The organism is Enterobacter sp. MGH 4 (assembly GCF_000534735.1).
Classification (GTDB): domain Bacteria; phylum Pseudomonadota; class Gammaproteobacteria; order Enterobacterales; family Enterobacteriaceae; genus Enterobacter; species Enterobacter intestinihominis.
Window position 1 is genome coordinate 1 of sequence record NZ_KI973297.1, and the last position, 111,384, is coordinate 111,384.

Below are 111,384 nucleotides of genomic sequence, written 5' to 3' on the forward strand. Positions count from 1 at the left end.
AAGCAGCAAGCTGCTTCCTGTTACCGTTCGACTTGCATGTGTTAGGCCTGCCGCCAGCGTTCAATCTGAGCCATGATCAAACTCTTCAATTTAAAAGTTTGATGCTCAATGAATTAAACTTCGTAATGAATTACGTGTTCACTCGTTGAGACTTGGTATTCATTTAGTGTCCGAGGACATTAAGAATCCATGTCACTTTGAGTGCCCACACAGATTGTCTGATAAATTGTTAAAGAGCAGTTGCGACGCGCTTCAGCGCTCTGTCGCGAGGTGGCGTATATTACGCTTTCCTCTTTCAGAGTCAACCCGTTATTTCAGGATTTTTTCTCTTCAACCGACCGGGTTGTCTGTGAAGTGATTCACATCCGCCGTGTCGATGGAGGCGCATTATAGGGATCCCAGTTTTTAGCACAAGTATTTTTTAGATCTTTTTTTCCAACTGATGATTTTCCGTGCTTTTCGCTGAAAACCCACCCGATCCGCTTAAAAATTGACGCATTTTGCCTTGCCTCGCTCCAGGAATACGATCAAAGTCTTCTTTAATAACGCTCATCTGTATCGAGGTAGATATGTTTGCAGTATTACGTCCTTATAAACATCTGTTCCCCCAAAAAGGCGATCGCGTGATGATCGATGCCAGCAGCGTGGTCATTGGTGATGTTCGCATGGCCGATGATGTCAGCATCTGGCCACTTGTCGCGATCCGGGGCGATGTTAACTACGTTGCAATCGGTGCACGCACCAATATTCAGGACGGCAGCGTGTTGCATGTGACTCATAAGTCATCTTATAACCCTGAAGGCAACCCGCTCATTATTGGGGAAGATGTTACCGTCGGCCATAAAGTGATGCTCCACGGCTGCACGATCGGTAACAGGGTTCTCGTTGGGATGGGATCGATTTTGCTGGATGGCGTCATTGTAGAAGATGACGTAATGATTGGCGCAGGGAGTCTTGTTCCGCAAAACAAGCGTCTTGAAAGTGGGTATCTCTATTTAGGCAGCCCGGTTAAACAGATCCGCCCCCTAAAAGAGACGGAGATCGAAGGATTGAAATACTCAGCGAACAATTACGTTAAATGGAAAAATGACTATCTGGATCAGGATAACCAGACCCAACCCTGATCGTCTTCCTGCTGATCGCGGATCAAATCGCTGGCATCCTCTTCCAGGTCCCAGCGATTTTCGCAAAAGACCGCTAACGGATCTGCCCCCCCAAAGCGCTGAAGCAACGTTTCCCCTTTAATCGCACAGGTGAGCTGCATTCCATGCACCAGCACCGGGAAACAAACCGCTTGCTTGTTTTCATCCCAGATTTCTCTGTCGGGAAAATGAATCGCCTGATTCACGCCGTCATTTCCTGTTTGAGCTTTTCAATCACCGGTTCTACAGCGGGTAACACGCCATGCCAGAGTAGCACCGCATGAGCCGCCTGCCCCACCAGCATTCCCAGACCATCAGCCACGTGTTTTGCCCCCTGTTGTTCGCACCAGGTCAGAAAGGGCGTTTTCCCTTTTTGATAAAACATGTCATAGGCGTAGATGTGGGAATGAATCAGGGATGCAGGAATCGCCGGGATCTCTCCATTAATACCGCTTGAGGTGGCATTAATCACAAGATCAAATTCGTGACGCGCGAGATCGTCAGGTGCTACCGCAGCTACGCTGCCTGTGTGTGCGAACAACGCCGCCAGCTCTTCTGCTCTGGAGAAAGTACGGTTGGTGATTGTCACCGCACAATCCAGCGAAAGAAGAGGAAGCAATACGCCGCGCGAGGCGCCACCCGCGCCGATCAGCAGGATCCGAAAGCCTGGTTTAATAAACGACAATCGCTCCAGATCGCTGAGTAAACCAATCCCATCGGTGTTATCGCCCAGAAGGCGACCATCTTCAAGCCGCTTAAGAGTATTGACGGCGCCAGCGAGCGATGCACGTTCGGTCAGTTCATCCGCGCGCCCGAAAGCCTCTTCTTTAAAAGGCACCGTGACGTTCGCACCTTTACCACCCGCATCAAAAAAGCTATTCAGCGTCGGTATAAATGCATCAACAGGCGCAAGAACCCGACCATATGGGTGATCTATATGCAATTGCTCCGCAAACAGCCGATGGATCAGAGGCGACTTGCTGTGCGCGATCGGGTTACCAAAAACAGCATAGGTTTCCATCACATTATCCCTGGCGAAAACGTTCGCCGGTCAAGGCATCGCGAATTTCTGACGGGTTAAGACGACCACCGGTTTCACCCACGGCAACAGGGAAATCATTCCCGAACTGCGCCAGAACTTCTTCGGTTGTCCGACAAGGGGGAAGCCCGGTCAGGTTGGCGCTGGTTGAAACCAGAGGTTTACCAAATGCCTGGCATAACTCCACCACCAGCGGATGGTCGGTGACACGTACCGCGAGTGAATCGAAACGCCCGGTTAACCAGCGCGGCGTTGTCGGCTGTGCAGGAAAAACAAACGTCACGGGACCAGGCCACGCAGAGAAAATGGTTTCCCGCTGTGCAGGTGTCAGCATGGAATCATCAATATAAGGCTTAAGCTGCTCGTAGTTCGCAGCGATCAAAATCAATCCTTTTTCGACAGGCCGCTGTTTTAGCGCCAGCAGACGGTTAACGGCGACTTCGCTGTCAGGATCACACCCGACCCCGAAAACGGCTTCTGTTGGATAGGCGATGACTTCTTCTTTTTTCAGGATTTCCACCGCCTGCGCGATGGAGCCTGATGGCAGGTTATTATTCACTGATTTGATCCGCCGAAACCGGCTTTCCACATTGTTTACTGGCGCAAAAGCGTTTCAAGCCTTGCGCGGTTTTCTTCTCTATAAGTAACGGATAATCGCAATGAGAGCAGACGCCCGCTACTGGTTTGAAATTGATGACGAACTGGCATTCAGGATAGCGATCGCACGAATGGAAGGTCTTGCCATAACGAGAGCGCCGCTGCACCAATTGGCCACGCTGGCACTGAGGGCAGGCAATTGCCGTTTCATCTGGCTTATCAATTTGTTCCGTATGTTCACACTCCGGGTAGCGGCTGCATCCGATAAACATCCCGAACCGCCCCTGCCGCAGCGCCAGTTCACCGCCACAGAGAGGACAAAGCTGTCCCTCCAGAATTTTGACGATATGTCCATCCGCCTGGCTTTTCAGGGGACGGACATAATCACATTCCGGATAGTGTGAACAACCGAGAAACGGACCGTGTTTCCCGGACCGAATAACAAGTTCTGCCCCGCACTGTGGGCAGGGCTCGTTTTTATGCACCGTGAAGAGTGCTGATTTGGCCATAACAACTCTTGTTGCTGCACATAGAATTAATGCAGCATACCTTCATTCACTTCAAAGAGTAATTCTTCCATTTGCTGATAGGCATTTTCACAGCCTGGAATGTTGAACAGAACCATCAGGATCACCCATTTCAGATCTTCCAGTTCAAACTCAGCAGTATCCAGCGCCATGACGCGCTCTATCACCATCTCTCTCGTTTCGAGGTTTAGCACCTGAATCTGCTCGAGGAATAAAATGAATCCCCGGCAGCTGGCATCCAGCCTTTCACACTCTTCAGCTGTATAGATGCGCACAGACAATGGGTCAGAAGCAAGCTGCATCGGTTCGGCGAGGCCGTCCTGATAATCAGCCAACTTATCCAGCCACATCAACGCATTATATATATCTTCCCGCTCAAAACCTGCGTCGGTCAGATCCCGTGTTAATTTGTCCTGATCCACCTGCATTTCTGCTTCGTTGTGGATGTAAGTCTCAAACAAATACATCAGTACGTCGAACATGGCATGCCCTCCTTAATCGGACATAGCCGCCGGGTACAGCTGCGATCCACCCTGCTAACTCCAGTTCGAGTAGCTGTGCTACCGTTACTGGCACAGGTTGGCCGGCACGTTCAGCGACAACGTCAACAGGTGTTACCTCATCTCCTACGTTAGCCAGGAGCTTGGGAAATGGCAATGCTACTGCCTCCTGATCCGATGAAATATGTCGCTTTTGGAGATCATCCTGCAACCAATGCAGTCCATACTGCAAATTTTCAAGGATATCTTCTTTGCAGGTCACCAGCGTCGCCCCCTGTTTTATCAGCCAGTGAGGGCCTTCGCAGCCGGGGTTCCCCAACGGGCCGGGCAGCGCAAAAACTTCACGCCCCTGCTCCAGTGCGCACCTTGCGGTAACCAGCGACCCACTCCGAATCGCAGCTTCGACCACCAGCACGCCCTGGCTTAACCCACTAATGATCCGGTTACGCCGTGGAAAGTTACCCGGTCTGGGCGGTGTTGAGAGTGAAAACTCAGACACTATTGCCCCCTCTGAAGCAATAAGTTGCTCAGCCAGAATATGATGACGACGCGGATAGAGACTAAAAAGACCATTGCCAAGCACGGCGACACTTCGCCCTTTTGCGGACAACGCCGCATGATGTGCTACACCGTCGATGCCGCAAGCCAGACCACTGGTGATCGTAAAGCCACATTGGGACAGCTGTTCGCTCAGCATTTTCCCCCAACGCTCGCCATACCACGAGGGCGCACGGCTGCCCACAACCGCAAGCTGCATGCTATTAAGCACGTCAACGCGGCCTCGCACAAATAGCGCCCCGGGAAAATCAGGGATAGAACGCAACAATGGCGGGAAGCGAGGATCATCCGCCGTGAGAAGGTGGTTGTCGGCGTGTTCCAGCCATTCCAGACTACGTTCAAGCTCACTCTCACTGAACGAAAAAAACTTTACGGCATGTTTGGGCGAAAGCCCTGACGCGTTAACAGCTTCAGCATCGACGGTTGCCTGGCGAAGCAGCCTCTGCGCAATCTCCAGCATCGCATCACCGTATAACGACCCGATGTTTATAAGCCGTAACCATATCTCTGTGGACGTCATCCTTTTCCCTGCCATAAGCAGCCTCAGCAATCTTTGCGATTGGTCACTGATGCTGTCAATCGACCGGGGATTTGTCTAGAATAGAAGTAATATTCTTATCAACTCCTGAACACGACTCTGGAAATTTATGGCAGTTTTGCAAGTGTTACATATTCCTGACGAGCGCCTTCGCATCGTCGCGGAACCGGTTAAAGAAGTGAATGCAGAAATTCAGCGTATCGTCGATGATATGTTCGATACCATGTACGCTGAAGAAGGCATTGGCCTTGCCGCGACCCAGGTAGACATTCACAAACGTATTATTGTGATCGACATTTCTGAAAATCGTGATGAGCGCCTGGTGCTGATCAACCCTGAGCTGCTGGAAAAAAGCGGCGAAACAGGTATTGAGGAAGGCTGTCTGTCTATCCCTGAACAGCGCGCTTTGGTGCCACGTGCCGAAAAAGTTAAAATCCGCGCACTGGATCGTGACGGCAATCCGTTTGAGCTGGAAGCCGACGATCTGCTGGCAATTTGCATTCAGCATGAGATGGATCACCTGGTCGGTAAACTGTTTATCGATTACCTCTCACCTCTGAAGCAACAGCGTATTCGTCAGAAAGTTGAGAAACTGGATCGTTTGCGTTCTCGCGCTTAACGCCCCCGGATACAAGGAATAACGTGTCTACATCACTACGTATAATCTTCGCGGGTACCCCTGATTTTGCAGCGCGTCATCTCGACGCGCTGTTAACGTCTGGCCATCAGATTGTTGGCGTATTTACTCAGCCGGACCGTCCGGCTGGCCGCGGTAAAAAACTGATGCCTGGCCCGGTTAAGGTACTGGCAGAAACACATGGTTTACCGGTTTTCCAGCCTGCGTCATTACGACCTGAGGAAAACCAGAAGTTAGTGGCAGACCTGAACGCGGACGTGATGGTAGTTGTGGCTTACGGCCTCATTCTGCCGAAAGCGGTACTTGATATGCCCCGCCAGGGCTGTGTTAACGTTCATGGTTCTTTGCTCCCACGCTGGCGTGGTGCAGCCCCTATTCAGCGCGCTCTGTGGGCAGGCGATGCTGAAACTGGCGTGACAATCATGAAGATGGACGTAGGTTTAGACACGGGCGACATGCTGTATAAACTGGCGTGTCCCATCACCGCAGAAGATACCAGCGCCACGCTGTATGACAAGCTGGCGGATCTCGGCCCGCAGGGGCTGATTGAGACGCTGCAACAGCTTGCTGACAATACAGCGACACCTGAAGTGCAGGATGAGGCACAGGTGACCTATGCTGAGAAACTGAGTAAAGAAGAAGCCCGGATCGACTGGTCCCTGTCAGCAGCTCAACTCGAACGCTGCATCCGCGCCTTTAATCCATGGCCGATGAGCTGGTTGATGATTGATGAGCAGCCAGTGAAAGTCTGGAAAGCTTCAGTTATTAACGGCAATGCATCGGCAGAGCCCGGTACGATTATCGACGCCAGCAAAAACGGTATCCAGGTTGCGACCGGAGAAGGGATACTGAATCTTGAATCGCTGCAACCGGCCGGTAAAAAGGCAATGAGCGCGCAGGATCTATTAAATTCTCGCCGTGAATGGTTCATCCCTGGCAATCGCCTTGCCTGAACAAATTTATTCTTAAGGCCCGGTGTTTCCGGGCATTTTTATTTTTACGGTTATGAAAAGACAAAATCTACGCACTATGGCGGCTCAGGCCGTTGAGCAGGTTATCGAGCAGGGCCAGTCACTGAGTAATGTCCTGCCTCCACTGCAACAAAAGGTTTCCGATAAAGACAAAGCCCTGCTTCAGGAGCTGTGCTTTGGCGTGCTGCGCACCCTCTCTCAGCTTGAGTGGTTCATTAACAAGCTGATGTCACGCCCGATGAGCGGCAAGCAGCGTACCGTGCATTATTTGATCATGGTCGGTTTCTACCAGCTTCTTCATACCCGCATTCCACCTCATGCTGCGCTGGCCGAGACAGTGGAGGGTGCCGTTGCGATTAAACGTCCTCAGCTAAAAGGATTGATCAACGGCGTGCTGCGTCAGTTCCAGCGTCAGCAGGACGAACTGCTGGCAGAATTTGCGCAAAGCGAAGCGCGCTTCCTTCACCCTGAATGGCTGCTGAATCGCCTTAAAAAAGCCTACCCACAGCAATGGCAAGACATTGTGGATGCCAATAATCAACGTCCGCCGATGTGGTTACGCGTCAATCGTAACCATCATACACGCGACGCATGGCTGGCCCTGCTGGAAGAGGCCGGAATGAGCGGCTTCACACACGCTGCTTATCCTGATGCGGTTCGTTTAGCCTCCCCTGCACCGGTACATGCATTACCCGGTTTTGAAGAGGGCTGGGTAACGGTACAGGACGCATCTGCTCAGGGCTGCATGACCTGGCTTGAGCCGAAAGACGGGGAGCAGATCCTCGATCTCTGTGCAGCGCCAGGGGGGAAAACAACGCACATCCTGGAAGTGGCGCCGCAGGCCAGCGTGATGGCCGTGGATGTTGATGAGCAGCGCCTTTCACGCGTCTATGACAACCTTAAGCGTCTGGGTATGAAAGCACAGGTTAAGCAAGGCGATGGACGCAAACCCGCTGACTGGTGTGGTGATACCCGGTTCGATCGCATTTTGCTGGACGCCCCCTGCTCAGCAACCGGCGTGATTCGTCGTCATCCCGATATCAAATGGCTGCGTCGCGATCGTGATATCAAGGAGCTTGCCCAGTTGCAATCCGAAATTCTGGATGCCATCTGGCCGCATCTCAAACCCGGCGGAACCCTGGTGTATGCAACCTGCTCTGTTCTCCCGGAAGAGAACAGTCAGCAAATTGCGGCTTTCCTGAAACGCACCCCGGACGCTACGCTGCACGATACGGGAACGCCTGAGCACCCGGGTCTGCAAAACCTGCCGGGCGCAGAAGAGGGTGATGGTTTCTTTTACGCTAAGCTAATCAAAGAGTGATGTTGAGAACAGGTCACAAAAGATGAAAATTATCATTCTGGGCGCAGGGCAAGTTGGCGGAACGCTGGCGGAAAATCTCGTGGGTGAAAACAACGATATCACCATTGTGGATACCAATGGCGATCGCCTGCGCGTTTTGCAGGACAAGTTCGACCTCCGCGTTGTTCAGGGGCACGGCTCTCATCCACGTGTGCTTCGGGAAGCGGGCGCGGACGATGCCGACATGCTGGTTGCAGTAACCAGTTCTGATGAAACCAACATGGTTGCATGTCAGGTGGCCTACTCGCTTTTCAACACCCCAAACCGCATCGCCCGCATTCGTTCTCCGGACTATGTCCGGGATGCGGAGAAGCTGTTTAATTCCGAAGCAGTACCCATCGACCATCTTATTGCGCCTGAACAGCTGGTTATCGACAGTATTTATCGTCTGATTGAGTACCCGGGCGCGTTGCAGGTTGTGAACTTTGCTGAAGGGAAAGTAAGCCTGGCGGTCGTGAAGGCTTATTACGGGGGCCCGCTGATTGGTAATGCCCTGTCGACAATGCGCGAGCATATGCCACATATCAATACGCGTGTTGCGGCGATTTTCCGTCACGACAGACCTATTCGTCCGCAAGGTTCCACCATTGTAGAAGCCGGGGATGAAGTCTTCTTTATTGCGGCTTCTCAGCATATCCGTGCGGTGATGAGTGAACTACAGCGTCTCGAAAAACCGTATAAACGTATTATGCTGGTTGGCGGCGGTAATATTGGCGCAGGTCTGGCGAGACGGCTGGAAAAAGACTACAGCGTGAAGCTGATCGAACGGGATCAACAACGCGCGTCAGAGCTGGCTGAAAAACTTCAGAATACCATCGTGTTTTATGGCGATGCTTCGGATCAGGAATTGCTGGCCGAAGAGCATATCGATCAGGTTGATCTTTTTATTGCCGTCACCAACGACGACGAAGCGAATATTATGTCCGCCATGCTCGCTAAACGTATGGGGGCGAAAAAAGTTATGGTGCTTATCCAGCGTAAGGCTTATGTCGATCTGGTACAGGGTAGCGTAATTGATATTGCTATTTCACCCCAGCAAGCCACCATCTCTGCCCTGCTAAGCCATGTGCGTAAAGCGGATATTGTCGGCGTGTCATCTCTTCGTCGTGGTGTTGCTGAAGCCATTGAAGCCGTCGCTCACGGGGATGAAACGACGTCACGCGTTGTTGGTCGCGCAATCGATGAAATTAAACTTCCACCAGGCACCATTATCGGCGCCGTAGTGCGAGGTAATGATGTGATGATCGCCAATGATAATTTACGTATTGAGCAGGGTGACCACGTTATTATGTTCCTGACCGATAAAAAATTTATTACCGACGTCGAGCGTTTATTCCAGCCAAGCCCGTTCTTCCTGTAATGATTTGGGTGCTCAGACGAGGGCACCCAAATATTAACCTTCTAATTTTCATGCCTTTTATTTTTCATAACGATTATTTATCCCCAATGGCAATTAGCTAATCATTTGTTAAACTTATAGGCGTCAGCTGGCACAAGGAGAACATAATGAGTTTTATTAAAGAATTTCGCGAGTTTGCGATGCGCGGGAATGTGGTGGATTTGGCTGTGGGTGTCATTATTGGTGCGGCGTTCGGTAAGATCGTTTCATCATTAGTCGCCGACATTATTATGCCGCCGTTAGGACTGTTGATTGGAGGCATTGATTTCAAACAATTCGCCTTCACCCTTCGGGAAGCTCAGGGCGATATCCCTGCGGTTGTAATGCACTACGGCGTATTCATTCAGAACGTATTTGATTTCGTGATCGTGGCATTTGCCATTTTCATGGCGATCAAACTTATCAACAGACTTAACCGTAAAAAAGAAGAACCGGCTGCTGCCCCGCCAGCACCAACTAAAGAAGAAGTCTTACTGACTGAAATTCGCGATCTGTTAAAAGAGCAGAATAACCGCGTTTAATCAGGCGAGAGAAACAGAAAGGCCAGTGGTAAAAAAGCGATTAGCTTGCTTGCCACTGGCCTCCCAGTTACCACGTTGTGCATGTTTACCTTTACGCAAATAACTCCCTTTTCCCTTCTTGTTCTTCTCAACACGCTGTCTAAAAAGCGGGTCGTGAAGCAATGCCTCAATGGCGTTATCCTTAATTTGTCCCTTAGTATGCTGATAGCGGCTCATCATTTCTCCTGAGCATAGTTAATGTCGGCGGGAGTCTAGTCCGTGGCTGATAAAAAATCAACAACCCTGAGTTTCACTACTGGCGCCCTGTTCAAGGGCTTCCAGTATTGAGCAATAAACACTGCTGTGAGCAGTACCGCAGCACGCGTCATTCAGCCTTTGTAGAGATCGTTGCATGGCCTGCAGCTCCTGAATTCGTCCTTCAACTTCATCCAGCCGGGCCTGAACGATGCTTTTAGATTCCTGACACGTATGATGTTCAGGATCGATACGGATCGACAGCAGTTCACGGATCGACTCCAGCGTGAAGCCGAGTTGCCGGGCATAGCGGATAAAACGAAGGCGTTGCAAGTCGTTATCCGTATAAAGGCGAAATCCACCTTCTGTTCTGACCTCATGATCGATCATCTGCTGCTTTTCGTAGTAGCGGATAGTATCCGGCGTTACGTTAGCAAGCTTCGCAAGTTCACCTATGCGGTACATGGCTACTCCTTGTTTATTTTTTGCATTAACCTTTCACTGTACTCACCATGCAAAAAGTCAGTATTCATTCCCGTCTGGCGCAGTTTTATTTCGATGAGCGCTAATCGACGGCTGATTTCGGAGTACCGCGGGTCATTCTTATGAATGCCTTTAAGCAGATCGGCAAGCTCGACGGCTTCATTGCGTTGCTGAAGTTCAGGGGGTAAACAACCTGCGTTTTTCAGTAAGCGATAACCGGCCCGTAATTCAGGGGGAATGTGTGAATTATCGTCCAGCACCAGTGGCTCACCGCTACCGGGGAGATTTTCAAACTCGCCTTTGTTTTGGGCATCGCTAATATGGCGTTCAGCCCACTGATCGAGCAACCACATAATGAACTCCAGGGGATGAGCAGAAAAGATACAGACATTGTAGATAAGTGGAGATTCTGCGGATATAAAAAAACCCGCCGAGGCGGGTTTTTTTACGTTACTACAGATTACTCTGCAGCAGCTTCTGCTTTCTCTGAACGATCAACCAGCTCGATGTAAGCCATCGGCGCGTTGTCGCCTGCACGGAAGCCACACTTCAGAATGCGAGTGTAACCACCGGCACGGCTCGCGAAACGCGGGCCCAGTTCGTTAAACAGTTTTGCCACGATCTCGTTATCACGAGTACGGGCGAATGCCAGACGACGATTAGCAACGCTGTCAGTCTTGGCAAGAGTAATCAGCGGCTCAACTACGCGACGCAGCTCTTTCGCTTTAGGCAGGGTCGTCTTGATGATTTCATGACGAACCAGTGAACCTGCCATGTTGCGGAACATAGCCTGGCGATGGCTGCTGTTGCGGTTCAGTTGACGACCACTCTTACGATGGCGCATGACCTTATCCTTCTCAGTAAAACCTTAACCTGTGATCCGGTTACTCGTCAGCAATGCTTGCTGGTGGCCAGTTTTCCAGGCGCATGCCCAGAGACAGACCACGTGAAGCCAGCACGTCTTTAATCTCGGTAAGAGATTTTTTACCCAGGTTCGGCGTTTTCAGCAACTCAACCTCGGTACGCTGTACCAGATCACCGATATAGTGGATAGCTTCTGCCTTGAGGCAGTTAGCAGAGCGGACAGTCAATTCCAGATCGTCAACAGGGCGCAGCAGGATCGGATCGAATTCTGGTTTCTCTTCTTTCACTTCCGGCTGACGTACATCACGTAAGTCAACGAAAGCTTCCAGTTGTTCTGCCAGGATGGTTGCCGCACGACGAATCGCCTCTTCAGGATCGATTGTGCCATTGGTTTCCATTTCGATGACCAGCTTGTCCAGGTCGGTACGCTGTTCTACACGCGCTGCTTCAACATTGTAGGCAATACGCTCTACAGGGCTGTAGCATGCGTCGACCAGCAGACGGCCGATTGGGCGCTCATCTTCTTCCGAATGAATTCGGGCAGAAGCCGGCACATAACCACGACCGCGCTGAACTTTGATACGCATGCTAATAGCTGCGTTCTCATCGGTCAGGTGGCAGATCACGTGCTGCGGCTTGACGATTTCAACATCACCGTCGTGGGTGATGTCGGCTGCAGTCACAGGGCCAATGCCAGATTTATTCAGAGTAAGAATAACTTCATCTTTACCCTGAACTCTCACCGCCAGCCCTTTCAGGTTGAGCAGGATTTCAAGGATATCTTCCTGAACGCCTTCTTTGGTGCTGTACTCATGAAGTACACCATCAATCTCAACCTCGGTCACCGCGCAACCCGGCATCGATGAGAGCAGAATACGGCGCAGTGCGTTACCCAGAGTATGGCCAAAGCCACGCTCTAAAGGCTCAAGGGTCACCTTGGCGTGCGTCGAACTCACTTGCTCGATATCTACCAGGCGCGGTTTTAGAAACTCTGTCACAGAACCCTGCATTGTGTCCTCTCTTTGGTACTAAGCTTTACTTGGAGTAAAGCTCGACGATCAGGTGTTCGTTAATGTCCGCAGACAGATCAGAACGCTCAGGCTGACGCTTGAACGTACCTTCCATCTTGCCAGCATCAACTTCCAGCCAGGTTGGCTTTTCACGCTGCTCAGCCAGCTCCAGAGCGGCTTTCACGCGAGATTGCTTTTTCGCTTTCTCACGAATGCTAACAACGTCATTCGCTTTAACCTGATAAGAAGCGATGTTAACAACACGACCGTTTACCATGATTGCTTTATGGCTAACCAACTGGCGTGATTCAGCACGAGTCGCGCCGAAGCCCATACGGTATACAACGTTGTCCAGACGACCTTCCAGCAGAGCCAGCAGGTTTTCACCTGTGTTGCCTTTCAGACGTGCTGCTTCTTTATAGTAGTTACGGAACTGACGCTCCAGCACACCGTAGATACGGCGAACTTTTTGCTTTTCACGCAACTGCACACCATAGTCAGACAGACGCGGTTTACGCGCACCGTGCTGGCCAGGAGCTTGTTCAATTTTACACTTGGTATCGATCGCGCGAACGCCAGACTTAAGGAATAAGTCGGTGCCCTCACGACGGCTCAGCTTGAGCTTAGGACCCAAATATCTTGCCATTTTCTATCTCCAACTAACCTAAAAAACGAGCGTTATACGCGACGTTTTTTCGGCGGACGACAACCGTTATGAGGGATCGGAGTCACATCAGTAATATTCGTGATGCGGAAACCAGCGGCGTTCAGAGCGCGAACAGTAGATTCACGACCCGGACCCGGACCTTTAACCATAACTTCCAGATTCTTGATGCCGTATTCTTTTACGGCTTCAGCGCAACGCTCTGCTGCAACCTGAGCTGCGAACGGAGTGGATTTGCGAGAACCACGGAAACCGGAACCACCGGCTGTTGCCCAACCCAATGCGTTACCCTGACGATCAGTAATAGTAACGATGGTGTTGTTGAAAGAAGCATGGATATGAGCCACGCCGTCAGAGACTTGTTTTCTTACACGTTTACGTGCACGAACTGGTGCCTTTGCCATTATTCAATCACCCCGATTATTTCTTGATCGGTTTGCGCGGACCCTTACGGGTACGTGCGTTGGTCTTAGTACGCTGACCGCGCACTGGCAGACCACGACGATGACGCAAACCGCGATAGCAACCAAGATCCATCAGGCGCTTGATGCTCATGCTGATTTCACGGCGCAGATCACCTTCAACGACAAATTTGGCAACTTCGTCACGCAGCGTGTCGATTTGTTCTTCAGACAGCTCACTGATCTTAACATCTTCAGCGATACCCGCTGCAGCCAGAATGGCTTTGGAACGGGTCTTGCCGACGCCGTAGATCGAAGTTAATGCGATCACAGCATGTTTCTGATCAGGAATGTTAATGCCTGCTATACGGGCCACTATGCACTCCTACTATTTAATATGTACGCACCATGCTGAAAAGCCCGTTTTCAGGATACTCAAATGGAAACGTACAGACATACAAAAGATTGGCTGGCTAATCTAGCCAGCTCAACCCAACTTTGCAAGAAAAATATGCGAAATAATCAGCCTTGGCGCTGTTTATGCTTCGGCTCGGCACTGCAAATCACACGGATGACACCATCACGCTTAACGATTTTGCAGTTACGGCATAATTTCTTGACGGAAGCACGAACTTTCATTTTTACTCTCCGTAACTTCTCAGACGACCATTTAGCGGCCGTAGCCTTTCAGGTTCGCCTTCTTCAATGCAGACTCATACTGACTGGACATCATCAGAGTTTGCACTTGAGCCATAAAGTCCATAATCACGACAACAACGATAAGCAGTGAGGTCCCACCGAAGTAGAACGGTACTTTCATTGCATCACGCATGAACTCCGGGATCAGGCAGATAAAAGTAATATAAAGCGCACCAACCAAAGTCAGGCGAGTCATTACTTTATCGATATACTTCGCCGTTTGCTCTCCCGGACGAATTCCTGGTACAAATGCACCGGACTTCTTCAGGTTATCTGCTGTTTCACGCGGGTTGAAGACCAACGCCGTGTAGAAGAAACAGAAGAAGATGATCGCAGACGCATAGAGTAACACATAAAGTGGTTGCCCAGGCTGCAAATACAGCGAAATTGTTGTCAGCCAGTTCCAACCAGTACCGCCCCCGAACCATGACGCGATGGTTGCCGGGAACAGAATAATACTGGAAGCGAAGATAGCCGGGATAACCCCCGCCATATTCACTTTCAGCGGTAAATGTGTGCTCTGTGCAGCATAGACACGACGACCCTGCTGACGTTTAGCGTAGTTCACCACAATGCGGCGTTGACCACGTTCAACGAAGACAACAAAGAACGTCACTGCAAATACTAATACTGCAACCAACAGCAACAGGAGGAAGTGCAGGTCGCCTTGACGCGCTTGCTCGATAGTATGGGCGATGGCCGGCGGGAGACCCGCAACGATACCGGCGAAGATAATGATTGAGATACCGTTACCGATACCTCGTTCAGTAATCTGTTCGCCGAGCCACATCAGGAACATGGTCCCTGTGACCAGACTTACAACAGCGGTGAAATAGAATGCAAAGCCTGGGTTTAATACCAGGCCCTGCATACCAGGCATATTCGGAAGACCGGTAGCAATACCGATCGACTGGAATATTGCCAGCACCAGAGTGCCGTAACGGGTGTACTGGCTAATCTTACGACGTCCAGACTCCCCTTCTTTCTTCAACTCTGCCAGGGCCGGATGAACGACCGTCAGCAGCTGGATAATAATCGATGCCGAAATGTACGGCATAATACCCAGTGCGAAAATAGAAGCACGGCTGAGAGCACCACCAGAGAACATGTTGAACATTTCAATGATGGTGCCTCGCTGTTGCTCAAGCAGTTTGGCAAGTACAGCGGCATCAATACCAGGGATCGGAATAAAAGAGCCAATACGGAACACAATCAGCGCGCCGATTACAAACAGCAGTCTGCGTTTCAGCTCGCCAAATCCACCTTTGGCACTTTGAAAATCTAATCCCGGTTGCTTAGCCATCTGCTACTTATTCCTCAATTTTACCGCCAGCAGCTTCGATAGCAGCACGAGCACCTTTAGTAACACGCAGGCCACGAACAGTTACCGGAGTAGAAACTTCACCAGACAGGATCACTTTCGCGAACTCGATCTGGATGCCGATAATGTTAGCCGCTTTCAGCGTATTCAGGTCTACAACGCCGCCTTCAACTTTCGCCAGGTCAGACAGACGGATTTCCGCTGTAATCGCTGCTTTGCGAGAGGTGAAGCCGAACTTCGGCAGACGACGGTACAGTGGCATCTGGCCACCCTCGAAACCGCGACGTACGCCACCGCCAGAACGAGAGTTCTGACCTTTGTGACCACGACCACCGGTTTTGCCGAGGCCAGAACCGATACCACGACCCAGGCGTTTACCCGCCTTTTTAGAGCCTTCGGCCGGAGACAGAGTATTTAAACGCATCTCTTACTCCTCAACTTTAACCATGAAGTAAACCGCGTTGACCATACCACGAACAGCAGGAGTATCCTCGCGCTCAACGGTATGACCAATACGACGCAGACCCAGGCCAAGCAGCGTTGCCTTGTGTTTCGGCAGACGACCGATTGCACTGCGGGTTTGAGTGATTTTAATAGTCTTTGCCATGGTCAATTACCCCAGAATTTCTTCAACGGATTTACCACGCTTGGCAGCGACCATTTCTGGAGAATTCATATTTTCCAGGCCATCAATAGTTGCACGAACCACGTTGATCGGGTTGGTGGAACCATATGCTTTAGCCAGAACGTTATGAACTCCAGCAACTTCCAGAACGGCGCGCATTGCACCACCGGCGATGATACCGGTACCTTCGGAAGCTGGCTGCATGAATACACGAGAACCCGTGTGAACACCTTTAACTGGGTGTTGCAGGGTACCGTTGTTCAGCGCGACGTTAATCATATTGCGACGGGCTTTTTCCATCGCTTTCTGGATCGCTGCTGGAACTTCACGCGCTTTACCGTAACCAAAACCAACGCGACCGTTACCATCACCCACTACAGTCAGAGCTGTGAAGGAGAAAATACGACCACCTTTAACGGTTTTAGATACGCGGTTTACCGCGATCAGCTTTTCCTGCAGTTCGCCAGCCTGTTTTTCGATGTGAGCCATCTTACACCTCTACCTTAGAACTGAAGGCCAGCTTCACGGGCAGCATCTGCCAGTGCCTGGACACGACCATGATATTGGAACCCGGAACGGTCAAAGGAAACATTGCTGATGCCTTTTTCCAGAGCGCGTTCTGCAACAGCTTTACCTACAGCTGCAGCGGCGTCTTTGTTACCGGTATACTTCAATTGTTCTGAGATAGCTTTTTCTACAGTAGAAGCAGCTACCAGAACTTCAGAACCGTTCGGTGCAATTACCTGTGCGTAAATATGACGCGGGGTACGATGTACCACCAGGCGAGTTGCACCCAGCTCTTTGAGCTTGCGGCGTGCGCGGGTCGCACGACGGATACGAGCAGATTTCTTATCCATAGTGTTACCTTACTTCTTCTTAGCCTCTTTGGTACGCACGACTTCGTCGGCGTAACGAACACCCTTGCCTTTATAAGGCTCAGGACGACGGTAGGCGCGCAGATCTGCTGCAACCTGACCGATCAGCTGTTTATCAGCGCCTTTCAGCACGATTTCAGTCTGAGTCGGGCATTCTGCAGTGATTCCGGCCGGCAGCGGATGCTCAACAGGGTGTGAGAAGCCCAGAGACAGGCCTACTGCATTCCCTTTGATAGCTGCACGATAACCTACACCAACCAGCTGAAGCTTTTTAGTGAAGCCTTCGGTAACACCAACAACCATTGAGTTCAGCAGGGCACGCGCGGTACCAGCCTGAGCCCATCCATCCACGAAACCATCACGTGGACCGAAGGTCAGAGCGTTATCTGCATGTTTAACTTCAACAGCTTTGTTGAGGGTACGAGTCAGCTCGCCGTTTTTACCTTTGATCGTAATAACCTGACCGTCGATTTTGACATCAACGCCGGCAGGAATAACGACCGGTGCTTTAGCAACACGAGACATTCTTTCCTCCGATTAGGCTACGTAGCAGATAATTTCGCCACCAAGACCAGCCTGGCGCGCTGCACGATCAGTCATAACACCTTTAGAGGTAGAAACAACTGCGATACCAAGACCAGCCATTACTTTTGGCAGCTCATCTTTTTTCTTATAGATGCGCAGGCCTGGGCGGCTGACACGCTGAATGCTTTCTACAACAGCTTTACCCTGGAAATACTTGAGAGTAAGTTCCAGTTCCGGCTTGGTGTCGCCTTCAACTTTAAAATCTTCGATAAAACCTTCTTCCTTCAGCACGTTGGCAATTGCCACTTTCAGCTTGGCGGAAGGCATGGTGACCGCAACTTTGTTCGCGGCCTGACCGTTACGGATACGGGTCAGCATATCCGCGATCGGATCTTGCATGCTCATCTGTCTTTACTCCCGTGATTCAATTGGTAATTACCAGCTAGCCTTTTTCAAGCCTGGTACTTCACCGCGCATGGCGGCTTCACGCAGTTTGATACGGCTCAACCCAAACTTGCCCACATAACCATGTGGACGACCTGTTTGACGACAGCGGTTACGCTGACGAGACGGGCTGGAATCACGCGGCAGAGACTGCAGCTTGAGAACCGCATTCCAACGATCTTCGTCGGAAGCGTTCACATCAGAAATGATCGCTTTCAGTTCAGCGCGTTTAGCGAAGAATTTATCAGCTAAAGCTACGCGCTTTACTTCGCGTGCTTTCATTGATTGCTTAGCCATTCAGTAACCCTACCTTACTTGCGGAACGGGAAGTCAAAGGCAGCCAGCAGAGCACGGCCTTCTTCATCAGATTTCGCAGTAGTGGTAATGGTAATATCCAAACCACGCACGCGGTCGACTTTATCGTAGTCGATTTCTGGGAAGATGATCTGCTCACGGACACCCATGCTGTAGTTACCACGACCGTCGAAAGACTTAGCGGACAAGCCACGGAAGTCACGGATACGTGGAACAGCAATAGTGATCAGGCGCTCAAGGAACTCCCACATGCGTTCGCCACGCAGAGTTACTTTACAGCCGATCGGATAGCCCTGACGGATTTTGAAGCCTGCAACAGATTTGCGTGCTTTGGTGATCAGCGGTTTTTGACCGGAGATTGCTGTCAGGTCAGCTGCTGCGTTATCCAGCAGTTTCTTGTCAGCGATCGCTTCACCAACACCCATGTTCAGGGTGATCTTCTCGACCCGAGGGACTTGCATGACAGAATTGTAGCTAAACTCAGTCATGAGTTTGTTAACTACTTCGTCTTTGTAGTAATCATGCAGTTTCGCCATCGTACTACTCCAAATTACTTGATAGTTTCGCTGTTAGACTTGAAGAAACGGACTTTTTTGCCGTCTTCGAATCTAAAGCCTACACGGTCAGCCTTACCGGTAGCCGCATTGAAGATTGCAACGTTAGAAACCTGAATAGCAGCTTCTTTTTCAACGATGCCGCCTGGTTGGTTCAGGGCCGGAACCGGCTTCTGATGTTTCTTAACCAGGTTGATACCTTCAACGACGAGTTTGCCGGAAGACAGAACATTTTTTACTTTACCGCGTTTACCTTTATCTTTACCGGTTAACACGATAACTTCGTCATCACGACGGATTTTCGCTGCCATGATTCGCTCCTTAGAGTACTTCTGGTGCCAGAGAGATAATTTTCATGAACTTCTCAGTACGAAGTTCACGAGTTACCGGCCCAAAGATACGCGTGCCGATAGGCTGCTCGCTGTTATTGTTTAAAATAACGCATGCATTACCATCGAAGCGAATGACAGAACCGTCAGGGCGACGAACACCCTTCTTGGTGCGCACCACTACCGCCTTCAGCACATCACCTTTTTTGACCTTACCACGTGGAATTGCTTCCTTGATGGTGATCTTGATGATGTCGCCTACGCCTGCGTAGCGACGGTGCGAGCCACCCAGAACCTTGATACACATTACGCGACGTGCACCGGAGTTGTCGGCGACGTTCAGCATAGTCTGTTCTTGGATCATTTTAGTGCTCCGCTAATGTCAACTACTACCTGAGACTCTAAAATCAGAGCCGTTAAAAAGCCCCATATCGAGGGCGCGGCATTATAACACCGCTTCTGCAATATGGGTAGAAAAAATAAACGGCTCATTGCTGAGCCGTTTATTCGTATTGAGAATGCGTACTCTATTACAGAACCGCTTTCTCTACAACGCGAACCAGCGTCCAGGACTTAGTCTTGGACAGTGGACGGCATTCACGGATTTCAACCTTGTCGCCGATACCACATTCGTTGTTCTCGTCATGTACGTGCAGTTTGGTCGTACGCTTGATGAATTTACCGTAGATCGGGTGTTTCACAAAACGTTCGATAGCTACAACAATGGATTTCTCCATTTTATCGCTAACAACACGACCTTGCAGAGTACGGATTTTATCGGTCATTACGCACCCGCCTTCTGAGTCAGTAAAGTCTTAACGCGCGCAACATTGCGACGCACTTGCTTCAGCAGGTGAGTCTGTTGCAGCTGGCCACTTGCAGCCTGCATACGCAGGTTGAACTGCTCACGCAGCAGGTTCAGCAGCTCAGCGTTCAGCTCTTCAACGCTTTTTTCACGCAGCTCTTTTGCTTTCATTACATCACCGTCTTAGTTACAAAGGTGGTTTTGATAGGCAGTTTCGCTGCTGCCAGGCCGAAGGCTTCACGGGCCAGCTCTTCCGGAACACCGTCCATTTCATAAAGGACTTTGCCCGGTTGGATCAAGGCAACCCAGTACTCCACGTTACCTTTACCTTTACCCATACGAACTTCCAGTGGCTTCTCGGTGATCGGTTTGTCCGGGAATACACGGATCCAGATCTTACCTTGACGCTTAACTGCACGGGTCATTGCACGACGTGCTGCTTCGATCTGACGTGCAGTCAGACGACCACGGCCAACAGCTTTCAGACCGAAAGTGCCGAAGCTAACATCCGTACCCTGCGCCAGACCACGGTTGCGGCCTTTGTGCACTTTACGGAATTTTGTACGCTTTGGTTGTAACATCAGCGACGCTCCTTATTTACGGCCTTTACGCTGCTGCTTTTTAGGTTGAGCAGCCGGTTTTTCCGGTTGTTCAACAGCAGCCATACCACCCAGGATCTCACCTTTGAAGATCCATACCTTAACGCCGATTACACCGTAAGTGGTGTGCGCTTCAGAGGTGTTGTAGTCGATGTCAGCACGCAGAGTGTGCAGCGGTACGCGACCTTCGCGGTACCATTCGGTACGTGCGATTTCCGCGCCGCCCAGACGGCCGCTAACTTCAACTTTGATACCCTTAGCGCCCAGACGCATTGCGTTCTGTACAGCACGCTTCATAGCACGACGGAACATAACACGACGTTCCAGCTGAGAAGTGATGCTGTCAGCAACCAATTTAGCGTCCAGTTCAGGCTTACGAACTTCAGCGATATTGATCTGTGCAGGAACGCCAGCGATATCCGCTACGACCTTGCGCAGTTTTTCTACGTCTTCGCCTTTCTTACCGATAACGATACCAGGGCGAGCAGTGTGAATAGTCACACGGATGCTCTTAGCTGGACGCTCGATAACGATACGAGATACAGACGCTTTAGCCAGTTCCTTAGTCAGGTACTGACGTACTTTAAAATCGCTGTCCAGGTTGTCAGCGAATTCTTTGGTGTTCGCAAACCAGGTAGAGTTCCATGGTTTTACAATACCCAGGCGAATACCATTAGGATGTACTTTCTGACCCATTGCTAGTCTCCAGAGTCTCAGCGATCGGACACAACCACAGTAATGTGGCTGGTGCGCTTCAGGATGCGATCTGCACGACCTTTCGCACGCGGCATAATGCGCTTCATGCTTGGGCCTTCATCTACGAAAATTTTCGCGACTTTCAGATCGTCGATGTCAGCGCCATCGTTGTGTTCAGCGTTAGCAATGGCAGATTCCAGTACTTTCTTGACCAATACCGCAGCTTTCTTGTTGGTATAGGTCAGGATGTCCAGGGCCTGCGACACTTTCTTACCGCGAATCAGGTCAGCAACAAGGCGAACCTTCTGTGCAGAAGAACGAGCATGGCGATGTTGAGCTAAAGTTTCCATCTCTTCCTCCTACCTTATTTCTTCTTCGCTTTTTTATCAGCAGCGTGGCCGCGATAAGTACGAGTCGGTGCGAATTCACCCAGTTTGTGACCAACCATTTCGTCGGTAACAAAGACTGGAACGTGCTGACGACCATTATGGACAGCGATGGTCAAACCGATCATGTTAGGAAAGATCGTTGAACGACGGGACCAAGTGCGCAGGGGCTTCTTGTCTCCGCTTTCCACCGCTTTCTCTACCTTCTTCAGCAAGTGCAGGTCAATAAAAGGACCTTTCTTGAGAGAACGTGGCATGGCTTATCCTCTAAAATTATTTGCTACGGCGACGTACGATAAATTTATCAGTACGCTTGTTGCTGCGGGTCTTCTTACCTTTGGTCTGAACGCCCCACGGAGTTACCGGGTGCTTACCAAAGTTACGACCTTCACCACCACCATGTGGGTGATCGACTGGGTTCATCGCAGTACCGCGAACGGTAGGACGAACACCACGCCAGCGTGCAGCACCAGCTTTACCCAGAACGCGCAGCATATGCTCAGCATTGCCAACTTCGCCCAGAGTAGCGCGGCAGTCTGCTTCGACTTTACGCATTTCACCAGAACGCAGACGCAGGGTGACATAAGCACCGTCACGCGCAACGATCTGAACGTAAGTACCCGCGGAACGCGCCAGCTGACCGCCTTTACCTGGTTTCATTTCTACGTTATGAACGGTAGAACCAACCGGGATATTGCGCATCGGCAGGGTGTTGCCTGCTTTGATTGCAGCATCAACGCCAGACTGAATCTGGTCGCCAGCTTTCAGGCCTTTAGGGGCCAGGATGTAACGGCGTTCGCCATCTTTGTACAGAACCAGCGCGATGTTCGCGGAACGGTTCGGATCGTACTCAAGACGCTCAACAACTGCTGGGATACCGTCTTTGTTGCGTTTGAAGTCAACAATACGATAAGCCTGCTTGTGGCCACCACCGATGTGACGAGTGGTGATACGGCCATTGTTGTTACGACCACCGGATTTGCTGTTTTTTTCCAGCAACGGAGCAAAAGGTTTGCCCTTGTGCAGCTCAGGGTTAACCACTTTAACTACGTGGCGACGACCCGGAGATGTCGGTTTACATTTAACAACTGCCATTGTATTACTCCTCCGACTTACTCAGCGCCGCCAACGAAGTCCAGGTTCTGGCCTTCTTTCAGGGTGACGTAAGCTTTTTTCCAGTCGCTACGACGACCGATACGCTGTCCGTGACGTTTAACTTTCCCTTTAACTACCAGGGTGTTAACGACTTCGACTTCGACTTCAAACAGTTTCTGCACAGCAGCTTTGATCTCTGCTTTGGTCGCGTCTTTAGCAACTTTGAGAACGATGGTGTTTGTTTTTTCCATCGCAGTAGACGCTTTTTCAGAAACGTGCGGTGCGCGCAGCACCTTCAGCAGACGTTCTTCACGAATCATGCCAGCATCTCCTCAACTTGCTTAACAGCATCAGCAGTCATTACGACTTTGTCGAAGGCGATCAGGCTAACCGGGTCGATACCAGTCGCGTCGCGTACGTCAACCTTGTGCAGGTTACGCGCGGCCAGGAACAGGTTCTCGTCCAGCTCACCGGTGATGATCAGCACATCTTCCAGAGCCATGTCTTTCAGTTTCTGTGCCAGCAGCTTAGTTTTAGGCGCTTCAACAGAGAACTTCTCGACAACGATCAGACGATCCTGACGTACCAGTTCGGACAGGATGCTTTTCAGCGCGCCGCGGTACATCTTTTTGTTAACTTTTTGACTGTGGTCCTGTGGACGCGCAGCGAAGGTCACGCCACCTGAACGCCAGATCGGGCTCTTGATAGAACCTGAACGCGCACGGCCGGTACCTTTCTGGCGCCATGGCTTTTTGCCTGAACCAGTTACTTCAGCACGAGTCTTCTGAGCACGAGTACCCTGACGAGCACCAGCTGCATAAGCAACAACAACCTGGTGAACCAGCGCTTCGTTGAAATCACGACCGAAGGTAGTTTCGGAAACAGTCAGCGCGCTCTGCGCGTCTTTCAATACTAATTCCATTGCTATCCCCTTACGCCTTCACAGCTGGTTTAACGATCAGGTCGCTACCGGTTGCACCCGGGACCGCACCTTTAACCAGCAGCAGGTTGCGCTCAGCGTCAACACGTACTACGTCCAGGCTCTGAACGGTTACACGTTCGTTGCCCAGCTGACCTGCCATTTTCTTGCCTTTGAACACTTTGCCCGGAGTCTGGTTCTGACCGATAGAACCCGGAACGCGGTGAGACAAGGAGTTACCGTGAGTAGCGTCCTGGGTACGGAAGTTCCAGCGCTTAACGGTACCAGCAAAACCTTTACCTTTAGAGGTACCGGTTACGTCAACTTTTTTAACGTCAGCAAACAGCTCAACGCTAATGTCCTGACCTACGGTGAACTCTTCGCCTTCAGCAAGACGGAATTCCCACAGACCACGGCCAGCTTCTACGCCAGCTTTAGCGAAGTGACCCGCTTCTGGTTTGGTTACACGGTTAGCTTTTTTAGCACCAGTGGTCACCTGAACAGCGCGGTAGCCATCGTTAGCCAGATCTTTAACCTGGGTAACGCGGTTTGCTTCAACTTCGATTACGGTTACTGGGATTGAAACGCCATCTTCAGTGAAGATGCGGGTCATGCCCACTTTTTTACCGACTAAACCAATCATTGTATCAACCTCTCAATCGCTCGATGACCTGATTAACCCAGGCTGATCTGCACGTCTACACCGGCAGCCAGATCCAGACGCATCAGAGCATCAACGGTTTTCTCAGTTGGCTCAACGATGTCAACCAGACGCTTGTGAGTGCGGATCTCGTACTGATCACGCGCATCTTTGTTAACGTGCGGAGAGATCAGAACGGTAAAGCGCTCTTTGCGGGTCGGCAGCGGGATCGGACCACGGACTTGCGCACCAGTGCGCTTAGCAGTCTCGACGATTTCCGCGGTTGATTGATCGATCAGACGATGATCAAACGCTTTAAGGCGGATACGGATTCTTTGGTTCTGCATGAGACCAGAGCTCCAATTATTTTATAAACGAAAATGATTACTCCTCAAACCCATTACGATTGATGGGAGAGTGTAACCGTTCTTACGTAGCTCCCCAATTGGGAGCATTGTTGAGTAACAAAGTGAGCTACTCTGGTTCAGATTGAACCCGCCGTCAATTACGACAAGCCCGCGCATTATACGTAAATCAGCGAAAGACGCAAGTGCCGTTTAGAAATTAAGCGCCAAAGTCGTACTCTGCGTAAGGCCTCGCAATTTTTTATGCAAAGTATCCCTTCACAACTCTTTGTCTGAAGCCGCTGCGCAATTGGTGTTTTTACACATTGCCGGGCATGCTGATTATTACGAGTATGCGCTCAAACCATTTTGAGGCTCTCGCTATGCTAATGTCCCTCCCCTTTCTGCTGATCTATTTTGCGTTATCGGCCTTGCTTGTACGCACCGATATTCGCACGGGGCTGCTTCCCGATAAATTCCTTTGCCCGCTGCTATGGACGGGCCTGCTCTACCAGCTTTGTCTTCATCCTGATTTTTTGCCGAGCGCGGTACTGGGTGCGACCGCAGGATACGCCGGATTCGCCGTTATCTATTGGGGATATCGACTCATCTGCCGATGTGAAGGGATGGGGTATGGCGACATAAAATATCTGGCGGCGCTGGGAGCATGGCATGGCTGGTGTGTACTGCCAGTACTGGCATTAGTGGCCGCGTTAATGGCTCTGCTGTATCTGGTTGGTTTCTCGTTGTTCAACCCTGATAAGCAGGCATTAAAAAACCCACTGCCTTTTGGGCCATTTCTGGCGGCAGCGGGTTTATGCGTTGGCTGGGAAAGCCTGATTAACTTTCCACTTTGATCTGAGACTGAAGGTAGTTCTGTAGGCCAATTTTGCTAATGAGATCCAGTTCGGTCTCAAGCCAGTCGATGTGCCCTTCTTCATCGGCCAGGATCTGGATCATCATATCCCGGCTGACGTAGTCATGTACGCTGTCTGCATAGGCAATGGCTTCACGCAGGTCTTTTGCACCCTCCAGCTCTAGCCGGAGATCAGAACGCAGCATCTCTTCAACATCTTCTCCGATGCCCAGTTTTCCGAGATCCTGTAGGTTAGGAATGCCTTCGAGGAATAAAATACGCTCAATATATTTATCGGCGTGTTTCATTTCATCAATGGACTCATGGTATTCAACATCGTTGAGGCGAGTCAGTCCCCAGTTTTTGAACATTCTTGCATGGAGAAAATACTGATTGATTGCGACAAGCTCATTTCCCAATAATTTATTGAGATAACTTATGATTTTAACATCACCTTTCATTATATAGTCCCTCCGCTTCCACTCATTGAAGCGTAGATCGGGCTACGGGGATGTCAAAAAAAAGATGGAGGCTTACGCGATCTCTTTGAATTCCGGGATCTGCATCAGTTCGTCCTGCATGATCTCACGCGCTGCGCGAACGCATTTACCGCATTGATTTCCCACCGGAACAAACTTACGAAGCTGCTGGAAAGATTGTGGTTGAAACTGGCGAACGGCCTGACGAATTTTTTTGTCGCTTACACCATTACATAAACAAACGTACATAAAGACTCCCGTTCAAAATATGCGCAAAGTGTAAGTGAGAATGGTTATGATTACAATAGCACGGGCGTCGGAATACGTGGCGGGAGAAAGCAAAAAATGCGAATTTTTATGACAATGCCCAACGGCAGAAAACAAAAAAGGACGCCGAAGCGTCCTTTTTATTTCAGGGATAATTAATTAGCCCAGAACTTTAGCAACAACGCCCGCGCCAACGGTACGGCCGCCTTCACGGATTGCGAAACGCAGACCGTCATCCATCGCGATTGGGTGGATCAGAGTCACAACCATCTTGATGTTGTCGCCTGGCATTACCATCTCTACGCCTTCTGGCAGTTCGATGGTACCGGTCACGTCAGTTGTACGGAAGTAGAACTGTGGACGGTAGCCTTTGAAGAACGGAGTATGACGGCCGCCTTCGTCTTTGGACAGAATGTACACTTCAGATTCGAACTTGGTGTGTGGCTTGATTGAGCCTGGCTTCGCCAGAACCTGACCACGTTCGATTTCTTCACGCTTGATACCACGCAGCAGAACACCAACGTTCTCACCAGCACGGCCTTCGTCCAGCAGTTTGCGGAACATTTCAACGCCAGTACAGGTAGACTTCGCAGTCTCTTTGATACCAACGATTTCAACTTCTTCACCAACTTTGATGATACCGCGCTCTACACGACCGGTAACAACGGTACCACGACCGGAGATGGAGAATACGTCTTCGATTGGCAGCAGGAATGGCTTGTCAATCGCACGCTCTGGTTCTGGGATGTAAGAATCCAGGTAGCCAGCCAGTTCGATGATTTTCTCTTCCCACTCTGCTTCGCCTTCCAGCGCTTTCAGCGCGGAACCACGAACGATTGGAGTGTCGTCGCCTGGGAAATCGTACTGAGACAGCAGTTCACGAACTTCCATCTCTACCAGTTCCAGCAGCTCTTCGTCATCAACCATGTCGCATTTGTTCAGGAACACGATGATGAAAGGAACGCCTACCTGACGACCCAGCAGGATGTGCTCACGAGTCTGAGGCATAGGGCCGTCAGTCGCAGCAACAACCAGGATCGCGCCGTCCATCTGCGCAGCACCGGTGATCATGTTTTTAACATAGTCGGCGTGGCCTGGGCAGTCTACGTGTGCGTAGTGGCGAGTCGGGGTGTCATACTCAACGTGAGAGGTGTTGATGGTGATACCACGAGCTTTTTCTTCTGGTGCGTTATCGATCTGGTCGAAAGCACGAGCAGCACCGCCGTAGGTTTTAGCCAGTACGGTAGTGATTGCAGCAGTCAGGGTAGTTTTACCATGGTCAACGTGGCCGATAGTACCAACGTTGACGTGCGGTTTTGTACGTTCAAATTTTTCTTTAGACACGGCTATATTCCTTACTATAGTGCTCTCCCCTTCGGAGAGAGCACGGGACTTAGGTTTTAATCCTGTGGATTACTTACCACGGGCTTCGATAACGGCCTGAGCAACGTTGTTCGGCGCATCATCATACTTCAGGAATTCCATAGTGTATGATGCACGACCTTTGGTCAGAGAACGCAGCTGAGTTGCATATCCGAACATTTCAGACAGCGGAACTTCAGCGTGGATCTTAACGCCAGTTACTTCGGATTCCTGACCACGCAGCATACCGCGACGACGGCTCAAGTCACCGATAACGTCACCGGTGTTCTCTTCCGGAGTTTCTACTTCAACCTTCATGATTGGCTCAAGCAGAACTGGTTTTGCTTTCTTAAAGCCTTCTTTAAAGGCAATAGACGCAGCCAGTTTAAACGCCAGTTCAGAGGAGTCAACGTCGTGGTAAGAACCGAAGTGCAGACGAACACCCATGTCTACAACCGGGTAACCAGCCAGAGGACCAGCTTTCAGCTGCTCCTGAATGCCTTTATCAACGGCAGGGATGTATTCGCCAGGAATTACACCACCTTTGATGTCGTTGATGAACTCGTAACCTTTAGGGTTAGAGCCCGGCTCCAGTGGGTACATGTCGATCACAACGTGACCGTACTGACCGCGACCACCAGACTGCTTAGCGTGTTTACCTTCAACATCGGTAACTTTCGCGCGAATCGCTTCGCGGTAAGCAACCTGAGGTTTACCCACGTTCGCTTCAACGTTGAATTCACGCTTCATACGGTCAACGATGATGTCCAGGTGCAGTTCACCCATACCAGCGATGATGGTCTGGTTAGATTCTTCATCAGTCCATACGCGGAATGATGGGTCTTCTTTCGCCAGACGGCCCAGAGCCAGACCCATTTTTTCCTGGTCAGCTTTGGTTTTTGGTTCAACCGCGATGGAGATTACCGGCTCAGGGAATTCCATACGCTCCAGAATGATCGGGTGATCCGGGTCACACAGGGTGTCACCAGTAGTCACGTCTTTCAGACCGATAGCAGCAGCGATGTCGCCCGCACGAACTTCTTTGATCTCTTCACGTTTGTTAGCGTGCATCTGTACGATACGGCCAAAACGTTCACGCGCCGATTTCACGGAGTTCAGGATGGTGTCACCGGAGTTAACCACACCAGAGTAAACGCGGAAGAAGGTCAGGTTACCCACGAATGGGTCGGTAGCAATTTTGAACGCCAGCGCAGAGAACGGCTCGTCATCACTTGCGTGACGCTCAGCCGGAGTATCTTTACCGTCGTCCAGGATGCCGTTGATCGCAGGAACGTCAACCGGGGATGGCAGGTAGTCAACTACCGCATCCAGCATTGCCTGAACACCTTTGTTCTTGAACGCAGAACCACAGGTTACCAGGATGATTTCGTTGTTCAGAACACGCTGACGCAGAGCAGATTTGATCTCTTGCTCAGTCAGTTCTTCACCACCCAGGTATTTCTCCATCAGCTCTTCAGAAGCTTCTGCTGCGGATTCGATCAGGTTCTGGTGCCATTCGTCAGCCAGGTCCTGCATCTCTGCCGGGATATCTTCGTATTCGAAGGTAACGCCCGCATCTGCTTCGTTCCAGTTGATGGCTTTCATTTTCACCAGGTCGATAACACCGGTGAAGCCTTCTTCAGCACCAATTGCCAGCTGAAGCGGAACAGGGTTCGCGCCCAGACGGGTTTTGATCTGGCCAACAACTTTCAGGAAGTTAGCACCCATACGGTCCATTTTGTTAACGAACGCGATGCGTGGAACTTTATATTTGTTAGCCTGACGCCATACGGTTTCAGACTGTGGCTGAACACCACCAACTGCGCAATAAACCATTACCGCGCCGTCAAGAACACGCATGGAACGTTCTACTTCGATGGTGAAGTCAACGTGCCCTGGGGTGTCGATGATGTTTACGCGATGCGGTTCGTACTGCTTAGCCATACCTGACCAGAAAGCAGTAGTCGCTGCGGAGGTGATAGTAATACCACGCTCCTGCTCCTGTTCCATCCAGTCCATGGTGGCTGCGCCGTCATGAACTTCACCGATTTTATGGTTTACACCGGTGTAGAACAGAATACGTTCGGTAGTAGTGGTTTTACCGGCGTCGATGTGCGCACTGATACCGATGTTACGGTAGCGTGCGATGGGTGTTGTACGAGCCATTTGATTCCTCGTTTATATCTTTAGGCGTTCAGTTAAGTTACCCAGAGCGGGCGGCTTCTCTGAAGCGCCCGCCTGGTGACTACGACTCCGAAGGGATTACCAACGGTAGTGTGCGAACGCCTTGTTGGCTTCTGCCATACGGTGAACGTCTTCACGTTTCTTAACTGCAGTACCTTTGTTTTCTGCAGCATCAGAAAGTTCGTTCGCCAGACGCAGAGCCATGGATTTATCACCGCGTTTACGAGCAGCTTCAACGATCCAACGCATTGCCAGAGCATTACGACGAACCGGACGAACTTCAACTGGAACCTGATAAGTAGAACCACCAACGCGGCGAGACTTAACTTCTACAGTCGGGCGCACGTTGTCGAGAGCGACTTCGAAAGCTTCCAGTTCATTTTTACCAGAACGCTGAGCCAGGGTCTCCAGCGCGCTGTATACGATTGCTTCTGCAGTAGATTTTTTACCATCTACCATCAGGATATTTACAAATTTTGCCAGCAGTTCTGATCCGAATTTCGGATCTGGAAGAATTTTACGCTGACCAATGACGCGACGACGTGGCATGGGATTACTCCGTTGTTAATTCAGGATTGTCCAAAACTCTACGAGTTTAGTTTGACATTAAGATAAATCAGTTTGGCCTTACTTAACGGAGAACCATTAAGCCTTAGGACGCTTCACGCCGTACTTGGAGCGAGCCTGCTTACGGTCTTTAACACCTGAGCAGTCCAGCGCACCACGAACGGTGTGGTAACGAACACCCGGAAGGTCTTTAACACGACCGCCACGGATCAGGATCACGGAGTGCTCCTGAAGGTTGTGACCTTCACCACCGATGTAGGAAGTCACTTCGAAACCGTTAGTCAAACGCACACGGCATACTTTACGCAGTGCGGAGTTTGGTTTTTTAGGAGTGGTGGTATATACACGAGTACATACGCCACGTTTCTGCGGGCAGGCTTCCAGCGCAGGCACGTTGCTTTTTGCAACTTTGCGTGCACGTGGTTTGCGTACCAGCTGGTTAACTGTTGCCATTAAATAGCTCCTGGTTTTAGCTTTTGCTTCGTAAACACGTAATAAAACGACCTCATACAATATGAGGACGCGAAATTTTAGGGCTACGTCGAAAAGGTGTCAAGAAATATACAGCGATCTCAAATCACCAGTTCATTTGACTGGCGTGCGTCACAGTAAGATTGACGAAATCAGTATAGCCAACCACGTCAATTTTGGCTGAAATTTGACCAGAAAGACCCCGCGCATCCAGATCCTCTTTAAGCGCAGAGACTGTTATGGGGGCATTAGCGAGGATTTCAACAAAACGGCTGCCATCAAGCGCCGCGAGCACGCCATCCTGAATCAGCAGCAGATCATCGCCTTCGCGCAGCATGCTCAGTAACGTGTCGATATCGCATTGCCACGGTGAACGGCTCAGGGTATGGAGCATGATAGCCTCAGAAAGTCAGAACGGTATCGTAGTGAGAAAGTTGTTCGCGCAGCGCAGAAGATGTCAGGATCGTCACGTCCAGCACGAACGGTATTTTCTCATTTAACCCACGAGCGGCCAGCGAGTCGGCGCACACATAGAAGGTTTCAATGTCATAGAGCGGCAGAACTTTAAAGGTCGCAATGTAGTCGCGCGCAAGAATGGCCTGCGGTTGTTGGCCTGCCAGAAGCTGGAATACGCCATCGCCTAAAAAGAAGACGCCAATATCTTCGGTTAAAGCCGAGGTCGCGAGCAATGCATCCAGCCCTTCCCGGCCTGAAGCGCTGCCATGCGGGGCAGAAGTAAAAACAAACGCTACGCGCTTCATCAAAATTGCACCACTCTGTCGCAGGTCAACGCCGCCTGTGCTAATGCGCCTAATCCGCTGAGCGAAAAGCCCGGTTGCAGGTTAGCCCCTGCCAGACCAGGGCGTTCGGCTTCAGTCGCATCCGTCACGCCGCGACGCAGTGCCGCCGCGACGCAGATATGCAGGTCGACGCCCTGCGTTTCGTTTAATTTTTGCCAGGCGCGCACAAGGTCAAACTCATCGCTCGCCGGGGACGTAAACTGGTTCGCGTTATAGACCCCTTCACGATAGAAGAAGACGCTTGCCAGTTCATGACCGGCATCAAGCAGCGCATGGGCAAACTGTAGCGCGCTGCTGGCCTGCTGGGTACCGTACGCCGGGCCCGTCACCATTAACGCAAAACGCATTACTTGTCTTGCCCCAGGAAGTCGCCGCTTTTGAACTGGCGAATATAGAGGTAAACCGTGTGTTTGGAGATATTCAGGCGATCGGCCACCTGGTTGATGGCATCTTTGATATCAAAAATCCCTTTCTCATAGAGGTTCAGGACGATCTGACGATTCTTGGCGTTGTTGGATACGTTGCGATCGGCATTCACCTCTTCAATGGTGAACTCCAGCGTCTGTGTCACGAGATCCTCAACAGAAGAGGCAAAGTTCACCGATGAGCCCACGTCCGGCGTTTCTGGCGGAATGAAAGTGCTCATGATTTGCGAGAATGGCACATCAAGGTTCATGTTGATGCACAGCAGACCGATCACCCGGTGTTCGCGGTTTCGAATCGCGATAGTTTCTGATTTCATCAGCACGCCGCTTTTGGCGCGGGTGAAATAGCATTTTGAGACGCTGCTGTCCGCGCCGGTCATGTCATGCAACATACGCAATGCAAGGTCGGTGATTGGCGAACCAATTTTACGGCCAGTGTGCTCACCATTCGCAATGCGGATAGCGGAACACTTAAGATCTTGCAGGGAATGCAATACGATTTCGCAGTGGGAACCAATGAGCATCGCTAACCCGTCCACTACCGCTTCGTAGGATTTCAGAATATCGAAGTCGGTCTGGTCAAATGGACGTTGATCCAGCAAATCAAGTTCACTGGTTTCGTTGGTTAAAAGCGACCTAGACATGAAAAAAACACTCCTTTTCAGGAGCCTGTCGTTAGGTTTTCAGGGCAGGCTCATTATCTACACGGACAACTAAATTAATACAGCGTGTATAACGCTTTCCAGTGTTAATTATATCTGCCCCACAATAAAAAAACCGCCGCCTGTAAAGGCGGCGGTTTTTTTCAGCATTACTTCTTAGCTGCTGCGGCTTTGTCGTCAGCCGGTGCGTCTGTTTTCGCATCCGCTTTTGGCGCCGGTTTGATGTCCAGCAGTTCTACATCAAATACCAGCGTAGAGTTAGCCGGGATACCCGGAACGCCGGTTTTGCCGTAAGCCAGATCCGGTGGGATGACCAGCTTGATTTTACCGCCTTTCTTGATGTTCTTCAGGCCTTCGGTCCAGCCCGGGATCACACCGTCCAGACGGAAGGAGAGAGGCTCACCGCGAGTATAAGAATTATCGAATTCTTTACCGTCGATCAGCGTACCTTTGTAGTTAACTACAACGGTGTCGCTGTCTTTAGGCGCGTCGCCGGTACCTTCTTTCTCAACTTTATAGATCAGGCCAGTAGAAGACGTTTTAACGCCTTTCTCTTTAGCGAACTTATCGCGGTAGGCTTTGCCTTTCGCTTCGTTATCTTTAGCGTCTGCTTCCATCTTGGTCTGAGCGGCGCCTTTCACGCGCGCTTCAAACGCTTGCAGAGTCTGCTCGATTTCCTGGTCAGACAGTTTGCTCTTGTCTGCGAACGCATCCTGAACCCCTGCGATCAGCTGGTTTTTGTCCAGTTTGATGCCCAGTTTCTCTTGTTCTTTCAGAGAGTTTTCCATGTAACGGCCCAGAGACGCGCCAAGTGCGTAGGCGGATTTCTGGTCGTCATTCTTGAATGCCGCTTTGCTGTCTGTAGTCGCAGCAGGCTTCGCAGCAGTATCAGCAGCGAAAGACAGCGGCGCATTGAGCGCTACAGCCATAGTGGTCGCCAGCAGCGTAACTTTAAACAGTGATTTCATCCATATCTCCAGGACCTGAGGTCTCTCACCCCAGTGTTAAACGTAAATGAGTGACGTACTATAAAACGTTGTGGAAGAAATCTACAGACAGACTCCCCCGAATGTCGCTTCTTTTCAGACTATTTTTGTTTAAATAAGTTTCTTGTCAGGGAGATGGATACTGTACTTAAGGAAAAAGTCAGATAAACTTCGCCGCCGCTGGTCCATTATGGCGCATGAGAGATAAACGAGGTGAATGATGAAGGATACAACGATCGAAGCGAGACTGGCTGAGCTGGAAAGCCGCCTGGCTTTTCAGGACATCACCATCGAAGAACTGAACCAGACCGTGACGGCTCATGAGCTTGAAATGGCAAAAATGCGCGATTTGATGCGACTTCTCACTGAAAAAGTGAAGGCTACGCAGTCGTCGCACATCGCCTCTCAGGCTGAAGAGACGCCACCACCTCATTATTGAGGCGTAAAAAAAGCGGGATTATCCCGCTTTTTTATTTTCCGCAGTACGGAATCAGTGGCAGCCGCAGCCGCCGTTACCGCAACCACCTTTACCGTGGCCGTGGTCATGACCATGATCGTGGCCGTGATCGTGGTCATGGTCGTGACCGTGCGCACCATGAACGTGGCCATGAGCCAGCTCTTCTTCGGTCGCTTCACGGATAGCAACAACTTCTACGTTGAACTTCAGGTTCTGACCAGCCAGCATGTGGTTGCCGTCAACCACAACGTGGTCGTCTTCAACTTCTGTGATTTCAACCGGAACCGGACCCTGGTCAGTTTCAGCCAGGAAGCGCATGCCAACCTGCAACTCGTCAACGCCCATGAACACGTCTTTAGGAACGCGCTGAACCAGGTTGTCATCATACTGACCGTAAGCGTCGTTCGCGCCGACAGCAACGTCGAATTTGTCGCCAACTTCATGACCTTCCAGCGCCGTTTCCAGGCCGGAAATCAGGGAACCGTGACCATGCAGGTAGTCCAGCGGCGCACTCACCGGAGACTCATCAACCAACACACCGTCTTCTGTACGTACCTGATAGGCCAGGCTGACCACCAGGTCTTTTGCTACTTTCATGATATCTCCTGAGCGTGGGAAAATTGCTGGCGCAGATTGTAGCGGAATTCTGCACCCGTGTACCCTTAAGCTTAAAAAAACTCAGAGCATATCGCTAGTCTGGATGAAAAATGCCGATCACTTGCTCTTCTTTGCGAACGTGATCGCGGGCTTCTTTGTCGGCCTCACGCATCTGGTGACCGCACTTAACACATTCAACAATATCGATATTATTCTCCCGCCACATGGCCAGCGTATCTTGCGCCTGGCAGGACGGGCATTTTGCGCCCGCGATAAAGCGTTTACGTAAAGCCATCTTTCGTTACCCTTTATTCAAATTCATCCCAGCCGTCGAGCTGGCGTCGTTCCTGTTGCATCTCACGCTGGAAGATCTCCTCCAGTTCGCGACGCGCTTCCCGCACGCGGGAGATCTGCGCCGTGTCGCTGTGCACAGGCATCAGTTCACGCAGCATTCGCATATCCAGCCGGCGGAAATGCATCTGGGCGCGTTGCGCCTGGTGAGGATGCATACCCAGCGAAACCAGCGCCTTGCGCCCCAGCTCCAGCGCGCTGGAGAAGGTTTCGCGGGAGAAGTGTTTCACACCCGCCTGCAAAAGTTCGTGAGCCTCAACACGTCCGCGCGCACGCGCCAGAATATGCAGATGCGGGAAATGCTGCTGGCACAGCTCCACCAGCTTCATTGTGTCTTCCGGATCGTTACAGGTGATGACGATGGACTCCGCAGCCTCTGCCCCCGCCGAGCGCAACAGCTCAAGCTGCGTCGCATCCCCGTAGTACACCTTATAACCATATTTGCGCATCAGGTTGACGGCGCTGATATCGCGCTCCAGCACCGTAATGCGCATTTTATTTGCCATCAACAGGCGACCAATCACCTGTCCGAAGCGGCCAAAGCCCACGACGATCACCTGCGGTTTATCATCCTCCACCCACGGCGCTTCGTCTTCATCGTCTGCGGGATTCAGGCGGCGCGACAGCAGTTTGTCCACCAGCTTCATCAGCAGCGGCGTGGTCATCATCGACAGCGTGACCGTCACCAGCAGCAGCGCCATCTGGTCATCTTTGAACAGTTTCTGAGACGACGCAGTGGAAAACAGCACAAACGCAAACTCTCCGCCCTGACTTAACACGCTGGAAAACTGCATCCTTTCCGAGCTGCGCAGCCCGTAAATCCGCGCGAGGAGATACAGCACCAGCGTTTTGACCGCCACCAGCACGGCGACACTCGCAATAACCCACAGCAGATGGGTATAGAGCACGCCAAGATTAAGCGCCATACCCACCGAGATAAAGAACAGCCCTAACAGCAGCCCCTTAAACGGATCGATGGCGGTTTCCAGCTCGTGGCGGTACTCGCTTTCCGCAAGCAGCACCCCGGCGATAAACGTACCGAGCGCCATCGACAGCCCCAGCGCATCCATAAACAGCGCTGAACCAAGCACCAGCAGCAGCGTTGCGGCGGTGAAGACCTCGCGTACGCCGGATGCCGCAATAAACCGGAACACTGGACGCAGTAAAAACCGTCCGCCGATCAGCATCCCCGCGAAGGCCAGCACCTTCATGGAGATCTTCATCCAGTCGAAATGATCGTCTCCGGAGCCTGCCAGCAGCGGCACCAGCGCCAGCGCCGGGATCACCGCTAAATCCTGGAACAGCAGCACCGAAAAGCCCAGTTGCCCCGCCTCGTTGCGGTTCATCCCTTTGTCGCGCATCAGCTGAAGCGCCATCGCCGTCGACGACATTGCAAGACCGATCCCGCCAATCACCGCGGCCTGCCAGGAAAACTGCGTCAGCATCAGCAGGCCCGCCAGAATGGCGGCGCTGAGCAACACCTGCGCCGCCCCGACGCCAAAAATAGATTGCCGCAGTTGCCACAGCTTGGACGGATTAAGCTCAAGCCCGATGATGAACATCAGGAACACCACGCCCAGCTCGGAGAAGTGGAGAATTTCATCCACATCGCTGATAAACCCAAGCCCCCAGGGACCAATGGCTATCCCCGCCAGCAAATAGCCCAGCACCGCGCCAATGCCGAGACGCGCGGCAAGGGGGACCGCGACGACGGCGGCAAACAAAAACAGCACCCCGGCGAGGAGTAAATTCGAACCGTTCATTAGCGTCCTCCCGCCGGAATCGGTGACGCCAGCCATTCGCCATAGGCCCTGGCATGGCTCGCCAGCGCTTTCGGATCCTGCCGCCGTGCCCAGTAGATAATAATCGGGCTCATCCAGTGCATACGGCACATCGCCGCCGTCAGCTCAAACGGCCGCAGAATGTCGCTCATGGGGTAACGGTTCAGCCCGTCGTGACGGTAAGCGCTTTCCGGCTCACCGGTGGTGATGACACTCCGCCAGTACTTTCCCGCCAGCTGGTTGCCCCCCACCCCGCTGGAAAAGCCCCGGCTCAGCACGCGGTCCAGCCACTCTTTCAGCAGCGCCGGACAGCTATAGGTATAAAGCGGATGCTGGAACACAATCACGTCGTGCTGACGCAGCAGTTCCTGCTCGTAAGGAATATCAATAAAGAAATCGGGATAGTGCGCGTAGAGATCGTGCACCGTTACGTTACTGAGCTGTGTGGCCGGCTTAAGCAGCACCCGGTTTGCCACCGAGTCCTGTGATTCCGGATGGGCATACAGCAGCAGCACTTTCGCTGTCTGAGACATCACTCCCCTCCCGGTTCTGTTTTTGTGTATTGTTGTCGTTTTGGGCTACCATGGCGGCCCGGTGGGGAAATTGGCCCACACCTTACATTATCATAATGACAAATTAACATAGTCGGAACATACGGCGCTTCTATGATTGTTTTCTCCTCGTTACAAATTCGTCGCGGCGTGCGCGTCCTGCTGGATAACGCGACTGCTACCATCAACCCGGGCCAGAAAGTGGGGCTGGTCGGCAAAAACGGCTGCGGTAAATCCACCCTGCTGGCACTGCTGAAAAACGAGATAAGCGCGGATGGCGGGAACTTTACCTTCCCGGGCAACTGGCAGCTCGCCTGGGTAAACCAGGAGACCCCCGCGCTGAGCGAACCGGCGCTCGACTATGTTATCGACGGCGACCGTGAATACCGCAAGCTCGAAGCGGAGCTCAACGCCGCCAACGAGCGCAACGACGGCCACGCCATCGCCACCGTCCACGGCAAGCTGGACGCCATCGACGCCTGGACCATTCGCTCCCGCGCCTCCAGCCTGCTGCACGGCCTGGGCTTCAGCAACGAACAGCTTGAACGCCCGGTGAGCGATTTCTCGGGTGGCTGGCGTATGCGCCTTAACCTGGCGCAGGCGCTGATCTGCCGCTCTGACCTCCTGCTGCTCGATGAACCGACCAACCACCTCGATCTCGATGCGGTTATTTGGCTGGAGAAGTGGCTCAAGAGCTATCAGGGCACTCTGATTCTGATCTCCCACGACCGCGACTTCCTCGACCCGGTGGTGGATAAAATCATTCATATCGAACAGCAAAGCCTGTTCGAGTACACCGGCAACTACAGCTCTTTCGAGCGCCAGCGCGCGACGCGCCTCGCCCAGCAGCAGGCGATGTATGAAAGCCAGCAACAGCGCGTGGCGCACCTGCAAAGCTTTGTGGATCGCTTCAAGGCCAAGGCGTCAAAAGCCAAGCAGGCGCAGAGCCGCGTCAAAATGCTGGAACGCATGGAGATGATCGCCCCCGCGCACGTGGATAACCCGTTCCACTTCAGCTTCCGCGAGCCGGAGAGCCTGCCGAACCCGCTGCTGAAGATGGAAAAAGTGAGCGCGGGCTATGGCGATCGCATTATTCTCGACTCTATCAAGCTCAACCTGGTGCCGGGTTCACGCATCGGTCTGCTGGGGCGTAACGGCGCCGGTAAATCGACGCTGATCAAGCTGCTGGCGGGCGAGCTTAACCCGGTCAGCGGCGAAATCGGGCTGGCGAAGGGCATCAAGCTTGGCTACTTCGCCCAGCATCAGCTGGAATTTTTACGCGCCGATGAATCGCCGATCCAGCACCTGGCGCGCCTGGCGCCGCAGGAGATGGAGCAGAAGCTGCGTGACTACCTCGGCGGCTTTGGCTTCCAGGGCGATAAGGTGACTGAAAATACAGCGCGTTTCTCCGGCGGCGAAAAAGCGCGTCTGGTGCTGGCGCTGATCGTCTGGCAGCGTCCAAACCTGCTGCTGCTCGATGAACCGACCAACCACCTCGATCTCGACATGCGTCAGGCGCTGACCGAAGCGCTGATCGAGTTCGAAGGGGCGCTGGTTGTCGTTTCGCACGATCGCCACCTGATCCGCTCCACCACCGACGATCTCTATCTGGTTCACGGCGGCAAAGTGGAGCCGTTCGACGGCGATCTGGAAGATTACCAGCAGTGGTTGACGGACGTGCAGAAGCAGGAAAACCAGCCGGAAGAGTCAGCGAAAGACAACGCCAACAGCGCCCAGGCGCGTAAAGACCAGAAGCGCCGTGAAGCGGAACTGCGCACCCAGACTCAGCCGCTGCGTAAAGAGATTACCCGTCTCGAAAAAGAGATGGAAAAGCTTAACGCCACGCTTGCCGCCGTCGAAGAGAAGCTGGGCGACAGCGAACTGTACGATCAGAGCCGCAAAGCGGAGCTGACGGACTGTCTGCAAACGCAGGCGAAAACCAAATCCAGTCTCGAAGAGTGCGAAATGGCATGGCTGGACGCGCAGGAACAGCTGGAAGCGATGCTGCAAGCCGACTAACACGCCGGGAGGGTTATGGGCTTCGATACCACGAGCGAGATTACATTCCGTAAGCTCAGCATCTTCATGACGTTCATGGACAAGGGCAATATCGCACGTACCGCCGAAACGCTCGGCCTGAGCGGTGTCAGCGTGCACCGCGCGCTGCATACCCTCGAAGAGAACGTCCGCTGCCCGCTCTTTGCTCACAAAGGGCGTAACCTGATTGCCCTCCCCTCCGCGTGGACGCTGCTGGAGTATTGTCAGGAGGTGATGCAGGTGATGGAGCGCGGGCTGGAAGAGTCGCGCAAGATTGCCGGTATCGGCCAGGGACGGTTGCGCGTCGGTACGCTTTACTCGCTGACGCTGGAAACCGTGCCGCGCCTGATAATGGGCATGAAGCTGCGCCGTCCGGATCTGGAGATGGATCTGACGATGGGCTCGAACGAAACCCTGCTCCATATGCTGGATGAGGGGTCGCTGGATGCGATTTTAATCTCTATCTCCGAGAGCGATATCGACCGTAACAGCCTCGAAGTGCTGCCCCTGTTCCATGACGATATTTTCCTTGCCGCACCGGCCTCTGCCACGCTGAATACCAGCGGTCCCGCCGATCTGCGTGACTATAAAGATCAGAAGTTTGTCGCCCTCGCGGAAGGGTTCGCCACTTACGCCGGGTTTCAGGAAGCGTTTCATATTGCCGGTTTCGAGCCGGAGATTGTGACGCGGGTAAACGATATTTTCTCGATGCTGAGCCTGGTGCAGGCGGGGGTCGGGTTTACGCTGATGCCGGGCAGGATGAAGAAAGTGTACGAAAATTCGGTGCAGCTACTGAAGCTGGCGCAGCCGTACCAGATGCAGCAGCTGATTGCGATCGTCTTTGCCCGCAACCGCGAGCAGGATCCGAGCCTGCGGGCATTGGCCGCGGAAGGGCGGATGTACGCCAGAAGTTTGCAGGACGGAGCCTGAGGCCTTGCCGGGTGGCGACGCGTTGCGTCTTACCCGGCCTACAAAATAATACAACCGAACCCGTAGGCCCGGTAAGGCGCAGCCGCCACCGGGCAAAAAAAACTCACGCACGAAGCCGCCCCGCCAGATGCACCGCCACGTCCACCCCGCTGCGCTCCAGCGAAATGGATTCGCCTTCCCACGCCGCCTGCCGCGTCAGGCAGGTTAATATGCCTCCCGGCGGCATCTCAATCGCCAGCCGCGCTTCACGCTCGTTAGCGGAAATCACCGCCTCCTGCCAGCGCACGGTTCGCGCCATGTTCATTGCCAGATCGTCGGCAATTTTCTCCGGCTGCCAGAGCACGCGTCCGGTACTGCCGCTCAGGTACGCGCAGCGGGGACGGGAAAGCGTGACCGATTCAAACGCCGCTGCCAGCTTCTTCGCCGGTTCCGCCAGCAGCGCGCAGTGCGATGGCACGCTCACCGCCAGCCGTTTGGCCTTGCTTGCACCCTTCGCCAGCGCGCACTCCGCCACCTGCGCCATACCGTCATCGGTTCCGGCAATCACGATCTGCGTTTCGGCGTTCAGGTTAGCGATATAGGTTCCAGTCCCCTGAATCAGGTTTTCCACCTGCGGCAGGGTCAACCCCATAATCGCCGTCAGGCCGTAGCCGTGCGGATACGCCTGCTCCATCAAATCACCGCGCAGCGCCACCAGCTTCAGCGCATCCGTAAAGTCCAGCGAGCCTGCGATAACCGCCGCAGGATAAGCGCCAATGGACAGACCGCTGACAATATCCGGCGACACGCCGCGACGTTCCAGCTCGCGCGCCCAGGCCACGCCGGCAATCAGCAGTGAAAGCTGAACCGCACGGGTGTGGGTTAACGAGGATGCGCTGTCCAGGGTATCGACTTCCGCCCCCAGCACAGCACGGGCCTGCTCCAGCTCCGTTCCCGGCAGGTTTTGCAGCATACCTTCGTGCTGTGTGCCCTGCCCCGGAAAGGTAAACAGTATTTTCATTACTCCTCCCTGTGCCATGGATCCGCTACCAGGCGCGGTCCACATTGCGTTTTTAGCAGCGTTTTGCCGTCGCGTAACCATTCTGCCAGCGCGAATCCGCCCTCGGGCGTGTCCACCTGCGTATCCGCCCGGCACAACGCACGGCTGAGCTGAGCCTGCCAGTCAGTAAACGCCTCAGGGGAAACGGTACGCGGGGCGCGGATCAGCAGATCGAGATCGCTATCGGCGTGGATCACCGGAATGCCGGTCGCCAGCGCGTAACCCGTACTGCCGGTTATCCCCCACGTCCACGGCCACGACTGCTGCGCAAGCTGAAGCGCCACCTGAACCGGCGGCTGAGTGACAAACGGCGAACGCAGCAGGTCGGCGGCAACGCTCAACTCTTCGGGCGACACCACGCGCAACACGTTCTCAGGCTTCACCCATCCGGCCGCTCGCTGGTCGCGGCGCAATCCGCGCACGCCAACGGGAATACGGCCTTCATTATCAACATCACGCCGCACCACTACCGGCAGCCCGGTATGCCAGACCGCGTCTGCCCAGGATTCGGTAATCCCTTCCAGGGCGTCGCGCGCGGTAAGCCAGATGAGGTCGTGTGGGCGTAATGTTGTGGTCATAATTACATTCCTGAAGTCAGCGAGATAAACAGCGGCAGCGACAGGATACACAGTATGGAGCTCAACAGCAGCACGGCTTCAGCATCCGGCGACTGCACGCCAAAGCGGTTACCGAACACCACGCCAAAGAAGCCCGCAGACAGCGCAATCATCAGGATGGCGGTGATCGCCACGGAGCCGTGCAGACCGAAGATTAAAACGATACCCCAGGCAATTGCTGGCTGGATCAGCAGCTTGGCGATAGTGGAAGTGATCACCATGGTGTTGATCTGAAGCTTACGCGCGGAGAGGATCACCCCGGTCAGGAACAGCGCCGCAGCGGTCGCGGACAATCCCAGAGGTTTAATCGCCGCCAGTACCAGCTCTGGCATTTTGATGCCGATAGCGGACAGGATCACACCCAGCAGCGGGCCCATCACGATCGGTTTTTTAATGGAGCGCCACATCAGCACCGGCAGCATGGAAAGCGTTGAACCGGAGTTATTGCCTTCGGCGCGGGCTTTCTCACGCTCCAGAATAAGCAGGCAGAACGGGGTCATCAGCACCGAACCACAGGCGATGGAGACCGCCACGGAGAGTGAAGTAGAAGAACTTTCACCCAGCACGCTGCCCAGAATCGGCAGGCCGAGCGCCGCATAGTTTGGCAGAGCGACGGTCAGCGTCAGTACGGCCGCATCCTGCGGAGATTTTTTAAAGACTTTGGTGGCGAGGAAGTAGATGGCCGCATAGGTGATCCACATCGCCAGGGTGAGAACCAGGATCAGCGGCGACTGCGCCACAATGCCGGTCCACGGGGTTTGCACGGTGGCGCTGAACAACGCGGCAGGGAGTGCAAAATCCATAACGAAGATATTCAGCAGGGAAACATTTTTGTTATCGACCATCTTTGCTTTACCGGCCCAGAATCCCAGCAGCATGATGACGAAAATCGGTGCAAGAGCATGAACAATTACGTAAGTCATAAATCACCTGTAGTAAAAAAGTTTAAGCACTGGCGCGATGTTTATTATTTTCAGGATGCAGGTTCCCGCGTGGACGCAACGGGCGCGCCCACGGGGTAATGCATCTGGCAGGTCTCTTTTTACTTACCAGCTGGCTCGCATACGTTCACGTACGAGCGCCGAGCTGCGGCGGTTGTCAGCACCCAGACGGTTTTTCAACGTGGTGTCCTGACGAGCGTCGCTGATGGCCTGTTGCAGGGTAGTTTTCACCCGCGTCAGATCGCTTTCGGAAGGGGCATCCGGGTTGCTGATATCCAGCAGGTCGGAGAGCAGCCCCAGCGTGGCGTAGTTGCTGATGTCGTACGCCATTGGCGGAATGGTTGCCGCCAGTTTTTCCAGCGCCTCCACGGTACGCAGCGTAATGCGCGCCGCAGACTCTTTGCCCATGGCATGGATCAGCACGCCTTTATCGTTGAAGGCAATCAGGCGGTTGGCCTGGTAGCCGTGCGCCAGAAACGCGCCGGACATGGCCTTACCGACGATAAGACCAATCACCGGATGCCCCGCCAGCCGCGCATTGGCATAGGCGGCAGCGGCGCCGGCCAGCGCCTGGTGGATACCAAACGCCTCTTCGCGACGGCCATAGGCCTGGCTTGGGACATCGATCACCGCCACAATCGGGCGCTTCACGGCTTTATCGGCGTCAGCGGCGACGGTTTCGCTGACCACTTTTGCCAGCGTCCATCCTTCCAGCAGGCCGACTTCACCCTGCGCCGCGCGCGGGAAGTGGTTGTTGGCGTCCGGCACCACGGCGACAAAACGCACCGTTTCACCGTTTAGCTCGCCGTCTGCGGCCTGCACGGAGGGGCATAACCCCTCCAGACGTTTCGCGTTCGGGGCCAGAGTTTCCAGCCAGAGTTCGCCACGGCTAATTGCGTTAGTCATCATTTCACCTCCCGGGCAAAAAGCGCTTTAATCTGTTCGGCATCGGCCTGTTTGCGGGTGTCGAAATTCGTCAGACGGTTCAGGTAATCGTCGTAGTTATCGGTGCGATGTTTCGCCGGTACGCCTTTGGCGATGGCTTCGTTCATCGCGGCTTTCACCGCGTTCACGCCGTCGCCCACCAGCGCGTCCACCAGCCCGCTTTCAAAGCGTACTTCGCCGCCGGTCATGCTCCAGATAAACGGACGGTCGCGGGAGTCGTACTCTTCAATGCCCGCTTCCTGCTCAATAACCTGCGGGCCGTTGAGGCCAAGACGCGCTTCGCGGGTCACAATCAGGTAGCTGCACAGCGCCGCGGCGATAGACATCCCACCGAAGCAGCCCACGGTCCCGGCGACAATCCCGACGACCGGGGTATAGCGACGCAGGTCAACGATCGCGGCGTGGATATCGGCAATCGCCGCCAGGCCGAGGTTGGCTTCCTGCAAACGCACGCCGCCGGTTTCGAGGCACAGCACCGCCTGAGTCGGAATGCCGTTGCGGTTATCTTCCGCCGCCAGCTCCAGCGCCGCCGCCATTTTGGCGCCGGACACTTCGCCCATGCTGCCGCCCTGGAAGGTGCCTTCAATCGCCACCACCACCGCAGGCTGGCCGTTGATGGTCCCTTTCGCGACCACCATGCCGTCATCGGCCTGAGGAACAATCCCCTGTGGCCCAAGCCACGGAGAGATAATGCCTTCAAACGGATCCAGCAGTTCGCGGTAGCTGCCGTCGTCGAGCAGCGCCTGCGCACGCTGGCGCGCTTTTAATTCGATAAAGCTGCTGTCATCACGCATGGTTCACCCCTTCAAAAACCTGTTCGATACGAATGCGTGCCACGCCCGGCGTCGCGCCGAAGTCGTGGATGGTCAGCTTACCTGCGGGCAGGCTGCTGACGGTTTGCAGGCGGTTGAACAACGCCTCCCAGCGCCCACGGCTGTTGTCGACGGAGGTGGTGATATCAATGGTTAAGGTCTGGCCCGGTTCGGCGGTGAAAAGCACCTCCATATCCCCGGAACCGACGACCCCTGCCAGCGCCCTGCCGCTTACTTCGCGGCTGGCGGGCACGGTCAATGTGATTTTTTCCATAACATCCTCTTAATGCTTTGAATAGGGCGTTTCGACGCGGTCAAGAAACAGCGTGGCGGCAAGCAGGTCTGCGGCTCCGCCCGGCGAGGCGTTAAGCGCCAGCATCTGACGGTCTAACCGCGCCAGCGCCTGCTGCCCGGCGAGCGTTGCGCATCCTCCGGCGTTCAGCACCGCACGGGCGCCGTTCTGCATGGCGTCCAGCCCCTCCATGCCGGCGCGCGACAGCACGCAGGTGTCGGTGAGCGAGGTCATGATCGCCATCAGCGCGTCGAGTCTGGCCTGCGTTTCGCTGCTGCCGTTGAGACGGCTGAGGTGAAGCTGCGGCAGCGCGCGCTGCATGATGTGCGGAAACGCCTGCTGAGCCTCTTCACGCGCGCCCGGTACACGGTAGCGGTGCGTGACGCGTAACCCCTTGCTGAATACTTTCGGCGCCGCGTCATCCGGCAGCTTCGCCAGCTGAGCGGCGGTGTTCGCGACGGTTTGCGCCCGGGCATCGCCGCCCAGCATCGCCAACGCGCTCACCAGCAATCCCAGCGCCCAGATCGCGCCACGGTGTGTGTTCACGCCGTCGGTAGCGGCCATCATCTGCCGTTCGCCTTCACGACCCAGGCGGCCAACGGTTTGCCTGAGGGCAATATCCGCCGGACGCTGCCAGCTCTGTTGCGCCAGCGCCTGAAACGTGGGGGTCAGGCTGTGAGCGGAGCGCTCCATCAGCGCAAGCGATAAATCGTGATGCGCGCCGTTCCCCCGGCTGTCCACCAGACCGGGCTTCGGGCTTAAACGTGCTTCGTCAATCAGACACTGCGTGGCGGTTCGCGCCAGCCATTCGGCACCGCCTTCAACCTGGATCTGGGGCAGAAGTTTCATTACCAGCTCCGGAATTTCGCAGGTGGGTTATACAGGCCACCGGACCACTCTACGAGGTCAGCTACGCTGCCCGCAGCCAGCAGAGAGCGGGTGGCATCGGTACGACGAATGCCCATATCTTCCGGATACACAACCTTGCCGCTCTGGCGCAGTTCCGCCACGCGTTTGGCGTCAACGCCCAGACCGATATCGGTGATACCCGCCACGGCGGCGACCATGGCGCGACGCTCTTCCAGATCTTTCGCCCGGTAGAGGTAAGCAATCCCCTCTTCCGTCAGCACGTGGGTGACGTCATCGCCGTAAATCATGACCGGCGCCAGCGGCATGCCGGAGGCTTTCGCGACGTCAACAGCGTCGAGTTTCTCCACGAAGGTTGGCTTCACGCCCGCCTGGAAGGTTTCCACCATCTGCACAACCAGCTTTTTACCGCGCTGCATCGGGTCAGGCTCGGTGATCATGTTCAGCCAGGCCGGTGTGGCGTGGCGACGACCGTGCGGATCGTGGCCCATGTTTGGTGCGCCGCCGAAGCCGGAGAGACGGCCGCGGGTCACGGTTGAGGAGTTAGCGTAACCATCAACCTGTAGCGTGGAGCCGATAAACATATCGACCGCGTACTGACCAGCCAGCTGACAGAAGGCGCGGTTAGAGCGCATGGAGCCATCAGCACCGGTAAAGAACACGTCCGGACGGGCGCGGATGTACTCTTCCATCCCCAGCTCGCCGCCGAAGCAGTGGACGCTCTCCACCCAGCCGCTTTCGATGGCCGGGATCAGCGTTGGATGCGGGTTCAAAGTCCAGTGTTTACAGATTTTGCCTTTGAGTCCGAGCTGTTCGCCGTAGGTTGGCAGCAGCAGTTCGATCGCTGCGGTATTAAAGCCAATCCCGTGGTTCAGGGACTGCACCTGGTGTTCAGCGTAGATGCCTTTAATCGCCATCATCGCCATCAGGATGTGTTCCTGTTTAATCAGGCGCGGGTCGCGGGTAAAGAGCGGTTCAATAAAGAACGGCTTGTCCGCCACCACCACGTAATCGATCCACGAGCCCGGAATATCGACGCGCGGCAGGTCGCACTCGTCGTCCACCAGCTCGTTCACCTGTGCGATGACGATGCCGTCGTGGAACGCGGCGGCTTCCACCAGCGCCGGAGTATCTTCGGTACTCGCCCCGGTATAGAGGTTGCCTTTGCGGTCCGCTTTAAAACCGGCAATCAGCGCCACGTTTGGCGATAGGTCGACGTATAAACGTGAGTAGAGTTCGATGTAGGTGTGAATCGCCCCGATTTCGAGCTGACCATCCTCCAGCAGTTGGGAGATTCGCAGGCTTTGCGTACCGGAGAAGGAGAAGTCCAGCTTGCGGGCGATGCCTTTCTCAAAGATGTCCAGATGTTCGCTGCGGCCCACGCTCGGCATGATCATATGCAGATCGTGCACGATTTGCGGGTTCACTTCGGCCAGTGAACGGGAAAGGAAATCCGCCTGCTTCTGGTTGTTGCCTTCCAGAACGACTTTGTCGCCTGGTGCGATCAGTTTTTCCAGCATGGCGACAAGATCGCCGGTTGGCAGTACCTTGCCCTGCACCGGTACGGACGCCAGACGACGCGCTTTCTCACTGCGTCGGGTGTTCCATTGCCGGGTGGGTGTTTGCCCAGATAACATTATTAACCTCCTGATTCAGCACATCATTCTGATTTGCTTAACGTTGAGTAAAGTGTGCGCTCTGGTGAGAAAGGCATCAATTAAGCGTAGGACGTAATCATTAGCCTGAGAGTAATAATCAAGGTAAAGAAATGTGATCGGGATCAGTTCATGTTTCGGAAAAACGGGCTAAACGGGGTACAATTCGGAAGGTATAGTTAATTTCTGACAAGAATCAGCATCGCCCTTATGACCCAAATCATTCCCTCAGACTTCGACATTGCAGCCGAAGAGAGCGCAGAGTTCGTGCCCATGCGCGGTGTGGCTAACCCTCACCTGCAAACCATGCTGCCGCGCCTGATCCGCCGCAAGGTGCAGTTCAACCCCCACTGGCAGCGCATTGACCTGCCGGACGGTGACTTTTTGGATCTCGCCTGGAGCGAAGATCCGGATCGGGCCAGACTTAAACCCCGTCTGGTGGTGTTTCACGGCCTGGAAGGCAGCCTGCACAGCCCTTACGCACACGGTCTCATTGAGGCGGCGAAAGCCCGCGGCTGGCTTGGGGTGGTGATGCATTTTCGCGGATGCAGCGGCGAGCCTAACCGTCAGAAACGCATTTATCACTCGGGTGAAACCGAGGACGGCTCCTGGTTCCTGCGCTGGCTAAGAGACAATTTCGGCGAAGCACCAACGGCAGCGGTGGGGTATTCGCTGGGCGGGAATATGCTGGCCTGCCTGCTGGCGAAGGAGAGCGACGCGGTGCCGCTGGATGCGGCGGTGATTGTCTCTGCGCCCTTTATGCTGGAGCAGTGCAGTTATCATATGGAAAAGGGGTTTTCGCGGGTCTATCAGCGTTATCTTCTCAACCTGCTGAAAGCCAACGCCGCACGTAAACTTAAGGCCTATCCGGATACGCTGCCTGTGACGCTGCAACAGCTCAAACGCGTGAAGCGCCTGCGCGAGTTTGATGATTTGATCACCTCTAAAATTCACGGCTTTGCCGATGCGATTGACTATTACCGTCAGTGCAGCGCCATGCCTTTACTGAATCAAATCACGAAACCCACGCTGATTATCCACGCCAAAGACGATCCGTTTATGGATCATCACTCGATCCCCGCCCCTGACTATCTGCCGGATAACGTGGAGTATCAGCTCACCGAGTTCGGCGGGCACGTGGGCTTTGTTGGCGGCACGCTGCGTCGGCCAAAAATGTGGCTTGAGACGCGTATACCCGACTGGTTAACGGCCTATCTGGACGGTAAAAAATGATTATTCCCTGGCAGGATCTCTCTCCCGACACGCTCGATAATCTGATTGAAAGCTTTGTCTTGCGCGAAGGCACCGATTATGGTGAACATGAACGTTCGCTTGAACAAAAGGTCAGCGATGTGAAGCGCCAGCTTAAAAGCGGCGACGTGGTGCTGGTATGGTCCGAACTGCATGAGACGGTGAATATCATGCCCCGCAACGCGTTTCATGGCTGATCTTACACTTTTCCAGTCAGGGAGTTGCTATGTCTGCCAGACATCCGGTTATTGCCGTTACGGGTTCGAGTGGGGCGGGAACCACTACCACCAGCCTCGCCTTCCGCAAGATTTTCGCCCAGCTTAACTTACGGGCGGCAGAGGTAGAGGGCGACAGCTTTCACCGCTACACGCGCCCGGAGATGGATATGGCCATCCGCAAGGCGCGCGATCTGGGTAAACACATCAGCTATTTTGGCCCGGAGGCCAATGACTTCGGCCTGCTGGAGCAAACCTTCCGTGAATACGGGCAGAGCGGCACCGGGCAGTCCCGCAAGTATCTCCACACCTACGATGAAGCCGTGCCCTGGAACCAGGTCCCCGGCACGTTCACGCCCTGGCAGCCGCTGCCGGAACCGACTGACGTGCTGTTTTACGAAGGATTGCACGGCGGCGTGGTGACGCCTCAGCACGACGTGGCGCGCCATGTGGATTTGCTGGTGGGGGTGGTGCCGATTGTTAACCTTGAGTGGATCCAGAAGCTGACGCGTGACATGAGCGAGCGCGGCCATTCGCGAGAGGCGGTAATGGATTCGGTGGTGCGCTCCATGGAAGATTACATCAACTTCCTGACGCCGCAGTTCTCCCGAACCCACATTAACTTCCAGCGCGTCCCCACCGTGGACACCTCCAACCCGTTCGCCGCAAAAAGCATCCCTTCCCTGGACGAGAGCTTTGTGGTGATCCACTTCCGCAACCTGGAAGGCATTGATTACCCCTGGCTGCTGGCGATGCTACAAGGTTCGTTTATTTCGCACATGAATACGTTAGTGGTACCGGGCGGAAAAATGGGGCTGGCGATGGAGCTGATCATGACGCCGCTGGTGCAGCGGCTGATGGAAGGAAAGCAAATCGCGTGAGTTGTTTTGCCCGGTGGCGCTGCGCTTACCGGGCCTACGGGCGTGCTTTTGTAGGGCGGGTAAGCGAAGCGCCACCCGCCAAAAATTAAGCCTCGATCACTTCATACGAATGGGTGATGTTTACCGCTTTCTCCAGCATTAGCGCCACAGAGCAATATTTCTCCGCAGACAGGTCAACCGCACGCGAGACCGCCGCATCCTTCAGTTCTTTGCCGGTGACGATAAAGTGCAGATTAATATGCGTGAACAGACGTGGCGCCTCTTCGCGACGTTCTGACGTCAGCTTCACTTCACAATCGGTCACGTCATGACGGCCTTTTTGCAGGATCGACACTACGTCGATCGCGCTGCATCCACCTGCCGCCATCAGCACCATTTCCATCGGGCTGGGAGCTTTATCGCCGGAGTTGCCATCCATCAAAACCTGGTGCCCGGAAGCAGACTCGCCCAGGAACGTTAACCCTTCAACCCATTTCACACGCGCTTGCATATTCACTCACTCCAACGTTGCATTTTTTATGACAGATTACGTGTACGTTACATTTCTCGCAACGGAAGGCGACCTGCGTCATGCTGAAGCGAGACACCAGGAGACACGCGGCGAAAGCTATGCTAAAACACTCTGGATGCTACAGTAATACATTGACGTTACACATGTATGCAGAGGACATCAAACTTTACTGGCTGCGAAACGTTACGACAGCCGACTTCCCAGGTATGGGTAAGAATTCGATTGCAACCCCAGAGTCCGGATGCATCTTATGACTCTGGTGACAGCTTATAACAGAGGATAACAGCGCATGGTGCTTGGCAAACCGCAAACAGACCCGACTCTCGAATGGTTCTTGTCTCATTGCCACATTCATAAGTACCCATCAAAGAGCACGCTGATTCACCAGGGTGAAAAAGCGGAAACGTTGTATTACATCGTTAAAGGCTCGGTGGCCGTGCTGATCAAAGATGAAGAAGGGAAAGAGATGATCCTTTCTTATCTGAACCAGGGCGATTTTATCGGTGAACTGGGCCTGTTTGAAGAAGGCCAGGAACGTAGCGCCTGGGTTCGTGCAAAAACAGCATGTGAAGTGGCTGAAATTTCTTACAAGAAATTCCGTCAGCTGATTCAGGTCAACCCTGACATCCTGATGCGTCTTTCTTCCCAGATGGCACGCCGTCTGCAAGTGACCTCTGAGAAGGTGGGTAACCTCGCCTTCCTGGACGTGACCGGTCGTATCGCGCAGACTCTGTTGAACCTGGCGAAACAGCCAGACGCCATGACCCACCCTGACGGTATGCAAATTAAAATTACCCGCCAGGAAATCGGTCAGATCGTCGGCTGCTCCCGTGAAACAGTGGGCCGTATCCTGAAGATGCTGGAAGATCAAAACCTGATCTCCGCCCACGGTAAAACCATCGTGGTTTACGGGACCCGTTAATTCCGGTCAGACGGCGTGCCGCCGCAGGGTGGCACGCCGTTTTTGTCTCTACTCCTTATGTGGCGCAGGCTGATCTATCACCCGGAAGTTAACTACGCACTGCGACAAACGCTGGTGTTGTGTCTTCCCGTGGCCGTGGGCCTGATCCTCGGACATCTTCAGCAAGGCCTGCTGTTTTCCCTCGTGCCCGCCTGCTGCAACATTGCCGGTCTGGACACCCCGCATAAACGCTTTTTCAAACGCCTGATTATTGGCGGCTGCCTGTTTGCCGGCTGTAGCCTTGCCGTGCAACTCTTACTGGCCCGCGACATTCCTCTGCCGCTGATCCTGACCGTGCTGGCGATGACGCTTGGCGTAACCGCTGAAATCAGCTCGCTGCACGCCCGCCTGCTTCCTGCGTCGCTGATTGCCGCCATCTTCACCTTAAGCCTTGCGGGCAATATGCCGGTGTGGGAGCCATTGCTGATCTACGCCCTCGGCACGCTGTGGTACGGGCTGTTTAACTGGTTCTGGTTCTGGTTGTGGCGGGAACAGCCGCTTCGCGAATCCCTGAGCCTGCTCTACGTGCAGCTTGCTGAATACTGTGAAGCAAAATACACCCTGCTCACGCAACATACCGACCCGGAAAAATCCCTGCCGCCGCTGCTGGCACGCCAGCAAAAAGTGGTGGATCTGATCAGCCAGTGCTATCAGCAGTTGCACATGCTTGCCGCCAACAAAAATCATGAATATAAGCGGCTGCTGCGTACCTTTCAGGTCGGGCTGGATTTGCAGGAGCATATTTCCGTCAGCCTTCATAATCCGGAAGAGGTGCAAAAGCTGGTGGAGCGCAGCCATGCGGAAGCGGTGATCCGCTGGAACGCGCAGACCGTCGCGGCGCGCCTGCGGGTGCTGGCTGAGGATATCCTCTATCACCGCTATCCGACGCGCTTTAACATGGACAAACAGCTCGGCGCGCTGGAAAAGATTGCGCGTCAGCACGCGGATAACCCGGTCGGGCAGTTTGCCGCCTGGCATTTCAGCCGCATCGCCCGGGTGTTGCGCACCCAGCGCCCGCTTTATACCCGGGACCTGATGGCCGATAAGCAAAAACGACTGCCGTTGCTGCCTGCGCTCAAAAGCTACCTGTCGCTGAAGTCTTCCGCCCTGCGCAACGCCGCAAGAATTAGCGTCATGCTCAGCATCGCCAGCCTGATGGGAATGGCCCTGCACCTGCCGAAACCCTACTGGATCTTAATGACCGTGCTGTTTGTCACCCAGAACGGCTATGGCGCCACGCGGGTGCGCATTCTGCATCGGGCGGGCGGCACGATGGCGGGGCTGATTATCGCGGGCGTAACGTTGCACTTCCACGTGCCGGAAGGGTATACGCTGGTCGGCATGCTGGCGATTACGATGGTGAGTTATCTGATCATCCGTAAAAACTACGGCTGGGCGACGGTGGGCTTTACGGTAACGGCGGTGTACACCCTGCAGTTGCTTACGCTCAACGCCGATCAGTTAATTATTGCCCGCCTGGTCGATACCCTGATTGGCTGCCTGATCGCCTTTGGCGGCATGGTCTGGCTGTGGCCGCAGTGGCAAAGTGGATTACTGAGGCAAAACGCCCACGACGCGCTGGAGGCGGATCAGCAGGCCATTCGCCTGATCCTGAGCGACGATCCGCAGCCGTCTCCGCTGGCCTACGAGCGCATGAAGGTCAACCAGGCGCATAATGCCCTGTTCAACTCCCTTAACCAGGCCATGCAGGAGCCGGGCTTCAACTCGCACTATCTGGCAGACATGAAGCTGTGGGTCACGCACAGCCAGTTTATCGTCGAACACATCAATGCCATGACCACGCTGGCGCGCGAGCACACCATGCTGACGCCGGATCTTGCGCAGCGCTATTTGCAGTCGTGTGAAATTGCCCTCCAGCGCTGTCAGCAGCGTCTGGAGTACGACGCGCCGGGCGAGTCAGGGGATTCGAACATTCTGGAAGCGCCGGAGACGCTGACCCACGGGCCGATGAGCACCCTGGAGCAGCATTTACAGCGCGTTCTCGGGCATCTCAACACCATGCACACCATTTCGTCGGTGGCATGGCGTCAGCGTCCGCATCACGGGATTTGGTTAACGCGCCGGTTAAAACGAACCGCGTATTAGCCTCTGACGATCTTCGCGACCGCCGCGGCAAAACGGGTTAACCCGTCTTCGATGTCTTTGTCTTCCACCACCAGCGACGGCGCGAAGCGCATCACGTCCGGCCCGGCGTTGAGCACCATGACGCCTTCGTGCGCGGCGGCGTGCAGGAAATCGCGCGCGCGGCCTTTGTACTGAGGCTTCAGCTCGGCGCCGATCAGCAGTCCCATCCCGCGGATTTCACTGAAGACATCAAACTGTTCGTCAATCTGCTGAAGATGTTTCACAAAAAGGGCGCGTTTCGCATTCACGCCATTCAGGACGTCCGGCGTATTAATGATGTCGAACGCCGCTCCCGCCACGGCGCACGCCAGCGGATTACCGCCGTAAGTGGAGCCGTGTGAGCCCACATGAAATGCGGAAGCAATATCCTGGGTGGTTAGCACCGCGCTGACCGGGAAACCGCCGCCGAGCGCTTTCGCGCTGGTCAGAATATCCGGCGTTACGCCGTAGTGCATATAAGCGAACAGGTCTCCGGTACGCCCCATCCCACACTGCACTTCATCAAACACCAGCAGCGCCTGGTGCTCGTCGCACAGCTCACGCAGACCTTGCAGAAATTCCGGGGTGGCCGCCGTGACGCCGCCTTCCCCCTGAATGGGTTCGACCACCACGGCACAGGTGTGATCGTCTATCACCGCTTTAACGGCGTGCAGATCGTTAAACGGCACGTGGATGATATCCGCAGGTTTCGGACCAAAGCCGTCGGAATACTTCGGCTGGCCGCCAACGGAAACGGTAAAGAACGAGCGACCGTGGAAGGCGTTATGGAAGGCGATGATTTTGGTTTTGTACGGACTATGACGCGTGGTTGCGTAGTAGCGCGCAAGCTTAAAGGCGGTTTCGTTGGCTTCGGTGCCAGAGTTCATAAACAGCACGCGTTCGGCGAAGGTGGCATCGATGATCTTACGCCCCAGACGCAGCGCCGGTTCGTTAGTGAACACGTTGCTGGTGTGCCACAGCGTTTCGCCCTGCGTTTTCAGCGCGTCCACCAGCGCAGGATGGCAATGGCCCAGCGCCGTCACCGCAATACCGCCTGCGAAATCAACATACTCGTTGCCCTGCTGATCCCAGACGCGGCTGCCTCTCCCTTTCACCGGGATAAACTCAGCCGGTGCATAAATCGGCAGAATCACTTCATCGAATGTCGCGCGGGTAATTGCTGGTTGTTCAGTTGCCATGTCATGACCATCCATTTTATGTCACAGTGATTGTGAAAATATAATCACAAAATATGCATAAAAAATCACAACAAGGCAACAGATATTCAGCGATTAAGGAAATTGGCCAGCAGCGCGTGCCCCTGTTCGCTGAGAATGCTTTCCGGGTGGAACTGCACCCCTTCCAGATCGTACTCGCGGTGGCGAATGCCCATGATTTCCCGGGTCTCACTCCAGGCGGTCACTTCAAAGTCTGCGGGCAGGGTCGGCGGATCAATCACCAGAGAATGGTAGCGCGTCACGGTTAACGGATTGTTTAGCCCCAGGAATACGCCGGTACCGGTGTGCGTGATCGGTGAGGTTTTGCCGTGCATGACTTTCGCGGCACGGACAATGCTGGCGCCAAAGACCTGCGCAATGGCCTGGTGACCCAGGCAGACGCCCAGAATCGGCAGCTTGCCCGCATAGTGGCGGATTACCTCCAGCGAGATGCCGGACTCCGACGGCGTACACGGCCCGGGCGAAATCACGATTTTCTGGGGCGCCAGCGCGTCAATGTCAGCCAGCGCGATCTCATCGTTACGGCGGACAACCACCTCTGCCCCCAGCTCACAAAAATACTGGTAAAGGTTCCAGGTAAAGGAATCGTAGTTATCAATCAGCAGAATCATGGCGGCTCCTGAAAAAATGGCCGCCCTATTTTACTCAGATCCCCGCGCTTCGCTCACAACTTTGGCAAAGATAGCATTCAGGGCGGTCAGATCACCCATCGCCCCGCTCTGGTTGGCGGATGCCCAGTCGTCCGGGTCGATCCCCTGCCAGTTCAGCACGTAGCCCGCATGGATCGCCAGCTGTTCAAAGAAGATCCGCTGAGCCACGCCATTACCGCTCATAAACGGATGTAGCATGTTGATTTCACAGTAGTAATGACTGATTCTGTCTGTAAACTCTTCTTTCTGAAGGCCCACCAGATATTTATCGCTTTCCAGCGAAGCCATCAGCTCATTACCCACCTTCTCGATGTACTCGAAATGGCAAAATGGAATGTCGCCCTTGGAGATATCGGCGGTGCGCAGCTCGCCAGCACCTTTCATCTCGTTGCGGAATAAATGGCGGTGAATAAGGCACAGATGGGGTAAACCCGGTCCAGAAGGCCCCAGTGCCAGCGTCTCGATATCGGGTTCAGCGGGACCCTTGCCTTTTTCAAGGAGGCAACTGGCCTGAAGATTGACGCTACGCTGTTGCTCCCAGAGTCGGGATTTTTGCTTGTCGGTGAGTTTTTTCACTACGCCTCCCTGAATAGTCCGTTTGCCACAAGTATAAGCAGCAAAACGCGCTTTCGCAGGGAGGGCGGAAAGACACGGGCAGGATGTGCCCGTGTGAGGGAACGATTACGGCAGCACTTTCGCGGAGAGAATCACCACTGGCTTAGACGGCACATTCTGGTATGGACCGACATCGTGAGTCTGAACCTGAGAGATCTTGTCCGCCACGTCCATGCCTTTCACCACTTTACCGAACACCGCGTAGCCAAAGTCGCGCTGGCCGTGGTCCAGGAAGGCGTTATCCGCCACGTTGAGGAAGAACTGGCTGGTGGCGCTGTCTTTATCCGCCGTACGCGCCATAGAAATGGTGCCGCGCTTGTTCAGCAGGCCGTTATCCGCTTCATTTTTGATTGGCGGGTTAGGCTTTTTCTGCTGCATCTGCTCGTTGAAACCGCCGCCCTGAATCATAAAGCCCGGGATCACGCGGTGGAACGTGGTGTTGTTATAAAAACCACTGTTCACGTAGTCGAGGAAGTTTTTCACAGAAACAGGGGCTTTCTGGCTATCCAGCTCCAGCTCAATATTCCCCGCAGAGGTAGTCAGCAGGACGTGAGGGTCTCCTTTGGCTGCCAGCGCAGCAGGGGAAACGGCAGAAAGAGCAAACACAGCTGCGACAGCCGCCAGTGTTGATTTGAGCATGAGAATTCCTTAACAAAGCGCAGTATAAAAAGCGAATGGCTTGATTCTAAAGAGCAGTATGACCCCAGACCAGTCTTTTACCTAATTTTACGAAATTGAAACAATTATTACCGCGCAAACGATTGTTCACCCCGCGATTTAATGTGATCTCCATCACGTTAAAGCCTGCAATTGTGCTCAATATTTTCTGAAAAGATTTAATTAGATCACTTTCGCGACTAAAATCTGCCCGCTCAAACGCAGTCATTGCGTTTTTCTTTACTTTTAACAGGCCAGACATGACTAACAGCAATCGCATCAAGCTCACATGGATCAGCTTCTTCTCCTACGCCCTGACCGGCGCGTTGGTGATCGTCACCGGGATGGTGATGGGAAATATCGCAGACTATTTCCAGTTGCCCGTTTCCAGCATGAGCAATACCTTCACTTTCCTGAACGCGGGGATCCTGATCTCTATTTTCCTTAATGCCTGGCTGATGGAAATCGTGCCGCTGAAAACCCAGCTGCGCTTCGGCTTCGTGCTGATGGTTGCCGCCGTGGCGGGCCTGGTGCTGAGCCACAGCATCGCCCTCTTCTCTGCCGCCATGTTCGTGCTGGGCCTGGTGAGCGGGATCACCATGTCGATCGGTACGTTCCTGATCACCCATATGTATGAAGGCCGCCAGCGCGGCGCGCGTCTGCTGTTTACCGACTCCTTCTTCAGCATGGCCGGGATGATTTTCCCGATGGTCGCCGCGTATCTTCTGGCGCGCAGCATTGAGTGGTACTGGGTGTACGCCTGCATTGGTCTGGTCTATGTCGCGATCTTTATTCTCACCTTCGGCTGCGAGTTCCCGGTGCTGGGCAAAAAAGCGCAGACCACGTCTGAGCCAGTTGCGAAAGAAAAATGGGGTATCGGCGTACTGTTCCTTTCCATCGCCGCGCTGTGTTACATCCTGGGCCAGCTGGGCTTTATCTCCTGGGTTCCGGAATACGCGAAAGGTCTGGGCATGAGCCTGAACGACGCGGGCAAGCTGGTGAGCGATTTCTGGATGTCTTACATGTTCGGCATGTGGGCGTTTAGCTTTATCCTGCGCTTCTTCGACCTGCAACGGATCCTGACCGTTCTGGCGGGTCTGGCAACCGTGCTGATGTATCTGTTCATCAACGGTTCCCCGGAGCATATGCCGTGGTTCATCCTGACCCTGGGCTTCTTCTCCAGCGCGATTTATACCTCGATCATCACCCTTGGCTCTCTTCAGACCAAAGTGGCCTCACCGAAGCTGGTGAACTTCGTGCTGACCTGCGGCACCATCGGCACCATGCTGACCTTCGTGGTCACGGGCCCAATTGTGGCGCACAGCGGCCCGCTGGCGGCGCTGCATACCGCTAACGGTCTGTACGCCGTGGTGTTCATCATGTGCTTCGTGCTGGGCTTTGTGACCCGTCACCGTCAACACAACCCGGCAACAGCTACCCACTAATCGCCGTAACCCCTTTGCGTACTGCAAAGGGGTTTTCCCCTGCTCACCCGCCCCGCCCGCCGATGGGTAAAAAACCCCACCAAAATTGTGCGAAAAACAAGCAAGCACAAAAATCAAACAATATCCGTCACTTATAAAAATCCTGACAAATCATAGATATACCCCCTAAGGGGTAGGTGAAGGCGTATTTGATTTGCATCAATAAGTGCCCCTGCTGAATCGTTAAGGTAGGCAGTAATAGAAAAGAAATCGAGGCAAAAATGAGCAAAGTCAGACTCGCTATCATCGGTAACGGCATGGTCGGCCACCGCTTTATTGAGGATCTTCTCGATAAAGCCGATGCTAACCAGTTCGATATTACCGTGTTCTGTGAAGAACCCCGCAAGGCGTACGACCGTGTGCACTTGTCTTCCTACTTCTCTCACCATACCGCCGAAGAACTCTCTCTGGTGCGCGAAGGTTTCTACGAGAAGCATGGCGTAAAAGTGCTGGTGGGCGAACGCGCTATCACCATCAACCGTCAGGAGAAAGTGATCCACTCCAGCGCCGGACGTACGGTTTTTTACGATAAGCTGATCATGGCGACAGGCTCGTATCCGTGGATCCCGCCGATTAAAGGTTCGGAAACCCAGGATTGCTTCGTTTACCGTACCATTGAAGACCTCAACGCCATTGAATCCTGCGCACGTCGAAGCAAACGCGGCGCGGTTGTCGGCGGTGGTCTGCTGGGTCTGGAAGCCGCAGGCGCACTGAAAAACCTCGGCGTTGAAACCCACGTCATCGAATTTGCCCCGATGCTGATGGCGGAACAGCTGGACCATATGGGTGGCGACCAGCTACGCCGTAAAATCGAAAGCATGGGCGTGAAGGTTCACACCAGCAAGAACACTAAAGAGATCGTGCAGGAAGGCACTGAAGCGCGTAAAACCATGCGCTTTGCCGACGGCAGCGAGCTGGAAGTGGATTTCATCGTCTTCTCCACCGGCATTCGCCCGCGCGACAAGCTGGCCACCCAGTGCGGTCTGGCCGTTGCGCAGCGCGGCGGGATCATGATCAACGACACCTGCCAGACCTCCGATCCGGACATCTACGCCATCGGCGAATGCGCCAGCTGGAATAACCGCGTATACGGTCTGGTTGCACCTGGGTACAAAATGGCGCAGGTCGCCGTTGACCATATCCTCGGCAGCGAAAATGCCTTCACCGGCGCAGACATGAGCGCCAAGCTGAAGCTGCTGGGCGTGGACGTGGGCGGTATTGGCGATGCGCATGGTCGCACCCCGAACTCCCGCAGCTATGTTTATCTGGACGAAAGCAAAGAAGTCTACAAACGTCTTATCGTCAGCCAGGATAACAAAACCCTGCTCGGGGCGGTGCTGGTGGGCGACACCAGCGACTTCGGCAACCTGCTCCAGCTGGTGCTGAACGCCATTGAGCTGCCGGAAAACCCGGACGCGCTGATCCTCCCGGCGCACGCCTCCAGCGGTAAGCCGTCCATTGGCGTGGATAAACTGCCGGACAGCGCGCAAATCTGCTCCTGCTTCGACGTCACCAAAGGCATGCTGATCTCCGCCATTAACAAAGGCTGCCACACCGTTGCGGCGCTGAAGGCGGAAACCAAAGCCGGGACCGGCTGCGGCGGCTGTATCCCGCTGGTCACCCAGGTGCTGAACGCCGAGCTGGCAAAACAGGGCATTGAAGTGAACAACAACCTGTGCGAGCACTTCGCTTACTCTCGCCAGGAGCTGTATCACCTGATCCGCGTGGAGGGCATTAAATCCTTCGACGAACTGCTGGAGAAACACGGCCAGGGCTACGGCTGTGAAGTATGTAAGCCTACCGTCGGTTCCCTGCTGGCGTCCTGCTGGAACGAATATGTGCTCAAACCAGAACACACTCCGCTTCAGGACACCAACGATAACTTCCTGGCCAATATTCAGAAAGACGGGACTTACTCGGTGATCCCGCGTTCTGCCGGGGGGGAAATTACCCCTGAAGGGCTGGTCGCCGTGGGCCGTATCGCCCGTGAGTTTAACCTGTACACTAAAATCACCGGTTCCCAGCGTATCGGCCTGTTCGGTGCGCAGAAAGATGACCTGCCGGAAATCTGGCGTCAGCTGATTGAGGCGGGCTTCGAAACCGGTCACGCGTACGCCAAGGCGCTGCGCATGGCGAAAACCTGCGTGGGCAGCACCTGGTGCCGCTACGGCGTGGGCGACAGCGTGGGCTTCGGCGTCGAGCTGGAAAACCGCTACAAAGGCATCCGTACGCCGCACAAAATGAAGTTCGGCGTCTCAGGGTGTACCCGTGAATGTGCGGAAGCACAGGGTAAAGACGTGGGTATTATCGCCACCGAGAAAGGCTGGAACCTGTACGTGTGCGGTAACGGCGGGATGAAACCTCGCCACGCCGATCTGCTGGCTGCCGATCTCGATCGCGATACGCTGATCAAATACCTCGACCGCTTCATGATGTTCTACATTCGTACCGCCGATAAGCTGACCCGTACCGCGTCCTGGCTGGATAATCTCGAAGGCGGCATCGACTACCTGAAGTCAGTCATTATCGACGACAAGCTGGGCCTGAATGAACAGCTGGAATCCGAGATGACTCGCCTGCGCGAGGCGGTTATCTGCGAGTGGACCGAAACCGTGAACACGCCAGCGGCGCAGACGCGCTTCAAACACTTTATCAACAGCACCCAGCGCGACCCGAACGTGCAGGTGGTGCCGGAGCGCGAACAGCATCGTCCAGCGACCCCGTATGAACGTATTCCGGTGATGCTGGTGGAGGAAAACGCATGAGCCAGTGGGTAAACATCTGCAACATTAACGACATTCTGCCAGCAACCGGCGTCTGTGCCCTGCTGGGCAACGAGCAGGTAGCGATTTTCCGCCCTCGCCACGATGAACAGGTTTTTGCCATCAGCAATATCGACCCGTTTTTCGAGGCCAGCGTGCTCTCCCGCGGTCTGATTGCGGAGCACCAGGGCGAACTGTGGGTTGCCAGCCCGCTGAAAAAGCAGCGCTTCCGCTTAACCGACGGGCGCTGCATGGAAGATGAAAGCTTCTCGGTCAAACACTACGACGTCCGCGTGAAGGACGGCGAGGTGCAGCTGAAAGCGTAACCCCTCGCCTTTTCAATAGGAAAGGCTTATGACCCCTTATGGGTAACGGCAGGAAAAACCGTATGTTCTGTACGATTCCTGCTGTTATCCTGACGTCAATTCTTCCCCCGCCATGAATGCTGTGAGGTAACGTCGTGGATCACCTGCCGATTTTTTGTCAATTACGCAACCGCGACTGCCTGCTCGTGGGCGGCGGCGATGTGGCTGAACGCAAGGCGCGCCTGCTGTTAGAGGCGGGCGCCAGACTGACCGTTAACGCCCTCACCTTCGCCCCACAGTTTGACGTCTGGGCGCAGGAAGGGATGCTCACGCAAGTGCAGGGCGAATTTGATGAATCCCTGCTGGATACCTGCTGGCTGACCATCGCCGCAACGGATAACGATGACGTTAACCAGCGCGTCAGCGACGCCTGCGAAGCGCGCCGCATCTTCTGTAACGTGGTGGATGCGCCGAAAGAGGCGAGCTTTATCATGCCATCCATTATCGACCGCTCGCCGCTGATGATTGCGGTGTCGTCCGGTGGCCGCTCGCCCGTTCTTGCCCGTCTGCTGCGGGAAAAACTGGAAGCCGTGCTGCCTCAACACCTTGGTCAGATTGCGCATTATGCCGGGCAGCTGCGTTCCCGCGTGAAGCAAACCTTCGCAACCGTGGGCGAACGCCGTCGCTTCTGGGAGAAGTTCTTTGTCAACGACAGGCTGGCGCAGTCGCTGGCCAATCAGGACGCCAAAGCGGTTGAAGAGACGACCGAGCAACTCCTCTCTGAACCGCTGGATCATCGCGGTGAAGTGGTACTGGTGGGCGCAGGTCCCGGCGATGCGGGCTTGCTGACGCTGAAGGGTCTCCAGCAGATCCAGCAGGCGGACATCGTGGTATATGACCGTCTGGTCTCTGATGACATCATGAATCTGGTGCGCCGCGATGCTGACCGCGTATTCGTCGGCAAACGGGCAGGTTATCACTGCGTACCGCAGGAGGAGATCAACCAGATCCTGCTGCGGGAAGCGCAAAAAGGTAAGCGTGTGGTGCGTCTGAAAGGGGGCGATCCGTTTATCTTTGGTCGCGGCGGCGAGGAGCTGGAAACTCTCTGCAACGCGGGCATTCCGTTCTCCGTGGTGCCGGGCATTACGGCGGCATCCGGCTGTTCTGCCTATTCCGGCATTCCGTTAACCCATCGCGACTATGCCCAGAGCGTGCGCCTGGTGACAGGCCACCTGAAAACCGGCAGCGAACTGGACTGGCATAATCTGGCCGCTGAAAAGCAGACGTTGGTCTTTTATATGGGGCTAAATCAGGCAGCCACGATTCAGGCGAAACTGCTGGAGCACGGCATGGAAGCAGATATGCCGGTCGCACTGGTAGAAAACGGTACCGCCATTACGCAGCGCGTGGTCGATGGCGTACTGACGCAGCTGGGCGAGCTGGCGCAGCAGGTTGAAAGCCCGGCGCTGATCGTGGTGGGCCGCGTGGTAGCACTGCGTGAAAAACTGAACTGGTTCTCCAGCCACTAACGCACAATCTCTCTCCCGGGAGTAGTCTTGAAGCGGACTACTCCCTTCTTACCTCAGTCGATAACATACCGCCCGCGTAATGGAACTTTTCCATTTATTCCCTCGTGTTACATCCAATTTTTTGATTTTATTGACAAGGAATGCGTATGTTCAAACTGGCAAAAGCTGCCGTTCTGGTCGGCCTGTTAACAACTCTGACGGCCTGCACCGGTCACGTTCAAAATACTAAAAATAATTGCAGCTACGATTACCTGCTTCACCCGGCGATCTCCATTTCGAAGATCATTGGCGGTTGCGGCCCGGCGGCACAGCAGTAAGCGTTTTTCAGGCGTAAAAAAACCGGGGATTTCCCGGTTTTTTTTCGTCAGTTTTGTCGGGTGGCGGCTCCGCCTTACCCGACCTACACGGTCCCGTAGGCCGGGTAAGCGTAAGCGCCACCCGGCAAAGCGGCTTAAGGTTTCGCCACAAACCCAATCGCGTCGTACACCGCTTTCAGGGTTTCGGAGGCGCGCGCGCTGGCTTTTTCCGCGCCCTCTTTCATCACTTTTTGCAGGAAAGCTTCGTCGTTACGGTAACGGTGATAGCGCTCCTGCAACTCGGTCAGCATGCCGGAAACGGCGTCTGCCACTTCGCCTTTCAGGTGGCCGTACATTTTGCCTTCAAAGTGTTTTTCCAGCTCAGGGATGCTCTGTCCGGTCACACCGGAGAGAATGTCCAGCAGGTTGGATACGCCCGCTTTGTTCTGCACGTCGTAGCGCACCACTGGCGGCTCGTCGGAGTCGGTCACCGCACGCTTGAGCTTTTTCACCACCGATTTCGGATCTTCCAGCAGGCCGATAACGTTGTTGCGGTTATCGTCAGACTTGGACATCTTTTTGGTCGGCTCCAGCAGCGACATCACGCGCGCGCCGGATTTCGGAATAAACGGCTCAGGCACTTTGAACACGTCGCCGTAAAGCGCATTGAAGCGCTGGGCGATATCGCGGCTCAGCTCCAGGTGCTGCTTCTGATCTTCGCCCACTGGTACCTGGTTGGTCTGGTACAGCAGAATATCTGCCGCCATCAGCACCGGATAATCAAACAGACCGGCGTTGATGTTTTCAGAGTAGCGCGCAGATTTATCCTTGAACTGGGTCATGCGGCTCAGCTCGCCGAAATAGGTGTAGCAGTTCAGCGCCCAGCCCAGCTGCGCGTGCTCTGGCACGTGAGACTGAACGAAAATGGTGCTCTTCTCGGGATCGATACCGCACGCCAGGTACAGCGACAGCGTATCGAGCGTCGCCTTGCGCAGCTTCTCGGGATCCTGACGCGCGGTGATAGCATGCAAATCCACGATGCAGTAAATGCAGTGGTAGTCATCCTGCATGCTCACCCACTGACGTAACGCACCCATGTAGTTACCAATGGTCAGTTCACCTGAAGGCTGTGCGCCACTAAAAACGATGGGCTTAGTCATTATTCAATTCCTGATGTTCACTGTGCGAGAGCCCGAGTGCGGGCAACAAATCTTTGAAGTGGTCGAACACAACGTCCGGCTCACTCAGCGTAATGGCTTCACCGTAGTTGTAGCCGTAGGTCAACCCAACAGACGGGCAACCTGCCGCTCTGGCAGCCAGAATATCATTGCGGGAATCCCCGACAAAGAGCAGCTCCGCAGGCGCTAAGGATAATTTTCCTGCCACCAGCAATAGCGGTTCCGGATGCGGCTTTTTATTCTGCACGTCATCGCCGCCCACAATTACGGAGAAGTATTTCGCGATATCCAGCGCTTCCAGCAGAGGCGCAACGAACGGTGTTGGCTTGTTGGTCACCAGCCCCAGCGGGATGCCTTTCGCATGTAGCGCGCTCAGCGTTTCAGCGACATCCGGGAACAGGAAGCTGCCCTCTTCGACGGTCTCTTCGTAGAAACGGTCGAACAGTTTGCGTAGAATACGCTGCTGCTCATCCTGGGGAATATCCGCGTGGTCAACACTCGGTTTCCCTTGCGCAGAACGCTGAGAGGCACGTTCCTGACGAGCCCAGGTCAGCGCGCGCTCCATCAGCACGTCTGCACCGTTACCAATCCACCTCACGACGCGCTCTTCGCCCGCAACGGGGAGTTCAAGGGCATACAGCGCCTGATCGACGGCGCGGGTTAATCCTGGCGCGCTGTCGACCAGCGTGCCGTCGAGGTCAAATGCTACACCCCGAATAGCCTGCAATTTATCCATGACTTACCTTCGCCAGTTCACGGCGCATTTCATCAATGACTTTTTTGTAATCCGGTTGATCGAAGATGGCGGAGCCTGCGACGAACATATCGGCCCCTGCCGCCGCAATCTCACCGATGTTATTGACCTTCACGCCGCCATCCACTTCCAGGCGAATATCATAGCCAGACTCATCAATGCGGCGGCGCACTTCACGCAGCTTGTCGAGCGTCTGAGGAATAAACGACTGGCCGCCAAAGCCCGGGTTGACGGACATCAGCAGGATCACGTCCAGCTTGTCCATCACGTAGTCGAGATAGCTCAGCGGGGTCGCCGGGTTAAAGACCAGCCCCGCCTTACAGCCGTTCTCTTTGATCAGCTGTAGCGTGCGGTCAACGTGTTCGGAGGCTTCCGGGTGGAAAGTGATGATGCTGGCACCCGCCGCGGCGAAATCAGGCACGATGCGGTCAACCGGTTTCACCATCAGATGCACGTCAATGGGCGCGGTGATCCCGTAGTTACGCAGCGCTTTAAGCACCATCGGACCGATGGTCAGGTTGGGAACGTAGTGGTTATCCATAACGTCGAAATGGACGACATCTGCGCCAGCCGCGAGAGCTTTGGCAGTGTCTTCACCCAGGCGGGCAAAATCGGCCGACAGAATTGAGGGGGCAATCAAAAACTGTTTCATCCGCATCTCCTTGAAATGTGTTTACCGGCGGGCAAAGGCTCAGGGTCGATAAAGCGCCAGAAGTTCGTCCACCTTTTTACGTGTGCCGCCGTTGCTGCTAATGCTACGCCGCACTTTTACCTGAAAATGCTTCGCGGCTTTGTACCATTCGCGCGTATCAGGCGTGTCGTGATTCGAAATTAACACCGGAATTCTTTTGCTGACCAGCTTTTCCGCCATCTCAGCCAGACGCGCCTGCTCGGCCGGGCTGAAGCTGTTGGTGTGGTAGGCGGTGAAATTTGCCGTGGCAGACAGCGGCGCGTAAGGCGGGTCACAGTAGACCACCGAGTTTACACCCGCCAGCTCCATGCACTCTTCATAGGAGAGACAGTAGAACTCGGCATTCTGCGCTTTTTCAGCAAAGTGATACAGCTCGTCCTGCGGGAAATAGGGACGCTTATAGCGGCCAAACGGCACGTTAAACTCGCCACGCAGATTATACCGGCACAGACCGTTGTAGCCATGGCGGTTGAGATAAAGAAACAACAGCGCGCGACGGAACGGGTCCTGGCTCTGATTAAACTCAGCGCGGAACTGATAGTAGACGTCCGGGTTGTTGTTCTCTGGCGTAAACAGCTTCCGCGCCTCTTCCACATACTCATCGGTACGCAGTTTGACGATGTTATAGAGGCTGATAAGGTCGCTGTTGATATCCGCCAGGATATAACGAGAAAAATCGGTATTCAGGAACACCGATCCAGCACCCACGAAGGGCTCGATAAGACACTCGCCTTTCGGCAGGTGCTTTTTAATATCGTCGAGCAGGGGGTATTTCCCCCCTGCCCATTTCAGAAAAGCGCGATTTTTTTTCATGCTGACTAACTGATTACACCTTCTCCGGCTGTGGAGAAAGCTCCGACAGCATCCTGCGCTTTAAACATTACTTCAGATCGGCCTGCACCTGATGAATCGGCTTCGCCCACGGGTTTTTCGCCTGCACGTCGGCTGGCAGCGTGGAAACGGCACGTTTTGCTTCATCTTTTGAGGCATAAACTCCGCTTACCAGAACGTACCAAGGCTGTCCGTTACGGGTCGTCTGATAAACCACATAGTTTTTCAGATTCGATTTCTTCGCCCAGGCGTTGAGGTTGTCGTAGTTAGACGAACTGCTCAGCTGCAACGTGTAGTTGCTGGATGATGCGGATTTCAGAGAACCCACGTTACCCGTCGTTTTACCTGCCGCGGTGCTGGATGCGCTAGCGGTTGGCGTAGCAGCCGGTGCCGCAGTTGCAGCAGGCGCGGTTGTGGTCGCCGTTGCTTTAGGTGCAGCGGTTGCCGCAGGCGTTGGCGCTTTAACCGGTTGGCTCACCGCAGGTTTTGTCTGCGCTGGCGCTTTCGTTTCTGGCGCTTTTGCCACGGTCTGCGGTTTCGTCTCACGCTTCGGCTCAATCACAGCCTGCTTACGCTCCTGACGCGGCGCAGTCTGGGTATGGCGCGGTTTGGTTTCCGTTGCCGCCGTTTGCTGCTGGGCATTGCTGCCATGAACTGGCGCAACGGTGGCAGGTTCAGTAGGCAGCGTGGAGTTCACCACGGCAGCGTTAACCTGCTCCTGATTCTGCGGCTGCGTCAGCGCGTTATTCAGATCGCCCTGAACTTCAACACGCTGCTGGCCCTCCGGCGTAACAGGCGCCTGGCCCTGAGTTGGGGTCGCAGAGACGGGCGGCAGAGAGATATCCTGACCGGCGCTGGTGTTACCTGCGGTCTGCTCTGCGGAAGTGGTGCCCGGCGCTGGCTGAGCGCCATTCGCCTGGTTGCTCGCATCGTTACCAGACAGGTTGATGCTCTTCTCGGCAGACGCTGTCTGCTCGGTAGAATGGGTAGAAGGTGCTTTTAGCGCGGAACCAATGCCGACAATCAGCAATACCAGAACCAGAACGCCAAGGCCCATCATGATGTACTGACGGGAGGCCGGTTTTGCCGCTACCGCTTTTTTACGTTTGCGCGGACGACGTTCAACAGGCTGTTCATCCATTAACTCTTCTTCGGATTCATACTCCTCGTCTTCACGCTCATTTCGCGCGTTACGGCTACGCGAAGGGCGACGATCGTCTGCATCCAGATCGACATCGTCAAAGTTGATCTGCGGCTCGTTATCACGTTCTGAAGATTGACGAGAACGACCAGTACGACGATCGCTGGGATCGGGTTTCAGCTCGTCTTCTGGTTTGAATTCATCCATTTAACACCCCACTCAAAGGCTTCTGCCAACGACTCTGCATTTACCTGAAGCTAAAACGACCACCTGTTACAGCAGCCTGACCTTTCTAGTTGTTACGCCTGCTGACAATCAGCAATAGCGCCAAGTACGACTTCGTGCGGCACTCCGCCGCGCACTTCACTTTTCCCTATTGCAAGCGGGAGTACCAGACGCATCTCACCTGCCAATACTTTTTTATCGCGCATCATGTGGGGAAGGTACGCTTGCGCAGACATTTCCTGCGGACCATTCACCGGCAAGCCAGCACGTTTAAGCAACGTGATGATACGTGCTGTCTCTTCCGGCCTGAACTGCCCCAGACGTTCAGAGGCACGGGCCGCCATGACCATTCCGGCAGCGACAGCTTCACCGTGAAGCCAGTTACCGTAGCCCATTTCGGCTTCGATCGCATGACCAAACGTATGCCCCAGATTCAGTAAAGCACGTAAGCCGGTTTCACGCTCATCTGCGGCAACGACTTCTGCTTTCAGCTCACAGCACCGGCGAATACAGTAGGCCATTGCCTGCCCATCGAGGCGCAGCAGCGCATCCATATTATCTTCCAGCCAGGTGAAGAACTCACCGTCAAGAATAATGCCGTATTTGATCACTTCTGCAAGGCCGGACGCCAGTTCGCGCGCTGGCAAGGTTTGCAGACAGTCGAGATCCACCACCACCGATGCAGGCTGGTAGAACGCGCCAATCATGTTTTTGCCGAGCGGATGGTTAACCGCCGTTTTACCGCCCACGGAAGAATCGACCTGTGAGAGCAACGTGGTTGGAATTTGAATAAAGCGCACACCGCGCTGGTAGCTGGCGGCTGCAAAACCGGTCAGATCGCCCACAACGCCGCCGCCCAGGGCAAGCAGTGTTGTATCACGACCGTGCGGTTTTTGCAGAAGTGCGGTAAAGACGGTATCCAGTACCGTCAGGCTTTTGTACTGCTCGCCATCGGGCAGAATCACACTGTCGACCTTCACGCCCGCCTGCTCAAGCAGGTGGCGTACACGGTCGAGATAAAGCGGAGCCAGCGTCTCGTTGGTGACCAGCATCGCCTGATCACCCGCTTTCAGTGGTAAGAAGGAAGCTGGATCGTTAAACAAACCAGCCGCGATGGTGATAGGGTAACTACGTTCCCCGAGAGTAACTGTAATCCTCTCCATGACGCGACATCCACCTTAAATGCTTTTACCCGCAGGCGAGTGTATATAAAGCCAGAATCAGTTGCTTTCCAGCATATGAATAATCTGGTTTGCAACCACTTTAGCGCTTTGATCGTCAGTACGAATGGTCACATCAGCAATCTCTTCGTACAGAGGATTGCGTTCATCGGCCAAAGCTTCCAGAACTTCACGTGGCGGTGTTTCAACCTGCAACAACGGGCGCTTTTTATCACGCTGCGTGCGTGCCAGCTGTTTTTCGATGGTCGTCTCAAGATAGACCACTACGCCACGGGCGGAGAGACGGTTGCGGGTTTCGCGAGATTTTACAGAGCCGCCGCCTGTTGCCAGCACAATGCCCTGTTTTTCCGTGAGTTCGTTGATCACTTTTTCTTCTCGGTCACGGAAACCTTCTTCGCCTTCTACGTCGAAGACCCAGCCCACATCCGCTCCGGTTCGTTTCTCAATCTCTTGATCAGAATCGTAAAATTCCATATTGAGTTGTTGAGCTAACTGACGCCCAATAGTGCTTTTGCCGGCACCCATAGGCCCAACCAGAAAGATATTGCGTTTCTCTGCCATTTTTTCGGTACTACTAAGACTATTCGTTAATGGTAATCCCCGCTGCGCAGACACCCGGCGTAGCAGGACATGAACTGAAACCTCATTTGCAATAGAGCGAGAGTCAGACGAAAAATTATCTCAATACTCCGGCTTGTTTGGCAACTGATTAAATCACCGTTCCCGGCGCATAAGGAAATAAGACGTAAGTCCAACTCAAATCGGTACTCCTTGTATGCTAATTCATGCCCCACGTCAAACATCTGCAACAAACTGAATGCAAAATCATTGCGGGGATCGTTACCCATTAATGAATACTGACCAGACGTGGCGTGATAAACACCACTAACTCGCGCCGTTCGTTATCTTTTCCGTCATGGCGGAACAACTGACCCAGCCACGGAATGTTGCCCAGCACGGGCACGCTGTCGCGTCCGGTTTTATTCTTTTGCGAAAAGATCCCGCCCAGCGCGAGCGTTTCCCCACTTTTTACCTCTACCTGCGTTTCGATCTCCTGCTTATCAATCGCCAGCGTTTCGCCGTCCGCCTGTTGCAGCACCTGGCCAGGCATATTTTCACTGATATGCAGCTTCAGACGAACGCGGCCGCCCGGAAGCACCACCGGCGTGACCTCCATGCCTAATACCGCCTCTTTAAACTCAACGGAGGTCGCCCCGCTTTCGCCGCTGGAAACCTGATACGGGATTTCGCTGCCCTGCTTGATGCTGGCCGGCTGCATGTGCGACGCCAGTAGCCGCGGGCTGGCGATGATATCCACCTGCTGCTTTTGCTCAAGCGCCGACAACTCAAGATCCAGCATCCTGCCGTTGATGCGCCCGATATTAAACCCAACGTGTGTGGTTGCACTGGCCACCGACAGGTCAGCGCCCAACGTCGTGACCTGACCCACCTTACCGGCCTCCGTTGCGTCAGCGAGGTTCCATTTCACCCCCAGTTCACGCAGGCTTTTTTCACTAATGGTCACAATCTGCGCCGCCAGTTCTACCTGCTCGACGGGCAGATCCATCTGCGCTGCCCAGCGCTGGAGCATATCCACCACCGACTTGTTATCCCTGACCAGGAGACGGTTGGTGCGCTTGTCGACGGAGAGACTGCCTTTCGGGCTTAAGAGCTTTTCCGCCGCTTTTTGCAATTCGGCCGCATCCGCATAAGCAAACGGAATGCTGTGAGAGAGCAGCGGAGCGTCGAGCAGACGCTGGGCCCGCTCCTGCGCTTTACGCGTCTGTTGCTCCCGCTGCCAGGCCGCCGTATGCACATAAAAAATGCCGCCCTCTTCCCGCAATACCAGCCCGGCACTGTTCACTACCGTCTGAAGCGCCTGCCTCCAGGGCACCCGCGTTAGATTCAGCGAAAGCGAACCGCTGACATCCGGCGACACCACCAGATTGCGATCCTCCTGCGCTACCATCGCCTGTAATACCTGCACCACCGGGACATCATCCACCAGCAGGGTGACCGGTTTTGGCGTCGCGGCCCACAGGGGCTGGCTGAGTGCCGCCAGTAACAGCCCTATCCATATCTTCACTCTTTTTCGTTCCTTCTCGCTGCCATGTCCATCGCTTCGGCTCGCACATCTCGCCGACATCAACGGTCAGTTGTTGTGTATCTATCGCACTCACCCGCCAGCCTGGCGGTAACCGCATCTGCGTTTTTACCCGGTGCCAGCGGTTCTGCCCGTCCTGCATAAGGCCGATATCCCTGCTGCCGCTGACGACTCCCTGATACCGCCACTGGCTGAGTTGCCCTGCTGCGCAACGCTCTTCCGGCACGGAGAAGGGATCCCGCATCCCGGTCAGGAAAAGCGGAGAAAGCAGGATCAGCAAACGGGTTTTACTGCGCATGACCGATCTCCAGTTGCAGGCTAAGGCGTAGCTGTTTTCCCTGTGGGGTGATGGAAAACGCGCTCACCCGCACGTTCTCAAGCGCCAGCCGGGAAAAGAGCGCCGGAACTGCGCCCCACAAGGCATCCAGCGCCAGCTCTCCCCCACTCTGCTGCGGTTTCCAGTACACCAGCCTTGCGTCCTCACGCTGAAATGCCAGCGGAGAAAAGGGCTGCACCGGCTTCACTTGCGTAACCACAGGTCGCCGCCCGGCCTTTGGCCACAGCGAGGCGTTGATTCGCTTCGCACTGCTGGCCTGCGCCTGAATATCGGCGTAGCACAGAGCAGCGGGTCTGAGCAGCGCTCCCCAAATCGCAAACGCAACGATCCCCGACGCGATCAACCAGCAAAGGACGCGCCGGGAAGGACGTGCATATGTCCAGCGTTGATACCAGATGCCCACTGGCTACCTCCGGCTATGCAGTTGAAAAGAGAACATCCATCGCCCCTGGCTATCCTGTTGCAATTCGCCTGCCGGTCCGGGGTTAAACCCCGTCACCCTTTTCAGCGCATCGGTCATGGCGGAGAGCGTCGGGAGTGAGGTGGTATAGCCCGTCAGGATCAGCGAGGGTGGCTGATAACGCAGCGCCGTCAGCCACGCCTGCCGGGGCATTGCACTGGCAAGGGATTCAAGCGCGGGTTGCCATGCCACCGTCTCAGGCGGCTGCGAAGGGGTTTCCACCCCCGCAGACTGCGGCTGACGGGCTTTCAATACCTTCTGCACCGCACGCGTTCCCGCCAGATCGCTCTGCAACGCCTGTGACGCGAGAGTCTGCGTCGCCCGAAGGCTGACGCCTCCCGCCAGCATCACCAACAATGAGGCGGTAAACAGCAGCCCCCAAAAACGCAGGCGCTGATTACGTTGCTGCCGACGCCAGGGTAAAAGATTGGGCATGCTCATTACGGCGCCTCGCTCATGGCCAGCGCCAGGGCGACGGTGTAATCAGCACCACATTCTGGCAACGGCGGCTGACACAGCGTCACCGCTTCCCACGGATCGCGGGCAGCATCAAACACGGCGATATCAGAAGGAGAAAGCGCAAGCAACGCCGCCAGCTCATTCACCGTCGCCGCTTCTGTGGTGTAGCGCCGCCCCCACTGGTGACGCATCGCCCACAGCCACTGGTCTTTATCCCTCCAGGCTACGCACCGGACGGGGGCAACAGCAGAGAGAAGATTAGCCAGCGCGCCGGCATCCGGGACGATTGCGGCCAGGCGCAAACGCAGCGCTTTCGCCAGCGACAACAGGGTATCGACCTCTCTGTTTTGCGCGGCGGTAACCTGAAAAGTGTTGCTGAACGTATCCTGCGCGTAGTCAAAGCAGAGCGTATCGGGAGGCATCTCCAGCTCACGCGCTAATGCGGCGCCTACCCAGGTGAGCTGTTCGCTGTCACGCAAGTTAACGGATGGACGGGGCAACGCGCGTTGCAGAACGCGCGTTGCCGGAAATGAGAGAAATACCCGATGCGAGTGCGGCAATGTTTTCCGCCAGCCACGTAATGCGTTAACCAGTTGTTCTGGCTTAAGTATTTTGCCTTCACCCATAACCCCGTCCGACAGCGGTACCGCCCACCAGCGCCGTAAACGCCAGCCGGCCCGCTCTCTGGTCAGCGCCACGGCAATCACCTTATCCTGTTGAATATGAACGCCTGTTTGCCACGTTTTAAAAGCCATACTTCACGATCTCCTTATCGCCCGTCGGAGTGACGGCTATATCAATGAATCAGGCTTGCCTTTATACTACCGCGCGATTGTTTAGAAACTGCCCAGGCTAAACCAAATGGGAAATCTCCGGTGAAGTTCGTAAAGTATTTATTGATCCTTGCAGTCTGTTGCATTCTGCTGGGAGCAGGCTCGATTATTGGTTTGTACAAATATGTCGAGCCGCAACTCCCTGATGTCGCCACACTTCGTGATGTGCGGCTTCAGATCCCTATGCAGGTCTATAGCGCCGATGGTGAACTGATGGCGCAATACGGCGAGAAACGTCGTATCCCACTGACCTTAAATCAAATTCCACCCGTGATGGTGAAGGCTTTTATCGCCACCGAGGACAGCCGTTTTTACGAGCACCACGGTGTCGATCCGGTCGGTATTTTCCGTGCGGCAAGCGTGGCGCTGTTCTCCGGTCATGCCTCTCAGGGGGCAAGTACCATTACCCAGCAGCTGGCGCGTAACTTCTTCCTCAGCCCGGAAAAGACGCTGATACGTAAGATCAAAGAAGTGTTCCTCGCGATCCGCATTGAGCAACTGCTGAGCAAAGACGAGATCCTTGAGCTTTACCTCAACAAGATCTATCTGGGCTACCGCGCCTATGGCGTAGGGGCTGCGGCTCAGGTCTATTTCGGTAAGTCGATCGATCAGCTCACGCTGAGCGAAATGGCGACCATTGCCGGCCTGCCAAAAGCACCATCAACGTTTAACCCGCTCTACTCGCTGGACCGCGCCACCGCGCGCCGTAACGTTGTGCTATCGCGTATGTTGAGCGAAGGCTACATCAGCCAGGATGAGTACGATCGGGCACGCAGCGATGTGATTGATGCCAATTACCATGCACCGGAAATTGCTTTCTCATCGCCGTATCTGACGGAAATGGTTCGCCAGGAGATGGTGCGCCGCTACGGCGACAAAGCATATGAAGACGGCTATCGCGTTTACACCACCGTGACCCGCAAGGTGCAGCAGGCTGCCCAGCAGGCGGTGCGTAATAACGTGATGGATTACGATATGCGTCACGGCTATCGCGGCCCGTCCAACGTGCTGTGGAGAGTGGGCGAAGGCGCATGGGACAGCAAAAAAATCACTGATTCCCTGAAAGCGCTGCCGACCTATGGCCCGCTGCGTCCGGCTGTGGTCACCCAGGCCGATCCGCAGGAAGCGGTGGCGATGATGGCCGATGGTACATCCGTTTCGCTGCGTATGGAGGGTATCCGCTGGGCGCGTCCGTACCGTTCTGACACCCTTCAGGGGCCTACTCCACGTAAAGTGACGGATGTGGTACAAACCGGACAACAAATCTGGGTGCGTCAGGTAGGCGATGCCTGGTGGCTGGCACAGGTGCCGGACGTCAACTCTGCCCTGGTCTCCATCAATCCGCAGAACGGTGCCGTGATGGCGCTGGTTGGCGGGTTCGATTTCAACCAGAGCAAATTTAACCGCGCAACCCAGGCGCTGCGTCAGGTCGGTTCGAACATCAAACCGTTCCTGTATACCGCGGCGATGGACAAGGGGCTAACGCTCGCCAGCATTCTCAACGACGTGCCAATTTCCCGATGGGATGCCGGTGCGGGCTCTGACTGGCAGCCGAAGAACTCTCCGGCGCAATACGCTGGCCCTATCCGTCTGCGTCAGGGCCTTGGCCAGTCGAAGAACGTGGTCATGGTTCGCGCGATGCGTGCGATGGGCGTTGATTATGCGGCAGAGTATCTGCAACGCTTCGGCTTCCCGGCGCAAAACATCGTTCATACCGAATCTTTGGCGCTCGGCTCCGCGTCCTTCACGCCGCTCCAGGTCGCACGTGGCTACTCGGTAATGGCAAACGGCGGCTTCCTGGTCGATCCGTATTTCATCAGCAAAATCGAGAACGAGCAGGGCGGCGTACTGTTTGAAGCGAAGCCGAAAATTGCCTGCCCTGAATGCGATATTCCGGTGATTTACGGCGACACGCCAAAATCCAATGTCCTTGAAAACAAGGATATGGAAGATGTTGCCATCTCTCAGGAACGTCAGAATCTGGCGGTGCCGCAACCTCAGCTGGAACAGGCCAATCAGGCGCTGGTCGCCCAGAGTGGCGCGCAGGAGTATGCTCCGCACGTGATCAGCACGCCGCTGTCGTTCCTGATTAAGAGCGCGCTGAACACCAACATCTTTGGCGAACCGGGCTGGCAAGGCACCGGCTGGCGAGCGGGCCGCGATTTGCAGCGCCGCGATATCGGCGGCAAAACAGGCACAACCAACAGCTCAAAAGATGCCTGGTTCTCAGGTTATGGCCCGGGCGTTGTCACCTCGGTCTGGATTGGTTTTGACGATCACCGCCGCACTCTTGGACGCACAACCGCTTCTGGCGCAATTAAAGATCAGATTTCCGGTTACGAGGGTGGGGCTAAGAGTGCGCAACCGGCCTGGGATGCTTACATGAAGGCCGCTCTCGAGGGCGTGCCGGAGCAGCCGCTAACGCCTCCGCCGGGCATTGTCACGATCAATATTGACCGCAGCACCGGACAGCTCGCGAATGGCGGCAACAGCCGTGCCGAGTATTTCATCGAGGGTACGCAGCCAACCACGCAGGCGGTGCATGAGGTGGGTACCGAAATCATTGATAACGGCGAAACGCACGAACTGTTCTGACGCCAACAAAAAAGCCGGGCGGTGGCGACGCCTGACCCGGCCTACAGCGTAATGCAAAACGGCAACCTTCGGTTGCCGTTTTTAATGGTGGCGCTACAAACGCCCCTGCCCCTTCAGCCACTCCCGCACCAGGAACAGTGCGCTCACGTTGCGTGCCTCGTTAAAGTCAGGATCTTCCAGCAAATCCATCAGATGAGCCAGCGGCCAGCGAACCTGCGGCAGCGGTTCCGGCTCGTCTCCTTCCAGCGATTCAGGATAGAGATCTTCCGCGACAACAATGTTCATTTTGCTGGAGAAATAGGACGGCGCCATGCTCAGCTTTTTCAGGAACGTCAGCTCTTTCGCGCCAAAGCCGACCTCTTCTTTCAGCTCCCGGTTTGCCGCTTCAAACACCGTTTCGCCCGGATCGATCAGTCCTTTGGAGAAGCCCAGCTCGTAGGATTCTGTGCCCACGGCGTATTCACGAATGAGGATCAGGTGCTCGTCGACGATAGGCACTATCATCACCGCTTCACGCGAGGAGGGGCGCATACGCTCATAAACACGACGCACACCGTTGCTGAACTCCAGATCCACGCTTTCAACATTAAACAGACGCGATTTTGCGACGGTTTCAACATTCAGAATGGTGGGCTTTTGTAAGGGTTTGGTCATCTTGACGGGTCTTTGCTGGGTGAACTGGCTTTATTGTGCGATACGCCGCACGGTTTCGGCAATGTCAATTGCTCTTTATTTACATTTATGCAACGTAACTGTAGGCAATTCTCATTTCAAAACAAATGTCAAGAGGTTGAAAAGTTTCCAGGAATTTGCTGATATCGCGCCGGAACAGGCTTTGTTATCATTACCGGTCACTGGGATGCGCGTCAACATGCTCAAGTTAGACTCCATACTTGCCGATAGCCGACCACAGAATCTCATTCATTGTACAAAAGGTGCGACTGACAACACCTGTAAGAAGATAAGTAAGATGGGGAAAGCATGAGCACCATTTTGATTTTTCTCGCTGCTGTGCTGGCCTGCGCGTCGATTGCGGTGTGGGTATTCAGGCGCCGCGTACATCGCCGTTATCGGCTGCCCTTTTTGAACGCGTTTGCCGGGGCAAACACGCGCAAGCTTTCGCCAGAGGAACGTAGCACCGTTGAGCAGTATCTCGACACGCTGAACCGATCCCGGCTTTCGCCTGGCCCTACCGGCGCCAGCGCCGCCCCCGTATCGCTCAACCTTAACGCACAAAGCGACACCGTTTTGTGCGTAACGCGCTCTATTACCCGCTACGGCATCACAACCGACGATCCCAACAAATGGCGTTACTATCTCGACTCTGTTGAAGTGCACCTGCCTCCCTTCTGGGAGCAGTATATCAACGACGAAAACAGCGTCGAGCTCATCCATACCGATACGCTGCCGCTGGTTATCTCCCTTAATGGTCATACTCTGAGCGAATATGTTCAGGAAGCGCCACGCTTTGCGCTGGAACGCGCGAGCGGAACGCAGGCCTCTATTCGTGGTGAAGAGACAGAGCAGATTGAACTGCTCAACATCCGCCAGGAAACGCATGAAGAGTACGTCCTGAGCCGCCCGGATGGTATTCGCGAAGCGGTGCTGATTGTCGTCTCGTTCCTGCTCTTTTTTATCTGCCTGCTGACGCCGGACGTGTTTGTTCCATGGCTCGCGGGTGGCGCAGTACTGCTTCTGGCCGCCGGGCTGTGGGGCATATTTGCCCCGCCGGCAAAAACGTCATTACGCGAAATTCACTGCCTGCGCGGAACCCCAAAACGCTGGGGACTGTTCGGCGAAAACGATCAGGAACATATCAACAATATCTCGCTCGGGATCATCGATCTCATCTATCCGCGCCACTGGCAGCCGTGGATTGCGCAGGACCTGGGCCACAAAACGGATATTGATATCTATCTCGACCGCCACGTTGTACGCCAGGGACGTTACTTATCCCTGCACGACGAAGTAAAAAACTTCCCGCTTCAGCACTGGCTTCGCAGCGCGGTGATTGCCGGTGGCGCCGCGTTAATCTTCCTCATGCTGCTGCTTTTCGTGCCGCTGGATATGCCGATTAAATTTACCCTGTCATGGATCAAAGGGGCGCAAACCGTGGAAGCCACCAGCGTACAGCAGCTCGAAGAAGCGGGTGTACGCGTGGGGGATACGTTGCGGCTGAAAGGCACCGGGATGTGTAATATCCACTCACCGGGCGCCTGGAACACGCGCCAGAACTCGCCGTTCGCGCCGTTCGACTGCTCTCAGATCATCTGGAATGACGCCTCTCCGCTGCCGCTTCCGGAATCGGATGTGGTCAATAAGGCCACCGCGCTCACCCAGACGATTAATCGCCAGCTCCATCCAAAACCGGATGATGATTCTCGCGTCAGCCCTGCCCTGCGTTCGGCCATTCAGAAGTCCGGCATGGTGCTGCTGGATGACTTTGGCGAAATCGTCCTGAAAACAGAAGATCTCTGCTCAGCTCAGGATGACTGTATCCGGCTGAAGAACGCGCTGGTCAACCTCGGCAACAGCAAAGACTGGGACGCGCTGGTGAAACGCGCCGAAGCGGGACGCCTCGATGGTGTAAATGTGCTTCTGCGTCCGGTCAGCGCCGAGTCGCTGGATAACCTGGTGGCGACCTCTACCGCCCCCTTCGTGATGCGTGAAACCACCCGTGCCGCCCAGGCGCTTAACAGCCCGGCGCCGGGTGGTTTTGTGATTGCCAGCGATGAAGGCAGCGACCTGGTGGATCAACCCTATCCGCAGGTTTCGCTGTATGACTATCCTGCCCAGGAGCAGTGGAGCGAATTCCAGCGTCTGGCGCAGATGCTGATGCAGACGCCATTCAGCGCGGAAGGGATCGTCACCACCCTCTTTACCGATGCCAACGGCACGCGTCATATTGGCCTGCACCGTATGCCGGATAGCGCTGGCCTGTGGCGCTATGTAGGGACATCCCTGCTGCTGATTGCGATGCTGGCGTGTATTATCTGGAACGGTTATCAGGCCGTACGCCGCTATCAGCGCTCCCGCACGCGACTGGCAGAAATCCAGGCCTACTACGAAAATTGCCTAAACCCGAAACTGATCTCCTCTTCTGAGAGCCTGATCGGATAACGTCTCTGCGCGACAAGTTGTGCTACCCTGTCGCGCACGTTTCTTCTGGCTGGAGTTCCCCCTTATGCATCTTAATATCGACTGGCAGGCGGTCGATACCGTCCTGCTTGATATGGACGGCACGCTGCTTGATCTCGCCTTTGATAACTATTTCTGGCAAAAGCTGGTTCCGGAAACGTACGGTGAACAGCAGGGGATCTCCCCGGCGGAAGCGCAGGAATTCATTCGTTCGCAATATAGCGCGGTGCAGCATACGCTAAACTGGTACTGTCTTGACTACTGGAGCGAGCGACTCGGTCTGGATATTTGCGCCATGACCACCGCCCAGGGCGCACGCGCCGTTCTGCGCGAAGATACGGTCCCGTTCCTGGACGCGCTGAAAGCCTGCGGTAAGCGCCGTATTTTGCTGACAAATGCGCATCCCCATAACCTGGCCGTGAAGCTGGAACATACCGGTCTTGCTTCGCACCTTGATTTATTGCTTTCCACCCACACATTTGGTTATCCGAAAGAGGATCAGCGGTTGTGGCATGCCGTGGTGGAAGAGACCGGTTTACAGCCGGAACGCACGCTGTTCATTGACGACAGCGAGCCGATTCTGGATTCTGCGGCCGCATTTGGCATTCGCTATTGTCTGGGCGTGACCAATCCTGATTCCGGCCTGGCTGAAAAAAGCTATCTGCGACATCCGGGGCTGAACGACTATCGCCGGATGATCCCCTCACTCACCGTAAAGGAGACGCCATGAAAGAAAAACCCTCTGATGGGGTAAGACTGGATAAATGGCTGTGGGCCGCCCGTTTTTACAAAACGCGCGCCCTTGCCCGAGAAATGGTTGACGGCGGAAAGGTGCATTACAACGGTCAGCGCAGCAAACCGAGCAAGCTGGTTGAACTGAATGCCACGTTAACGCTTCGCCAGGGCAACGATGAGAAAACGGTGGTGGTGAAAGCCATTACCGAACAGCGGCGGCCCGCAACAGAAGCCGTTTTGCTGTATGAAGAGACGGCCGAAAGCATAGAGAAGCGCGAGAAAACCGCGCTGGCGCGCAAAATGAACGCGCTGACGATGCCTCACCCGGACCGGCGACCGGATAAAAAAGAGCGCCGCGATCTGATGAAATTTAAACACGGTGAGAGCGAGTAACCCTCACCTGCATGAGAGATGAAAATGGCCCAACACGACCAATTACACCGCTATCTGTTTGAACAATTCGCCGTGCGCGGCGAGCTGGTCACCGTATCCGAAACCTGGAAACAGATTCTGGAAAACCACAACTACCCGCTGCCAGTAAAAACCCTGTTGGGCGAACTGCTGGTTGCCACCAGCCTGCTGACCGCCACGCTGAAGTTCGCTGGCGATATTACCGTCCAGTTGCAGGGCGATGGCCCAATGTCGCTGGCGGTGATCAACGGCAATAACCAGCAGCAGATGCGCGGCGTGGCGCGCGTTCAGGGCGATATCCCTGAAAATGCGGATCTGAAAACGCTGGTCGGAAATGGCTACCTGGTTATCACGATCTCGCCTGAAGAAGGTGAGCGCTATCAGGGCGTTGTCGGTCTGGAAGGCGATACGCTTGCCGCCTGCCTGGAAGATTACTTCATGCGTTCCGAACAGCTGCCAACCCGTCTGTTCATCCGCACCGGTGAAGTGGATGGTCAGCCTGCTGCCGGCGGTATGCTGCTTCAGGTTCTGCCTGCGCAGGATGCGCAGATCAATGATTTCGAACATCTGGCAACGCTGACGGAAACCATCAAAGCGGAAGAGCTGTTCACCCTGTCGGCGACCGACGTGCTGTGGCGTCTCTACCACGAAGAAGAAGTGACGGTTTACGATCCGCAGGCGGTGGAATTTAAGTGCACCTGCTCCCGCGAGCGTTGTGCTGGCGCCCTGAAAACGCTGCCGGATGAAGAGATCGACAGCATCATGGCGGAAGACGGTGAAATCGATATGCACTGTGACTACTGCGGTACGCACTACGTGTTCAATTCGATGGATATCGCGGAGATCCGCAATAACGCCTCTCCGGCGGATCCGCAGGTTCACTAAGCTCTGAGCCTGTTGCCCGGCGGCGCTACGCTTGCACGGGCCTACAATGAATTGTGCAATTTTTTGATATGATTGCTAATTGTAGGCCGGGTAAGCGTAGCGCCACCCGGCAAGAAAGAGCACTAACGCCGCTGCGCATTATTGTAACTGTCGTAGCTCATATCGACACGCTCCCCAAAAATCTCAATATCCGCCCAGGGCTTCACGACAGATTTCACTTTCCTCTGCCTTAATGCGCGGTCAAGTTCTTCTCTGGTCAATGCCTCCGGCATTTTCCACGCGTCCCCGGCGATCCTCCAGCCCGTGTTGGTTTGTGTGTAAGCCACGATCGTGCGATCGGTAAATTGAAATAGCACGGCTTCAGGCTTGCCGTCGCCGTTAAGATCCAGCGGCATGAGTAAACAGTTACTCTGGGCGCTATCGCAGCTCTCAAAGCGATACTGATTGCTGAGCATGGCTTGCCACAATGCCTTATCAGGACGAGCCATTCCCGGTGCGAGCTGGACCTGTTTTTCCAGCATCGCGGCGGTCATCTTACCTGCTCCGCCAGCGTTCCTGGAGAGAAGACCATTTATTTCACGCTGCCGTTTTGGGTTAGAGATAAACTGCGGATCGTTTTGCAGCGTGAGCATCGCCTCCCGCCCCTTTCGGCCAGCGTTACTGAGCATATACAGGCTGACTTGATCCGCAGTTATTCTGCCGTCCTGATAGCGGGCCATATGGCTTGCAACGCTTATTCGCCACGGATCCAGCACGGGGGTATGGATCAACGCCAGGAAGATGAGGGAAAGCAGCCCGGTCGTCGGGATGACGTACGCATGGATCTTCTGCGGCTCACGGCGCTGAATCAGAACGCTGGCGCAAAAACCGACCGCCCAGACCAGCGCCACGATGGTTATCAATACCCCGTACAGACGGTCGGGTGACCAGCCGTATTGCGAAATGCGTAGCCACAGCGCCCACCCCGCCAGAACCGGATACGCGGGTACGATAGCCACAGCAAGGCGAATCATCCCTCGCAGCGGGGCATAGTAAGGCAGCGTTTGACGCTGTGGATGCCACACTATCGTCACCAGGAATAACAGCAGCAGCGCTAAGGTGGTCAGCAAGCCCGCGGCGGATATTCTGGCTGAAATGGATTCAAAGCCGACAAAAGGCAACGCGCCAATAAAGAGCAGCGCCAGCGCCGCCATCAGGGGAAGCAGACCGGTGGCGATGAGGGTCAGCAGATTTTGCAGGGCAAGGATTAACCTTACCTGCATGCGCGTGAGCACGGCCGCACTGGCTGAAACCACGCCAATCGCCACTGAAATAAATCCGTCAGAATGAAAGAAAAGCCGATCAAAAAAGCCGATGCCGATAAGTTCGAAAAGCTCGGCCCAGAGGAAAAGCACCAGCCAAAAGAGACCATTCGAAACAAAAATAATGAGCAGCGTCAGCGCGTTATGCCAGTTTCGTTGATAAAAGTCGCTGTAGAACGAGGTAGTCGGGACGGGATCCAGACGCCGCTGAAGCCATGGCAACACGAACAGCGTCATCAGCAGCAGATGAAAGCCGAAAGCTGGAATCTCATCTCTGAGATTCCAGCTTTCGAGTCCTGCAACGCTCCACTTAAGCCAGCCGCCCATACCCGCGACTGCCGCGCCGATCATCCCGAGTGACAGCCACAAAAATGGCTTTCTGAATGACGTCATGGCAAGAGACAACGTGGTTGTCATTACCACGGTGGCAGGTACTACACACATCAGCCACAGCGTATCCGATGGCAATTTTGCGTACTCGATATACCACGTAATTACATAGCAAATTACGCCCTGTAGAGCCCCCGCCAGCACGACGGCTACGCGCGTTGAAGGAGATAACGTCTCACGGTTTTCCATTTCTCATCCCTTGTTCATGAAAAATCTATTGTCTCATCAAGGCAAAACTCTGGCCCCCACCTCAAACTCTGAAAATAGCTGACCCAAGAGACCTGAATCGTTTTCCCAATGTAACTCTTACGTAATTTTCTTTCATGTATGCGATTACATTCACATTCTTCTGGATAAATTCACCAGAGATTAACCTTTTAAGAACATTTTCCCCAACCAAAAAGCGATTCCTGCGATAATCTGCCCGCCCTGTGACTGGAGTCGCAGCGTTTTCCGTTAGTAAGGGTTTTGACCAGATACGTAAATCTATGAGCCCCGTCGCGGTTAACATCCCCAGAAAAACCCTACAATTTCAGGCAGTACATATTGGCTAAGGAGCAGTGATATGCGTGTTAATGGTTTAACCCCGCAAGATCTCAAGGCTTATGGTATTCACGACGTCCAGGAAGTGGTCTACAACCCCGATTACGATACGCTGTATCAGGAAGAGCTCAATCCGGCACTGGAAGGATACGAGCGAGGTGTGTTGACGAATCTTGGTGCTATCGCCGTCGATACCGGTATTTTTACCGGCCGTTCGCCGAAAGATAAATACATCGTCCGAGATGATACCACCCGCGATACGCTGTGGTGGGCCGATAAAGGCAAAGGGAAGAACGATAACAAACCGCTCTCTCCTGAAACCTGGCAGCATCTGAAAGGGCTCGTCACCCATCAGCTTTCCGGCAAGCGTCTGTTCATCGTCGATGCTTTCTGCGGCGCTAACGCCGACACCCGTCTCTCCGTTCGGTTTATCACTGAAGTGGCCTGGCAGGCGCATTTCGTGAAGAACATGTTCATTCGTCCGACCGATGAAGAACTGCAAAACTTCACCCCTGACTTTATCGTGATGAACGGCGCGAAATGCACCAACCCGCAGTGGAAAGAGCAGGGTCTGAACTCCGAAAACTTCATCGCCTTCAACCTGACCGAGCGTATCCAGCTGATCGGCGGTACCTGGTACGGCGGCGAAATGAAGAAAGGGATGTTCTCGGTCATGAACTACCTGCTGCCGCTGCGCGGTATCGCCTCCATGCACTGCTCGGCGAACGTCGGTGAAAAAGGTGACGTGGCGGTGTTCTTCGGCCTTTCCGGCACCGGTAAAACAACGCTGTCCACCGATCCAAAACGTCGTCTGATTGGCGACGATGAACACGGCTGGGATGATGACGGCGTGTTTAACTTTGAAGGCGGCTGCTACGCGAAGACCATTCGCCTGTCGGAAGAGGCAGAGCCGGATATCTATCACGCGATTCGCCGCGATGCGCTGCTGGAAAACGTCACCGTGCGTGCCGATGGCTCTGTCGACTTCGACGATGCGTCCAAAACAGAGAATACCCGTGTCTCTTACCCGATCTACCACATCGAGAACATCGTGAAGCCGGTGTCGAAGGCGGGTCATGCCACGAAGGTGATTTTCCTGACCGCGGATGCGTTCGGCGTGTTGCCACCAGTTTCCCGCCTGACCGCCAGCCAGACTCAGTACCATTTCCTCTCCGGCTTTACCGCTAAACTGGCGGGTACCGAGCGCGGTGTGACCGAGCCAACCCCAACCTTCTCCGCCTGCTTCGGCGCAGCGTTCCTGTCGCTACACCCAACGCAGTATGCGGAAGTGCTGGTGAAACGCATGCAGGCATCCGGCGCACAGGCATACCTGGTGAACACCGGCTGGAACGGGACGGGCAAACGTATCTCCATCAAAGATACCCGCGCCATCATCGACGCGATTCTGGATGGTTCATTGGATAACGCCGAGACCTTTACGCTGCCGATGTTCAATCTGGCGATCCCAACCGAGCTGCCGGGCGTGGATACGCGTATCCTCGATCCGCGCAACACCTATGGTTCACCGGAACAGTGGCGCGAGAAGGCAGAATCGCTGGCGAAACTGTTTATCGAAAACTTCGAGAAGTATACCGACACCCCGGCGGGTGCTGCGCTGGTGAGTGCGGGACCAAGGTAAAAGCAAAAAGGCAACGAAAGTTGCCTTTTTTAATGTTTTCTCCCTCTCCCCGTGGGCTGAGGGTTCCCCACAAATTAATGCGAGCACTGAGCAATCCCCTCGCCCCTCCGGGGAGAGGGTTAGGGTGAGGGGAACATACGGCGGTGGTGGTCATTCCGTTCACTTTATGTTCCTTGCTACTCTGTAACGACATGACCGGTGAACGTGCCAGGGTGGCTCAGTCGCCACCACCCTGGCGACCCGGGCTCCCGGCGGTAAATCGCCGCTTCGCGGTGCCCTCGGCTTATTCCTTCCGGCTTATCGGGTACGGGCGGAGGCAACGTCCCTGTAAAGCCGCCCTCTCGGCGCATCCCTGCGCCTCGCCCCGGCCGGAAGGCAAACGCCTCAGCGATTTACAGCCGGACCAGGGCATCGCTGACAGCCCTCAGTCATTTAGAAAGCAACTTTATTGCTTCTGCATAAAAAAATTACTGGGGAACCCTCAGCCCCGTGGGAGAGGGCCGGGGTGAGGGCATCAGGCCCCCCCTTTTTTAACTCTCTTTCACCTGCCCCCGTAAAACCGGCACCGGTAACCATGCGCGAATGCTCAAACCACCCCGTTCGCTGGTGCCAATTTCCAGCAGTCCGTTATGGTTATCAACAATACGCTGCACAATCGCCAGGCCTAAGCCGGTTCCGCTGGTGCTGCGCGCGCTGTCGCCGCGCACAAACGGCTGGAACAGGTGCTTACGCTGCTCAGGCTTGATGCCCGGGCCATCGTCTTCCACCTGGAACCAGGCGCGGTTGAGTTCCGTACCGCTGCTGACTTTGATCCAACCGTTGCCGTAGCGCGCCGCGTTGACCACCATATTCGCCACCGCGCGTTTGATGGAGAGCGGGTGCATACGTACCTGAATCTCGCCCGCCTGAAGGTCGGTCGCAATTTCACGTTCATAACCGCTTTCGGCGGCAACAACTTCGCCCAGAACCGCGTTCAGATCCGCCATCTCCATCGGCATCTCCTGCCCGGTACGCAGGTAGTCGATAAACTGCTCGATGATGGCGTTACACTCTTCGATATCCTTGTTGATGGACTCTGCAAGATAACCATCCTGCTCGCCCATCATCTCTGTTGCCAGGCGGATACGTGTCAGCGGGGTACGAAGGTCATGGCTAACCCCCGCCATCAGCAGCGTACGGTCGTCAGCCAGCTGTTTAACGCCTGCCGCCATGTGGTTAAAAGCACGCGTTACCGAGCGCACTTCCGATGCGCCATACTCGCGCAGCGGCGGTGGGATAATACCTTTACCAACCTGCAATGCCGCATGCTCCAGGTCGACCAGCGGTCGGTTCTGGATACGAATAAACAGCCATGCGCCGCCGATAGCCAGCAGCATGATCGCCAGGGTGTATCGGAACAGCGGTGAGAAGTCGCCCTGATGAATCTCGGTGAGCGGAACACGCACCCAGATGTTGGGTGACAGCCAGGTTTTCAGCCAGACAACCGGCGAGCTTTTATTGACCTCAACGCGCACTTCCGTCGGGCCGCCAAGCTGCTGCGCCATCTGCTGGCTAAGGAATTCATAGTGCTGCGCCCAGCGCAGGCCGGCATCTTCCGCCGCTTCGTTCGAGTAGAGAGAAATGCCCAACTCACGGTAGATTTCCCGACGGAACGCCGGGGGGACAACCAACTGCGTGCCGTCCTCCAGTTGCAGTTTGTCGGTCATCAGCATACGCACTTCGTATGCCAGCACCTTATTAAACTGCTGAAGGCTCGGCAGGATCGCAAAGTTCAGCACCACCAGGTAGGTCGTCACCAGGCTGACAAACAGCAGGGTGACGATCAATAACAGCGTGCGGGCAAACGAACTTCGCGGCGAGAAGCGCATTCGCCTCATGCTTTAGAGCCGTCCGGGACAAACACGTAGCCCAGACCCCACACGGTCTGAATATAACGAGGATGCGCCGGATCTTCTTCCACCATGCGGCGCAGACGAGAGATCTGCACGTCGATAGAACGTTCCATTGCGGAGTATTCACGGCCGCGCGCCAGGTTCATCAGCTTGTCACGTGAAAGCGGTTCACGCGGGTGGCTGACCAGCGCTTTCAGTACCGCAAACTCGCCGCTGGTGAGCGGCATTGGCTCATCTTCACGGAACATTTCACGGGTGCCGAGGTTCAGCTTGAACTTACCGAATGCAATGACGGCCTCTTCCTGAGACGGCGCGCCCGGCAGCTCGTTCGCCTGACGACGCAGCACGGCGCGAATACGCGCCAGCAGTTCACGCGGGTTGAACGGCTTAGGAATGTAGTCATCAGCGCCAATCTCAAGGCCGACGATACGGTCAACTTCTTCACCCTTCGCCGTCACCATGATGATTGGCATCGGGTTGCTCTGGCTACGCAGACGACGGCAAATAGAGAGCCCATCTTCGCCAGGCAGCATCAGGTCCAACACCATCAGGTGGAAGGATTCACGCGTCAGCAGACGATCCATCTGTTCCGCGTTCGCGACGCTACGAACCTGGAAGCCCTGCTCGGTCAGATAACGTTCCAGCAGCGCACGCAGGCGCATGTCGTCATCTACGACCAGAATTTTGTAGTTCTCTTGCATTGTGTGTACTCCCAAAGGTTCGGATAAGCCTGGAACAGCGTATTCTAAAAAAGTGCACGGGTTCGACCAGCAAATTCTGGTATAAATTCTAGACGAAATTGTTACAAAGCATATTTAACAGCAGCTTATCTGTTCATTTCATCACATAAATCATTATTAATCTTGTCTGTTACACTGTGCGCTACGTATTGTGCGCAAAGACAGTTAACCGGCATTAAAGGCAGCACCATGAAAACGCCTCTGATCACCCGCGAAGGGTACGAGAAACTCAAAAAAGAGATGGATTACCTGTGGCGCGAAGAGCGTCCGGAAGTGACCAAAAAAGTCACCTGGGCCGCAAGTCTGGGCGACCGCAGCGAGAATGCGGACTATCAGTACAATAAAAAGCGACTGCGCGAAATCGATCGCCGGGTACGCTACCTGACGAAGTGCCTCGAGAATCTCAAAATTGTCGATTACTCCCCGCAGCAGGAAGGTAAAGTGTTTTTCGGCGCGTGGGTCGAAATTGAAAACGACAACGGCGACACCCTGCGTTTTCGTATCGTTGGCTATGATGAAATTTTCGGTCGTAAGGATTACATTTCTATCGATTCACCCATGGCCCGCGCCCTGCTGAAAAAAGAGGTGGGCGATTTAGCCGTTGTCCAGACGCCCGCGGGTGAAGCAAGCTGGTACGTCAACGAAATCGAGTATGTTAAATAGTCCGAGAGCGCCCTCCCCGGCTGGCATTTTTTGGTGTCAGCCCGTATAACTATCCCCCTGATTTTCGATCCACAAGATGAACTGACCATGATGAAAGAGTCGCTCTGCCGCATTATTGCGGGTGATATTCAGGCCAGAGCCGAACAGGTAGAAGCTGCCGTTCGTCTGCTTGATGAAGGGAACACCGTGCCGTTTATTGCACGTTATCGTAAGGAAGTCACCGGCGGTCTGGATGACACGCAGCTGCGTAACCTTGAGACCCGTCTGGGCTATCTGCGCGAGCTGGAAGACCGACGTCAGGCGATCCTCAAATCTATCGGCGAGCAGGGCAAGCTGACCAGTGACCTGGAAAAAGCCATTAACGGTACCCTGAGCAAAACCGAACTTGAAGATCTCTATCTACCGTACAAACCGAAGCGCCGCACGCGCGGGCAGATTGCGATCGAAGCCGGCCTTGAGCCGCTGGCCGACCTGCTGTGGAACGAGCCGTCTCACGATCCGGAAACCGAAGCCGCCAGATTTATCGACGCCGAAAAAGGCGTAGCGGACACCAAAGCCGCGCTGGACGGCGCTCGCTACATTCTGATGGAGCGCTTCGCCGAAGACGCGGCACTGCTGGCCAAAGTGCGTGATTACCTGTGGAAGAACGCCCATATCGTCTCCACCGTGGTGTCCGGCAAAGAGGACGAAGGCGCGAAATTCCGCGACTACTTCGATCACCACGAACCCATTTCTACCGCGCCGTCTCACCGCGCGCTGGCGATGTTCCGCGGTCGTAACGAAGGCGTGCTGCAACTCTCCCTGAATGCCGATCCGCAGTTTGACGAGCCGCCTAAAGAGAGCCACTGTGAGCAGATCATTATGGATCACCTCGGTCTGCGCCTGAACAACGCCCCGGCGGACAGCTGGCGCAAAGGCGTGGTGAGCTGGACCTGGCGCATCAAGGTGCTCATGCACCTCGAAACCGAGCTGATGGGCACCGTGCGCGAGCGCGCCGAAGACGAAGCGATCAACGTCTTCGCCCGTAACCTGCACGACCTGCTGATGGCTGCGCCGGCTGGCCTGCGCGCCACCATGGGTCTCGATCCGGGTCTGCGCACCGGCGTGAAGGTGGCCGTGGTTGACGGCACCGGCAAGCTGGTTGCCACCGACACCATTTACCCGCACACCGGTCAGGCAGCGAAAGCGGCTGTCGTGGTCGCCGCGCTGTGCGAGAAGTACAACGTTGAGCTGGTTGCCATCGGTAACGGTACGGCGTCCCGCGAAACCGAACGTTTCTATCTCGACGTGCAGAAGCAGTTCCCGAAAGTGACGGCGCAGAAAGTGATCGTCAGCGAAGCGGGGGCATCTGTCTATTCCGCCTCTGAGCTGGCAGCGCAGGAGTTCCCGGAACTGGACGTTTCCTTGCGCGGTGCGGTCTCTATCGCCCGTCGTTTGCAGGATCCGTTGGCGGAGCTGGTGAAAATTGACCCGAAATCCATCGGCGTGGGCCAGTATCAGCACGACGTGAGCCAGACGCAGCTGGCGCGCAAGCTGGATGCGGTGGTGGAAGACTGCGTTAACGCCGTCGGCGTGGACCTGAACACCGCTTCCGTTCCGCTGCTGACCCGCGTAGCAGGCCTGACCCGTATGATGGCGCAGAATATCGTCGCCTGGCGTGATGAGAACGGTCAGTTCCAGAACCGCCAGCAGCTGCTGAAGGTGAGCCGTCTGGGGCCGAAAGCTTTTGAGCAGTGCGCGGGCTTCCTGCGCATCAACCACGGCGATAACCCGCTGGATGCCTCTACCGTTCACCCGGAAGCCTATCCGGTTGTCGAGCGTATCCTGGCCGCCACCCAGCAGGCGCTGAAAGACCTGATGGGCGACAGCAGCGCGCTGCGTAACCTGAAAGCGGTGGATTTTACCGACGAACAGTTCGGCGTGCCGACGGTCACTGACATCATCAAAGAGCTGGAAAAACCGGGCCGCGATCCGCGTCCTGAGTTTAAAACCGCGACCTTTGCTGACGGCGTGGAAACCATGAACGATCTGCTGCCGGGCATGGTGCTGGAAGGGGCGGTAACCAACGTCACCAACTTTGGCGCGTTTGTGGATATCGGCGTGCATCAGGACGGTCTGGTGCATATCTCTTCCCTCGCCGACAAGTTCGTTGAAGATCCGCACACCGTGGTCAAAGCGGGCGACATCGTGAAGGTGAAAGTGCTGGAAGTGGATCTTCAGCGTAAGCGTATCGCCCTGACCATGCGTCTGGACGAGCAGCCGGGCGACACTAACGCGCGCCGTGGCGGTAATGGCGGTGGCCGTGAACAGCAGCGTCCGGCAGCGAAAGCCGCGAAGCCACGCGGACGTGACGCACTGCCAGCAGGCAACAGCGCGATGATGGATGCTCTGGCAGCGGCGATGGGTAAGATACGCTAATCCTGTAAATGCCCCTCACCCTAACCCTCTCCCCAAAGGGGAGAGGGAACTTGAACACCCTCGCCCCTTTGGGGAGAGGGCCGGGGTGAGGGGAAAAATTATATCGTAAAATATGAAACCGATTGCATATCCATATTTAAACCGCTATTTATCACTCCATTAACAAATACGCTTTTTATTCCTTCCCGGGTATTCCCGCAAATATTGAGCAAGGTCAAGCAGACCGCAAATTAATACGATTAACAACATCCCGTCACATTTTTATTATTGCTGATAAAAACTATTCTCATTATCATCGCAGTGTTGATTATTTAACCTCTCGTGGAATCAGGCGCTATGCAATTCACTCCAGAAAGTGCGTGGAAAATTATCGGTTTTACCCGTGAGATAAGCCCGGCCTATCGGCAGAAGCTACTGTCACTGGGCATGCTACCCGGCTCATCATTCCAGGTGGTGCGCGTGGCGCCGTTGGGCGATCCTGTTCATATCGAAACCCGACGCGTTAATCTGGTTCTGCGTAAAAAAGACCTCGCATTAATTGAAGTTGAATCTTTATCCCGTTAACAAGCCAGCGGTTTCAGTGAGTCTAAAACAATGAAAAAATTAACTATTGGCTTAATTGGCAATCCTAATTCCGGCAAGACAACCTTATTTAATCAGTTAACCGGCGCACGCCAGCGTGTGGGAAATTGGGCAGGCGTAACGGTTGAACGCAAAGAAGGCCAGTTCACCACGACAGATAATCAGGTCACGCTGGTTGATTTACCGGGGACCTATTCACTCACCACAATTTCATCTCAGACCTCTCTCGATGAGCAAATTGCCTGCCACTATATTCTGAGCGGCGACGCGGATCTGCTCATCAATGTGGTGGATGCCTCCAATCTCGAACGAAATCTGTACCTCACGCTACAGCTGCTGGAGCTGGGGATCCCCTGCATCGTAGCGCTTAACATGCTCGACATCGCCGAGAAGCAAAAGCTGCGCATCGACGTCGACGCCCTCTCCGCCCGTCTGGGCTGCCCGGTGGTTCCGCTGGTTTCTACCCGCGCGCGCGGCATTGACGCCCTGAAGCTGGCAATTGACCGCCACACGGGCAATGCCGACGTCGAACTGGTGCACTACGCCCAGCCGCTGCTGCGCGAGGCCGGGCAGCTGGCGCAGGAGATGGACAACGCCATGCCCGCCAGACAGCGCCTGTGGCTTGGCCTGCAAATGCTGGAAGGCGATATCTACAGCCGCGCCTACGCAGGCGATGCGGCGGATAAACTGAGCGTTGCACAGGCTCGCCTGAGCGACGAGCTCGACGACCCGGCCCTGCATATTGCGGATGCGCGCTATCAGGCCATCGCCGCTATCTGTGACGTGGTCAGCAATGCATTAACCGCTGAACCCAGCCGCTTCACCGCCGCCGTGGATAAGATTGTGCTCAACCGCTTCCTCGGTTTGCCAATCTTTTTACTGGTGATGTACGTAATGTTCCTGCTCGCTATAAACATCGGCGGTGCATTACAACCCATCTTTGATGGCGGCTCTGTCGCTATCTTCGTGCACGGTATTCAGTGGCTGGGCTACACCCTCCACTTCCCGGAATGGTTGACCATCTTCCTTGCGCAGGGGATCGGCGGCGGGATCAACACCGTCCTGCCGCTGGTACCGCAGATCGGCATGATGTACCTGTTCCTCTCCTTCCTTGAAGATTCCGGTTACATGGCACGCGCCGCCTTCGTGATGGACCGCCTGATGCAGGCGCTGGGGCTGCCGGGGAAATCCTTCGTGCCGCTGATTGTCGGTTTTGGCTGTAACGTGCCGTCAGTCATGGGCGCGCGTACGCTGGACGCACCGCGCGAACGCCTGATGACCATCATGATGGCGCCGTTCATGTCCTGCGGCGCACGTCTGGCGATCTTCGCGGTCTTTGCCGCGGCGTTCTTTGGTCAGGAAGGGGCGCTGGCCGTCTTCTCCCTGTATGTGCTGGGTATCGTGATGGCTATTCTCACCGGCCTGATGCTGAAGCACACCATCATGCGTGGCGAAGCGTCGCCGTTCGTGATGGAACTGCCGGTTTATCACGTTCCGCACCTGAAAAGCCTGATTATTCAAACCTGGCAGCGCCTGAAGGGCTTTGTTCTGCGCGCCGGTAAGGTGATTGTAGTGGTCAGCATTTTCCTGAGCGCCCTGAACAGCTTCACCCTGAGCGGCCAGGCAGCGGACAACATTAATGACTCTGCCCTTGCCTCCGTCAGCCGGATCATTACGCCGGTCTTCAAACCGATTGGCGTACAGGAAGACAACTGGCAGGCAACCGTGGGCCTGTTCACTGGCGCGATGGCAAAAGAGGTGGTTGTCGGCACCCTGAACACGCTCTACACCGCGGAAAACATCCAGGAAGAGGAGTTCAACCCGGCTGAGTTCAGCCTCGGTGACGAACTTCTGGGTGCAGTAGAAGAGACCTGGCAGAGCCTGAAAGACACCTTCAGCCTGAGCGTGCTGGCGAACCCGATTGAAGCCAGCAAAGGCGACGGCGTAATGGCGACCGGAGCAATGGGCGTGATGGGCCAGAAATTTGGCAGCGCGTCGGCGGCCTACAGCTACCTGATCTTCGTCCTGCTCTATATTCCGTGCATCTCGGTCATGGGCGCCATTGCCCGTGAGTCCAGCCGCGGCTGGATGGGCTTCTCCATTCTGTGGGGGCTGAACATTGCCTACTCGCTGGCGACCGTGTTTTATCAGGCCGTCAATTACAGCCAGCATCCGCGCTACAGCCTGGTCTGTATCCTCGCGGTGATCCTGTTTAACGTGATGGTGATTGGCCTGCTGCGCCGGGCACGTAGCCGCGTTGACGTTAACCTGCTGGCAACGCGCAAAACCCCAACGACCTGCTGTAGTAGCCCTGCGGGCGACTGTCACTGAGGGGAAAAAAGATGGCATCGTTGATTCAGGTCCGTGACTTACTGGCGTTACAGGGACGAATGGAGGCGAAGCAGCTCAGCCTCAGCCTGCATACGCCGCAGCCGATGATCGATGCCATGCTGGAAAGGCTGGAGGCGATGGGGAAAGCCGTGCGCATTCAGGAAGAGCCGGACAGTTGTCTGTCCGGCAGTTGTAAAAGTTGTCCGGAAGGTAAAGCCTGCCTCAGGGAGTGGTGGACGCTTCGCTGATAAAATTGGACAGCGCCGAACAAAACTCAGCAGGATGAGAGATGAACGGCGCATGTGCCGCTTTGGCAACCACCATTGATTCACTCTCCAGCCACAGCGCATCCAGCAGCGGAACCACCTTGCGCGGGACCAGCCCATCCAGATAGCCATAAATACGCAGATGCGGCACCGTCAGTGACGCCAGCGGCTCACGCAGATCGGCCGTTTTCAGGATCTCCAGTCCACCGTTCAGCACCTCAACCTCCGGCATCGGCAGGGAAAGCACCGTCTGCTTCAGCATCCGCGCGTCCTGACGGGCGGTTTCAGTTCCCATCGTCTGCAACGCCAGGAAACGCTCCACCGTCCGCTGGAAATCTTCGCTCAACTGGTGCTGGAACCCGGCCAGCACCTCGGGTTTGATGCCCGGCCACGCCTCGCGGGCGCTGAAACAGGGTGATGAGGCAACGGTGATCAGCGCCTGCACCCGCTCAGGATGGCGCAGCGCAATCTGGCTTGCCACCAGCCCGCCCAGGCTCCAGCCGAGCCAGACGGCTTTTTGCGGTGCCGCTTCCAGAACCTGCTCCGCCATGTCCTCGAGCGTCATCGCGCCGTAGCCGTGGCTACGGCCATACCCCGGCAGATCCACCAGGTGTACCGTAAATTGCGAGGCCAGTTCCTCACTTATGCAACGCCACACTTCGGCGTTCAGTCCCCATCCGTGCAGCAGCACAAGATGACAATTTCCCGTCCCAACGGTCTGCCACCACAGCGTCTTCATCAGTTAACGTTCTCTTTTTTCACATGGAGGTTGCGTATGCTAACAGTGCCCGGCTTGTGCTGGCTATGCCGAATGCCACTTGCGCTGAGCGCGTGGGGCGTCTGTTCCGTTTGCACGGGAGCGCTGGGTTACCTGAAGGGCTGTCCGCAATGCGGCTTGCCTGCCGTAAGCCAGACGCTCCCCTGTGGTCGATGCCTGAAAAAAGTGCCGCCGTGGAGCGCGCTGGTGGCGGTGGATGATTACGTTTTGCCGCTGAGTCGTCTGGTTCATCAGTTTAAGTTTTCCAGCCAGTTCGCGCTGGCGCAGCCACTGGCACGCCTGTTATTACTGGCGGTATTGCAGGCGCGAAGAACGCGCGGGCTACCGTCGGTCGACACGCTCGTGAACGTGCCACTCTTTCAGCGTCGGCACTGGCGGCGGGGATACAATCAGAGCGACCTGCTGTGCCGTCCGCTCGCCCGCTGGCTGGGTTGCCGGTACCCCGCCTCTGCGCTGAAACGTATTCATGCCACTGCCGTTCAGCACCGGCTCAACGCCCGGTCGCGCAAAAGAAACCTGAAAAACGCCTTTCGCCTTGAATTGCCGGTCAACGGTCTCCATATCGCGATTGTGGATGATGTCGTCACCACGGGCAGTACCGTGGCTGAACTTTCCCGACTGCTTTTGCAAAGCGGCGCCGCGTCAGTTCAGGTATGGTGTCTGTGCCGTACCTTGTAGCCCTTCTTCAATGGGCGTATGATTATACCCAGGTAATTTAGTCAACTATTAGGCCAAAGCTATGATCCGTATTTCCGATTCTGCACAAGCGCACTTTGCCAAACTGCTGGCAAATCAGGAAGAAGGGACGCAGATCCGCGTGTTTGTGATCAATCCAGGCACTCCGAATGCAGAATGTGGTGTCTCTTATTGTCCTCCGGATGCTGTGGAAGCAACTGACACTGCCCTTAAATTTGAACAGCTCACCGCGTACGTTGACGAGCTGAGCGCGCCGTATCTTGAAGATGCGGAGATTGATTTCGTCACCGACCAGCTGGGTTCTCAGCTGACGCTGAAGGCGCCAAACGCGAAGATGCGTAAAGTCTCTGACGATGCCCCGCTGATGGAGCGTGTGGAATATCTGCTGCAATCGCAGATCAACCCGCAGCTGGCCGGCCACGGTGGACGTGTTTCCCTGATGGAAATCACCGAAGATGGTCTGGCGATCCTGCAATTCGGCGGCGGCTGTAACGGCTGCTCCATGGTCGATGTAACCCTGAAAGAAGGGATCGAGAAGCAGCTGCTGAACGAATTCCCGGAACTGAAAGGCGTGCGCGATCTGACCGAACACCAGCGCGGCGAGCACTCTTACTACTAATTCAGTGCCCGTCTGTATTGCCCGGTGGCGCTGCGCTTACCGGGCCTGCTTTTTCTTGCCTCCCCCTCTATATGTTGACCTGCGTCTCATAATTCAAATTTTGCCTCCCTGGGTGATTCTCAATCACGTCATGTTACCCGTATCATTCCCATGGGCACTCAACACCCTTATAACAGCCGACTAAACTTATCGTTTTCGCAGGCATCAGTATGAGTGCCGTTAATACTCTGTTCCCAGTTGGGACAACCGGAATTTGTCGTTGAAACAATGACGTTACCCATAACAATTCAAAGGCCAGGTCAATCATGCCATTAGTCATCGTCGCTATCGGTGTTGTGTTATTACTGCTCTTGATGATCCGCTTCAAAATGAACGGATTTATCGCTCTGGTTCTGGTGGCACTTGCAGTCGGTCTGATGCAGGGAATGCCGCTGGTTAAAGTTATCAGCTCCATTAAAGCCGGTGTCGGCGGTACGCTCGGCAGCCTGGCGCTGATCATGGGCTTCGGCGCCATGCTCGGTAAAATGCTCGCGGACTGCGGTGGCGCGCAGCGTATTGCCACTACCCTTATCGATAAATTTGGCAAGCAGCACATCCAGTGGGCGGTGGTGTTAACCGGTTTTACCGTCGGTTTCGCACTGTTCTATGAAGTGGGCTTCGTCCTGATGCTGCCGCTGGTGTTCACCATCGCCGCTGCCGCCAACATCCCGCTGCTGTTCGTAGGCGTACCGATGGCTGCGGCGCTGTCCGTCACCCACGGCTTCCTGCCGCCGCATCCGGGTCCAACGGCTATCGCCACCATCTTCCATGCCGACATGGGTAAAACCCTGCTGTTCGGTACGATTCTGGCGATCCCAACGGTTATCCTGGCCGGTCCTGTTTATGCACGCTTCCTGAAAGGCATTGATAAGCCCATCCCGGAAGGCCTGTACAGCGCCAAAACCTTCACAGATGCAGAGATGCCTGGCTTTGGCGTCAGCGTCTGGACCTCTCTGGTGCCGGTGATCCTGATGGCAATGCGTGCCGTAGCAGAGATGGTTCTGCCGAAAGGTCACGCGTTCCTGTCCGTTGCGGAGTTCCTGGGCGACCCGGTGATGGCAACGCTGATTGCGGTCCTGATCGCCATGTTCACCTTCGGTCTTAACCGTGGTCGTTCCATGGATCAGATCAACGACACGCTGACCTCTTCCATCAAAATCATTGCCATGATGCTGCTGATCATCGGCGGTGGCGGCGCGTTTAAGCAGGTGCTGGTCGACAGCGGCGTGGATAAATACATTGCTGCCATGATGCATGAAACCAACGTATCGCCGCTCCTGATGGCATGGTCTATTGCCGCGGTGCTGCGTATCGCGCTGGGCTCTGCAACCGTTGCGGCGATTACCGCGGGTGGTATCGTTGCGCCGCTGATTGCGACCACGGGCGTAAGCCCTGAGCTGATGGTTATCGCGGTCGGTTCGGGCAGCGTGATTTTCTCTCACGTGAACGATCCGGGCTTCTGGCTGTTCAAGGAGTACTTCAACCTGACCATCGGTGAAACCATCAAGTCCTGGTCCGCGCTGGAAACCATTATTTCGGTGTGCGGTCTGGTCGGGGTGCTGCTGTTGAATATGGTGATTTAATGCCATGAGTCGGGTGGCGGCTACGCCTTACCCGACCTACTCGATACCTGTAGGCCCGGTAAGCGTTAGCGCCACCGGGCAATAAAAAACCCGCCACTGGCGGGTTTTTTATTATTTCTTCGCGGCTGCTTTTCGCCGTTTATCCAAATCCTTAATCAGCCTGTTCACCCCGTCATCGGCGAACATCGCTTCAAGCGTAGTGGACAGCTTGCGACGCCAGTTTTTGTACTGATAGCTGGTGCCGGGAATGTTTACCGGCTCCGCCATATCAATCCAGTCTTCCGGTTGCAGACCGAGCAACGCGCTGTTGCTGTCGGCAATATAGCGCTGTAAGCCACGGTTAAGCGTTGGCGTCATCGACATCAGCGACGCCTTATGCCCGGCGCGCTTCGGCAGACAGCCATGCTTATGCAGCGCATCCAGCAGCCCCTGTTTCGCCAGCTCGCGATCCTGATACAACCCACGCAGAACCTCTTCATCCGGGTAGAGACCCAGCGTTTTGCCGAGCGTCAGGTCGCCGCTTTCCCAGTAGCCTCTGAGCGTAGGAAGATCATGCGTCGTCGCGACTGCCATTGACTGTTCAGGGTACGCTTTCGGCGCGCGGAAGGTTTTCTCATGGTCGTTTTCAAAATAGAGCACTTTGTAGGAGTAAACCCCGCTGTCGCGGAGCTTGCTGACAATCTCAACCGGCACGGTACCGAGATCTTCGCCAATCACCATGCACTGATGACGTTTACTCTCCAGCGCGAGGATTGAGAGCAGATCGTCCACCGGATACTGCACGTACGCCCCGTGATCGGCCGTTTCACCGTACGGGATCCACCACAGACGCAGCACAGACATGACATGGTCGATACGCAACGCGCCGCAGTTCTGCATGTTAGCGCGCAGCAGATCGATAAACGGCTCGTAGGCACGCGCCGCCATCACGTGCGGATCCATCGGCGGCAAGCCCCAGTTCTGACCAAGCGGGCCCAGAATATCCGGCGGCGCACCGACGGAGGCTTTCAGACAGTAAAGTTCACGGTCACACCAGGTCTCCGCCCCGCCTTCCGCCACGCCGACGGCCAGATCGCGATACAGACCGATCGGCATGTTATAGCCCTGACTCACCTGCCAGCAGGCAGCAAACTGGCTGTACGCCAGCCACTGCAACCAGAGATAGAAATCCACCTCGTCGGCATGCGTCTCACAAAACGCCTTCACTTCCGGGGTATCCACGGACTGATACGCTTCCGGCCACACCGGCCAGCCCCAGCGCATCTCATCCTCCTGGACCTGATACGCATGCAGCGCATCAAACGCCGCCTGCCAGTAAAGGCTCTCGCCTTCCTGCATCACAAACTGGCGGAAGGCTGCCATCTGCTCGTCGTCACGCTTCGCAAAGCCCTTCCAGGCCAGACGCAGCGCCGCCATTTTCAGCGCGGTCACGGAGGCATAATCGACCCAGTCCGCATCGCGGGCCTGTTTCAGCATCTGTTGGGTGGTGTCCAGCTTCCACCACGCCTGCGCCTCTTTGCTGTTTTTGAAATCGTCTAACGCGTTAACGTCGATGTAGATCACGTTCAGCCAGCGGCGGGAAGACGGGCTGTACGGGCTCGCGCTTTCCGGATTCGCCGGATAGAGGGCGTGGATCGGGTTGAGGCCGATAAATGCCCCGCCGCGCTCACCAACAGATGCCAGCATCTTTTTCAGGTCGCCAAAATCGCCAATGCCCCAGTTGCTGTCTGAACGCAAGGTGTAAAGCTGCACACAGGCGCCCCACAGCTTTTTGCCTTCGAGTAGCGCCTGCGGCTCATAGCAGCGCTTCGGCGCGACGATCACCCGACAGTGGAAGCGGCTGTCATTCTGGGTGAGCGTCAGGCTGTGATAGCCCTCCGGCAGCTTCGCCGGAAGGGTGAGGGTTTTGCCGCCGGTGGCATGGCCTTTATGCTGATGCCCCTCTTCGGTGGTGAGCAGCCAGCTGAACTCGCCGCGACCTTCCACCGCCAGCGGCATCTTTTTGCCCGCGGTAAAGACCTTCACGTTCGGCACCGGCGCTCCCGACGCTTTCGCGTCGGTTTTGTGCATGGCATCCAGCAAACGTCTTTTGGTGTCCGCACCAATAGACTGCGGTTTGCCGTGCGCATTGATGTAACTGAGGCTAATTCCCGCCGCCTGCGCGGCACTGTCCAGACGTTTACTCTCCATCGCGCTTCCTTAGCGTTTTGCCTGCCAGATACGAGCCTGATAATCACGGATTGAGCGGTCAGAGCTGAACATACCGCAGCGCGCGGTGTTCAGGATACACGCGCGGGTCCAGGCATCCTGGTCGCGATACAGCACGTCGACCTGCTTCTGCGCTTCAACGTAAGCGGTGAAGTCCGCCATCACCAGGTACGGGTCGCCGCCCTGTTTGTCCATGCTGTGCAGCATCTGGTCAAACGCGTGCTTGTCGCCGTCGCTGTACTTTCCGCTTTCCAGCTCTTTCAACACTGCATCCAGCACTTTGTCTTTTTTACGCCATTTCACCGGGTCGTACCCTTTGGCTTTGATGGCTTTCACTTCTTCAACAGTATGGCCGAAGATAAAGATGTTCTCTTCACCGACCTTCTCGGCGATTTCAACGTTCGCACCGTCCAGCGTGCCGACGGTCAGCGCGCCGTTCAGGGCCAGCTTCATGTTGCCGGTGCCGGACGCTTCTTTACCGGCGGTAGAGATCTGCTCGGAAATATCCGCCGCCGGGATCAGCATTTCAGCCGCAGAGACGCAGTAGTCCGGCAGGAACACCACCTTCAGCTTGTCGCCCACTTTCGGATCGTTGTTGATCGCCGCCGCCACTTTATTAATGGCAAGGATAATGTTTTTCGCCAGGTAGTAGCCCGGCGCCGCTTTCGCACCGAACAGGAACACGCGCGGGACGCGGTCGGCCTGAGGGTTCTCGCGGATCTCTTTGTACAGCGCCAGAATGTGCAGCAGGTTCAGGTGCTGACGTTTGTACTCGTGCAGGCGTTTGATCTGGATATCGAAAATCGCATTTGGGTTAATTTCAATTCCGGTACGCATTTTCACGAACTCGGCCAGACGTACCTTGTTCTCCAGCTTAATGGCGCGGTACTGCTCGCGGAACTTCGCGTCGTCAGCGTATTTTTCCAGGTTGATGAGCTGGTCCAGATCGTTGGCCCACTCTTTCTTCAGGGTCTTGTCCAGCAGGCCGGCCAGCAGCGGGTTGCACTGTTTGATCCAGCGACGCGGCGTAATGCCGTTGGTCACGTTGTGGAATTTGGTCGGCCACAGCTGGTGGTATTCCGGGAAGAGATCTTTCACCACCAGATCCGAGTGCAGCGCGGCCACGCCGTTCACCGCAAAGCCGCTTACCACGCACATGTTTGCCATGCGCACCTGTTTGTTGTGTACCACGGCCAGCTTCGCCCAGACGGCTTTGTCGCCCGGCCAGGTTTTCTCCACCAGCGTTTTGAACTGGTCGTTAATCTTATTGATGATCTGCATATGGCGCGGCAGCAGCGTTTTCACCAGCTTTTCATCCCAGCACTCCAGCGCTTCCGGCATCAGGGTGTGGTTGGTGTAGGCGAAGGTGCGGCTGGTGATGGCCCAGGCGTCGTCCCAGCTCAGCTGATGCTCGTCGATCAGCACGCGCAGAAGTTCCGGGATGGCAATGGTTGGGTGCGTGTCGTTGAGCTGAATAACTTCGAAGTCCGGCAGCTGCGCCAGCTTGCGGCCCGCCAGGTGGTGGCGGCGCAGAATGTCTGCCACGGAGCAGGCGCACTGGAAGTATTGCTGCATCAGGCGCAGCTTTTTACCCGCCAGATGGTTGTCGTTCGGGTAGAGCACTTTGGTCAGCTTCTCGGCGTCGATACCCTGCTGCTCGGCGCGCAGGAAATCACCGTCATTGAATTTAGTCAGGTTAAATGGATGCGCGTGCTTCGCCTGCCACAGACGCAGCGGCTGCGCCACGCCGTTACGGTAGCCGAGCACCGGCAGATCCCAGGCTTCACCGGTAATGGTGAACGCTGGTTCCCAGAGCCCCTGCTTCGTGACTTTCCCGCCAATCCCGACCTGCACATCCAGCTGTTCGTTGTGGCGGAACCACGGGTAAGTATTACGATGCCAGTCGTCCGGCGCTTCCATCTGGTGGCCGTCAGCGAACGACTGGCGGAACAGACCGTACTGGTAGTTCAGACCATAGCCAATGGCCGACTGGCCCACGGTTGCCATGGAATCCAGGAAGCAGGCTGCCAGACGTCCCAGACCGCCGTTACCCAGCGCCGGATCAATCTCTTCTTCCAGCAGATCGGTCAGGTTGATGTCGTGTTCTTTCAGCACATCGCCGACGTCCTGATACCAGCCAAGGTTCAGCAGATTGTTACCCGTCAGACGGCCAATCAGGAACTCCATCGAAATGTAGTTGACGTGACGCTGGCCTTTCACAGGCTTCGTCGCGGGCTGAGCGTCCAGCTGCTCTGCGAGCGCCCCGCTTACCGCCTGCCACCACTGGTGAGGCGTCATCTCGTTTGCAGCATGAAGGCCAAAACGCTGCCACTGACGCGTCAGGGCAGCCTGGAATTGAGCTTTGTTGAAAGTAGGCTGTGACATAGGGAATCGGCATCCTGTAGAGAGAAAACACATTTGGCGCTAGTGTGCCTGGCTCATTGCGCCTCTTCCTCCTCCTGTCGGGGATTAGGCAGGGAGGAGTAGCGGGGATGAGCATAAAAGTGTGATCGAGGCCACTGTGTAAGTGTGCGCTTCGCTGAAAAAGCGATCCCGGAAGAGCGTCAAAGAAATGAAATGCAGTTTCGGAGGAAATTAATCATCGCTGAAATGATTACTTACGTAGAATAATATTTCTCACGTACAGCGGCTTTCCAGCAACACTATTAAGCCAGAGCAACTTTCCCCAAAGTTAATTAACTTCACCGTCATTATCTCTTTCTGAAACCAGTTTCAGCGCAACCGCGCGCCATGCAGACAAGCCAGTAACAGCGCGGCATCCAGCCATTTATGAAAAGTTCCACCAATGATGAGAATGTTTTGTGACAGAGTGCAAATTCAGAGCCTCCAAACCCAGACATAACTTGCAATAGTTCCTCTATTGGCCGAACTTATAGATATTAATTACGAAGCGCAAAAAAAAATAAATTCTCTCGTTCCCCACAGTGAAGTGAAAACTATGTTGATTCCGTCCAAATTAAGTCGCCCGGTTCGTCTTGACCATACTGTGGTCCGCGAGCGCCTGCTGGCTAAACTTTCCGGTGCGCATAATTTCCGACTGGCGCTGGTTACGAGTCCTGCGGGTTATGGAAAAACAACGCTCATTTCGCAATGGGCGGCAGGTAAAAGCGATCTTGGCTGGTACTCCCTGGATGAAGGTGATAACCAGCAGGAGCGTTTTGCCAGCTATTTAATTGCCGCGATTCAGCAGGCAACCAACGGACACTGCGTCACCAGCGAGGTGATGGTGCAAAAGCGCCAGTACGCCAGCCTGTCCTCTCTGTTCTCCCAGCTGTTTATCGAACTGGCCGAATGGCATCGCCCGCTGTATGTGGTGATTGATGATTATCATCTGATCACCAACCCGGTTATTCACGAGTCCATGCGGTTCTTCCTGCGCCATCAGCCGGAAAACCTGACGCTGGTCGTCCTGTCGCGCAACCTTCCGCAGCTGGGCATTGCCAACCTGCGGGTGCGCGATCAGCTACTGGAAATTGGCAGTCAGCAGCTGGCCTTTACCCATCAGGAAGCGAAACAGTTCTTTGACTGCCGTCTGACTTCTCCGATTGAGGCGTCGGAAAGCAGCCGCCTGTGTGATGACGTTGCAGGCTGGGCCACGGCGCTTCAGCTGATTGCCCTTTCCGCGCGGCAAAACAATAGCCCAACGCACCAGTCCGCGCGCCGCCTGGCGGGCATCAACGCCAGCCACCTGTCGGATTATCTGGTGGATGAGGTACTCAACAGCGTAGACCTCACTACCCGCCATTTCCTGCTGAAAAGCTCCCTGCTACGTTCGATGAACGATGCGCTGATTGTGCGCGTCACCGGTATTGAAAACGGGCAGCTTCAGCTCGAAGAGATTGAACGTCAGGGTTTGTTCCTGACGCGAATGGACGATCCCGGCGAATGGTTTAGCTACCATCCGCTGTTTGGCAGCTTCCTGCGCCAGCGTTGCCAGTGGGAGATGGCCGCAGAGCTGCCAGAAATTCACCGCGCCGCCGCCGAAAGCTGGATGGCGCAAGGTTTCCCGAGCGAGGCTATCCACCATGCGCTGGCCGCCGGAGATGCCGGTATGCTGCGCGATATTCTGCTCAACCACGCGTGGGGACTGTTCAACCACAGCGAACTGACGCTGCTGGAAGAGTCGTTAAAAGCGCTGCCGTGGGAGAGCCTGCTGGAGAATCCGCGTCTGGTGCTACTCCAGGCCTGGCTGATGCAGAGCCAGCATCGCTACAGCGAAGTGAACACCCTGCTGGCGCGCGCCGAGCAGGAGATGGAAAGCGAGATGGATGCCACCCTGCACGGCGAATTTAACGCCTTGCGTGCGCAGGTGGCGATTAATGACGGCGACCCGGAAGAAGCCGAACGGCTGGCGATGGTCGCGCTGGATGAGCTGCCGCTGGCGAATTTCTACAGCCGTATTGTGGCCACCTCGGTACACGGCGAAGTGCTGCACTGTAAGGGCGACCTCACGCGTTCGCTTTCGCTCATGCAGCAAACCGAACAGATGGCCCGCCGCCACGATGTCTGGCATTACGCCCTCTGGAGCCTGATCCAGCAAAGCGAGATTTTATTTGCTCAGGGGTTCCTGCAGGCCGCCTGGGAAAACCAGGAGAAAGCGTTCCAGCTGATCCGTGAACAGCATCTGGAACAGTTGCCGATGCACGAGTTCCTGTTGCGTATTCGCGCTCAGCTGCTCTGGGCATGGTCGCGTCTGGATGAAGCAGAAAGCTGCGCCCGCCAGGGCCTGAATGTGCTTTCGAGCTTCCAGCCGCAGCAGCAACTCCAGTGCCTGGCCCTGCTGGTGCAGTGCTCGCTGGCACGCGGCGACCTGGATAATGCCCGCAACCACCTTAACCGCCTGGAAAACCTGCTCGGCAACGGGCAGTACCATAGCGACTGGGTCTCCAACGCCGATAAGGTCCGGGTGATTTACTGGCAGATGACCGGCGATAAAAAGTCCGCCGCCAACTGGCTGCGTCACACGCCTAAACCAGAATTTGCCAATAACCACTTCCTGCAAAGCCAGTGGCGCAATATTGCCCGCGTGCAGATCCTGCTGGGTGACTTCGAGCCTGCCGAAATCGTGCTGGAAGAGTTAAACGAAAACGCCCGTAGCCTGCGCCTGATGAGCGATTTAAACCGCAACCTGCTGCTGTTAAACCAGCTTTACTGGCAGGCGGGACGTAAAAACGATGCCCAGCGCGTGCTGCTGGAAGCGTTGCAGCTGGCGAACCGCACCGGGTTTATCAGCCACTTTGTGATTGAGGGTGAAGTGATGGCCCAGCAGTTGCGCCAGCTGATTCAGCTCAACACGCTGCCGGAACTCGATCAGCATCGCGCCCAGCGCATTCTGCGCGAGATCAACCAGCACCATCGCCACAAGTTTGCGCACTTCGATGAGAACTTTGTTGAACGTCTGCTGAACCATCCGGAAGTACCGGAGCTTATCCGCACCAGCCCGCTCACACAGCGTGAATGGCAGGTGCTGGGGCTGATCTATTCAGGCTACAGCAACGAGCAGATAGCCGGTGAGCTGGCGGTGGCGGCAACCACCATCAAAACGCACATTCGCAATCTGTATCAGAAGCTGGGCGTGGCGCACCGTCAGGACGCGGTACAGCATGCGCAGCAGTTGTTGAAGATGATGGGGTACGGAGTTTAGTTTTGTGCGGCCTGATGCCCTCACCCCGGCCCTCTCCCACAGGGCTGAGGGTTCCCCAGTAATTTTTTTATGCAGAAGCAATAAAGTTGCTTTCTAAATGACTGAGGGCTGTCAGCGATGCCCTGGTCCGGCTGTAAATCGCTGAGGCGTTTGCCTTCCGGCCGGGGCGAGGCGCAGGGATGCGCCGAGAGGGCGGCTTTACAGGGACGTTGCCTCCCCCCGTACCCGATAAGCCGGAAGGAATAAGCCGAGGGCACCGCGAAGCGGCGATTTACCGCCGGGAGCCCGGGTCGCCAGGGTGGTGGCGACTGAGCCACCCTGGCACGTTCACCGGTCATGTCGTTACAGAGTAGCAAGGAACATAAAGTGAACGGAATGACCACCACCGCCGTATGTTCCCCTCACCCTAACCCTCTCCCCGGAGGGGCGAGGGGATTGCTCAGTGCTCGCATTAATTTGTGGGGAACCCTCTCCCACAGGGAGAGGGAGAACAATTTGTAGGTCGGGTAAGCGCAGCGCCACCCGACACAACCGCTAGCACAACTCCAGCTGCAAATTGTTATCCTTAATCACCTGCAACACGCCCGCCGGCGGCATCTCGTCGGTGTAGACCGCATTAACCATGCTAATGCTGCCCATGTTGACCATCGCATTGCGGCCAAATTTCGAGTGATCCACCACCAGCATCACGTGGCGCGAGTTCTCAATAATCGCGCGCTTGGTGCGCACCTCGTGGTAATCAAACTCCAGCAGCGAGCCGTCGGTGTCGATGCCGCTGATCCCCAGAATGCCGAAGTCGAGGCGGAACTGAGAGATAAAATCGAGCGTCGCTTCGCCGATAATGCCCCCGTCGCGGCTGCGCAGTTCGCCGCCCGCGAGGATGATGCGAAAATCGTCTTTCTGCATCAACGTGTTGGCCACGTTCAGGTTGTTGGTCACCACGCGGAGGTTCTCATGGTTCAGCAGCGCATGGGCGACCGCTTCCGGCGTGGTGCCGATATCAATAAACAGCGTCGCGCCGTTCGGGATCTGGCTCGCCACTTTACGGGCGATACGCTCTTTCTCTGCCGTTTGCGTCGCCTTACGGTCATGCCATGAGGTGTTCACCGAGCTGGACGGCAGCGCCGCGCCGCCGTGATGGCGCAGAATACGGTTCTGATCGGCCAGGTCGTTGAGGTCACGACGGATGGTTTGCGGGCTGACGGCAAACTGCTCCACCAGCTCTTCAGTACTGACGTATCCCTGTTTTTTTACCAGTTCGATAATGGCGTCATGACGTTGTGTTTGTTTCATGAAATATCCCTGGGAATTATGTTCGTTTTCGCGCATGGAGCGTATCGGCCAGCGCCATCGCCAGCCCGACCGCCAGGCCGGTAACGTGCGCACCATTGGCGATAGACATACCAAACAGATCAAACCATCCGGCAATAAGCCATATTAACGCAAAGGTTATTAATCCACGTTGTAAATAGATGCCGCTTTCCGGGTCGCGCTCGCCTCTGAGCCAGGCGTAACCCATCAGGGCGTACACCACGCCGGATAACCCGCCAAACCACGGACCGCTGAATTTATGCTGCACATAGCCGCTTAACAGGGCGCTGATAAGGGTGATCACAATCAGCTTGCCGCTGCCGAGCCGCTTCTCCACTGCTCCGCCGAGATACCACCACCACAGCAGGTTAAAGAGGATATGCATCACCGAGAAGTGCATCAGCGCATGCGTGAAGTAGCGCCAGACGTCAAATTGCAGGGAGGGATCGTACGGCCATGCGAGGGCAATCATCACGCTCTGGTCGCCCACCACGCTCATAATAATGAAGACGATGATGCAGGCTGCCATCAAAAGCAGCGTAAACGGTCCTGCGCGCTCGCGGAGGGTGGCGAGAAACGGAAAACGTTGATAGTGCAGGCCACTGTCGGTCTGGCCGGATTGCCAGCTTGCTGCCAGATAACGCGGGTCGCCCGGGTTTTCCAGGAAACGCGCCAGCTCGGCGTTCACGCGCCCAGCCTGGCTTTCGTCTGCCAGCCAGACATCCGTCTGTGTATGCTGCTGAATAGTCAGGATAATGCCCTGCGTCGCCATATAGTCGACAAACGCCTGGGCGACGCGCGGGTTGCTAAAAGAGGTGATCATCAACATGGGCAGCGGTCGCTTATTTCCACACAAAAGGGGACAGTATAGCGGGATCAGCGCTCAAACGCGTATTCAACTTCTGCCGGGAAATGACGATGCCATGCATCGAAGCCGCCATCGACGCTGTATACCGCGTCGTAACCCTGCTGGAGCAGATACTGCGCCGCGCCTTTACTGCTGTTGCCGTGATAGCACATCACCATCACCGGCGTGTCGAAGTCGTTATCGCGCATAAACGCGCCCAGCGTGTCGTTGGTGAGATGGAACGCGCCCGGCGTGTGGCCCATCGCAAAGCTCTGCGGATCGCGGATATCCACCAGCACCGCGGTTTTCTGGTGCATCTTCTGATGGGCTTCTTCTACGTTAATACATTCAAACTGATCCATGGTGTTCTCATCTTATATTCAGGTGTGGTGCGGTTTTCCCCTCACCCTACCCTCTCCCGGAGGGAGAGGGAAACGGATCACCCTCTCCCCGTGGGAGAGGGCTGGGGTGAGGGCATCAGACCGCACCATTTTACCCCGTAGTGTACGTCCTGGCGGCGGGTAAACGCCATTATGTTATCCATATCACTCTAAATTGTTTTTTTGATGTTACCAAAAGCGCGTTCCTTTGCTATTATGAGCGATATCGAACATTTTTGAGCTTTAACGAAAGTGCATGAGGGTGTTATGGAAACCAAAGATCTGATTGTGATAGGCGGGGGCATCAACGGTGCCGGTATTGCGGTTGATGCCGCAGGACGCGGTTTATCCGTGCTGATGCTGGAAGCTAACGATCTCGCCTGCGCGACGTCGTCCGCCAGCTCCAAGCTGATCCACGGAGGCCTGCGCTACCTGGAACACTACGAATTCCGCCTGGTCAGCGAAGCGCTGGCCGAACGCGAAGTGCTGCTGAAAATGGCTCCGCATCTGGCGATCCCGATGCGCTTCCGCCTGCCCCATCGCCCGCACCTGCGTCCGGCGTGGATGATCCGCATCGGCCTGTTCATGTACGATCATCTGGGTAAACGCACCAGCCTGCCGGGTTCGACCGGTTTGCGTTTTGGCTCAGAATCGGTCCTTAAGCCTGAAATCGTGCGCGGTTTCGAATATTCCGACTGCTGGGTGGACGATGCGCGTCTGGTGCTGGCTAACGCGCAGATGGTCGAGAAGAAAGGCGGCGAGGTGAAAACCCGTACCCGCGCGATCGCCGCGCGCCGCGAAAACGGCCTGTGGATCGTGGAAGCGGAAGACGTGGATACCGGCGAGAAGTTTAGCTGGAAAGCGCGCGGCCTGGTGAACGCCACCGGCCCGTGGGTAAAACAGTTCTTCGATGACGGTATGCACCTGCCTTCTCCGTACGGCATCCGCCTGATCAAGGGCAGCCACATTGTGGTGCCGCGCGTGCATACCCAGAAGCAGGCTTATATCCTGCAAAACGAAGACAAGCGCATCGTGTTTGTGATCCCGTGGATGGACGAGTTCTCCATCATCGGCACCACTGACGTGGAGTACAAAGGCGATCCGAAAAACGTTGAGATTGAAGAGAGCGAAGTCAGCTACCTGCTGAAAGTGTACAACGCACACTTTAAGAAACAGCTGGCGCGCGATGACGTGGTCTGGACCTACTCCGGCGTGCGTCCGCTGTGTGATGACGAGTCTGACTCACCGCAGGCCATCACCCGTGACTATACGCTTGATATTCATGACGTAGACGGTCAGGCGCCGCTGCTGTCGGTGTTTGGCGGTAAGCTTACCACCTACCGTAAACTGGCGGAGCATGCGCTGGAGAAACTGGCGCCGTATTACAAAGGCATCGGCCCGGCGTGGACGAAAGGCGCCGTACTGCCTGGCGGCGATATCGGCAATAACCGCGACGATTACGCCGCGAAGCTGCGTCGCCGCTTCCCGTTCATTACCGAAGGAATGGCGCGCCACTACGCCCGCACCTACGGCAGCAATACCGAACTGTTCCTCGGCGACGCAAAAGAGATTGCCGATCTGGGCGAGCATTTTGGCCATGAGCTGTACGAAGCGGAACTGCGCTACCTGGTGGAACACGAATGGGTGCGCCGTCTGGACGATGCCATCTGGCGTCGTACTAAAGAAGGGATGTGGCTGAATGCCGAGCAGCAGTCTCGCGTGGCGCAGTGGTTGCAACAGCATGCGGGAAAGCGTGAATTGTCACTGGCGTCCTGAGGGTGACAAAAAATGCCCGGTGGCGCTGCGCTTACCGGGCCTACAGGATCGAGTAGGCCGGGTAAGGCGGAGCCGCCACCCGGCTTTGTTTTACAACCTCACCGGATCAATATGCCAGATATTCTCGGCATACTCTTTGATGGTCCTGTCTGACGAGAAGTATCCCATGTTGGCGATGTTATGCATCGCGGCGCTGGTCCACTTCTCCTGCTGACGGTACAGTTCGTCCACCTTATCCTGACAATCCACGTAGCTGCGGTAATCCGCCAGCACCTGATAGTGATCGCCAAAGTTAATCAGCGAGTCCACCAGGTCACGATAGCGCCCAGGCTCCTCAGGGTTAAACACCCCGGTGGCGATTTGCGTCAGCACCTGGCGTAACTCTTCATCCTCTTCATAATACTCACGCGGCGAGTAGCCCTGCTTGCGAAGCGCCTCCACCTCTTCCGCCGTATTCCCGAAGATAAAGATATTCTCCGCGCCCACATGCTCCAGCATTTCGACATTTGCGCCGTCCAGCGTGCCGATGGTCAGCGCGCCGTTCAGGGCAAACTTCATGTTGCTGGTGCCGGATGCTTCCGTCCCCGCCGTGGAAATCTGCTCTGAGAGATCCGCCGCCGGAATAATCAGCTGCGCCAGGCTTACGCTGTAGTTCGGGATAAACACCACTTTCAGCTTGTCGCCAATGTCCGGATCCTGGTTCACTACCTTCGCCACATCGTTGATAAGATGAATGATGTGCTTCGCCATGTAGTACGCGGAGGCCGCCTTACCGGCAAAGATTTTCACGCGCGGCACCCACTCCGCCGTCGGGTCAGCCTTAATGCGGTTGTAGTGAGTGATGACGTGCAGGACGTTCATCAGCTGACGCTTGTACTCGTGGATACGCTTGATCTGCACGTCAAACAACGCTTTCGGGTTCGCCACCACGTTGAGGTGCATCGCCAGCCACACCGCCAGACGTTTCTTGTTCAGCAGCTTGGCTTCCCGCACGGCTTTGTTCACCGTCGGAAAATCAATGTGTTGCTCAAGCTCGCTCAGCTGGCTCAAATCGGTGCGCCAGGTGCGGCCGATATTTTCGTCCAGCACGTCAGACAGCGGCTGGTTCGCCAGCGCCAGCCAGCGGCGCGGGGTGACGCCGTTGGTCACGTTGCAGAAACGCGTCGGGAAGATCTTCGCAAAGTCCGCAAACAGCGACTGCACCATCAGGTTCGAATGCAGCTCTGAAACCCCGTTGACCTTATGGCTGATCACCACCGCCAGCCAGGCCATGCGTACGCGGCGACCATTGGATTCATCAATGATCGAGGCGCGGCTCAGCAGGCCGGTATCGTTCGGGTACTGCTCCTGCAAGGTCTTGAGGAAGTAGTCGTTGATCTCGAAGATGATTTGCAGGTGGCGCGGCAGAATTTTGCCGAGCATATCCACCGGCCACGTCTCCAGTGCTTCACTCATCAGCGTATGGTTGGTGTACGAGAACACCTGGCAGGTCACTTCAAACGCGTCATCCCAGCTGAACTTATGCTCGTCAATCAGCAGGCGCATCAGCTCAGGGATCGACAGCACCGGATGGGTATCGTTGAGGTGAATCGCGGTTTTTTCCGCCAGATTCGCATAGGTTTTGTGCAGCTGATAGTGACGGCTAAGGATATCCTGAATCGTTGCCGAGACGAGGAAATACTCCTGACGCAGACGCAGCTCGCGGCCCGAGTAGGTCGAGTCATCCGGATACA

General features: G+C 55.1%; 124 protein-coding genes and 1 rRNA gene (1 of these 125 only partly in view). 36 read left to right on the forward strand and 89 right to left on the reverse strand.

From position 1 onward, the window contains the following. A 16S ribosomal RNA gene (locus L350_RS0122650) occupies positions 1-92 on the reverse strand; the annotation flags it as partial. A gap of 477 nt (positions 93-569) precedes the next feature. Here L350_RS0122650 and L350_RS02965 point away from each other — a divergent pair. Next, entirely contained in the window at positions 570-1,124 is a 555-nt protein-coding gene (locus tag L350_RS02965; RefSeq protein ID WP_032626749.1) for a gamma carbonic anhydrase family protein, read from the forward strand. On the opposite strand, the gene L350_RS02960 is transcribed toward L350_RS02965, so the two are convergent. The 6 genes from L350_RS02960 to dprA are packed head-to-tail and all read right to left on the reverse strand — an operon-like array spanning position 1,100 to position 4,883. Then, on the reverse strand, positions 1,100-1,348 hold the full coding sequence (locus tag L350_RS02960) for a DUF1488 family protein (RefSeq protein ID WP_032626752.1): 249 nt from the start codon (positions 1,346-1,348) through the stop codon (positions 1,100-1,102). The two genes, L350_RS02965 and L350_RS02960, sit on opposite strands and share 25 nt — an antisense overlap. Beyond that, positions 1,345-2,163 carry a shikimate dehydrogenase gene (gene aroE, locus L350_RS02955; RefSeq protein ID WP_032626754.1) on the reverse strand — a complete coding sequence of 273 codons (819 nt, stop codon included), beginning with the start codon at positions 2,161-2,163 and terminating at the stop codon, positions 1,345-1,347. The genes L350_RS02960 and aroE overlap by 4 nt, the downstream gene beginning before the upstream one ends. Before the next feature lie 4 nt (positions 2,164-2,167). Beyond that, complete coding sequence (gene tsaC / locus L350_RS02950; protein WP_022649580.1) at positions 2,168-2,740, reverse strand: L-threonylcarbamoyladenylate synthase type 1 TsaC; 573 nt, start codon at positions 2,738-2,740, stop codon at positions 2,168-2,170. Then, positions 2,733-3,287, reverse strand: a complete 555-nt coding sequence (locus tag L350_RS02945; RefSeq protein ID WP_023298754.1) for a DNA topoisomerase family protein — start codon at positions 3,285-3,287, stop codon at positions 2,733-2,735. The genes tsaC and L350_RS02945 overlap by 8 nt, the downstream gene beginning before the upstream one ends. Positions 3,288-3,313: 26 nt before the next feature. Further along, positions 3,314-3,787 carry a DUF494 family protein Smg gene (smg, locus tag L350_RS02940; protein ID WP_000460665.1) on the reverse strand — a complete coding sequence of 158 codons (474 nt, stop codon included), beginning with the start codon at positions 3,785-3,787 and terminating at the stop codon, positions 3,314-3,316. Continuing rightward, a complete protein-coding gene (gene dprA, locus L350_RS02935) occupies positions 3,759-4,883 on the reverse strand; it encodes a DNA-protecting protein DprA (protein WP_032626756.1) in 1,125 nt (374 codons plus the stop codon). Before dprA ends, smg begins: the two co-directional genes overlap by 29 nt. Positions 4,884-5,010: 127 nt before the next feature. Here dprA and def point away from each other — a divergent pair, with 127 nt between their 5' ends. From def to mscL, 5 genes are all read left to right on the forward strand, one after another. Then, entirely contained in the window at positions 5,011-5,520 is a 510-nt protein-coding gene (def, locus tag L350_RS02930) for a peptide deformylase (protein WP_023307093.1), read from the forward strand. A gap of 23 nt (positions 5,521-5,543) precedes the next feature. After that, positions 5,544-6,491 carry a methionyl-tRNA formyltransferase gene (fmt, locus tag L350_RS02925; protein ID WP_032626758.1) on the forward strand — a complete coding sequence of 316 codons (948 nt, stop codon included), beginning with the start codon at positions 5,544-5,546 and terminating at the stop codon, positions 6,489-6,491. Between the two features lie 52 nt (positions 6,492-6,543). Continuing rightward, complete coding sequence (gene rsmB / locus L350_RS02920; protein ID WP_032626889.1) at positions 6,544-7,830, forward strand: 16S rRNA (cytosine(967)-C(5))-methyltransferase RsmB; 1,287 nt, start codon at positions 6,544-6,546, stop codon at positions 7,828-7,830. Positions 7,831-7,852: 22 nt separating this feature from the next. Beyond that, positions 7,853-9,229 carry a Trk system potassium transporter TrkA gene (gene trkA, locus L350_RS02915; RefSeq protein ID WP_032626760.1) on the forward strand — a complete coding sequence of 459 codons (1,377 nt, stop codon included), beginning with the start codon at positions 7,853-7,855 and terminating at the stop codon, positions 9,227-9,229. A gap of 146 nt (positions 9,230-9,375) precedes the next feature. Beyond that, complete coding sequence (gene mscL, locus L350_RS02910) at positions 9,376-9,789, forward strand: large-conductance mechanosensitive channel protein MscL (RefSeq protein ID WP_003863335.1); 414 nt, start codon at positions 9,376-9,378, stop codon at positions 9,787-9,789. Here mscL and L350_RS02905 read toward each other — a convergent pair whose 3' ends face one another. The 31 genes from L350_RS02905 to rpsJ all read right to left on the reverse strand — a co-directional run bounded on the left by L350_RS02905 (position 9,790) and on the right by rpsJ (position 24,619). Continuing rightward, positions 9,790-10,005, reverse strand: a complete 216-nt coding sequence (locus L350_RS02905) for an alternative ribosome-rescue factor A (RefSeq protein ID WP_022649585.1) — start codon at positions 10,003-10,005, stop codon at positions 9,790-9,792. Between the two features lie 57 nt (positions 10,006-10,062). Continuing rightward, positions 10,063-10,488 carry a Zn(2+)-responsive transcriptional regulator gene (gene zntR, locus L350_RS02900; protein WP_003863328.1) on the reverse strand — a complete coding sequence of 142 codons (426 nt, stop codon included), beginning with the start codon at positions 10,486-10,488 and terminating at the stop codon, positions 10,063-10,065. A gap of 2 nt (positions 10,489-10,490) precedes the next feature. Next, complete coding sequence (locus tag L350_RS02895; RefSeq protein ID WP_032626763.1) at positions 10,491-10,859, reverse strand: DnaJ family domain-containing protein; 369 nt, start codon at positions 10,857-10,859, stop codon at positions 10,491-10,493. 107 nt (positions 10,860-10,966) lie between these two features. Further along, positions 10,967-11,350, reverse strand: coding sequence for a 50S ribosomal protein L17 (gene rplQ, locus L350_RS02890; RefSeq protein ID WP_001216368.1), 384 nt, complete (start codon positions 11,348-11,350; stop codon positions 10,967-10,969). A gap of 40 nt (positions 11,351-11,390) precedes the next feature. Next, positions 11,391-12,380 carry a DNA-directed RNA polymerase subunit alpha gene (locus L350_RS02885; protein ID WP_002919219.1) on the reverse strand — a complete coding sequence of 330 codons (990 nt, stop codon included), beginning with the start codon at positions 12,378-12,380 and terminating at the stop codon, positions 11,391-11,393. A gap of 25 nt (positions 12,381-12,405) precedes the next feature. After that, a complete protein-coding gene (gene rpsD, locus L350_RS02880) occupies positions 12,406-13,026 on the reverse strand; it encodes a 30S ribosomal protein S4 (RefSeq protein WP_003863314.1) in 621 nt (206 codons plus the stop codon). 32 nt (positions 13,027-13,058) lie between these two features. Further along, complete coding sequence (gene rpsK / locus L350_RS0122655; protein WP_003863312.1) at positions 13,059-13,448, reverse strand: 30S ribosomal protein S11; 390 nt, start codon at positions 13,446-13,448, stop codon at positions 13,059-13,061. 16 nt (positions 13,449-13,464) lie between these two features. Then, a complete protein-coding gene (gene rpsM, locus L350_RS02875; RefSeq protein ID WP_003863308.1) occupies positions 13,465-13,821 on the reverse strand; it encodes a 30S ribosomal protein S13 in 357 nt (118 codons plus the stop codon). Between the two features lie 146 nt (positions 13,822-13,967). Next, on the reverse strand, positions 13,968-14,084 hold the full coding sequence (gene rpmJ, locus L350_RS0122660; protein ID WP_000868187.1) for a 50S ribosomal protein L36: 117 nt from the start codon (positions 14,082-14,084) through the stop codon (positions 13,968-13,970). A gap of 31 nt (positions 14,085-14,115) precedes the next feature. Further along, positions 14,116-15,447 carry a preprotein translocase subunit SecY gene (gene secY, locus L350_RS02870; protein WP_003863305.1) on the reverse strand — a complete coding sequence of 444 codons (1,332 nt, stop codon included), beginning with the start codon at positions 15,445-15,447 and terminating at the stop codon, positions 14,116-14,118. A 7-nt stretch (positions 15,448-15,454) separates the two neighbouring features. Further along, positions 15,455-15,889 (reverse strand): 50S ribosomal protein L15, encoded by a 435-nt coding sequence (gene rplO, locus L350_RS02865; RefSeq protein WP_014885468.1) that lies wholly within the window; start codon positions 15,887-15,889, stop codon positions 15,455-15,457. Positions 15,890-15,892: 3 nt separating this feature from the next. Beyond that, on the reverse strand, positions 15,893-16,072 hold the full coding sequence (gene rpmD, locus L350_RS02860; RefSeq protein ID WP_003863301.1) for a 50S ribosomal protein L30: 180 nt from the start codon (positions 16,070-16,072) through the stop codon (positions 15,893-15,895). A gap of 6 nt (positions 16,073-16,078) precedes the next feature. Then, positions 16,079-16,579, reverse strand: a complete 501-nt coding sequence (gene rpsE, locus L350_RS02855) for a 30S ribosomal protein S5 (RefSeq protein WP_003863299.1) — start codon at positions 16,577-16,579, stop codon at positions 16,079-16,081. A 14-nt stretch (positions 16,580-16,593) separates the two neighbouring features. Continuing rightward, positions 16,594-16,947 carry a 50S ribosomal protein L18 gene (rplR, locus tag L350_RS02850; protein ID WP_003863297.1) on the reverse strand — a complete coding sequence of 118 codons (354 nt, stop codon included), beginning with the start codon at positions 16,945-16,947 and terminating at the stop codon, positions 16,594-16,596. A gap of 9 nt (positions 16,948-16,956) precedes the next feature. Beyond that, positions 16,957-17,490, reverse strand: coding sequence for a 50S ribosomal protein L6 (gene rplF / locus L350_RS02845; protein WP_003863296.1), 534 nt, complete (start codon positions 17,488-17,490; stop codon positions 16,957-16,959). 12 nt (positions 17,491-17,502) lie between these two features. After that, on the reverse strand, positions 17,503-17,895 hold the full coding sequence (gene rpsH, locus L350_RS02840) for a 30S ribosomal protein S8 (protein WP_006178918.1): 393 nt from the start codon (positions 17,893-17,895) through the stop codon (positions 17,503-17,505). 30 nt (positions 17,896-17,925) lie between these two features. Then, entirely contained in the window at positions 17,926-18,231 is a 306-nt protein-coding gene (rpsN, locus tag L350_RS02835) for a 30S ribosomal protein S14 (RefSeq protein ID WP_003863291.1), read from the reverse strand. A gap of 14 nt (positions 18,232-18,245) precedes the next feature. Continuing rightward, positions 18,246-18,785: a 50S ribosomal protein L5 gene (rplE, locus tag L350_RS02830; RefSeq protein WP_022649589.1), complete on the reverse strand. Its 540-nt coding sequence runs from the start codon at positions 18,783-18,785 to the stop codon at positions 18,246-18,248. Positions 18,786-18,799: 14 nt separating this feature from the next. Continuing rightward, positions 18,800-19,114, reverse strand: coding sequence for a 50S ribosomal protein L24 (rplX, locus tag L350_RS02825; RefSeq protein ID WP_003863287.1), 315 nt, complete (start codon positions 19,112-19,114; stop codon positions 18,800-18,802). A gap of 10 nt (positions 19,115-19,124) precedes the next feature. After that, positions 19,125-19,496, reverse strand: a complete 372-nt coding sequence (gene rplN / locus L350_RS02820) for a 50S ribosomal protein L14 (RefSeq protein WP_002919748.1) — start codon at positions 19,494-19,496, stop codon at positions 19,125-19,127. Between the two features lie 166 nt (positions 19,497-19,662). Beyond that, a complete protein-coding gene (gene rpsQ, locus L350_RS02815; RefSeq protein ID WP_002438707.1) occupies positions 19,663-19,917 on the reverse strand; it encodes a 30S ribosomal protein S17 in 255 nt (84 codons plus the stop codon). Then, positions 19,917-20,108 carry a 50S ribosomal protein L29 gene (gene rpmC / locus L350_RS02810; RefSeq protein ID WP_003863282.1) on the reverse strand — a complete coding sequence of 64 codons (192 nt, stop codon included), beginning with the start codon at positions 20,106-20,108 and terminating at the stop codon, positions 19,917-19,919. The genes rpsQ and rpmC overlap by 1 nt, the downstream gene beginning before the upstream one ends. Beyond that, positions 20,108-20,518 carry a 50S ribosomal protein L16 gene (rplP, locus tag L350_RS02805; RefSeq protein WP_002919759.1) on the reverse strand — a complete coding sequence of 137 codons (411 nt, stop codon included), beginning with the start codon at positions 20,516-20,518 and terminating at the stop codon, positions 20,108-20,110. Before rplP ends, rpmC begins: the two co-directional genes overlap by 1 nt. A 12-nt stretch (positions 20,519-20,530) precedes the next feature. Further along, positions 20,531-21,232, reverse strand: coding sequence for a 30S ribosomal protein S3 (gene rpsC / locus L350_RS02800; RefSeq protein WP_000529945.1), 702 nt, complete (start codon positions 21,230-21,232; stop codon positions 20,531-20,533). Positions 21,233-21,249: 17 nt separating this feature from the next. Further along, entirely contained in the window at positions 21,250-21,582 is a 333-nt protein-coding gene (gene rplV / locus L350_RS02795) for a 50S ribosomal protein L22 (RefSeq protein ID WP_002919773.1), read from the reverse strand. 14 nt (positions 21,583-21,596) lie between these two features. Continuing rightward, positions 21,597-21,875, reverse strand: coding sequence for a 30S ribosomal protein S19 (rpsS, locus tag L350_RS02790; protein ID WP_001138117.1), 279 nt, complete (start codon positions 21,873-21,875; stop codon positions 21,597-21,599). Positions 21,876-21,891: 16 nt separating this feature from the next. Then, a complete protein-coding gene (rplB, locus tag L350_RS02785) occupies positions 21,892-22,713 on the reverse strand; it encodes a 50S ribosomal protein L2 (protein ID WP_000301859.1) in 822 nt (273 codons plus the stop codon). A 17-nt stretch (positions 22,714-22,730) separates the two neighbouring features. Continuing rightward, positions 22,731-23,033, reverse strand: a complete 303-nt coding sequence (gene rplW, locus L350_RS02780) for a 50S ribosomal protein L23 (protein ID WP_000617546.1) — start codon at positions 23,031-23,033, stop codon at positions 22,731-22,733. After that, the gene (gene rplD, locus L350_RS02775; RefSeq protein WP_000424395.1) at positions 23,030-23,635 is read right to left on the reverse strand and encodes a 50S ribosomal protein L4; all 606 of its coding nucleotides are present in this window, start codon (positions 23,633-23,635) and stop codon (positions 23,030-23,032) included. Before rplD ends, rplW begins: the two co-directional genes overlap by 4 nt. Positions 23,636-23,645: 10 nt before the next feature. Next, positions 23,646-24,275: a 50S ribosomal protein L3 gene (rplC, locus tag L350_RS02770; protein WP_006178923.1), complete on the reverse strand. Its 630-nt coding sequence runs from the start codon at positions 24,273-24,275 to the stop codon at positions 23,646-23,648. Positions 24,276-24,307: 32 nt separating this feature from the next. Beyond that, positions 24,308-24,619 carry a 30S ribosomal protein S10 gene (rpsJ, locus tag L350_RS02765; RefSeq protein ID WP_001181005.1) on the reverse strand — a complete coding sequence of 104 codons (312 nt, stop codon included), beginning with the start codon at positions 24,617-24,619 and terminating at the stop codon, positions 24,308-24,310. A 380-nt stretch (positions 24,620-24,999) separates the two neighbouring features. On the opposite strand from rpsJ, the gene L350_RS02760 reads away from it, so the two are divergent. Next, positions 25,000-25,473, forward strand: coding sequence for a prepilin peptidase (locus L350_RS02760; RefSeq protein WP_023298758.1), 474 nt, complete (start codon positions 25,000-25,002; stop codon positions 25,471-25,473). On the opposite strand, the gene bfr is transcribed toward L350_RS02760, so the two are convergent. The 11 genes from bfr to fkpA form a co-directional block, all read right to left on the reverse strand. Beyond that, entirely contained in the window at positions 25,457-25,933 is a 477-nt protein-coding gene (gene bfr / locus L350_RS02755; protein WP_003863270.1) for a bacterioferritin, read from the reverse strand. The two genes, L350_RS02760 and bfr, sit on opposite strands and share 17 nt — an antisense overlap. Positions 25,934-26,005: 72 nt before the next feature. Continuing rightward, on the reverse strand, positions 26,006-26,200 hold the full coding sequence (gene bfd / locus L350_RS02750; protein ID WP_003863268.1) for a bacterioferritin-associated ferredoxin: 195 nt from the start codon (positions 26,198-26,200) through the stop codon (positions 26,006-26,008). A gap of 177 nt (positions 26,201-26,377) precedes the next feature. Next, entirely contained in the window at positions 26,378-27,562 is a 1,185-nt protein-coding gene (gene tuf, locus L350_RS02745) for an elongation factor Tu (protein ID WP_017693880.1), read from the reverse strand. A 69-nt stretch (positions 27,563-27,631) separates the two neighbouring features. Continuing rightward, positions 27,632-29,746 (reverse strand): elongation factor G, encoded by a 2,115-nt coding sequence (fusA, locus tag L350_RS02740; RefSeq protein ID WP_022649591.1) that lies wholly within the window; start codon positions 29,744-29,746, stop codon positions 27,632-27,634. Positions 29,747-29,842: 96 nt separating this feature from the next. Beyond that, entirely contained in the window at positions 29,843-30,313 is a 471-nt protein-coding gene (rpsG, locus tag L350_RS02735; protein WP_003861706.1) for a 30S ribosomal protein S7, read from the reverse strand. A gap of 96 nt (positions 30,314-30,409) precedes the next feature. After that, entirely contained in the window at positions 30,410-30,784 is a 375-nt protein-coding gene (gene rpsL, locus L350_RS02730) for a 30S ribosomal protein S12 (RefSeq protein ID WP_000246815.1), read from the reverse strand. A 124-nt stretch (positions 30,785-30,908) separates the two neighbouring features. Next, positions 30,909-31,196, reverse strand: a complete 288-nt coding sequence (gene tusB, locus L350_RS02725) for a sulfurtransferase complex subunit TusB (protein WP_022649592.1) — start codon at positions 31,194-31,196, stop codon at positions 30,909-30,911. Between the two features lie 7 nt (positions 31,197-31,203). Next, entirely contained in the window at positions 31,204-31,563 is a 360-nt protein-coding gene (tusC, locus tag L350_RS02720) for a sulfurtransferase complex subunit TusC (RefSeq protein WP_023298759.1), read from the reverse strand. Beyond that, the gene (tusD, locus tag L350_RS02715) at positions 31,563-31,949 is read right to left on the reverse strand and encodes a sulfurtransferase complex subunit TusD (RefSeq protein ID WP_032626765.1); all 387 of its coding nucleotides are present in this window, start codon (positions 31,947-31,949) and stop codon (positions 31,563-31,565) included. Before tusD ends, tusC begins: the two co-directional genes overlap by 1 nt. Next, a complete protein-coding gene (locus L350_RS02710; RefSeq protein ID WP_003861697.1) occupies positions 31,949-32,671 on the reverse strand; it encodes a helix-turn-helix transcriptional regulator in 723 nt (240 codons plus the stop codon). The genes tusD and L350_RS02710 overlap by 1 nt, the downstream gene beginning before the upstream one ends. A 167-nt stretch (positions 32,672-32,838) precedes the next feature. Continuing rightward, positions 32,839-33,657 (reverse strand): FKBP-type peptidyl-prolyl cis-trans isomerase, encoded by an 819-nt coding sequence (fkpA, locus tag L350_RS02705; protein ID WP_003861695.1) that lies wholly within the window; start codon positions 33,655-33,657, stop codon positions 32,839-32,841. A 238-nt stretch (positions 33,658-33,895) separates the two neighbouring features. Between fkpA and L350_RS02700 the strand changes: the two genes are divergently transcribed. After that, positions 33,896-34,114 carry a protein SlyX gene (locus L350_RS02700; RefSeq protein ID WP_023298761.1) on the forward strand — a complete coding sequence of 73 codons (219 nt, stop codon included), beginning with the start codon at positions 33,896-33,898 and terminating at the stop codon, positions 34,112-34,114. A gap of 51 nt (positions 34,115-34,165) precedes the next feature. Here the strand turns inward: L350_RS02700 and slyD are convergent, their stop codons facing one another. The 4 genes from slyD to kefG all read right to left on the reverse strand — a co-directional run bounded on the left by slyD (position 34,166) and on the right by kefG (position 37,394). After that, entirely contained in the window at positions 34,166-34,729 is a 564-nt protein-coding gene (gene slyD, locus L350_RS02695) for a peptidylprolyl isomerase (RefSeq protein ID WP_032626767.1), read from the reverse strand. Between the two features lie 94 nt (positions 34,730-34,823). Beyond that, positions 34,824-35,024, reverse strand: coding sequence for a YheV family putative zinc ribbon protein (locus L350_RS02690; protein ID WP_022649597.1), 201 nt, complete (start codon positions 35,022-35,024; stop codon positions 34,824-34,826). Between the two features lie 13 nt (positions 35,025-35,037). Continuing rightward, positions 35,038-36,843, reverse strand: a complete 1,806-nt coding sequence (gene kefB, locus L350_RS02685; RefSeq protein WP_032626769.1) for a glutathione-regulated potassium-efflux system protein KefB — start codon at positions 36,841-36,843, stop codon at positions 35,038-35,040. Beyond that, positions 36,843-37,394, reverse strand: a complete 552-nt coding sequence (gene kefG / locus L350_RS02680; protein WP_003861686.1) for a glutathione-regulated potassium-efflux system ancillary protein KefG — start codon at positions 37,392-37,394, stop codon at positions 36,843-36,845. The genes kefB and kefG overlap by 1 nt, the downstream gene beginning before the upstream one ends. A 132-nt stretch (positions 37,395-37,526) precedes the next feature. On the opposite strand from kefG, the gene L350_RS02675 reads away from it, so the two are divergent. Together L350_RS02675 and L350_RS02670 are read left to right on the forward strand one after the other, a co-directional pair. Further along, complete coding sequence (locus L350_RS02675) at positions 37,527-39,431, forward strand: ABC transporter ATP-binding protein (protein WP_023298762.1); 1,905 nt, start codon at positions 37,527-37,529, stop codon at positions 39,429-39,431. 15 nt (positions 39,432-39,446) lie between these two features. After that, positions 39,447-40,379 (forward strand): LysR substrate-binding domain-containing protein, encoded by a 933-nt coding sequence (locus L350_RS02670; protein WP_022649599.1) that lies wholly within the window; start codon positions 39,447-39,449, stop codon positions 40,377-40,379. 103 nt (positions 40,380-40,482) lie between these two features. Here the strand turns inward: L350_RS02670 and mdcH are convergent, their stop codons facing one another. From mdcH to mdcA, 8 genes are all read right to left on the reverse strand, one after another. Continuing rightward, a complete protein-coding gene (mdcH, locus tag L350_RS02665; protein ID WP_032626771.1) occupies positions 40,483-41,379 on the reverse strand; it encodes a malonate decarboxylase subunit epsilon in 897 nt (298 codons plus the stop codon). Beyond that, on the reverse strand, positions 41,379-41,996 hold the full coding sequence (locus tag L350_RS02660; protein WP_032626773.1) for a malonate decarboxylase holo-ACP synthase: 618 nt from the start codon (positions 41,994-41,996) through the stop codon (positions 41,379-41,381). Before L350_RS02660 ends, mdcH begins: the two co-directional genes overlap by 1 nt. A 2-nt stretch (positions 41,997-41,998) precedes the next feature. Continuing rightward, a complete protein-coding gene (locus tag L350_RS02655) occupies positions 41,999-42,958 on the reverse strand; it encodes an AEC family transporter (protein WP_023307100.1) in 960 nt (319 codons plus the stop codon). 123 nt (positions 42,959-43,081) lie between these two features. Further along, on the reverse strand, positions 43,082-43,882 hold the full coding sequence (mdcE, locus tag L350_RS02650; protein WP_032626891.1) for a biotin-independent malonate decarboxylase subunit gamma: 801 nt from the start codon (positions 43,880-43,882) through the stop codon (positions 43,082-43,084). Next, entirely contained in the window at positions 43,882-44,715 is an 834-nt protein-coding gene (locus L350_RS02645) for a biotin-independent malonate decarboxylase subunit beta (RefSeq protein WP_017384167.1), read from the reverse strand. Before L350_RS02645 ends, mdcE begins: the two co-directional genes overlap by 1 nt. Continuing rightward, a complete protein-coding gene (gene mdcC / locus L350_RS02640) occupies positions 44,708-45,007 on the reverse strand; it encodes a malonate decarboxylase acyl carrier protein (protein ID WP_000411786.1) in 300 nt (99 codons plus the stop codon). The genes L350_RS02645 and mdcC overlap by 8 nt, the downstream gene beginning before the upstream one ends. Before the next feature lie 9 nt (positions 45,008-45,016). Continuing rightward, positions 45,017-45,874 (reverse strand): triphosphoribosyl-dephospho-CoA synthase, encoded by an 858-nt coding sequence (locus tag L350_RS02635; RefSeq protein ID WP_032626775.1) that lies wholly within the window; start codon positions 45,872-45,874, stop codon positions 45,017-45,019. Continuing rightward, the gene (gene mdcA / locus L350_RS02630) at positions 45,874-47,529 is read right to left on the reverse strand and encodes a malonate decarboxylase subunit alpha (RefSeq protein ID WP_023298766.1); all 1,656 of its coding nucleotides are present in this window, start codon (positions 47,527-47,529) and stop codon (positions 45,874-45,876) included. Before mdcA ends, L350_RS02635 begins: the two co-directional genes overlap by 1 nt. Positions 47,530-47,757: 228 nt before the next feature. On the opposite strand from mdcA, the gene L350_RS02625 reads away from it, so the two are divergent. The 3 genes from L350_RS02625 to L350_RS02615 are packed head-to-tail and all read left to right on the forward strand — an operon-like array spanning position 47,758 to position 49,894. Beyond that, positions 47,758-48,780: a hydrolase gene (locus L350_RS02625; protein WP_032626777.1), complete on the forward strand. Its 1,023-nt coding sequence runs from the start codon at positions 47,758-47,760 to the stop codon at positions 48,778-48,780. After that, the gene (locus tag L350_RS02620) at positions 48,777-48,995 is read left to right on the forward strand and encodes a YheU family protein (RefSeq protein WP_022649608.1); all 219 of its coding nucleotides are present in this window, start codon (positions 48,777-48,779) and stop codon (positions 48,993-48,995) included. Before L350_RS02625 ends, L350_RS02620 begins: the two co-directional genes overlap by 4 nt. A gap of 29 nt (positions 48,996-49,024) precedes the next feature. Beyond that, positions 49,025-49,894 carry a phosphoribulokinase gene (locus tag L350_RS02615; RefSeq protein WP_003861663.1) on the forward strand — a complete coding sequence of 290 codons (870 nt, stop codon included), beginning with the start codon at positions 49,025-49,027 and terminating at the stop codon, positions 49,892-49,894. Positions 49,895-49,979: 85 nt separating this feature from the next. Here L350_RS02615 and L350_RS02610 read toward each other — a convergent pair whose 3' ends face one another. After that, the gene (locus L350_RS02610; RefSeq protein WP_022649609.1) at positions 49,980-50,384 is read right to left on the reverse strand and encodes an OsmC family protein; all 405 of its coding nucleotides are present in this window, start codon (positions 50,382-50,384) and stop codon (positions 49,980-49,982) included. A gap of 310 nt (positions 50,385-50,694) precedes the next feature. Here L350_RS02610 and crp point away from each other — a divergent pair, with 310 nt between their 5' ends. Both crp and L350_RS02600 read left to right on the forward strand, forming a co-directional pair. Next, a complete protein-coding gene (gene crp, locus L350_RS02605; RefSeq protein ID WP_000242758.1) occupies positions 50,695-51,327 on the forward strand; it encodes a cAMP-activated global transcriptional regulator CRP in 633 nt (210 codons plus the stop codon). A gap of 57 nt (positions 51,328-51,384) precedes the next feature. Next, positions 51,385-53,472, forward strand: a complete 2,088-nt coding sequence (locus L350_RS02600) for a YccS/YhfK family putative transporter (RefSeq protein WP_023298768.1) — start codon at positions 51,385-51,387, stop codon at positions 53,470-53,472. Here the strand turns inward: L350_RS02600 and L350_RS02595 are convergent. The 4 genes from L350_RS02595 to ppiA all read right to left on the reverse strand — a co-directional run bounded on the left by L350_RS02595 (position 53,469) and on the right by ppiA (position 56,632). Beyond that, a complete protein-coding gene (locus L350_RS02595) occupies positions 53,469-54,689 on the reverse strand; it encodes a bifunctional acetylornithine/succinyldiaminopimelate transaminase (RefSeq protein ID WP_022649611.1) in 1,221 nt (406 codons plus the stop codon). The genes L350_RS02600 and L350_RS02595 overlap by 4 nt on opposite strands. A gap of 86 nt (positions 54,690-54,775) precedes the next feature. Further along, positions 54,776-55,339, reverse strand: coding sequence for an aminodeoxychorismate synthase component 2 (gene pabA / locus L350_RS02590; protein ID WP_022649612.1), 564 nt, complete (start codon positions 55,337-55,339; stop codon positions 54,776-54,778). A 30-nt stretch (positions 55,340-55,369) separates the two neighbouring features. Then, positions 55,370-55,954: a putative adenosine monophosphate-protein transferase Fic gene (locus L350_RS02585; RefSeq protein WP_032626779.1), complete on the reverse strand. Its 585-nt coding sequence runs from the start codon at positions 55,952-55,954 to the stop codon at positions 55,370-55,372. Positions 55,955-56,059: 105 nt separating this feature from the next. Beyond that, on the reverse strand, positions 56,060-56,632 hold the full coding sequence (gene ppiA, locus L350_RS02580) for a peptidylprolyl isomerase A (protein ID WP_022649614.1): 573 nt from the start codon (positions 56,630-56,632) through the stop codon (positions 56,060-56,062). A 278-nt stretch (positions 56,633-56,910) separates the two neighbouring features. Here ppiA and tsgA point away from each other — a divergent pair, with 278 nt between their 5' ends. The 5 genes from tsgA to L350_RS02555 all read left to right on the forward strand — a co-directional run bounded on the left by tsgA (position 56,911) and on the right by L350_RS02555 (position 63,047). Continuing rightward, complete coding sequence (gene tsgA / locus L350_RS02575; protein WP_022649615.1) at positions 56,911-58,095, forward strand: MFS transporter TsgA; 1,185 nt, start codon at positions 56,911-56,913, stop codon at positions 58,093-58,095. Between the two features lie 260 nt (positions 58,096-58,355). After that, positions 58,356-60,899, forward strand: a complete 2,544-nt coding sequence (nirB, locus tag L350_RS02570; protein ID WP_022649616.1) for a nitrite reductase large subunit NirB — start codon at positions 58,356-58,358, stop codon at positions 60,897-60,899. Beyond that, entirely contained in the window at positions 60,896-61,222 is a 327-nt protein-coding gene (gene nirD, locus L350_RS02565) for a nitrite reductase small subunit NirD (protein WP_022649617.1), read from the forward strand. The genes nirB and nirD overlap by 4 nt, the downstream gene beginning before the upstream one ends. A 134-nt stretch (positions 61,223-61,356) precedes the next feature. Beyond that, positions 61,357-62,730: a siroheme synthase CysG gene (gene cysG, locus L350_RS02560; protein WP_022649618.1), complete on the forward strand. Its 1,374-nt coding sequence runs from the start codon at positions 61,357-61,359 to the stop codon at positions 62,728-62,730. 146 nt (positions 62,731-62,876) lie between these two features. Beyond that, positions 62,877-63,047 (forward strand): YhfL family protein, encoded by a 171-nt coding sequence (locus L350_RS02555; RefSeq protein ID WP_003861638.1) that lies wholly within the window; start codon positions 62,877-62,879, stop codon positions 63,045-63,047. Between the two features lie 134 nt (positions 63,048-63,181). On the opposite strand, the gene trpS is transcribed toward L350_RS02555, so the two are convergent. The 12 genes from trpS to pilM form a co-directional block, all read right to left on the reverse strand. Then, a complete protein-coding gene (gene trpS / locus L350_RS02550; RefSeq protein ID WP_032626783.1) occupies positions 63,182-64,186 on the reverse strand; it encodes a tryptophan--tRNA ligase in 1,005 nt (334 codons plus the stop codon). Then, positions 64,179-64,940, reverse strand: a complete 762-nt coding sequence (gene gph / locus L350_RS02545; protein ID WP_022649619.1) for a phosphoglycolate phosphatase — start codon at positions 64,938-64,940, stop codon at positions 64,179-64,181. Before gph ends, trpS begins: the two co-directional genes overlap by 8 nt. Beyond that, positions 64,933-65,610 carry a ribulose-phosphate 3-epimerase gene (rpe, locus tag L350_RS02540; protein ID WP_003861634.1) on the reverse strand — a complete coding sequence of 226 codons (678 nt, stop codon included), beginning with the start codon at positions 65,608-65,610 and terminating at the stop codon, positions 64,933-64,935. The genes gph and rpe overlap by 8 nt, the downstream gene beginning before the upstream one ends. Before the next feature lie 39 nt (positions 65,611-65,649). After that, the gene (gene dam, locus L350_RS02535; protein WP_003861633.1) at positions 65,650-66,462 is read right to left on the reverse strand and encodes an adenine-specific DNA-methyltransferase; all 813 of its coding nucleotides are present in this window, start codon (positions 66,460-66,462) and stop codon (positions 65,650-65,652) included. A gap of 67 nt (positions 66,463-66,529) precedes the next feature. Further along, positions 66,530-67,828: a cell division protein DamX gene (damX, locus tag L350_RS02530; protein WP_032626787.1), complete on the reverse strand. Its 1,299-nt coding sequence runs from the start codon at positions 67,826-67,828 to the stop codon at positions 66,530-66,532. A gap of 92 nt (positions 67,829-67,920) precedes the next feature. After that, a complete protein-coding gene (gene aroB / locus L350_RS02525; RefSeq protein WP_032626789.1) occupies positions 67,921-69,009 on the reverse strand; it encodes a 3-dehydroquinate synthase in 1,089 nt (362 codons plus the stop codon). Positions 69,010-69,066: 57 nt separating this feature from the next. Then, the gene (aroK, locus tag L350_RS02520) at positions 69,067-69,588 is read right to left on the reverse strand and encodes a shikimate kinase AroK (protein ID WP_003861630.1); all 522 of its coding nucleotides are present in this window, start codon (positions 69,586-69,588) and stop codon (positions 69,067-69,069) included. A gap of 286 nt (positions 69,589-69,874) precedes the next feature. Beyond that, positions 69,875-71,113, reverse strand: a complete 1,239-nt coding sequence (hofQ, locus tag L350_RS02510) for a DNA uptake porin HofQ (protein ID WP_023298775.1) — start codon at positions 71,111-71,113, stop codon at positions 69,875-69,877. Next, on the reverse strand, positions 71,025-71,429 hold the full coding sequence (locus L350_RS0122675; protein WP_032621951.1) for a HofP DNA utilization family protein: 405 nt from the start codon (positions 71,427-71,429) through the stop codon (positions 71,025-71,027). Before L350_RS0122675 ends, hofQ begins: the two co-directional genes overlap by 89 nt. Beyond that, positions 71,419-71,871, reverse strand: coding sequence for a HofO family protein (locus L350_RS02505; protein WP_032626791.1), 453 nt, complete (start codon positions 71,869-71,871; stop codon positions 71,419-71,421). The genes L350_RS0122675 and L350_RS02505 overlap by 11 nt, the downstream gene beginning before the upstream one ends. A 3-nt stretch (positions 71,872-71,874) precedes the next feature. Next, complete coding sequence (locus L350_RS02500) at positions 71,875-72,369, reverse strand: PilN domain-containing protein (protein ID WP_023298777.1); 495 nt, start codon at positions 72,367-72,369, stop codon at positions 71,875-71,877. Then, entirely contained in the window at positions 72,369-73,142 is a 774-nt protein-coding gene (gene pilM, locus L350_RS02495) for a type IV pilus biogenesis protein PilM (RefSeq protein ID WP_032626799.1), read from the reverse strand. The genes L350_RS02500 and pilM overlap by 1 nt, the downstream gene beginning before the upstream one ends. A gap of 120 nt (positions 73,143-73,262) precedes the next feature. On the opposite strand from pilM, the gene mrcA reads away from it, so the two are divergent. Then, entirely contained in the window at positions 73,263-75,815 is a 2,553-nt protein-coding gene (gene mrcA / locus L350_RS02490) for a peptidoglycan glycosyltransferase/peptidoglycan DD-transpeptidase MrcA (protein ID WP_032626802.1), read from the forward strand. Positions 75,816-75,908: 93 nt separating this feature from the next. Here mrcA and nudE read toward each other — a convergent pair whose 3' ends face one another. Continuing rightward, a complete protein-coding gene (nudE, locus tag L350_RS02485) occupies positions 75,909-76,469 on the reverse strand; it encodes an ADP compounds hydrolase NudE (RefSeq protein WP_003861622.1) in 561 nt (186 codons plus the stop codon). A 327-nt stretch (positions 76,470-76,796) separates the two neighbouring features. Here nudE and L350_RS02480 point away from each other — a divergent pair, with 327 nt between their 5' ends. The 4 genes from L350_RS02480 to hslO all read left to right on the forward strand — a co-directional run bounded on the left by L350_RS02480 (position 76,797) and on the right by hslO (position 80,984). Continuing rightward, positions 76,797-78,935: an intracellular growth attenuator family protein gene (locus L350_RS02480; RefSeq protein ID WP_023298780.1), complete on the forward strand. Its 2,139-nt coding sequence runs from the start codon at positions 76,797-76,799 to the stop codon at positions 78,933-78,935. A 64-nt stretch (positions 78,936-78,999) separates the two neighbouring features. Further along, a complete protein-coding gene (gene yrfG / locus L350_RS02475) occupies positions 79,000-79,683 on the forward strand; it encodes a GMP/IMP nucleotidase (RefSeq protein ID WP_003861619.1) in 684 nt (227 codons plus the stop codon). Beyond that, a complete protein-coding gene (hslR, locus tag L350_RS02470) occupies positions 79,680-80,081 on the forward strand; it encodes a ribosome-associated heat shock protein Hsp15 (RefSeq protein ID WP_003861618.1) in 402 nt (133 codons plus the stop codon). Before yrfG ends, hslR begins: the two co-directional genes overlap by 4 nt. 24 nt (positions 80,082-80,105) lie before the next feature. Next, on the forward strand, positions 80,106-80,984 hold the full coding sequence (gene hslO, locus L350_RS02465) for an Hsp33 family molecular chaperone HslO (protein WP_032626892.1): 879 nt from the start codon (positions 80,106-80,108) through the stop codon (positions 80,982-80,984). Positions 80,985-81,106: 122 nt separating this feature from the next. Here the strand turns inward: hslO and L350_RS02460 are convergent, their stop codons facing one another. Next, positions 81,107-82,864, reverse strand: coding sequence for a DUF4153 domain-containing protein (locus L350_RS02460; protein ID WP_032626805.1), 1,758 nt, complete (start codon positions 82,862-82,864; stop codon positions 81,107-81,109). Positions 82,865-83,240: 376 nt separating this feature from the next. Here L350_RS02460 and pckA point away from each other — a divergent pair, with 376 nt between their 5' ends. Beyond that, on the forward strand, positions 83,241-84,857 hold the full coding sequence (pckA, locus tag L350_RS02455; RefSeq protein WP_032626808.1) for a phosphoenolpyruvate carboxykinase (ATP): 1,617 nt from the start codon (positions 83,241-83,243) through the stop codon (positions 84,855-84,857). Between the two features lie 530 nt (positions 84,858-85,387). Here pckA and envZ read toward each other — a convergent pair. After that, a complete protein-coding gene (gene envZ / locus L350_RS02450) occupies positions 85,388-86,734 on the reverse strand; it encodes a two-component system sensor histidine kinase EnvZ (RefSeq protein WP_003861615.1) in 1,347 nt (448 codons plus the stop codon). Continuing rightward, a complete protein-coding gene (gene ompR / locus L350_RS02445) occupies positions 86,731-87,450 on the reverse strand; it encodes an osmolarity response regulator transcription factor OmpR (protein WP_001157751.1) in 720 nt (239 codons plus the stop codon). The genes envZ and ompR overlap by 4 nt, the downstream gene beginning before the upstream one ends. A gap of 228 nt (positions 87,451-87,678) precedes the next feature. On the opposite strand from ompR, the gene greB reads away from it, so the two are divergent. From greB to feoC, 5 genes are all read left to right on the forward strand, one after another. After that, on the forward strand, positions 87,679-88,152 hold the full coding sequence (gene greB / locus L350_RS02440) for a transcription elongation factor GreB (protein WP_022649631.1): 474 nt from the start codon (positions 87,679-87,681) through the stop codon (positions 88,150-88,152). An 87-nt stretch (positions 88,153-88,239) separates the two neighbouring features. Then, complete coding sequence (locus L350_RS02435; protein WP_032626893.1) at positions 88,240-90,570, forward strand: Tex family protein; 2,331 nt, start codon at positions 88,240-88,242, stop codon at positions 90,568-90,570. A gap of 336 nt (positions 90,571-90,906) precedes the next feature. Continuing rightward, positions 90,907-91,134: a ferrous iron transporter A gene (feoA, locus tag L350_RS02430; protein WP_022649633.1), complete on the forward strand. Its 228-nt coding sequence runs from the start codon at positions 90,907-90,909 to the stop codon at positions 91,132-91,134. Positions 91,135-91,164: 30 nt separating this feature from the next. Next, positions 91,165-93,483, forward strand: a complete 2,319-nt coding sequence (gene feoB / locus L350_RS02425) for a Fe(2+) transporter permease subunit FeoB (RefSeq protein ID WP_032626810.1) — start codon at positions 91,165-91,167, stop codon at positions 93,481-93,483. A gap of 11 nt (positions 93,484-93,494) precedes the next feature. Next, the gene (gene feoC, locus L350_RS02420) at positions 93,495-93,731 is read left to right on the forward strand and encodes a [Fe-S]-dependent transcriptional repressor FeoC (protein ID WP_015571443.1); all 237 of its coding nucleotides are present in this window, start codon (positions 93,495-93,497) and stop codon (positions 93,729-93,731) included. Here the strand turns inward: feoC and bioH are convergent. After that, a complete protein-coding gene (bioH, locus tag L350_RS02415) occupies positions 93,706-94,488 on the reverse strand; it encodes a pimeloyl-ACP methyl ester esterase BioH (protein WP_032626813.1) in 783 nt (260 codons plus the stop codon). The genes feoC and bioH overlap by 26 nt on opposite strands. Positions 94,489-94,524: 36 nt before the next feature. Between bioH and gntX the strand changes: the two genes are divergently transcribed. From gntX to gntT, 3 genes are all read left to right on the forward strand, one after another. After that, positions 94,525-95,205 carry a DNA utilization protein GntX gene (gntX, locus tag L350_RS02410; RefSeq protein WP_032626815.1) on the forward strand — a complete coding sequence of 227 codons (681 nt, stop codon included), beginning with the start codon at positions 94,525-94,527 and terminating at the stop codon, positions 95,203-95,205. Between the two features lie 61 nt (positions 95,206-95,266). Further along, positions 95,267-95,842, forward strand: coding sequence for a Fe-S biogenesis protein NfuA (gene nfuA, locus L350_RS02405; RefSeq protein ID WP_003861601.1), 576 nt, complete (start codon positions 95,267-95,269; stop codon positions 95,840-95,842). 305 nt (positions 95,843-96,147) lie between these two features. Next, the gene (gene gntT, locus L350_RS02400; RefSeq protein WP_023298788.1) at positions 96,148-97,464 is read left to right on the forward strand and encodes a gluconate transporter; all 1,317 of its coding nucleotides are present in this window, start codon (positions 96,148-96,150) and stop codon (positions 97,462-97,464) included. A gap of 111 nt (positions 97,465-97,575) precedes the next feature. On the opposite strand, the gene malQ is transcribed toward gntT, so the two are convergent. Continuing rightward, the gene (gene malQ / locus L350_RS02395) at positions 97,576-99,654 is read right to left on the reverse strand and encodes a 4-alpha-glucanotransferase (RefSeq protein WP_023298789.1); all 2,079 of its coding nucleotides are present in this window, start codon (positions 99,652-99,654) and stop codon (positions 97,576-97,578) included. A gap of 9 nt (positions 99,655-99,663) precedes the next feature. Further along, a complete protein-coding gene (malP, locus tag L350_RS02390; protein ID WP_032626817.1) occupies positions 99,664-102,057 on the reverse strand; it encodes a maltodextrin phosphorylase in 2,394 nt (797 codons plus the stop codon). A 574-nt stretch (positions 102,058-102,631) separates the two neighbouring features. Here malP and malT point away from each other — a divergent pair. Further along, entirely contained in the window at positions 102,632-105,337 is a 2,706-nt protein-coding gene (malT, locus tag L350_RS02385) for an HTH-type transcriptional regulator MalT (RefSeq protein ID WP_022649640.1), read from the forward strand. A gap of 534 nt (positions 105,338-105,871) precedes the next feature. Here the strand turns inward: malT and L350_RS02380 are convergent. From L350_RS02380 to glpE, 3 genes are read right to left on the reverse strand one after another with little or no spacing between them, the layout of a single operon-like run. Continuing rightward, complete coding sequence (locus tag L350_RS02380) at positions 105,872-106,630, reverse strand: DeoR/GlpR family transcriptional regulator (protein WP_022649641.1); 759 nt, start codon at positions 106,628-106,630, stop codon at positions 105,872-105,874. A 16-nt stretch (positions 106,631-106,646) separates the two neighbouring features. Beyond that, positions 106,647-107,477 carry a rhomboid family intramembrane serine protease GlpG gene (glpG, locus tag L350_RS02375; protein ID WP_022649642.1) on the reverse strand — a complete coding sequence of 277 codons (831 nt, stop codon included), beginning with the start codon at positions 107,475-107,477 and terminating at the stop codon, positions 106,647-106,649. A 47-nt stretch (positions 107,478-107,524) separates the two neighbouring features. Then, positions 107,525-107,857 carry a thiosulfate sulfurtransferase GlpE gene (gene glpE, locus L350_RS02370; RefSeq protein WP_022649643.1) on the reverse strand — a complete coding sequence of 111 codons (333 nt, stop codon included), beginning with the start codon at positions 107,855-107,857 and terminating at the stop codon, positions 107,525-107,527. A gap of 285 nt (positions 107,858-108,142) precedes the next feature. On the opposite strand from glpE, the gene glpD reads away from it, so the two are divergent. Further along, complete coding sequence (gene glpD, locus L350_RS02365; RefSeq protein ID WP_022649644.1) at positions 108,143-109,651, forward strand: glycerol-3-phosphate dehydrogenase; 1,509 nt, start codon at positions 108,143-108,145, stop codon at positions 109,649-109,651. A 90-nt stretch (positions 109,652-109,741) separates the two neighbouring features. Here glpD and glgP read toward each other — a convergent pair whose 3' ends face one another. Then, on the reverse strand, positions 109,742-111,384 hold the 3' portion of the coding sequence (gene glgP / locus L350_RS02360) for a glycogen phosphorylase (RefSeq protein ID WP_032626819.1). The gene runs 805 nt beyond the window's last position; 1,643 of the gene's 2,448 nt are visible here — the last part of the coding sequence; its start codon lies off the right edge, out of view; it ends in the stop codon at positions 109,742-109,744.

What these genes read in the sequence shown, in the direction of transcription:
- dam (WP_003861633.1), bottom strand. Translation starts at nt 66,462, where the DNA reads ATGAAAAAAAATCGCGCTTTTCTGAAATGGGCAGGGGGGAAATACCCC.
- L350_RS02670 (WP_022649599.1), top strand. Translation starts at nt 39,447, where the DNA reads ATGGGCTTCGATACCACGAGCGAGATTACATTCCGTAAGCTCAGCATC.
- crp (WP_000242758.1), top strand. Translation starts at nt 50,695, where the DNA reads ATGGTGCTTGGCAAACCGCAAACAGACCCGACTCTCGAATGGTTCTTG.
- rplR (WP_003863297.1), bottom strand. Translation starts at nt 16,947, where the DNA reads ATGGATAAGAAATCTGCTCGTATCCGTCGTGCGACCCGCGCACGCCGC.
- rplB (WP_000301859.1), bottom strand. Translation starts at nt 22,713, where the DNA reads ATGGCAGTTGTTAAATGTAAACCGACATCTCCGGGTCGTCGCCACGTA.
- glpG (WP_022649642.1), bottom strand. Translation starts at nt 107,477, where the DNA reads ATGTTGATGATCACCTCTTTTAGCAACCCGCGCGTCGCCCAGGCGTTT.
- L350_RS02460 (WP_032626805.1), bottom strand. Translation starts at nt 82,864, where the DNA reads ATGGAAAACCGTGAGACGTTATCTCCTTCAACGCGCGTAGCCGTCGTG.
- kefB (WP_032626769.1), bottom strand. Translation starts at nt 36,843, where the DNA reads ATGAACGGTTCGAATTTACTCCTCGCCGGGGTGCTGTTTTTGTTTGCC.
- L350_RS02710 (WP_003861697.1), bottom strand. Translation starts at nt 32,671, where the DNA reads ATGTCTAGGTCGCTTTTAACCAACGAAACCAGTGAACTTGATTTGCTG.
- L350_RS02700 (WP_023298761.1), top strand. Translation starts at nt 33,896, where the DNA reads ATGAAGGATACAACGATCGAAGCGAGACTGGCTGAGCTGGAAAGCCGC.
- rplD (WP_000424395.1), bottom strand. Translation starts at nt 23,635, where the DNA reads ATGGAATTAGTATTGAAAGACGCGCAGAGCGCGCTGACTGTTTCCGAA.
- trpS (WP_032626783.1), bottom strand. Translation starts at nt 64,186, where the DNA reads ATGACTAAGCCCATCGTTTTTAGTGGCGCACAGCCTTCAGGTGAACTG.
- L350_RS02760 (WP_023298758.1), top strand. Translation starts at nt 25,000, where the DNA reads ATGCTAATGTCCCTCCCCTTTCTGCTGATCTATTTTGCGTTATCGGCC.
- mdcA (WP_023298766.1), bottom strand. Translation starts at nt 47,529, where the DNA reads ATGTTATCTGGGCAAACACCCACCCGGCAATGGAACACCCGACGCAGT.
- rpsS (WP_001138117.1), bottom strand. Translation starts at nt 21,875, where the DNA reads ATGCCACGTTCTCTCAAGAAAGGTCCTTTTATTGACCTGCACTTGCTG.
- L350_RS02480 (WP_023298780.1), top strand. Translation starts at nt 76,797, where the DNA reads ATGAGCACCATTTTGATTTTTCTCGCTGCTGTGCTGGCCTGCGCGTCG.
- ompR (WP_001157751.1), bottom strand. Translation starts at nt 87,450, where the DNA reads ATGCAAGAGAACTACAAAATTCTGGTCGTAGATGACGACATGCGCCTG.
- fkpA (WP_003861695.1), bottom strand. Translation starts at nt 33,657, where the DNA reads ATGAAATCACTGTTTAAAGTTACGCTGCTGGCGACCACTATGGCTGTA.
- malT (WP_022649640.1), top strand. Translation starts at nt 102,632, where the DNA reads ATGTTGATTCCGTCCAAATTAAGTCGCCCGGTTCGTCTTGACCATACT.
- L350_RS02435 (WP_032626893.1), top strand. Translation starts at nt 88,240, where the DNA reads ATGATGAAAGAGTCGCTCTGCCGCATTATTGCGGGTGATATTCAGGCC.
- L350_RS02380 (WP_022649641.1), bottom strand. Translation starts at nt 106,630, where the DNA reads ATGAAACAAACACAACGTCATGACGCCATTATCGAACTGGTAAAAAAA.
- rplE (WP_022649589.1), bottom strand. Translation starts at nt 18,785, where the DNA reads ATGGCGAAACTGCATGATTACTACAAAGACGAAGTAGTTAACAAACTC.
- rpsC (WP_000529945.1), bottom strand. Translation starts at nt 21,232, where the DNA reads ATGGGTCAGAAAGTACATCCTAATGGTATTCGCCTGGGTATTGTAAAA.
- damX (WP_032626787.1), bottom strand. Translation starts at nt 67,828, where the DNA reads ATGGATGAATTCAAACCAGAAGACGAGCTGAAACCCGATCCCAGCGAT.
- mscL (WP_003863335.1), top strand. Translation starts at nt 9,376, where the DNA reads ATGAGTTTTATTAAAGAATTTCGCGAGTTTGCGATGCGCGGGAATGTG.
- tsgA (WP_022649615.1), top strand. Translation starts at nt 56,911, where the DNA reads ATGACTAACAGCAATCGCATCAAGCTCACATGGATCAGCTTCTTCTCC.
- bfr (WP_003863270.1), bottom strand. Translation starts at nt 25,933, where the DNA reads ATGAAAGGTGATGTTAAAATCATAAGTTATCTCAATAAATTATTGGGA.
- L350_RS02645 (WP_017384167.1), bottom strand. Translation starts at nt 44,715, where the DNA reads ATGCGTGATGACAGCAGCTTTATCGAATTAAAAGCGCGCCAGCGTGCG.
- rsmB (WP_032626889.1), top strand. Translation starts at nt 6,544, where the DNA reads ATGAAAAGACAAAATCTACGCACTATGGCGGCTCAGGCCGTTGAGCAG.
- aroB (WP_032626789.1), bottom strand. Translation starts at nt 69,009, where the DNA reads ATGGAGAGGATTACAGTTACTCTCGGGGAACGTAGTTACCCTATCACC.
- gph (WP_022649619.1), bottom strand. Translation starts at nt 64,940, where the DNA reads ATGGATAAATTGCAGGCTATTCGGGGTGTAGCATTTGACCTCGACGGC.
- nirD (WP_022649617.1), top strand. Translation starts at nt 60,896, where the DNA reads ATGAGCCAGTGGGTAAACATCTGCAACATTAACGACATTCTGCCAGCA.
- pabA (WP_022649612.1), bottom strand. Translation starts at nt 55,339, where the DNA reads ATGATTCTGCTGATTGATAACTACGATTCCTTTACCTGGAACCTTTAC.
- nfuA (WP_003861601.1), top strand. Translation starts at nt 95,267, where the DNA reads ATGATCCGTATTTCCGATTCTGCACAAGCGCACTTTGCCAAACTGCTG.
- rpe (WP_003861634.1), bottom strand. Translation starts at nt 65,610, where the DNA reads ATGAAACAGTTTTTGATTGCCCCCTCAATTCTGTCGGCCGATTTTGCC.
- rplV (WP_002919773.1), bottom strand. Translation starts at nt 21,582, where the DNA reads ATGGAAACTTTAGCTCAACATCGCCATGCTCGTTCTTCTGCACAGAAG.
- L350_RS02895 (WP_032626763.1), bottom strand. Translation starts at nt 10,859, where the DNA reads ATGTGGTTGCTCGATCAGTGGGCTGAACGCCATATTAGCGATGCCCAA.
- L350_RS02595 (WP_022649611.1), bottom strand. Translation starts at nt 54,689, where the DNA reads ATGGCAACTGAACAACCAGCAATTACCCGCGCGACATTCGATGAAGTG.
- L350_RS02905 (WP_022649585.1), bottom strand. Translation starts at nt 10,005, where the DNA reads ATGAGCCGCTATCAGCATACTAAGGGACAAATTAAGGATAACGCCATT.
- nirB (WP_022649616.1), top strand. Translation starts at nt 58,356, where the DNA reads ATGAGCAAAGTCAGACTCGCTATCATCGGTAACGGCATGGTCGGCCAC.
- rpsG (WP_003861706.1), bottom strand. Translation starts at nt 30,313, where the DNA reads ATGCCACGTCGTCGCGTCATTGGTCAGCGTAAAATTCTTCCAGATCCG.
- mdcC (WP_000411786.1), bottom strand. Translation starts at nt 45,007, where the DNA reads ATGGAAAAAATCACATTGACCGTGCCCGCCAGCCGCGAAGTAAGCGGC.
- hslR (WP_003861618.1), top strand. Translation starts at nt 79,680, where the DNA reads ATGAAAGAAAAACCCTCTGATGGGGTAAGACTGGATAAATGGCTGTGG.
- envZ (WP_003861615.1), bottom strand. Translation starts at nt 86,734, where the DNA reads ATGAGGCGAATGCGCTTCTCGCCGCGAAGTTCGTTTGCCCGCACGCTG.
- L350_RS02660 (WP_032626773.1), bottom strand. Translation starts at nt 41,996, where the DNA reads ATGACCACAACATTACGCCCACACGACCTCATCTGGCTTACCGCGCGC.
- L350_RS02625 (WP_032626777.1), top strand. Translation starts at nt 47,758, where the DNA reads ATGACCCAAATCATTCCCTCAGACTTCGACATTGCAGCCGAAGAGAGC.
- feoB (WP_032626810.1), top strand. Translation starts at nt 91,165, where the DNA reads ATGAAAAAATTAACTATTGGCTTAATTGGCAATCCTAATTCCGGCAAG.
- yrfG (WP_003861619.1), top strand. Translation starts at nt 79,000, where the DNA reads ATGCATCTTAATATCGACTGGCAGGCGGTCGATACCGTCCTGCTTGAT.
- zntR (WP_003863328.1), bottom strand. Translation starts at nt 10,488, where the DNA reads ATGTACCGCATAGGTGAACTTGCGAAGCTTGCTAACGTAACGCCGGAT.
- rplQ (WP_001216368.1), bottom strand. Translation starts at nt 11,350, where the DNA reads ATGCGCCATCGTAAGAGTGGTCGTCAACTGAACCGCAACAGCAGCCAT.
- rplP (WP_002919759.1), bottom strand. Translation starts at nt 20,518, where the DNA reads ATGTTACAACCAAAGCGTACAAAATTCCGTAAAGTGCACAAAGGCCGC.
- glpD (WP_022649644.1), top strand. Translation starts at nt 108,143, where the DNA reads ATGGAAACCAAAGATCTGATTGTGATAGGCGGGGGCATCAACGGTGCC.
- tusB (WP_022649592.1), bottom strand. Translation starts at nt 31,196, where the DNA reads ATGCTCCATACCCTGAGCCGTTCACCGTGGCAATGCGATATCGACACG.
- rpmD (WP_003863301.1), bottom strand. Translation starts at nt 16,072, where the DNA reads ATGGCAAAGACTATTAAAATCACTCAAACCCGCAGTGCAATCGGTCGT.
- L350_RS02615 (WP_003861663.1), top strand. Translation starts at nt 49,025, where the DNA reads ATGTCTGCCAGACATCCGGTTATTGCCGTTACGGGTTCGAGTGGGGCG.
- malP (WP_032626817.1), bottom strand. Translation starts at nt 102,057, where the DNA reads ATGTCACAGCCTACTTTCAACAAAGCTCAATTCCAGGCTGCCCTGACG.
- rplF (WP_003863296.1), bottom strand. Translation starts at nt 17,490, where the DNA reads ATGTCTCGTGTTGCTAAAGCACCGGTCGTTATTCCTGCCGGCGTTGAT.
- rplN (WP_002919748.1), bottom strand. Translation starts at nt 19,496, where the DNA reads ATGATCCAAGAACAGACTATGCTGAACGTCGCCGACAACTCCGGTGCA.
- feoC (WP_015571443.1), top strand. Translation starts at nt 93,495, where the DNA reads ATGGCATCGTTGATTCAGGTCCGTGACTTACTGGCGTTACAGGGACGA.
- rpmJ (WP_000868187.1), bottom strand. Translation starts at nt 14,084, where the DNA reads ATGAAAGTTCGTGCTTCCGTCAAGAAATTATGCCGTAACTGCAAAATC.
- fusA (WP_022649591.1), bottom strand. Translation starts at nt 29,746, where the DNA reads ATGGCTCGTACAACACCCATCGCACGCTACCGTAACATCGGTATCAGT.
- gntX (WP_032626815.1), top strand. Translation starts at nt 94,525, where the DNA reads ATGCTAACAGTGCCCGGCTTGTGCTGGCTATGCCGAATGCCACTTGCG.
- def (WP_023307093.1), top strand. Translation starts at nt 5,011, where the DNA reads ATGGCAGTTTTGCAAGTGTTACATATTCCTGACGAGCGCCTTCGCATC.
- aroK (WP_003861630.1), bottom strand. Translation starts at nt 69,588, where the DNA reads ATGGCAGAGAAACGCAATATCTTTCTGGTTGGGCCTATGGGTGCCGGC.
- ppiA (WP_022649614.1), bottom strand. Translation starts at nt 56,632, where the DNA reads ATGCTCAAATCAACACTGGCGGCTGTCGCAGCTGTGTTTGCTCTTTCT.
- rpsJ (WP_001181005.1), bottom strand. Translation starts at nt 24,619, where the DNA reads ATGCAGAACCAAAGAATCCGTATCCGCCTTAAAGCGTTTGATCATCGT.
- rpsK (WP_003863312.1), bottom strand. Translation starts at nt 13,448, where the DNA reads ATGGCAAAGGCACCAGTTCGTGCACGTAAACGTGTAAGAAAACAAGTC.
- tusD (WP_032626765.1), bottom strand. Translation starts at nt 31,949, where the DNA reads ATGCGTTTTGCGTTAATGGTGACGGGCCCGGCGTACGGTACCCAGCAG.
- mdcE (WP_032626891.1), bottom strand. Translation starts at nt 43,882, where the DNA reads ATGACTAACGCAATTAGCCGTGGCGAACTCTGGCTGGAAACTCTGGCC.
- rpsE (WP_003863299.1), bottom strand. Translation starts at nt 16,579, where the DNA reads ATGGCTCACATCGAAAAACAGGCTGGCGAACTGCAGGAAAAGCTGATC.
- L350_RS02675 (WP_023298762.1), top strand. Translation starts at nt 37,527, where the DNA reads ATGATTGTTTTCTCCTCGTTACAAATTCGTCGCGGCGTGCGCGTCCTG.
- L350_RS02655 (WP_023307100.1), bottom strand. Translation starts at nt 42,958, where the DNA reads ATGACTTACGTAATTGTTCATGCTCTTGCACCGATTTTCGTCATCATG.
- nudE (WP_003861622.1), bottom strand. Translation starts at nt 76,469, where the DNA reads ATGACCAAACCCTTACAAAAGCCCACCATTCTGAATGTTGAAACCGTC.
- hslO (WP_032626892.1), top strand. Translation starts at nt 80,106, where the DNA reads ATGGCCCAACACGACCAATTACACCGCTATCTGTTTGAACAATTCGCC.
- L350_RS02945 (WP_023298754.1), bottom strand. Translation starts at nt 3,287, where the DNA reads ATGGCCAAATCAGCACTCTTCACGGTGCATAAAAACGAGCCCTGCCCA.
- bioH (WP_032626813.1), bottom strand. Translation starts at nt 94,488, where the DNA reads ATGAAGACGCTGTGGTGGCAGACCGTTGGGACGGGAAATTGTCATCTT.
- L350_RS02635 (WP_032626775.1), bottom strand. Translation starts at nt 45,874, where the DNA reads ATGAAACTTCTGCCCCAGATCCAGGTTGAAGGCGGTGCCGAATGGCTG.
- L350_RS0122675 (WP_032621951.1), bottom strand. Translation starts at nt 71,429, where the DNA reads ATGCGCAGTAAAACCCGTTTGCTGATCCTGCTTTCTCCGCTTTTCCTG.
- rplW (WP_000617546.1), bottom strand. Translation starts at nt 23,033, where the DNA reads ATGATTCGTGAAGAACGTCTGCTGAAGGTGCTGCGCGCACCGCACGTT.
- L350_RS02885 (WP_002919219.1), bottom strand. Translation starts at nt 12,380, where the DNA reads ATGCAGGGTTCTGTGACAGAGTTTCTAAAACCGCGCCTGGTAGATATC.
- malQ (WP_023298789.1), bottom strand. Translation starts at nt 99,654, where the DNA reads ATGGAGAGTAAACGTCTGGACAGTGCCGCGCAGGCGGCGGGAATTAGC.
- mdcH (WP_032626771.1), bottom strand. Translation starts at nt 41,379, where the DNA reads ATGAAAATACTGTTTACCTTTCCGGGGCAGGGCACACAGCACGAAGGT.
- L350_RS02690 (WP_022649597.1), bottom strand. Translation starts at nt 35,024, where the DNA reads ATGGCTTTACGTAAACGCTTTATCGCGGGCGCAAAATGCCCGTCCTGC.
- rpsN (WP_003863291.1), bottom strand. Translation starts at nt 18,231, where the DNA reads ATGGCTAAGCAATCAATGAAAGCACGCGAAGTAAAGCGCGTAGCTTTA.
- gntT (WP_023298788.1), top strand. Translation starts at nt 96,148, where the DNA reads ATGCCATTAGTCATCGTCGCTATCGGTGTTGTGTTATTACTGCTCTTG.
- L350_RS02965 (WP_032626749.1), top strand. Translation starts at nt 570, where the DNA reads ATGTTTGCAGTATTACGTCCTTATAAACATCTGTTCCCCCAAAAAGGC.
- aroE (WP_032626754.1), bottom strand. Translation starts at nt 2,163, where the DNA reads ATGGAAACCTATGCTGTTTTTGGTAACCCGATCGCGCACAGCAAGTCG.
- smg (WP_000460665.1), bottom strand. Translation starts at nt 3,787, where the DNA reads ATGTTCGACGTACTGATGTATTTGTTTGAGACTTACATCCACAACGAA.
- dprA (WP_032626756.1), bottom strand. Translation starts at nt 4,883, where the DNA reads ATGACGTCCACAGAGATATGGTTACGGCTTATAAACATCGGGTCGTTA.
- glpE (WP_022649643.1), bottom strand. Translation starts at nt 107,857, where the DNA reads ATGGATCAGTTTGAATGTATTAACGTAGAAGAAGCCCATCAGAAGATG.
- L350_RS02555 (WP_003861638.1), top strand. Translation starts at nt 62,877, where the DNA reads ATGTTCAAACTGGCAAAAGCTGCCGTTCTGGTCGGCCTGTTAACAACT.
- rpsQ (WP_002438707.1), bottom strand. Translation starts at nt 19,917, where the DNA reads ATGACCGATAAAATCCGTACTCTGCAAGGTCGTGTTGTTAGCGATAAA.
- trkA (WP_032626760.1), top strand. Translation starts at nt 7,853, where the DNA reads ATGAAAATTATCATTCTGGGCGCAGGGCAAGTTGGCGGAACGCTGGCG.
- rplX (WP_003863287.1), bottom strand. Translation starts at nt 19,114, where the DNA reads ATGGCAGCGAAAATCCGTCGTGATGACGAAGTTATCGTGTTAACCGGT.
- bfd (WP_003863268.1), bottom strand. Translation starts at nt 26,200, where the DNA reads ATGTACGTTTGTTTATGTAATGGTGTAAGCGACAAAAAAATTCGTCAG.
- L350_RS02620 (WP_022649608.1), top strand. Translation starts at nt 48,777, where the DNA reads ATGATTATTCCCTGGCAGGATCTCTCTCCCGACACGCTCGATAATCTG.
- pckA (WP_032626808.1), top strand. Translation starts at nt 83,241, where the DNA reads ATGCGTGTTAATGGTTTAACCCCGCAAGATCTCAAGGCTTATGGTATT.
- rpsL (WP_000246815.1), bottom strand. Translation starts at nt 30,784, where the DNA reads ATGGCAACAGTTAACCAGCTGGTACGCAAACCACGTGCACGCAAAGTT.
- slyD (WP_032626767.1), bottom strand. Translation starts at nt 34,729, where the DNA reads ATGAAAGTAGCAAAAGACCTGGTGGTCAGCCTGGCCTATCAGGTACGT.
- L350_RS02610 (WP_022649609.1), bottom strand. Translation starts at nt 50,384, where the DNA reads ATGCAAGCGCGTGTGAAATGGGTTGAAGGGTTAACGTTCCTGGGCGAG.
- rpsH (WP_006178918.1), bottom strand. Translation starts at nt 17,895, where the DNA reads ATGAGCATGCAAGATCCGATCGCGGATATGCTGACCCGTATCCGTAAC.
- rpsD (WP_003863314.1), bottom strand. Translation starts at nt 13,026, where the DNA reads ATGGCAAGATATTTGGGTCCTAAGCTCAAGCTGAGCCGTCGTGAGGGC.
- greB (WP_022649631.1), top strand. Translation starts at nt 87,679, where the DNA reads ATGAAAACGCCTCTGATCACCCGCGAAGGGTACGAGAAACTCAAAAAA.
- rplC (WP_006178923.1), bottom strand. Translation starts at nt 24,275, where the DNA reads ATGATTGGTTTAGTCGGTAAAAAAGTGGGCATGACCCGCATCTTCACT.
- kefG (WP_003861686.1), bottom strand. Translation starts at nt 37,394, where the DNA reads ATGTCTCAGACAGCGAAAGTGCTGCTGCTGTATGCCCATCCGGAATCA.
- pilM (WP_032626799.1), bottom strand. Translation starts at nt 73,142, where the DNA reads ATGGCTTTTAAAACGTGGCAAACAGGCGTTCATATTCAACAGGATAAG.
- L350_RS02600 (WP_023298768.1), top strand. Translation starts at nt 51,385, where the DNA reads ATGTGGCGCAGGCTGATCTATCACCCGGAAGTTAACTACGCACTGCGA.
- feoA (WP_022649633.1), top strand. Translation starts at nt 90,907, where the DNA reads ATGCAATTCACTCCAGAAAGTGCGTGGAAAATTATCGGTTTTACCCGT.
- L350_RS02500 (WP_023298777.1), bottom strand. Translation starts at nt 72,369, where the DNA reads ATGAGCATGCCCAATCTTTTACCCTGGCGTCGGCAGCAACGTAATCAG.
- rpmC (WP_003863282.1), bottom strand. Translation starts at nt 20,108, where the DNA reads ATGAAAGCAAAAGAGCTGCGTGAAAAAAGCGTTGAAGAGCTGAACGCT.
- secY (WP_003863305.1), bottom strand. Translation starts at nt 15,447, where the DNA reads ATGGCTAAGCAACCGGGATTAGATTTTCAAAGTGCCAAAGGTGGATTT.
- tusC (WP_023298759.1), bottom strand. Translation starts at nt 31,563, where the DNA reads ATGAAGCGCGTAGCGTTTGTTTTTACTTCTGCCCCGCATGGCAGCGCT.
- rplO (WP_014885468.1), bottom strand. Translation starts at nt 15,889, where the DNA reads ATGCGTTTAAATACTCTGTCTCCGGCCGAAGGCTCTAAAAAGGCGGGT.